Annotated in this window: 112 protein-coding genes, 3 tRNA genes and 4 pseudogenes (1 of these 119 cut by a window edge); 57 read left to right on the top strand and 62 right to left on the bottom strand. The window is 63.4% G+C overall.

Annotation, left to right across the window (positions count from 1 at the left end; translation table 11 throughout):
* The 6 genes in view from glp to FCK22_RS00865 are tightly spaced (at most 7 nt apart) and all read right to left on the bottom strand, a layout consistent with a single transcriptional unit that may run on beyond the window.
* On the bottom strand, positions 1-288 hold the start of the coding sequence (glp, locus tag FCK22_RS00890; protein ID WP_067260678.1) for a gephyrin-like molybdotransferase Glp. 885 nt of this gene lie to the left of the window's left edge; only the first 288 of its 1,173 coding nucleotides appear in the window; the start codon lies at positions 286-288; the stop codon falls past the left edge of the window.
* On the bottom strand, positions 285-758 hold the full coding sequence (gene moaC, locus FCK22_RS00885) for a cyclic pyranopterin monophosphate synthase MoaC (RefSeq protein ID WP_067260675.1): 474 nt from the start codon (positions 756-758) through the stop codon (positions 285-287). Before moaC ends, glp begins: the two co-directional genes overlap by 4 nt.
* Positions 758-1,570, bottom strand: a complete 813-nt coding sequence (gene trpC, locus FCK22_RS00880) for an indole-3-glycerol phosphate synthase TrpC (RefSeq protein ID WP_067260673.1) — start codon at positions 1,568-1,570, stop codon at positions 758-760. Before trpC ends, moaC begins: the two co-directional genes overlap by 1 nt.
* Before the next feature lie 7 nt (positions 1,571-1,577).
* Positions 1,578-2,237 carry a uracil-DNA glycosylase gene (locus FCK22_RS00875; protein ID WP_067260670.1) on the bottom strand — a complete coding sequence of 220 codons (660 nt, stop codon included), beginning with the start codon at positions 2,235-2,237 and terminating at the stop codon, positions 1,578-1,580.
* Positions 2,234-3,250 carry an anthranilate phosphoribosyltransferase gene (gene trpD / locus FCK22_RS00870; RefSeq protein WP_067260666.1) on the bottom strand — a complete coding sequence of 339 codons (1,017 nt, stop codon included), beginning with the start codon at positions 3,248-3,250 and terminating at the stop codon, positions 2,234-2,236. The genes FCK22_RS00875 and trpD overlap by 4 nt, the downstream gene beginning before the upstream one ends.
* Positions 3,247-3,828: an aminodeoxychorismate/anthranilate synthase component II gene (locus FCK22_RS00865; protein ID WP_067260724.1), complete on the bottom strand. Its 582-nt coding sequence runs from the start codon at positions 3,826-3,828 to the stop codon at positions 3,247-3,249. The genes trpD and FCK22_RS00865 overlap by 4 nt, the downstream gene beginning before the upstream one ends.
* A 166-nt stretch (positions 3,829-3,994) precedes the next feature.
* Between FCK22_RS00865 and FCK22_RS00860 the strand changes: the two genes are divergently transcribed.
* Entirely contained in the window at positions 3,995-5,554 is a 1,560-nt protein-coding gene (locus FCK22_RS00860; protein WP_067260663.1) for a divergent polysaccharide deacteylase family protein, read from the top strand.
* Between the two features lie 24 nt (positions 5,555-5,578).
* Here the strand turns inward: FCK22_RS00860 and FCK22_RS00855 are convergent.
* The 6 genes and pseudogenes from FCK22_RS00855 to fabI all read right to left on the bottom strand — a co-directional run bounded on the left by FCK22_RS00855 (position 5,579) and on the right by fabI (position 12,641).
* Positions 5,579-6,617, bottom strand: a pseudogene (locus FCK22_RS00855) (succinylglutamate desuccinylase/aspartoacylase family protein).
* A 2-nt stretch (positions 6,618-6,619) separates the two neighbouring features.
* Positions 6,620-8,131, bottom strand: coding sequence for an anthranilate synthase component I (gene trpE, locus FCK22_RS00850; RefSeq protein ID WP_067260659.1), 1,512 nt, complete (start codon positions 8,129-8,131; stop codon positions 6,620-6,622).
* A 12-nt stretch (positions 8,132-8,143) separates the two neighbouring features.
* On the bottom strand, positions 8,144-9,988 hold the full coding sequence (locus FCK22_RS00845; RefSeq protein ID WP_136720130.1) for a peptidyl-prolyl cis-trans isomerase: 1,845 nt from the start codon (positions 9,986-9,988) through the stop codon (positions 8,144-8,146).
* A gap of 30 nt (positions 9,989-10,018) precedes the next feature.
* The gene (locus FCK22_RS00840) at positions 10,019-11,200 is read right to left on the bottom strand and encodes an aminotransferase (protein WP_082851955.1); all 1,182 of its coding nucleotides are present in this window, start codon (positions 11,198-11,200) and stop codon (positions 10,019-10,021) included.
* A 46-nt stretch (positions 11,201-11,246) separates the two neighbouring features.
* The gene (gene gpt, locus FCK22_RS00835; RefSeq protein WP_067261592.1) at positions 11,247-11,780 is read right to left on the bottom strand and encodes a xanthine phosphoribosyltransferase; all 534 of its coding nucleotides are present in this window, start codon (positions 11,778-11,780) and stop codon (positions 11,247-11,249) included.
* Between the two features lie 54 nt (positions 11,781-11,834).
* The gene (gene fabI, locus FCK22_RS00830) at positions 11,835-12,641 is read right to left on the bottom strand and encodes an enoyl-ACP reductase FabI (protein WP_067261594.1); all 807 of its coding nucleotides are present in this window, start codon (positions 12,639-12,641) and stop codon (positions 11,835-11,837) included.
* Between the two features lie 248 nt (positions 12,642-12,889).
* On the opposite strand from fabI, the gene pdxH reads away from it, so the two are divergent.
* From pdxH to FCK22_RS00800, 6 genes are all read left to right on the top strand, one after another.
* The gene (pdxH, locus tag FCK22_RS00825) at positions 12,890-13,495 is read left to right on the top strand and encodes a pyridoxamine 5'-phosphate oxidase (RefSeq protein ID WP_067261596.1); all 606 of its coding nucleotides are present in this window, start codon (positions 12,890-12,892) and stop codon (positions 13,493-13,495) included.
* A gap of 19 nt (positions 13,496-13,514) precedes the next feature.
* Positions 13,515-14,060 carry a cold shock domain-containing protein gene (locus FCK22_RS00820; RefSeq protein ID WP_197470812.1) on the top strand — a complete coding sequence of 182 codons (546 nt, stop codon included), beginning with the start codon at positions 13,515-13,517 and terminating at the stop codon, positions 14,058-14,060.
* 23 nt (positions 14,061-14,083) lie between these two features.
* Positions 14,084-14,542 (top strand): DUF192 domain-containing protein, encoded by a 459-nt coding sequence (locus FCK22_RS00815; RefSeq protein ID WP_067261597.1) that lies wholly within the window; start codon positions 14,084-14,086, stop codon positions 14,540-14,542.
* A gap of 77 nt (positions 14,543-14,619) precedes the next feature.
* Positions 14,620-14,696, top strand: a tRNA-Pro gene (locus tag FCK22_RS00810).
* Between the two features lie 695 nt (positions 14,697-15,391).
* Complete coding sequence (locus FCK22_RS00805; protein ID WP_067261599.1) at positions 15,392-19,036, top strand: vitamin B12-dependent ribonucleotide reductase; 3,645 nt, start codon at positions 15,392-15,394, stop codon at positions 19,034-19,036.
* A 178-nt stretch (positions 19,037-19,214) separates the two neighbouring features.
* Positions 19,215-19,553: a hypothetical protein gene (locus tag FCK22_RS00800; protein WP_067261600.1), complete on the top strand. Its 339-nt coding sequence runs from the start codon at positions 19,215-19,217 to the stop codon at positions 19,551-19,553.
* Between the two features lie 6 nt (positions 19,554-19,559).
* Here FCK22_RS00800 and FCK22_RS00795 read toward each other — a convergent pair whose 3' ends face one another.
* Both FCK22_RS00795 and FCK22_RS00790 read right to left on the bottom strand, forming a co-directional pair.
* A complete protein-coding gene (locus FCK22_RS00795; RefSeq protein ID WP_067261602.1) occupies positions 19,560-20,270 on the bottom strand; it encodes an endonuclease/exonuclease/phosphatase family protein in 711 nt (236 codons plus the stop codon).
* Complete coding sequence (locus FCK22_RS00790) at positions 20,267-21,637, bottom strand: phospholipase D-like domain-containing protein (RefSeq protein WP_067261604.1); 1,371 nt, start codon at positions 21,635-21,637, stop codon at positions 20,267-20,269. Before FCK22_RS00790 ends, FCK22_RS00795 begins: the two co-directional genes overlap by 4 nt.
* A gap of 450 nt (positions 21,638-22,087) precedes the next feature.
* On the opposite strand from FCK22_RS00790, the gene FCK22_RS00785 reads away from it, so the two are divergent.
* Positions 22,088-22,687 carry a porin family protein gene (locus FCK22_RS00785; protein ID WP_067261606.1) on the top strand — a complete coding sequence of 200 codons (600 nt, stop codon included), beginning with the start codon at positions 22,088-22,090 and terminating at the stop codon, positions 22,685-22,687.
* Positions 22,688-22,754: 67 nt separating this feature from the next.
* On the opposite strand, the gene FCK22_RS00780 is transcribed toward FCK22_RS00785, so the two are convergent.
* On the bottom strand, positions 22,755-23,936 hold the full coding sequence (locus FCK22_RS00780; protein WP_067261607.1) for a pyridoxal phosphate-dependent aminotransferase: 1,182 nt from the start codon (positions 23,934-23,936) through the stop codon (positions 22,755-22,757).
* A gap of 272 nt (positions 23,937-24,208) precedes the next feature.
* On the opposite strand from FCK22_RS00780, the gene cysS reads away from it, so the two are divergent.
* The 4 genes and pseudogenes from cysS to FCK22_RS00760 all read left to right on the top strand — a co-directional run bounded on the left by cysS (position 24,209) and on the right by FCK22_RS00760 (position 28,870).
* Positions 24,209-25,579, top strand: a complete 1,371-nt coding sequence (gene cysS, locus FCK22_RS00775) for a cysteine--tRNA ligase (protein ID WP_136720128.1) — start codon at positions 24,209-24,211, stop codon at positions 25,577-25,579.
* A gap of 196 nt (positions 25,580-25,775) precedes the next feature.
* Positions 25,776-27,393, top strand: a pseudogene (cimA, locus tag FCK22_RS00770) (citramalate synthase).
* Complete coding sequence (locus tag FCK22_RS00765; protein ID WP_248646396.1) at positions 27,390-28,109, top strand: class I SAM-dependent methyltransferase; 720 nt, start codon at positions 27,390-27,392, stop codon at positions 28,107-28,109. The pseudogene cimA and the gene FCK22_RS00765 overlap by 4 nt, the downstream one beginning before the upstream one ends.
* Positions 28,106-28,870: a squalene/phytoene synthase family protein gene (locus tag FCK22_RS00760; RefSeq protein WP_067267447.1), complete on the top strand. Its 765-nt coding sequence runs from the start codon at positions 28,106-28,108 to the stop codon at positions 28,868-28,870. The genes FCK22_RS00765 and FCK22_RS00760 overlap by 4 nt, the downstream gene beginning before the upstream one ends.
* Positions 28,871-28,874: 4 nt before the next feature.
* On the opposite strand, the gene FCK22_RS00755 is transcribed toward FCK22_RS00760, so the two are convergent.
* A complete protein-coding gene (locus FCK22_RS00755) occupies positions 28,875-30,086 on the bottom strand; it encodes an MFS transporter (RefSeq protein ID WP_067267445.1) in 1,212 nt (403 codons plus the stop codon).
* A 123-nt stretch (positions 30,087-30,209) separates the two neighbouring features.
* Between FCK22_RS00755 and FCK22_RS00750 the strand changes: the two genes are divergently transcribed.
* Genes FCK22_RS00750 through FCK22_RS00740 form a run of 3 tightly spaced genes read left to right on the top strand, consistent with a single transcriptional unit; the run spans position 30,210 to position 32,247 of the window.
* The gene (locus FCK22_RS00750) at positions 30,210-30,956 is read left to right on the top strand and encodes a precorrin-6A/cobalt-precorrin-6A reductase (protein WP_067267455.1); all 747 of its coding nucleotides are present in this window, start codon (positions 30,210-30,212) and stop codon (positions 30,954-30,956) included.
* Entirely contained in the window at positions 30,953-31,585 is a 633-nt protein-coding gene (locus tag FCK22_RS00745) for a DNA-3-methyladenine glycosylase (RefSeq protein WP_067267443.1), read from the top strand. Before FCK22_RS00750 ends, FCK22_RS00745 begins: the two co-directional genes overlap by 4 nt.
* Positions 31,582-32,247: an alpha/beta fold hydrolase gene (locus tag FCK22_RS00740; protein ID WP_067267442.1), complete on the top strand. Its 666-nt coding sequence runs from the start codon at positions 31,582-31,584 to the stop codon at positions 32,245-32,247. The genes FCK22_RS00745 and FCK22_RS00740 overlap by 4 nt, the downstream gene beginning before the upstream one ends.
* Here the strand turns inward: FCK22_RS00740 and FCK22_RS00735 are convergent.
* Entirely contained in the window at positions 32,244-32,687 is a 444-nt protein-coding gene (locus tag FCK22_RS00735; RefSeq protein ID WP_136720126.1) for a VOC family protein, read from the bottom strand. The two genes, FCK22_RS00740 and FCK22_RS00735, sit on opposite strands and share 4 nt — an antisense overlap.
* 145 nt (positions 32,688-32,832) lie before the next feature.
* Between FCK22_RS00735 and FCK22_RS00730 the strand changes: the two genes are divergently transcribed.
* Entirely contained in the window at positions 32,833-33,417 is a 585-nt protein-coding gene (locus FCK22_RS00730) for an HNH endonuclease (RefSeq protein WP_067265843.1), read from the top strand.
* Between the two features lie 2 nt (positions 33,418-33,419).
* Here the strand turns inward: FCK22_RS00730 and xth are convergent, their stop codons facing one another.
* Positions 33,420-34,202: an exodeoxyribonuclease III gene (xth, locus tag FCK22_RS00725; RefSeq protein WP_067265846.1), complete on the bottom strand. Its 783-nt coding sequence runs from the start codon at positions 34,200-34,202 to the stop codon at positions 33,420-33,422.
* A 347-nt stretch (positions 34,203-34,549) separates the two neighbouring features.
* Here xth and FCK22_RS00720 point away from each other — a divergent pair, with 347 nt between their 5' ends.
* Positions 34,550-34,804 carry a DUF6749 family protein gene (locus tag FCK22_RS00720; protein WP_067265848.1) on the top strand — a complete coding sequence of 85 codons (255 nt, stop codon included), beginning with the start codon at positions 34,550-34,552 and terminating at the stop codon, positions 34,802-34,804.
* Between the two features lie 57 nt (positions 34,805-34,861).
* Complete coding sequence (locus FCK22_RS00715) at positions 34,862-35,920, top strand: hypothetical protein (RefSeq protein WP_067265851.1); 1,059 nt, start codon at positions 34,862-34,864, stop codon at positions 35,918-35,920.
* Between the two features lie 15 nt (positions 35,921-35,935).
* Here the strand turns inward: FCK22_RS00715 and FCK22_RS00710 are convergent, their stop codons facing one another.
* Positions 35,936-36,259 (bottom strand): iron-sulfur cluster assembly accessory protein, encoded by a 324-nt coding sequence (locus FCK22_RS00710; protein ID WP_067265985.1) that lies wholly within the window; start codon positions 36,257-36,259, stop codon positions 35,936-35,938.
* A 96-nt stretch (positions 36,260-36,355) separates the two neighbouring features.
* Between FCK22_RS00710 and FCK22_RS00705 the strand changes: the two genes are divergently transcribed.
* The 7 genes from FCK22_RS00705 to scpB all read left to right on the top strand — a co-directional run bounded on the left by FCK22_RS00705 (position 36,356) and on the right by scpB (position 43,578).
* Positions 36,356-37,513, top strand: a complete 1,158-nt coding sequence (locus FCK22_RS00705; protein WP_067265853.1) for a deoxyguanosinetriphosphate triphosphohydrolase — start codon at positions 36,356-36,358, stop codon at positions 37,511-37,513.
* Between the two features lie 48 nt (positions 37,514-37,561).
* Positions 37,562-38,182 carry a hypothetical protein gene (locus FCK22_RS00700; protein WP_067265855.1) on the top strand — a complete coding sequence of 207 codons (621 nt, stop codon included), beginning with the start codon at positions 37,562-37,564 and terminating at the stop codon, positions 38,180-38,182.
* Positions 38,183-38,288: 106 nt separating this feature from the next.
* Positions 38,289-40,034: an arginine--tRNA ligase gene (gene argS / locus FCK22_RS00695; RefSeq protein ID WP_136720125.1), complete on the top strand. Its 1,746-nt coding sequence runs from the start codon at positions 38,289-38,291 to the stop codon at positions 40,032-40,034.
* 79 nt (positions 40,035-40,113) lie between these two features.
* Positions 40,114-41,124 (top strand): SPOR domain-containing protein, encoded by a 1,011-nt coding sequence (locus FCK22_RS00690; RefSeq protein ID WP_231886378.1) that lies wholly within the window; start codon positions 40,114-40,116, stop codon positions 41,122-41,124.
* Positions 41,124-42,131, top strand: a complete 1,008-nt coding sequence (nagZ, locus tag FCK22_RS00685) for a beta-N-acetylhexosaminidase (protein ID WP_067265859.1) — start codon at positions 41,124-41,126, stop codon at positions 42,129-42,131. The genes FCK22_RS00690 and nagZ overlap by 1 nt, the downstream gene beginning before the upstream one ends.
* Positions 42,124-42,918 (top strand): ScpA family protein, encoded by a 795-nt coding sequence (locus FCK22_RS00680; protein ID WP_067265862.1) that lies wholly within the window; start codon positions 42,124-42,126, stop codon positions 42,916-42,918. The genes nagZ and FCK22_RS00680 overlap by 8 nt, the downstream gene beginning before the upstream one ends.
* Before the next feature lie 3 nt (positions 42,919-42,921).
* Positions 42,922-43,578 (top strand): SMC-Scp complex subunit ScpB, encoded by a 657-nt coding sequence (gene scpB / locus FCK22_RS00675; RefSeq protein WP_067265864.1) that lies wholly within the window; start codon positions 42,922-42,924, stop codon positions 43,576-43,578.
* A 14-nt stretch (positions 43,579-43,592) separates the two neighbouring features.
* Here the strand turns inward: scpB and FCK22_RS00670 are convergent, their stop codons facing one another.
* The 8 genes and pseudogenes from FCK22_RS00670 to FCK22_RS00635 form a co-directional block, all read right to left on the bottom strand.
* On the bottom strand, positions 43,593-44,669 hold the full coding sequence (locus tag FCK22_RS00670; protein ID WP_067265991.1) for a 2'-deoxycytidine 5'-triphosphate deaminase: 1,077 nt from the start codon (positions 44,667-44,669) through the stop codon (positions 43,593-43,595).
* A gap of 79 nt (positions 44,670-44,748) precedes the next feature.
* Positions 44,749-44,825: transfer RNA gene (locus tag FCK22_RS00665), tRNA-Pro, on the bottom strand.
* Positions 44,826-44,892: 67 nt separating this feature from the next.
* Entirely contained in the window at positions 44,893-45,798 is a 906-nt protein-coding gene (locus FCK22_RS00660) for a MerR family transcriptional regulator (RefSeq protein ID WP_067265866.1), read from the bottom strand.
* A gap of 3 nt (positions 45,799-45,801) precedes the next feature.
* Positions 45,802-46,104: an integration host factor subunit alpha gene (ihfA, locus tag FCK22_RS00655; protein ID WP_067265868.1), complete on the bottom strand. Its 303-nt coding sequence runs from the start codon at positions 46,102-46,104 to the stop codon at positions 45,802-45,804.
* A 109-nt stretch (positions 46,105-46,213) separates the two neighbouring features.
* The gene (locus tag FCK22_RS00650) at positions 46,214-47,185 is read right to left on the bottom strand and encodes a beta-ketoacyl-ACP synthase III (protein ID WP_067265869.1); all 972 of its coding nucleotides are present in this window, start codon (positions 47,183-47,185) and stop codon (positions 46,214-46,216) included.
* Positions 47,182-48,259: pseudogene (gene plsX / locus FCK22_RS00645) on the bottom strand (phosphate acyltransferase PlsX). Before plsX ends, FCK22_RS00650 begins: the two are co-directional and overlap by 4 nt.
* 50 nt (positions 48,260-48,309) lie before the next feature.
* A complete protein-coding gene (gene rpmF / locus FCK22_RS00640) occupies positions 48,310-48,516 on the bottom strand; it encodes a 50S ribosomal protein L32 (protein WP_067265873.1) in 207 nt (68 codons plus the stop codon).
* Between the two features lie 200 nt (positions 48,517-48,716).
* Positions 48,717-49,268 carry a DUF177 domain-containing protein gene (locus FCK22_RS00635; RefSeq protein ID WP_067265875.1) on the bottom strand — a complete coding sequence of 184 codons (552 nt, stop codon included), beginning with the start codon at positions 49,266-49,268 and terminating at the stop codon, positions 48,717-48,719.
* Between the two features lie 90 nt (positions 49,269-49,358).
* Here FCK22_RS00635 and FCK22_RS00630 point away from each other — a divergent pair, with 90 nt between their 5' ends.
* The 3 genes from FCK22_RS00630 to FCK22_RS00620 all read left to right on the top strand — a co-directional run bounded on the left by FCK22_RS00630 (position 49,359) and on the right by FCK22_RS00620 (position 52,472).
* The gene (locus tag FCK22_RS00630) at positions 49,359-49,823 is read left to right on the top strand and encodes an outer membrane protein assembly factor BamE (protein WP_067265877.1); all 465 of its coding nucleotides are present in this window, start codon (positions 49,359-49,361) and stop codon (positions 49,821-49,823) included.
* Positions 49,824-49,885: 62 nt separating this feature from the next.
* Positions 49,886-50,605: a GNAT family N-acetyltransferase gene (locus FCK22_RS00625; RefSeq protein WP_067265879.1), complete on the top strand. Its 720-nt coding sequence runs from the start codon at positions 49,886-49,888 to the stop codon at positions 50,603-50,605.
* Positions 50,606-50,660: 55 nt separating this feature from the next.
* Positions 50,661-52,472, top strand: coding sequence for an ATP-binding cassette domain-containing protein (locus tag FCK22_RS00620; RefSeq protein ID WP_136720124.1), 1,812 nt, complete (start codon positions 50,661-50,663; stop codon positions 52,470-52,472).
* Here FCK22_RS00620 and FCK22_RS19220 read toward each other — a convergent pair.
* From FCK22_RS19220 to tyrS, 3 genes are all read right to left on the bottom strand, one after another.
* Positions 52,469-52,849, bottom strand: a complete 381-nt coding sequence (locus tag FCK22_RS19220) for a hypothetical protein (RefSeq protein ID WP_248646394.1) — start codon at positions 52,847-52,849, stop codon at positions 52,469-52,471. The genes FCK22_RS00620 and FCK22_RS19220 overlap by 4 nt on opposite strands.
* 231 nt (positions 52,850-53,080) lie before the next feature.
* Positions 53,081-53,836, bottom strand: coding sequence for a 3-hydroxyacyl-CoA dehydrogenase (locus FCK22_RS00610; protein WP_067265887.1), 756 nt, complete (start codon positions 53,834-53,836; stop codon positions 53,081-53,083).
* 134 nt (positions 53,837-53,970) lie between these two features.
* Entirely contained in the window at positions 53,971-55,221 is a 1,251-nt protein-coding gene (gene tyrS, locus FCK22_RS00605) for a tyrosine--tRNA ligase (protein ID WP_067265889.1), read from the bottom strand.
* A gap of 66 nt (positions 55,222-55,287) precedes the next feature.
* On the opposite strand from tyrS, the gene FCK22_RS00600 reads away from it, so the two are divergent.
* The 3 genes from FCK22_RS00600 to FCK22_RS00590 all read left to right on the top strand — a co-directional run bounded on the left by FCK22_RS00600 (position 55,288) and on the right by FCK22_RS00590 (position 57,285).
* Positions 55,288-56,415 carry an anhydro-N-acetylmuramic acid kinase gene (locus FCK22_RS00600; RefSeq protein ID WP_067265890.1) on the top strand — a complete coding sequence of 376 codons (1,128 nt, stop codon included), beginning with the start codon at positions 55,288-55,290 and terminating at the stop codon, positions 56,413-56,415.
* A 232-nt stretch (positions 56,416-56,647) separates the two neighbouring features.
* Positions 56,648-57,103: a hypothetical protein gene (locus FCK22_RS00595; RefSeq protein ID WP_136720123.1), complete on the top strand. Its 456-nt coding sequence runs from the start codon at positions 56,648-56,650 to the stop codon at positions 57,101-57,103.
* Positions 57,097-57,285 (top strand): hypothetical protein, encoded by a 189-nt coding sequence (locus FCK22_RS00590; RefSeq protein ID WP_136720122.1) that lies wholly within the window; start codon positions 57,097-57,099, stop codon positions 57,283-57,285. The genes FCK22_RS00595 and FCK22_RS00590 overlap by 7 nt, the downstream gene beginning before the upstream one ends.
* 49 nt (positions 57,286-57,334) lie before the next feature.
* On the opposite strand, the gene FCK22_RS00585 is transcribed toward FCK22_RS00590, so the two are convergent.
* From FCK22_RS00585 to FCK22_RS00575, 3 genes are read right to left on the bottom strand one after another with little or no spacing between them, the layout of a single operon-like run.
* The gene (locus FCK22_RS00585) at positions 57,335-57,871 is read right to left on the bottom strand and encodes a GNAT family N-acetyltransferase (protein WP_067265893.1); all 537 of its coding nucleotides are present in this window, start codon (positions 57,869-57,871) and stop codon (positions 57,335-57,337) included.
* Complete coding sequence (gene eno / locus FCK22_RS00580; protein ID WP_067265895.1) at positions 57,871-59,148, bottom strand: phosphopyruvate hydratase; 1,278 nt, start codon at positions 59,146-59,148, stop codon at positions 57,871-57,873. Before eno ends, FCK22_RS00585 begins: the two co-directional genes overlap by 1 nt.
* A gap of 33 nt (positions 59,149-59,181) precedes the next feature.
* Complete coding sequence (locus FCK22_RS00575) at positions 59,182-60,084, bottom strand: DMT family transporter (protein WP_067265896.1); 903 nt, start codon at positions 60,082-60,084, stop codon at positions 59,182-59,184.
* A 130-nt stretch (positions 60,085-60,214) separates the two neighbouring features.
* On the opposite strand from FCK22_RS00575, the gene FCK22_RS00570 reads away from it, so the two are divergent.
* Complete coding sequence (locus tag FCK22_RS00570; RefSeq protein WP_067265898.1) at positions 60,215-61,276, top strand: AbrB family transcriptional regulator; 1,062 nt, start codon at positions 60,215-60,217, stop codon at positions 61,274-61,276.
* A 7-nt stretch (positions 61,277-61,283) separates the two neighbouring features.
* On the opposite strand, the gene FCK22_RS00565 is transcribed toward FCK22_RS00570, so the two are convergent.
* Entirely contained in the window at positions 61,284-61,982 is a 699-nt protein-coding gene (locus tag FCK22_RS00565; protein WP_067265900.1) for an NYN domain-containing protein, read from the bottom strand.
* A complete protein-coding gene (locus FCK22_RS00560; RefSeq protein ID WP_067265902.1) occupies positions 61,979-62,398 on the bottom strand; it encodes a Fur family transcriptional regulator in 420 nt (139 codons plus the stop codon). The genes FCK22_RS00565 and FCK22_RS00560 overlap by 4 nt, the downstream gene beginning before the upstream one ends.
* 348 nt (positions 62,399-62,746) lie before the next feature.
* On the opposite strand from FCK22_RS00560, the gene FCK22_RS00555 reads away from it, so the two are divergent.
* Both FCK22_RS00555 and FCK22_RS00550 read left to right on the top strand, forming a co-directional pair.
* On the top strand, positions 62,747-64,057 hold the full coding sequence (locus tag FCK22_RS00555) for a DEAD/DEAH box helicase (RefSeq protein WP_067265903.1): 1,311 nt from the start codon (positions 62,747-62,749) through the stop codon (positions 64,055-64,057).
* 92 nt (positions 64,058-64,149) lie between these two features.
* The gene (locus tag FCK22_RS00550) at positions 64,150-65,037 is read left to right on the top strand and encodes a DMT family transporter (protein ID WP_067265906.1); all 888 of its coding nucleotides are present in this window, start codon (positions 64,150-64,152) and stop codon (positions 65,035-65,037) included.
* Between the two features lie 2 nt (positions 65,038-65,039).
* Here the strand turns inward: FCK22_RS00550 and FCK22_RS00545 are convergent, their stop codons facing one another.
* From FCK22_RS00545 to mazG, 4 genes are all read right to left on the bottom strand, one after another.
* Positions 65,040-66,449: a protein adenylyltransferase SelO gene (locus FCK22_RS00545; RefSeq protein ID WP_067265909.1), complete on the bottom strand. Its 1,410-nt coding sequence runs from the start codon at positions 66,447-66,449 to the stop codon at positions 65,040-65,042.
* Positions 66,449-66,898 (bottom strand): GNAT family N-acetyltransferase, encoded by a 450-nt coding sequence (locus FCK22_RS00540; protein WP_067265911.1) that lies wholly within the window; start codon positions 66,896-66,898, stop codon positions 66,449-66,451. Before FCK22_RS00540 ends, FCK22_RS00545 begins: the two co-directional genes overlap by 1 nt.
* Positions 66,895-67,836, bottom strand: coding sequence for a nucleoside hydrolase (locus FCK22_RS00535; RefSeq protein WP_067265914.1), 942 nt, complete (start codon positions 67,834-67,836; stop codon positions 66,895-66,897). The genes FCK22_RS00540 and FCK22_RS00535 overlap by 4 nt, the downstream gene beginning before the upstream one ends.
* A 77-nt stretch (positions 67,837-67,913) precedes the next feature.
* Positions 67,914-68,738 (bottom strand): nucleoside triphosphate pyrophosphohydrolase, encoded by an 825-nt coding sequence (mazG, locus tag FCK22_RS00530; RefSeq protein ID WP_067265917.1) that lies wholly within the window; start codon positions 68,736-68,738, stop codon positions 67,914-67,916.
* Positions 68,739-68,802: 64 nt separating this feature from the next.
* On the opposite strand from mazG, the gene FCK22_RS00525 reads away from it, so the two are divergent.
* From FCK22_RS00525 to FCK22_RS00515, 3 genes are all read left to right on the top strand, one after another.
* Complete coding sequence (locus tag FCK22_RS00525) at positions 68,803-69,972, top strand: M20 aminoacylase family protein (RefSeq protein ID WP_136720121.1); 1,170 nt, start codon at positions 68,803-68,805, stop codon at positions 69,970-69,972.
* Positions 69,972-70,937, top strand: coding sequence for an agmatinase (speB, locus tag FCK22_RS00520; RefSeq protein ID WP_067265922.1), 966 nt, complete (start codon positions 69,972-69,974; stop codon positions 70,935-70,937). The genes FCK22_RS00525 and speB overlap by 1 nt, the downstream gene beginning before the upstream one ends.
* A gap of 102 nt (positions 70,938-71,039) precedes the next feature.
* On the top strand, positions 71,040-71,465 hold the full coding sequence (locus FCK22_RS00515) for a DUF1499 domain-containing protein (RefSeq protein ID WP_067265925.1): 426 nt from the start codon (positions 71,040-71,042) through the stop codon (positions 71,463-71,465).
* On the opposite strand, the gene FCK22_RS00510 is transcribed toward FCK22_RS00515, so the two are convergent.
* Positions 71,403-71,702, bottom strand: a complete 300-nt coding sequence (locus FCK22_RS00510) for a hypothetical protein (protein WP_082852094.1) — start codon at positions 71,700-71,702, stop codon at positions 71,403-71,405. The genes FCK22_RS00515 and FCK22_RS00510 overlap by 63 nt on opposite strands.
* A gap of 60 nt (positions 71,703-71,762) precedes the next feature.
* Between FCK22_RS00510 and prfA the strand changes: the two genes are divergently transcribed.
* The 3 genes from prfA to FCK22_RS00495 all read left to right on the top strand — a co-directional run bounded on the left by prfA (position 71,763) and on the right by FCK22_RS00495 (position 74,459).
* Positions 71,763-72,818 (top strand): peptide chain release factor 1, encoded by a 1,056-nt coding sequence (prfA, locus tag FCK22_RS00505; RefSeq protein ID WP_067265928.1) that lies wholly within the window; start codon positions 71,763-71,765, stop codon positions 72,816-72,818.
* Positions 72,815-73,657: a peptide chain release factor N(5)-glutamine methyltransferase gene (prmC, locus tag FCK22_RS00500; RefSeq protein WP_067265948.1), complete on the top strand. Its 843-nt coding sequence runs from the start codon at positions 72,815-72,817 to the stop codon at positions 73,655-73,657. Before prfA ends, prmC begins: the two co-directional genes overlap by 4 nt.
* Before the next feature lie 208 nt (positions 73,658-73,865).
* The gene (locus FCK22_RS00495) at positions 73,866-74,459 is read left to right on the top strand and encodes a DUF4167 domain-containing protein (RefSeq protein ID WP_067265950.1); all 594 of its coding nucleotides are present in this window, start codon (positions 73,866-73,868) and stop codon (positions 74,457-74,459) included.
* Positions 74,460-74,522: 63 nt separating this feature from the next.
* On the opposite strand, the gene FCK22_RS00490 is transcribed toward FCK22_RS00495, so the two are convergent.
* The 7 genes and pseudogenes from FCK22_RS00490 to lptF all read right to left on the bottom strand — a co-directional run bounded on the left by FCK22_RS00490 (position 74,523) and on the right by lptF (position 82,518).
* Complete coding sequence (locus FCK22_RS00490; RefSeq protein WP_067265953.1) at positions 74,523-75,101, bottom strand: hypothetical protein; 579 nt, start codon at positions 75,099-75,101, stop codon at positions 74,523-74,525.
* Between the two features lie 2 nt (positions 75,102-75,103).
* Positions 75,104-75,946: a 16S rRNA (adenine(1518)-N(6)/adenine(1519)-N(6))-dimethyltransferase RsmA gene (rsmA, locus tag FCK22_RS00485; protein WP_067265956.1), complete on the bottom strand. Its 843-nt coding sequence runs from the start codon at positions 75,944-75,946 to the stop codon at positions 75,104-75,106.
* Positions 75,943-76,916: pseudogene (pdxA, locus tag FCK22_RS00480) on the bottom strand (4-hydroxythreonine-4-phosphate dehydrogenase PdxA). Before pdxA ends, rsmA begins: the two are co-directional and overlap by 4 nt.
* Positions 76,913-78,151 carry a peptidylprolyl isomerase gene (locus FCK22_RS00475; RefSeq protein WP_067265963.1) on the bottom strand — a complete coding sequence of 413 codons (1,239 nt, stop codon included), beginning with the start codon at positions 78,149-78,151 and terminating at the stop codon, positions 76,913-76,915. Before FCK22_RS00475 ends, pdxA begins: the two are co-directional and overlap by 4 nt.
* Positions 78,139-80,289 carry an LPS assembly protein LptD gene (gene lptD, locus FCK22_RS00470; protein WP_136720120.1) on the bottom strand — a complete coding sequence of 717 codons (2,151 nt, stop codon included), beginning with the start codon at positions 80,287-80,289 and terminating at the stop codon, positions 78,139-78,141. Before lptD ends, FCK22_RS00475 begins: the two co-directional genes overlap by 13 nt.
* Before the next feature lies 1 nt (position 80,290).
* A complete protein-coding gene (gene lptG, locus FCK22_RS00465; protein WP_067265969.1) occupies positions 80,291-81,388 on the bottom strand; it encodes an LPS export ABC transporter permease LptG in 1,098 nt (365 codons plus the stop codon).
* Complete coding sequence (lptF, locus tag FCK22_RS00460; protein WP_067265972.1) at positions 81,385-82,518, bottom strand: LPS export ABC transporter permease LptF; 1,134 nt, start codon at positions 82,516-82,518, stop codon at positions 81,385-81,387. The genes lptG and lptF overlap by 4 nt, the downstream gene beginning before the upstream one ends.
* Before the next feature lie 131 nt (positions 82,519-82,649).
* Between lptF and FCK22_RS00455 the strand changes: the two genes are divergently transcribed.
* Both FCK22_RS00455 and FCK22_RS00450 read left to right on the top strand, forming a co-directional pair.
* Complete coding sequence (locus FCK22_RS00455) at positions 82,650-84,122, top strand: leucyl aminopeptidase (RefSeq protein ID WP_067265975.1); 1,473 nt, start codon at positions 82,650-82,652, stop codon at positions 84,120-84,122.
* Positions 84,123-84,129: 7 nt separating this feature from the next.
* Entirely contained in the window at positions 84,130-84,588 is a 459-nt protein-coding gene (locus FCK22_RS00450) for a DNA polymerase III subunit chi (protein WP_067265978.1), read from the top strand.
* Between the two features lie 52 nt (positions 84,589-84,640).
* On the opposite strand, the gene FCK22_RS00445 is transcribed toward FCK22_RS00450, so the two are convergent.
* The 4 genes from FCK22_RS00445 to FCK22_RS00430 all read right to left on the bottom strand — a co-directional run bounded on the left by FCK22_RS00445 (position 84,641) and on the right by FCK22_RS00430 (position 88,499).
* The gene (locus FCK22_RS00445) at positions 84,641-85,126 is read right to left on the bottom strand and encodes a hypothetical protein (protein WP_082852095.1); all 486 of its coding nucleotides are present in this window, start codon (positions 85,124-85,126) and stop codon (positions 84,641-84,643) included.
* Positions 85,127-85,279: 153 nt separating this feature from the next.
* On the bottom strand, positions 85,280-85,861 hold the full coding sequence (locus tag FCK22_RS00440; protein WP_067265981.1) for a TIGR02281 family clan AA aspartic protease: 582 nt from the start codon (positions 85,859-85,861) through the stop codon (positions 85,280-85,282).
* Between the two features lie 45 nt (positions 85,862-85,906).
* On the bottom strand, positions 85,907-86,545 hold the full coding sequence (locus FCK22_RS00435) for a MarC family protein (RefSeq protein WP_067266625.1): 639 nt from the start codon (positions 86,543-86,545) through the stop codon (positions 85,907-85,909).
* Between the two features lie 91 nt (positions 86,546-86,636).
* Positions 86,637-88,499, bottom strand: coding sequence for an ABC-F family ATP-binding cassette domain-containing protein (locus FCK22_RS00430; protein ID WP_067266627.1), 1,863 nt, complete (start codon positions 88,497-88,499; stop codon positions 86,637-86,639).
* A 106-nt stretch (positions 88,500-88,605) separates the two neighbouring features.
* On the opposite strand from FCK22_RS00430, the gene ndk reads away from it, so the two are divergent.
* Positions 88,606-89,028 (top strand): nucleoside-diphosphate kinase, encoded by a 423-nt coding sequence (ndk, locus tag FCK22_RS00425; protein ID WP_067266630.1) that lies wholly within the window; start codon positions 88,606-88,608, stop codon positions 89,026-89,028.
* Positions 89,029-89,089: 61 nt separating this feature from the next.
* Here ndk and FCK22_RS00420 read toward each other — a convergent pair whose 3' ends face one another.
* The 3 genes from FCK22_RS00420 to FCK22_RS00415 form a co-directional block, all read right to left on the bottom strand.
* Positions 89,090-89,512, bottom strand: coding sequence for a DUF4112 domain-containing protein (locus FCK22_RS00420; protein WP_067266632.1), 423 nt, complete (start codon positions 89,510-89,512; stop codon positions 89,090-89,092).
* Between the two features lie 95 nt (positions 89,513-89,607).
* A complete protein-coding gene (locus FCK22_RS19530) occupies positions 89,608-89,730 on the bottom strand; it encodes a hypothetical protein (protein ID WP_269451603.1) in 123 nt (40 codons plus the stop codon).
* Positions 89,731-89,875: 145 nt separating this feature from the next.
* Positions 89,876-90,790 carry an MBL fold metallo-hydrolase gene (locus FCK22_RS00415; protein ID WP_067266638.1) on the bottom strand — a complete coding sequence of 305 codons (915 nt, stop codon included), beginning with the start codon at positions 90,788-90,790 and terminating at the stop codon, positions 89,876-89,878.
* Between the two features lie 44 nt (positions 90,791-90,834).
* On the opposite strand from FCK22_RS00415, the gene FCK22_RS00410 reads away from it, so the two are divergent.
* Positions 90,835-92,157, top strand: coding sequence for an ATP-binding protein (locus tag FCK22_RS00410; protein WP_067266640.1), 1,323 nt, complete (start codon positions 90,835-90,837; stop codon positions 92,155-92,157).
* Between the two features lie 69 nt (positions 92,158-92,226).
* A complete protein-coding gene (locus FCK22_RS00405; protein WP_067266641.1) occupies positions 92,227-92,676 on the top strand; it encodes a DUF4442 domain-containing protein in 450 nt (149 codons plus the stop codon).
* A gap of 27 nt (positions 92,677-92,703) precedes the next feature.
* Here the strand turns inward: FCK22_RS00405 and FCK22_RS00400 are convergent.
* Positions 92,704-92,780 (bottom strand) — tRNA-Ile (locus FCK22_RS00400).
* Between the two features lie 128 nt (positions 92,781-92,908).
* On the opposite strand from FCK22_RS00400, the gene purM reads away from it, so the two are divergent.
* The 3 genes from purM (at position 92,909) to rnd (ending at position 95,785) form a co-directional block, all read left to right on the top strand.
* Complete coding sequence (gene purM, locus FCK22_RS00395) at positions 92,909-93,955, top strand: phosphoribosylformylglycinamidine cyclo-ligase (protein ID WP_136720146.1); 1,047 nt, start codon at positions 92,909-92,911, stop codon at positions 93,953-93,955.
* Positions 93,952-94,548 (top strand): phosphoribosylglycinamide formyltransferase, encoded by a 597-nt coding sequence (gene purN / locus FCK22_RS00390; protein WP_067266643.1) that lies wholly within the window; start codon positions 93,952-93,954, stop codon positions 94,546-94,548. The genes purM and purN overlap by 4 nt, the downstream gene beginning before the upstream one ends.
* A gap of 79 nt (positions 94,549-94,627) precedes the next feature.
* The gene (gene rnd, locus FCK22_RS00385; protein ID WP_067266645.1) at positions 94,628-95,785 is read left to right on the top strand and encodes a ribonuclease D; all 1,158 of its coding nucleotides are present in this window, start codon (positions 94,628-94,630) and stop codon (positions 95,783-95,785) included.
* A gap of 58 nt (positions 95,786-95,843) precedes the next feature.
* Here rnd and FCK22_RS00380 read toward each other — a convergent pair whose 3' ends face one another.
* Positions 95,844-96,362 carry a hypothetical protein gene (locus FCK22_RS00380; protein WP_067266646.1) on the bottom strand — a complete coding sequence of 173 codons (519 nt, stop codon included), beginning with the start codon at positions 96,360-96,362 and terminating at the stop codon, positions 95,844-95,846.
* A 126-nt stretch (positions 96,363-96,488) separates the two neighbouring features.
* On the opposite strand from FCK22_RS00380, the gene FCK22_RS00375 reads away from it, so the two are divergent.
* Entirely contained in the window at positions 96,489-96,899 is a 411-nt protein-coding gene (locus FCK22_RS00375; RefSeq protein WP_067266648.1) for a SufE family protein, read from the top strand.
* A gap of 3 nt (positions 96,900-96,902) precedes the next feature.
* On the opposite strand, the gene FCK22_RS00370 is transcribed toward FCK22_RS00375, so the two are convergent.
* A complete protein-coding gene (locus FCK22_RS00370; protein ID WP_067266650.1) occupies positions 96,903-97,547 on the bottom strand; it encodes a DUF1638 domain-containing protein in 645 nt (214 codons plus the stop codon).
* A gap of 55 nt (positions 97,548-97,602) precedes the next feature.
* On the bottom strand, positions 97,603-98,301 hold the full coding sequence (locus FCK22_RS00365; RefSeq protein ID WP_067266651.1) for a B12-binding domain-containing protein: 699 nt from the start codon (positions 98,299-98,301) through the stop codon (positions 97,603-97,605).
* A gap of 201 nt (positions 98,302-98,502) precedes the next feature.
* On the opposite strand from FCK22_RS00365, the gene FCK22_RS00360 reads away from it, so the two are divergent.
* A complete protein-coding gene (locus tag FCK22_RS00360; protein ID WP_067266653.1) occupies positions 98,503-99,579 on the top strand; it encodes a PA0069 family radical SAM protein in 1,077 nt (358 codons plus the stop codon).
* Between the two features lie 3 nt (positions 99,580-99,582).
* Here the strand turns inward: FCK22_RS00360 and bmt are convergent, their stop codons facing one another.
* Positions 99,583-100,596 carry a betaine--homocysteine S-methyltransferase gene (gene bmt / locus FCK22_RS00355; protein ID WP_067266654.1) on the bottom strand — a complete coding sequence of 338 codons (1,014 nt, stop codon included), beginning with the start codon at positions 100,594-100,596 and terminating at the stop codon, positions 99,583-99,585.
* A gap of 134 nt (positions 100,597-100,730) precedes the next feature.
* Positions 100,731-101,048, bottom strand: coding sequence for a DUF1476 domain-containing protein (locus tag FCK22_RS00350; protein ID WP_067266656.1), 318 nt, complete (start codon positions 101,046-101,048; stop codon positions 100,731-100,733).
* Between the two features lie 167 nt (positions 101,049-101,215).
* On the opposite strand from FCK22_RS00350, the gene purC reads away from it, so the two are divergent.
* From purC to FCK22_RS00325, 5 genes are all read left to right on the top strand, one after another.
* Positions 101,216-101,977: a phosphoribosylaminoimidazolesuccinocarboxamide synthase gene (purC, locus tag FCK22_RS00345; protein WP_067266657.1), complete on the top strand. Its 762-nt coding sequence runs from the start codon at positions 101,216-101,218 to the stop codon at positions 101,975-101,977.
* A 48-nt stretch (positions 101,978-102,025) separates the two neighbouring features.
* On the top strand, positions 102,026-102,256 hold the full coding sequence (gene purS, locus FCK22_RS00340) for a phosphoribosylformylglycinamidine synthase subunit PurS (protein WP_067266658.1): 231 nt from the start codon (positions 102,026-102,028) through the stop codon (positions 102,254-102,256).
* Entirely contained in the window at positions 102,256-102,924 is a 669-nt protein-coding gene (gene purQ / locus FCK22_RS00335; protein ID WP_067266659.1) for a phosphoribosylformylglycinamidine synthase subunit PurQ, read from the top strand. The genes purS and purQ overlap by 1 nt, the downstream gene beginning before the upstream one ends.
* 69 nt (positions 102,925-102,993) lie before the next feature.
* Positions 102,994-104,721 (top strand): ATP-binding protein, encoded by a 1,728-nt coding sequence (locus tag FCK22_RS00330; protein WP_197470957.1) that lies wholly within the window; start codon positions 102,994-102,996, stop codon positions 104,719-104,721.
* Between the two features lie 4 nt (positions 104,722-104,725).
* Entirely contained in the window at positions 104,726-106,060 is a 1,335-nt protein-coding gene (locus FCK22_RS00325; RefSeq protein WP_067266663.1) for a sigma-54 dependent transcriptional regulator, read from the top strand.
* Between the two features lie 23 nt (positions 106,061-106,083).
* Here FCK22_RS00325 and FCK22_RS00320 read toward each other — a convergent pair whose 3' ends face one another.
* Positions 106,084-106,374, bottom strand: coding sequence for a hypothetical protein (locus tag FCK22_RS00320; protein ID WP_067266665.1), 291 nt, complete (start codon positions 106,372-106,374; stop codon positions 106,084-106,086).
* A 548-nt stretch (positions 106,375-106,922) separates the two neighbouring features.
* On the opposite strand from FCK22_RS00320, the gene FCK22_RS00315 reads away from it, so the two are divergent.
* Complete coding sequence (locus FCK22_RS00315; RefSeq protein WP_067266666.1) at positions 106,923-109,820, top strand: ribonuclease E/G; 2,898 nt, start codon at positions 106,923-106,925, stop codon at positions 109,818-109,820.
* 89 nt (positions 109,821-109,909) lie between these two features.
* Here FCK22_RS00315 and FCK22_RS00310 read toward each other — a convergent pair whose 3' ends face one another.
* Complete coding sequence (locus FCK22_RS00310) at positions 109,910-110,137, bottom strand: sulfurtransferase TusA family protein (RefSeq protein ID WP_067266668.1); 228 nt, start codon at positions 110,135-110,137, stop codon at positions 109,910-109,912.
* A 91-nt stretch (positions 110,138-110,228) separates the two neighbouring features.
* On the opposite strand from FCK22_RS00310, the gene FCK22_RS00305 reads away from it, so the two are divergent.
* A partial coding sequence (locus tag FCK22_RS00305) for a cytochrome c biogenesis protein CcdA (RefSeq protein WP_136720144.1) occupies positions 110,229-110,882 on the top strand: 654 nt, incomplete at its 3' end.

Here is a 110,882-nt window from a genome sequence, read left to right as displayed (position 1 = left end):
CGGCGCGCCGGTAAAAATGCGTACGGCTTGCCCGGCCCGCAGCCTGCCCGCGTAAGCATGGCCCGCCGCGGCTTCGCCGACGACCTTGAACATCGCATCCGGTTCGACTTCGGCGCGGCGCAGGGCGTAGCCGTCCATAGAGGAGGCGGCGAAAGGCGGTTGGCTGCGCCGCGCGCGCACGGGCTGCGACAAGACACGGCCATTGGCGCCGCGAAGGGCGACTTCTTCGGTTTCCAGAGGGGCGACAAGGTTCAGGACGGCTTCCAAAGCCGCTTCGACGCTGATCATGTCGCCTCGTAACGGCCTGATTTACCGCCATCTTTCAGAACGACCCGCGTGCCGCCAATCTCCATCGCCTTATCCACGGCTTTGGCCATGTCATAGACGGTGAGGGCGGTGACGGAGGCTGCGGTGAGGGCCTCCATCTCAACCCCGGTTTGACCGGTGGTTTTGACAGTGGCGAGAATTCGGATGCCGGGCAGTGCGGCGTCGGGAGTCAGATCAACGCTGACCTTGGTGATGGGCAAAGGATGGCAAAGCGGGATCAGGTCTGCCGTCCGTTTGGCCGCCATGATCCCGGCAAGCCTTGCGACCCCCAGAACATCCCCCTTTCTTGCGCGCCCTTCAGTAATGATATCAAGGGTTTCCGGCGTCATCTTGATGTAGCTTTCAGCCTTGGCCACCCGCGAAGTCACGGCTTTCTCCGAGACATCGACCATATGGGCGTCGCCCTCGGCGTCGAAATGGGTGAGCGCCATTACATCCCTCCGGGAACAAGCGGGTTGGCGAGCAGATCGCGGGTGGCCTGTTCGACATCTTGCTGGCGCATCAGGCTTTCGCCGATGAGGAAGCAACGTGCGCCGTAGACCGCCATATCGGCAAGATCGGCGGGGGTGTAGAGGCCGGATTCACAAACCAGCATACGGTCGTGGGGGACGGCCTCTGACAGTTGACGCGTCACATCAAGAGAGGTCTCGAAGGTGTTGAGATTGCGGTTATTTATCCCGATCATGCGGCTGTTGAGCTTTTCGGCCCGGGCCAGTTCATCCGCGTCATGAACCTCAATCAGCGCGTCCATGCCCCATTCATCTGCCGCTTGCTCAAGTTCCGCGGCCTGCGCGTCAGAGACGGAGGCCATGATAATCAGGATGCAGTCGGCACCAAGGCTGCGCGCTTCGGCGACCTGATAGGGATCGTAAAGGAAATCTTTGCGCAGGACCGGCAGATCGCATTCGGCGCGGGCTTCAACGAGGAATTCCTTCGCGCCCTGAAAACTCGGGGTGTCGGTAAGGACCGAGAGGCAGGTCGCGCCGCCTGCGGCATAGGCGCGGGCGAGGGCGGCGGGTTCGAAATCTTCGCGGATCAAACCTTTGGAGGGGCTGGCTTTTTTGATCTCGGCGATCAGGCCATAGCCTTCGCGGGAGGCTTTGTGCAAGCTCTGCGCGAAGGGGCGGACTGGCGGGGCCGCGCGGGCCGCGGCCTCGACCTCTGCCTGCGATTTTTCGGCCTTGGCAGCGGCAATTTCGTCCAGCTTATAGGCTTTGATTTTTTCAAGAATTGTGGCGGTCATGGCTTCCTCACGGCTTTGTCCAATGTATGCCGGGCTTGCCTTGGCCCTGCAACCAGTCATTCACGCGGCTGAAGGGGCGTGAGCCGAAGAAGCCGCGCCTTGCCGACAGCGGTGAAGGGTGCGGCGTCTCTATCTTCAGGTTGCGCGCCGGATCGACCTCTGCCGCCGCCTTTTGCGCATGCGCCCCCCAAAGCAGGTAGGCGCGGGGGCGATCAGAAAGACCGTTGAGCACCTGAGCGGTCAACTTTCGCCATCCGAGCCTCGCATGCCCATGCGCGCAGCCCGCCGGAACGGTCAGCACGTTATTGAGCAGCAGAACCCCTTGATCGGCCCAGAACCGCAGATCCGGGTCTTGCGGTGATGCGCCAAGATCGGCGTCTAACTCTTTGAAGATATTGGCAAGGGAGCGGGGAATGGGGCGCACATCCGGCTCGGCCGAAAAGGCATAGCCATGGGCGTGGCCGGGTGTCGGATAGGGGTCTTGGCCAAGGATCACCACCTCCACAGCCGCTGGTTGCAGATGCTCAAGTGCTGCGAATATCTGCGGGGCGGGCGGTAGGACCACCCTCGTTTCTGCGGCAAGCTGCTCGGCAATACGCGGCCAATCCTCGGCAAAAAAGGGCAGCTCGGCCCATGCGCCGAGGGCAGTGAGGCTGGGTAGCGTCATGCCGACTGGCTGATCTGCGCCACTTTTTCGATCCGCTCGCGCGCAGCGCCACTGTCGATGCTTTCGCGGGCCATCTCAACGCCGGTTTTCAGATCTGGGGCCACATCGGCCACCACCAAAGCAGAGGCCGCGTTCAGCAGCACCGCGTCGCGGTAGCCTGATGGAACTCCGTCAAGGAGCGCCTTGAAATGTTTGGTGTTTTCGGCGGGCTCACCCCCGGCGATGGCCTCGAACGGATGGACCGGAAGGCCCGCGTCTTCGGGGTGCAATTCGCGCAGGTTGACGACACCGTCTTCCAGTGCTGCGACCCAGCTGACACCGGTGATGGTCAACTCATCCGTGCCGTCCGAGCCGTGCACCAGCCATGCTTTTTCCGAACCAAGTTGTTTCAGCGTCAGCGCCATCGGTTCGATCAGCTGGCGCGTATAGGCGCCGGTCAACTGCCGTTTGACCCCTGCCGGATTGGTCAGCGGCCCAAGGATGTTAAAGATCGTGCGGGTGCCAAGTTCGGACCGGGTCGGCATGACATGGGCGACGGCGGGGTGATGCATGGGCGCCATCATGAAACCGATACCGGCCTCGGCCAATTCACGCTCGACCACCGCGGGGCCGACCATGACGTTGATCCCCAGTTGCGACAGCGCGTCGGAAGCACCCGATTTCGAGCTGAGGTTGCGGTTGCCATGTTTCGCCACGACAGCGCCCGCGCCTGCGGCCACGAAGGCGGCGGCGGTCGAGATGTTCAGCGTGCCCTTGCCGTCACCGCCGGTACCAACGATGTCGATCGCGCCTTCGGGCGCATGCACAGGGTTGCATTTGCTGCGCATGACCTTTGCCGCGGCGGCATATTCGGTGACCGTCTCGCCGCGCGTGCGCAGCGCCATGAGGAAACCGCCGATCTGGCTGGGGGTCGCTTCGCCCTCGAACAGAATTTCAAAGGCTTCAACGGCCTGATCCGAGGTCAGCGGCCCGTTCGCGGCGGCATCAAGCAGGGGTTTCAACGCGCTACTCATGCCGGGACCTTCATCTCGTTCAGGAAGTTTTGCAGCAGGGCGTGGCCATGCTCGGACCGGATCGATTCCGGGTGGAATTGCACGCCGTGTAGCGGCAACTCGCGGTGTTGCAGGCCCATGATGGTGCCGTCTTCAAGCGCTGCGGTAATCTCAAGGCAGTCGGGCAAGCTCGCGCGTTCGACCACCAGCGAGTGATAGCGCGTGGCCCCGAAGGGCGAGGGGAGGCCGGCGAAAACCCCGCGCCCGTCGTGCTGCATCTGGCCCAGTTTGCCATGCACGATATCATCCGCACGCACGACCTTACCGCCGAAGGCTTGGCCCAGCGTCTGATGGCCAAGGCAGACCCCCAGAAGCGGCACGCGCGCGGCGGCGGCGGCATGGGTCAGCTCTAGGCAAATTCCCGCTTGGTCGGGGTCACAGGGGCCGGGAGACAGCAGGATACCGGCGGGGTTCATGGCCATCGCTTCGTCCACGCTGAGCGCGTCGTTGCGGTGCACCTGCACATCCGCCCCGAGGCTGCCCAGATAGTGGACCAAGTTATAGGTAAAGCTGTCGTAGTTATCGATGAGCAGCAGCACAGGCAGGCATTTCTTTGTATTAGGACTGGAGAAACCGCGCCGGAGCGCGGTATAGGTTTTCGCATACATGTTCAGGCTTGAACCCCATCGTCAAGAGTTTGGGGCAAGCCAATTGAGGGGAACGCCGGGCTTTCTGGCCATGGCGCAGACAGCAGGAGTAGCGCAGATGGCACGCGGAGTTCTGAGCGGGCTGATTTGGGGCGGTGTGGCAAGCATCGGTGTGGCCGGTGCGGTGTCGCTGATGATGCCTTTGCCGCTGCCGCCGCAGGTGGGCGATGCGCCCGGATCCGGCCCCGCCCCGGCGCGGATCAACGTGACGGATGCAGGCGAGCAGGGGCGCAGCCGCGATACCGCGCCGGTGTTGAACGCCCCCGCGCCGCGCGCGGATGTGCCGCAGCAAGACAGCCTCGCCGCGCTCGACCCCGACACACAGACCTCGGCCAGCCTGCCAGAGACCGGCGGTGCCGAGGGGCTCAGCACCCCCGCGGCCCCCGAGGGGCAGACGCCGATGTCGCCCGGCGCGGAAGAGCCTGTCATGCCCAATCCGCAGGCCACGGCGCCGGATGCGCCGCCCGCGGCGGATGAGCTTTCGATCAGCACCGAACCCGCGCAGCCGCCCGCGCCGGATGTGGCGGATATCGAAGGGGCCTTTGACGCGCCGCAGGGCATGGCCGCGCCGGAGGTCGAAGAGGAGGAGGCGATCACCCTGCCTGCGGAGGAGGTCGTGATCGAAGAGCCGGAGGTTGAAGCCGATGCGCTTGAAGACGCGCCCCGCGGTGAGGCGGAGGCCGCTGAGGCTGACCTGTCTTCCCCGGTGCCTGAGCCGGAGAGCATCGAGGGGGCAAGCCCCGCGCCGCTGGAAGAGACGGAGGTTGCCGAAGCCACCCCAGAGCCTGCTGAAACTGAAGCCGACAATCGCCCGGCCATCGGCACACCAGCGACCAGCCTGACCGAGCGAGATACAGGCGTCGTGATCAACCGCCCCGGCGCAGAGGTGGTGGCAGAGCCCGCTGAAGCTGACGAAATCGTGAATGAAGACCCGCGCCCCGTGGTGGTCAACAGCCTCGCGAGCGACCTGCAGGAGGGCAAGCCGCTGATGAGCGTGGTGCTGATCGATGATGGCACCTCGGTCACCGCAGGCAGCGCCGGGTTGGCCGCATTGCGCAGCTTTCCCTATCCGCTGAGTTTCGCCGTCGATAGCACCCTGCCGGACGCCGCCGAGCGGGTGGAAACCTACCGCGAGGCAGGGTTCGAGGTTTTGGCCATGGTCGACCTGCCGCAGGGCGCGCAGCCCAGCGATGCCGAGACCACATTTGGCGCAACGCTCGACCAGATCGGCCCGGTGGTGGGGGTGTTGGAAGGCACCGAAAGCGGCTTCCAAGGCAGCCGCGCGCTGGCCGATCAGGTGACCGATATCCTCGCGCAATCCGGCCACGGGCTGGTGACGCAGGACAAGGGGCTTAACACCATGCCCAAGCTGGCCCGCAAGGCGGGTGTGCCTGCCGATCCGGTGTTTCGCGATTTTGACAGCAAGGAGCAATCCGCGCGGGTGATCCGGCGTTTTCTGGATCAAGCGGCTTTCAAAGCGGGGCAGGAGGGCGCGGTGATCATGCTGGGCCGCCTGCGGCCCGATACCGTCTCCGCCCTGCTGCTCTGGGGGCTGCAAGACCGGGCGAGCGATGTGGCCTTGGTCCCGATCTCGGCGGTGCTGCTGCGCGAGGAGTGACTCCGCGCGGGGCGGGGGTTGACGTTAGATAATCTCGTCCTCGTCGAAGAGCGGGTCTTCCTCCAACTGGCTGGCGAGTTCGTCCACCGTCGCCTCCGCCGCGCGGGGGCTAAGTTTGGCAAGGTGAAAGACAGCATCGCCTTCGTTAACGATGGGCAGCATCGCCCGCCCGATGAGGATGCCGGGCGCATCGGCCAGAAGCTCGGCCTCCTCCTTGCCGAAAGGGTCTGAGACGATGGCCAGAAGATCGCCTCCGGCGACGGTTTCCCCCTCGGCCCGGAAGGTGCGCAGCAGGCCACCTGCGGGGGCGCGCAGCCAATGGGAAGCGGTGCAGATATAGGGTGCACTGCGGGCGCGGGCGATGCCCTTGGCGGGCAGCATGTCTTGGCCGCGCATGACGCGCAGGATGCCCGCAAGACCCGCACGTACGGCCATCTCGTCAAAGCGCAGCCCTTCGCCCGCCTCGTAAAGCAGGATCGGCGTGCCTTGTTTCGCGGCGACCGCGCGCAGCGATCCGTCGCGCAGGGGGGAGGTCAGCACCACCGGCGCGCCGAAATCCAGCGCCATTTTCTGGGTCACCTTATCCGCCGGAGAGACGCGCACCTGCGGCAGGTTGGTGCGGTGAATCGCCGCCGAATGCAGGTCGATGCCGAAGTCGCAGCGCAGCACCACCTCTTGCAAAAAGATATGCGCCAGTCGCGCGCCGAGGCTGCCGGTGGGCGAACCGGGGAAGCAGCGATTCAGATCGCGTCGGTCGGGCAGGTAGCGCGAGCGGTTCAGGAAGCCGAAGGAGTTCACGACAGGCACGACAATGAGCGTGCCGCGCAGCGCCGAGAGTTGCGGCGCGCGCAACAGGCGGCGCAGGATCTCCACGCCGATCACCTCATCCCCATGCACTGCTGCTGAGACGAACATCGTCGGCCCGGCGTTTGCCGTGGAAGATTTCCAGCGACAGATGCACCGGCGTGTGATCGGGCAGGATCGAAACGGGCAGATCAACGGCAAGGCTGCTGCCGGGGGCGACGGAATGCCCCGCGATCTGGAAAGGCGCGCGGGGGGCCATGGTCAGCCGTTGCCCTTGCCACCGAAACGCGATGCATCCGCAGCCGCGCGGCGGATCGCGCCGGATTTATGCACGGTTTCCATGAACTCGGCCTCGGGGTCGCTGTCATAGACCACGCCGCCGCCTGCTTGGATATAGAGGGTCTCGTCCTTCACCACAGCGGTGCGCAGGGCGATGCACATGTCCATGTCGCCGCCCGCGCTGAAATAGCCCACGCCGCCGCCATAGACGCCGCGCTTCTCGGGTTCCAACTCGTCGATGATCTCCATCGCGCGGACCTTTGGCGCGCCGGAAACGGTGCCCGCAGGCATGCCCGCAAAGAAGGCGTCGAGTGCGTCCTTGCCCTCTTTCAACTCGCCCACCACGTTGGAGACGATGTGCATGACGTGGCTGTAGCGCTCGACGATGAACTCTTCCGTCGGGCGCACGCTGCCGATCTTGGCGACCCGGCCCACGTCGTTGCGGCCCAGATCCAGCAGCATCAGGTGTTCTGCCAACTCCTTGGGGTCGCTAAGCAAATCGGCTTCTAGCGCGCGATCCTCCTCCGGGGTGGCGCCGCGTTTTCGGGTGCCTGCGATGGGTCGGATGGTCACTTCGTTGCCGAAGACCCGGACGAGGATCTCGGGGCTGGCGCCGACCACATGGAAGCCGCCGAAGTTGAAATAGAACATGAAGGGCGAGGGGTTGGTGCGCCGCAGGCTGCGGTAGAGCGCGAAGGGCGGTTGGGTGAAACCTTGGGCCCACCGCTGGCTTGGCACCACCTGAAAGATATCGCCCGCCTTGATATAGTCGCGCGCCTTCTCCACGGCGGATTTATAGGCATCGCGGGTGAAATTGCTGACCGGCTCCGGCGCGTCTTCGGCCTCTCCCAAATCGCGGGAGGTTTGTGGCATGGCGCGTTCCAGATCGCGCACGGCGTCCATCACCCGCTCGGCGGCTTGGGCATAGGCCGCGCGGGCGGTTTGGCCCTCGGACACCCAAGCGGGGGAGACGATGGTGACCTCGCCTTTCACCCCGTCGAGGACTGCGACCACCGAAGGGCGCACCATCACCGCGTCGGGCAGGCACAGAGGGTCGGGGTTCACATTGGGCAGATGTTCCACCAGCCGGATCATGTCATAGCCGAGGTAGCCGAATAGCCCGGCGGCGGCTTGCGGCAGATCGTCGGGCAGGGTGATCCGCGATTCCGCGATCACGTCGCGCAGACGGTCCAGCGGGTCACCGGGCATATCCTCAAAGGCATCGGCATCATAGCGCGCCGCACGGTTGAGCGCGGAGGTCTCGCCCCGGCAGCGCCAGATCAGGTCGGGTTTCATGCCGATGATCGAATACCGCCCGCGCACATCGCCGCCGGTGACGGATTCTAGCACAAAGGCATTCTCCGCCGCGCCGGTGAGTTTCAGCATCAAGGACACAGGCGTGTCGAGATCGGCGGCAAGGCGGGTGTAGACGATCTGATTCTCGCCCGCCTCATAGGCGCGGGCGAAACTATCGAAATCAGGGGTCAGGGCCATCAAAATTGCCTATCAGGGAAAGTTCACATGCACGGCATTGATCGCGCGCTGGTCGATCTGGGGATCGGCGTCGCGCATGACGGCATTGCTGTAGATATCGAAAAGATTTTGAGCCAGCGCCTGATCCAACTGCTGCGAGAGGCGGTCCATCAGCGCTTGGGTCTGGTCGTCTTCGCCTGCCGGTGTCACGGCATCAAGGCGCAGAACCACGACGCTATCGCCTGCGGGCAGGACGGCCACGCCGCCTTCGTCGAGGTCAAAGACCTGATCCATGAAATCGTCCGGCGTGCCGTCGACATAGGAGCTGCGGGTCAGCCCTTCGCCAAGCTGCGGCGTGAGACCGGCGGCCTCGAATCCCTCTTCTTCGGCCAGCGTCTCGGTCAGGCTCTCAGCCTTTTCCGTCAGCGCCTCGACGATCTGGGCGTCGCGCCATGCGGCCTCGACCGCGTCGCGGGCCGCTTCGAAAGGTTCAGGGCGCGCGTCCTTGGTTTCATCCAGACGCATGGCAAAGATGCCACCGTCTTCGAGTTGATCGATCTGCGGGAAGTCATTGGCGCTCAGCCCCGCGGCGGCCTCGCGGAAGGCGCCATAGGCGGCGATGCCCTCGCTGCTGTCTTGGGTCCAGTCGATGGTGCCGAGGCGCATCTTGGTCTCTTGGGCCAAGTCTTCGAGCGTGGCACCCCCGGCAAGCTGGTCGTCAATCTCTTGCGCGCGGGCTTCGACGGCGCGGGTGGCGCGGGAGATGGCGAGGGTCTCTTCCAGCTCGTCACGGGCCTCTTCGAAAGGCACATGCTGCGCGGGGAGGATGGCGTTCACACGGAACAGGGCCGGCCCGAGCGAGCTGGGCAGCGGGCCTACGATGTCACCGCTTTCGGCGGCAAAGACCGCATCGCCTGCGTCATCAAGATCGGATTTCGCGACATCGCCCAGATCGACATCCGCCAAGGCCAAGCCGCGCTCTTCGACCAGCGCCTCGAAAGTGGTGCCGTCGACCTCAAGCGCTGCGGCGGCGCGATCTGCGGCCTCCTGATCGGCAAAGACCAGACGTTCGACCAAACGCCGCTCGGGCTGGTCGTATTCGTTGCGGCGGGCGTCATATTCGGCGCGCAGTTCTTCTTCGGGCACTTCGACTTCGTCCAGCAGGTCTTCGGGCGCGAGCCAAGCGAAGGTGATGCTTTTGCTGGCGGGCAGCATGAAGTCATCGGTGTTGGCGTCGTAATAGGCGCGCAATTCGTCTTCGGTGGCGGCGGGCAAGGGCGCGTCGAGGTCATCCTCGCTCAGCCGTGCCCAAGTGAAGCTGCGCTCTTCGGCGACGTAATCGACCAGCGTGCGGGCATAGGTGTCGGGCATGGAGACGCCGCCCAGAATGGCGCGTTGCAGCAGGCCACGCGCGGCTTCTTCGCGGATCGAGCGTTCGAACTCGGCTTCGCTCATCCCGCTTTGCTGAAGGGCAAAGCGATAGCCTTCGCGGTCAAAGTTGCCGTCGATCCCTTGGAAGGCCGAGATTGCCACGATCTCATCGCGCAGGGTGGCGTCACCGATGGAGATGCCCATTTCGTCGGCCTCATGGTCCAGCGCGCGGTTGCGCACGATCCGTTGCAGCACGGCCCGGTCCAGCCCCATCTCTTGGGCGCGGGCAAAGGGCAGGCTCTCCCCTGTCTGCGCTTCGATTGCGCGGATTTCCTGCTGCAACTGGCGGGCATATTGATCGACCGAGATCGACTTGTCGCCCACGGTGCCGATGCTGCGCAGATTGCCGCTGAGGTTGATCGCGCCAAAGCCGCCCAGACCCAAGATCAAAAGGGCCATCAAGGCCCAGACGGCGGTTTTCGAAAAGCTGAAGCCCTTTTTGGCCATGACACGGTCCCTCGTTGATTTCGGACCTGTCTATGCGTTGCGTGGCAGGGCTGCAAGCCTGTCGAAAAGCACCTTTAGACCGGCGGCGTCGAGGTTGGCAAAGGCGATGCGCAACTGGCTTTCACCGCGGGCGTCACCCTCGGGCTGGAACATCGTGCCGGGCAGGCAGAGTACGCCTGCGTCACGCACCAGATCGCGCGCCAGATCAGCCGAGGAAACGCTGAAAGGGTGGCGCATATAGGCGAAGTAGCCGCCCAGACCCAGAAGCTCCCAGCCCAGCGGTTCGAGCTTGGGCATCAGGTCGGCAATGGCCGCGCGGCGCGACAGGATTTCCTCGCGTTCTTCGGCAAGCCATGCGCTGAGGTTCTGCATCCCCCAAAGCGCGCCGTGTTGGCCGATCTGCGCGGGGCAGATGGCGACGGTGTCGAGGAATTTCTCGACCTCGGCCAGACGCTTGCGGCTGGCGATCAGCGCGCCGACGCGGTGGCCGGTCAGACGGTAGGCCTTGGAGAAGGAATAGAGGTGGATGAGCGTGTCATGCCAATCGGGGTCGCGGAACAGCGCGTGTGGCGCGCCGGGGCGGCTGTGGAAGTCGCGGTAGGTCTCATCAAGGATCAGCGCAATGCCGTGGCGACGGGCCAGTTCGAAGAACTCCTGCACCAGCGCCGCGGGATATTCCACGCCGCCGGGGTTGTTGGGCGTGACCAGCGCGATGGCCCGGGTGCGCGGGGTGATGGATGCCGCGGCCTTCTCGGGGTCGGGCAGCATGTCGGCCTCGACGGGCAGCGGCACCGCGGTGACGCCGCTCATGTCGAGCCACATCTTGTGATTGAAGTACCACGGCGTCGGGATGATGACCTCGTCGCCCTCGCCGCAGAGCGTGGCGATGGCGGCGGCAAAGGCTTGGTTGCAGCCGGAGGTGATGCAGACCTGTTCGTCGGTCACCACGCCCGCGTATTTCTCGGCCGTCTGCCGCGCCAGTTCGGCGCGCAATTCGGGCAGGCCAAGTACCGGCCCGTAGAGATGCGCCTCATCGTTGTTCAGCGTGACCTCGGCCATCGCCCGGCGTAGCCCTTCGGGGGGCGGATCGACGGGCGCGGCTTGGCTGACATTGATCAGCGGTCGGTCGGGCGGGAAGTCGACCCCGTCGAGCCAGCGCCGCGCCTCCATCACCGGGGGGAAGAACGTGGTGGCGGTGCGCGGAAGCGTCATGGGGGTATCCGGTCAGATAGGGGCAGGGCAGGTGGCGCGGGGCCGGTCAGTCCTTGCCGCGGTAGGGTTCGACATATTGCAGGGCCATGTCCCATGGGAAGAAGATCCATGTGTCCTGGCTCACGCCGGTGATGAAGGTATCGACCTGCGGCTCGCCCTCGGGCTTGGCATAGACGGTGGCGAAATGCGCCTGCGGGTAGAGTTCGCGTACCAGTTCGATGGTCTTGCCGCTGTCGACCAGATCATCGACGATCAGGATGCCGGTGCCGTCGCCCATCATCTCGGCGTCGGGGGATTTCAGCACCTTCGCCTCGCGGCGCTGGTCGGCGGCCCCGCCGCCCGAGTGGTAGGACATGACCGAGATCGTATCGACGGTGCGGATGTCGAGTTCGCGCGCGACGATCATCGCGGGCGCCATGCCGCCGCGGGTGATCGCCACCACGGCACGCCAAGCGCCATCGTCGGGGCCCAGACCGTCGAGCCGCCACGCCAGCGCGCGGCTGTCGCGGTGGATCTGATCCCAGGAGATGTGAAAGCCCTTTTCATGGGGCAGGCGCGAGGCGTCCTTGGATTTGGTCATGGTGGTCCTTTGCAGCAGCTGGCGCGGGCACCCGCGCGAATTAATTTGGGCGGCTTATTCCTTGGACATGTCGGGCGCGTCAACCGCCTTCATGCCGACGACGTGATAGCCCGCGTCGACATGCAGGTTCTCGCCCGTGGTGCCGCTGCCCAGATCCGACAGCAAAAACAGCGCGGCCTTGCCCACGTCCTCGGTGGTCACGTTGCGGCGCAGGGGCGAGTTGTACTCGTTCCATTTCATGATGTAGCGGAAATCGCCGATGCCGGAAGCCGCCAGCGTCTTGATCGGCCCCGCCGAGATCGCGTTGACGCGGATGCCGTCCTTGCCCAGATCCTCGGCGAGGTATTTAACACTCGCCTCCAGCGCCGCCTTGGCCACACCCATGACATTGTAATGCGGCATCACCTTCTCGGCGCCGTAATAGGTCAGCGTCAGCGCGCTGGCCCCGGGCGACATCATCTTCTCGGCGCGCTGCATCACAGCGGTGAAGGAGTAGACGGAGATGTCCATCGACATGGCGAAATTGCCGCGGCTGGTGTCGACGTAGCGGCCACGCAGCTCGCCCTTGTCGGAAAAGCCGATGGCGTGAACGATGAAATCCAGCTCACCCCAACGTTCTTTCAGGCTTTCGAAAAGCGCGTCGATCGATGCTTCATCGCCCACGTCGCAGGGCAGAACGATGTCGCTGCCAAGCTGCTCGGCCAGCGGGCCGACGCGTTTCTTCAGCGCTTCGCCTTGGTAGGAAAAAGCAAGCTCCGCCCCCGCATCGGCCAGCGCCTTGGCCACGCCCCATGCGATGGATTTGTCATTCGCCAGCCCCATGATGAGCCCGCGCTTGCCCTGCATCAGTTCGTTTCCCATTCCGCCGCCTTGTCTATGTTCTTGTCTATGTTCCGTTGAGGTTGTCTTGGTCTAGGCGATTGCAGCGCTACCATCAAGACTGCACAGGCGCCTTCACCCCCGAGATTTGCCATAAGATCGGCGGCTAACTGTCGGAAATCGGGTGAGGTTGTCCTTTGAGTTGCCGATTGTTAACAAATGCCATACCGAAGAGATCGGACCCCGGCGTAGAACCGGTGACAGGCAAAGCACTCTGAAGGAGATGCCGAATGGAGACGCGGACTGGTATTTTTGCGGGGGATGATCCCTTTGCAATTGCGCAGCGTTGGCTTTCCGAAGCAGAGGCGACCGAGCCTAATGATCCCAATGCCATCGCGCTCAGCACGGTAGATTCGCAAGGGCTGCCCAACGCCCGCATGGTGCTGCTGAAAGAGATCGAGCCGGAGGCTTTTGTCTTTTACACCAATTACGAAAGCCAGAAGGCGCAGGAACTGGACGGCGCGGGCAAGGCGGCCTTTGTCATGCATTGGAAATCCCTGCGCCGTCAGGTGCGGGTGCGCGGCTTGATCAGCCGAGAGGACGGGCCGCAGGCCGATGCCTATTACGCCTCGCGCTCGCTCAAAAGCCGTCTGGGGGCTTGGGCCTCGCGCCAATCTCAGCCGCTCTCAGGCCGCGGTGCGCTGATGGCCGAGGTGGCCAAGGTGACGGCGCAGAAGGGGGTGAACCCTGAGCGTCCCCCGTTCTGGGGCGGCTACCGGATCACCCCGCTGGAAATCGAATTCTGGGCCGATGGCGAGTTTCGCCTGCATGACCGTTTCCAATGGCGGCGCGCAGATGTCGCGGCACCCTGGGCCGTGACCCGGCTCAACCCCTGATCTGACGGCGCGATACCCCATGAAAGATGTGTCTGAAACCCAAGCGGAACCAGCGGCGATAGATGACCCCCTCGAAGGCGTGGTCAAATGGTTCGACCCGGTCAAGGGCTTCGGCTTTGTCGTCGCGGATGCAGGCGGGGCGGACATCCTGCTGCACGTCAATGTCCTGCGCAATTACGGCCAAAGCTCTGTCGCGGATGGGGCGCGGGTGGCGGTGCGCGTCCAACAGACCGAGCGCGGGGCGCAGGCGGTCGAAGTGCTCTCTGTCGAGGCGCCCAGTGAATTGCCTGCCGCCGTGGTGGAATTCGCCGGTTTCGACCCCGAGCAGCTGGCCACCGCCGAATTTGAGCCCGCCCGTGTCAAATGGTTCGACAAGGCCAAGGGATTCGGGTTTGCAAATGTCTTTGGCTGCGCGGAAGATGTGTTTCTGCATATCGACGTGCTGCGCCAATCCGGACTTTGTGATTTGCAACCGGGCGAAGCACTTGCCATGCGTGTGATTGTTGGCGATCGGGGCCATCTGGCGGCGGAGGTAAGCTCATGGGACGCGGTGATAGACGGCTAAAGGTCAGGCGACTGGCAAGGCATATGGCAGGGGCGGCACTGGCTGGTCTGCTGCTGACCGGCGCGGCGGTGGCCGAGGTTTGCCGTGTCGATTCCGTGACGCTCCGCGGCGATTGGGGGAAGGCCCGCTTCTCTGTCGAAGTGGCCGATGACACGGCGGAACGCGCCAAGGGGCTGATGCACCGGCGTTCGCTGCCCCTGAGCGCGGGCATGCTCTTTATCTACGAAAGACCTCAGCCCCTGAATTTCTGGATGCGCAACACGTTGATCCCACTGGACCTGCTGTTCATCGACGCAAGGGGCGTGGTGCAGAAGATCCACCACTCCGCCAAACCGCTGGACGAAACACCGATCCGGGGCGGCGACGATTTGCTGGCGGTGCTGGAGATTAACGGTGGCTTGTCAAAACGCCTTGGCATCACCGAAGGCAGCGAAATCCGCCATCCGGCCTTTGCCGGGAACGCTCCGGCTTGGCCCTGCTAAAGACTTCGCGGATTTTCCGATTTTAAGGTCAATCGGGGCTTTTCAATTGGCGGGCTTATGGCTAAAGAAGCCCCAGTCGGAGCGTGGCGCAGCCTGGTAGCGCACCTGTTTTGGGTACAGGGGGTCGGAGGTTCGAATCCTCTCGCTCCGACCACTTTCTTCCTACATCGCTGATGTAGCGCTTCCCGCTTTGGTTGAGGCGCGCCCGTTGTCTTATCCTCATTCTGCACAAGATATAGTAGCTACCGCCGCCGTATTGGCAGGTTTGCGCCTGCGCACGCCGAGATCGTGATGATTCTGCCGCGGTTCTTGGCGGGGACATGGGGCAGGGGGCTTGGGCCGGGTGATCGTGGCACAGCGCCCACGTTCGGCGGCCTGTCGACCGGCGGGCGGTCTTGGGCTGTGGATGAATTCAACCAATCTCTCAAACACCTCCGCTAACCCGGCCCCGGCAATGGATTATTTCAAAGCCGCCCGCCAGCCGGGCTTGCGGGTATCTTTGGGGATATCCTGAGGCTGAATCACTGGGGTAGGGCGCGGGGCAAATTGGGGGGCTCCGGTCAACTGCCCGCCCCGAAATAATTCCGAAAAAAACCGTTGACCAAATAGTGCGATCTACGTCAGTTTGTGGGGGTCAAGTAAAGCGCCACAATATGTTGTGGTTAACGCAACAGGGCGCTTGGGCGGCGGGGACAGAGTATAGAGCCAGTGTTTTAATCGGTTTCGGGGCGCTTGCGTCAGCAGGTGGCGCGGGGAAGCTTTGTTCAAACTGCCAGCACATAGGGGTGAGACGGCCTGCCGTGGGCATGTCGGCTCAGGATTTTGAGAGTTTGAAAAAGGGCAGCGACGATGAAGATTGAACGGAATTTCACCAAGGCCGGGCAGGATGCCTATGCGGATTTGGACTTTGTCACCACGGTGTCAGAGATCCGCAACCCTGACGGTTCGGTGGTGTTCAAGCTCGACAACGTCGAAGTGCCCAAATCCTGGAGCCAGGTCGCCAGCGACGTGATCGCTCAGAAGTATTTCCGCAAGGCGGGCGTCCCCAGCAAGACCCGGAAGGTCAAAGAAAAGGACGTGCCTGAGTTCCTGTGGCGCTCCGAGCCCGCCGAGGGTGCCGAGATGGGCGGTGAAACCTCCTCCAAGCAGGTCTTCGACCGTCTGGCGGGCGCTTGGGCTTACTGGGGCTGGAAGGGCGGCTATTTCACCACCGAGGAAGACGCCCGCGCCTATTACGACGAGATGCGCCACATGCTGGCCAGCCAGCGCGCGGCCCCGAACAGCCCGCAGTGGTTCAACACCGGCCTGCATTGGGCCTATGGCATCGACGGCCCGGCGCAGGGGCATTACTACGTCGACTACAAAACCGGCAAGCTGACCCGGTCGAAATCCTCCTATGAGCACCCGCAGCCGCATGCTTGCTTTATCCAGTCCGTCGGCGACGATCTGGTGGGCGATGGCGGCATCATGGACCTCTGGGTCCGCGAGGCACGTCTGTTCAAATACGGCTCGGGCACGGGCACCAACTTTTCATCGCTCCGCGGAGAGGGCGAGAAGCTGTCGGGCGGCGGCAAGTCGTCGGGTTTGATGGGGTTCCTCAAGATCGGCGATCGTGCAGCCGGCGCCATCAAATCCGGCGGCACCACCCGCCGCGCGGCCAAGATGGTGATCGTCGACGCCGACCATCCCGATATTGAGGATTTCATCAACTGGAAGGTGCTCGAAGAGCAGAAGGTGGCCTCGATCGTCGCCGGCTCCAAGATGCACGAGCAGAAGCTGAACCTTCTGTTCGACGCGATCAAGGCATGGGACGGGGCCGAGGCGGATGCCTATGACCCTGCGAAGAACGCCGCGCTGAAACAGGCGATCCGCGAGGCCAAGAAGGTCGCGATCCCCGAGACATACGTCAAGCGCGTGCTGGACTACGCCAAGCAGGGCCACACCGGCATCGAGTTCCCGACCTATGATACCGACTGGGATAGCGAGGCCTACAACTCTGTCTCCGGCCAGAACTCCAACAACTCGATCCGCGTCACCAATGCCTTTCTGAAGGCCGTGGAGAAGGATGCCGACTGGGAGCTCATCAGCCGCACCGAGAACCGGGTGGTCAAGACCGTCCGCGCCCGTGACCTCTGGGACCAGGTCGGCCATGCCGCATGGGCCTGCGCCGATCCGGGCATCCAGTACCACGACACCGTGAACGACTGGCACACCTGCCCCGAGGACGGTGCGATCCGCGGCTCGAACCCCTGTTCGGAGTATATGTTCCTCGACGACACGGCCTGCAATCTGGCTTCGATGAACCTGCTGACCTTCCTCAAGGACGGTGTCTTTCAGGTCGAGAACTACATGCATGCCGCGCGCCTGTGGACCGTGACGCTGGAAATCAGCGTGATGATGGCGCAGTTCCCCTCCAAGGAAATCGCGCAGCGGTCTTATGACTTCCGCACGCTGGGTCTGGGCTATGCCAATATCGGCGGCTTGCTGATGAACATGGGCTATTCCTATGATAGCGACGAGGGCCGTGCTTTGGGCGGTGCCCTGACCGCGATCATGACCGGCGTGGCCTATGCGACCTCCGCCGAGATGGCGGGCGAATTGGGCGCCTTCCCGGGCTATGCCAAGAACGCCGAGCACATGCTGCGCGTCATCCGCAACCACCGCAACGCGGCCCATGGCAAGGTCGACGGCTATGAACAACTCTCGGTCAAACCGGTGCCGCTGGATCACGCCAATTGCCCGCAGGCAGGGCTGGTCGACATCGCCAAATCCTGCTGGGACGAGGCGCTGAAACTGGGCGAAACCCATGGCTACCGCAACGCGCAAACTTCGGTCATCGCGCCCACCGGCACCATCGGTCTGGTCATGGACTGCGATACCACCGGCATTGAGCCCGACTTCGCGCTTGTGAAGTTCAAGAAGCTTGCCGGGGGTGGATACTTCAAGATCATCAACCAATCCGTGCCTGCCGCGCTGGAAAAGCTCGGCTACGGGTCGGCCCAGATTGAAGAGATCGTCAGCTACGCCGTCGGCCACGGCACCATCGGCAATGCGCCCGCGATCAACCACACCACGCTGGCAGGGCATGGTTTTGGCGCCAATGAATTGGCCAAGATCGACGCGGCGCTGAAACAGGCCTTCGACATTCGTTTCGTGTTCAACCAATGGACGCTGGGCGAAGCCTTCTGCACGCAGGTGCTGGGCATCCCGACCGAAAAGCTGAACGACCCGACCTTTGATCTGCTCCGCTCCCTCGGCTTCAGCAAGGCCGATATCGAAGCGGCCAATGACCACGTCTGCGGGACCATGACACTGGAAGGCGCGCCGCATCTGCGCGAAGAGCATTACGGCATCTTCGATTGCGCCAACCCCTGCGGCAAGAAAGGCAAGCGTTACCTGTCGGTCAACAGCCACATCCACATGATGGCGGCGGCGCAGAGCTTTATCTCGGGGGCGATCTCCAAGACGATCAACATGCCCAATGACGCGACGATCGAGGATTGCCAGAAGGCTTACGAGCTCAGTTGGTCGCTCGGGATCAAGGCCAACGCGCTCTACCGCGACGGTTCGAAACTGAGCCAACCACTGGCCGCGGCCCTCGTGGAGGACGACGAAGACGCCGCCGAGACGCTGGAAAGCGGCAACACCCATGAGAAGGCCGCCGTTCTGGCCGAGAAGATCGTCGAGAAGGTGATCGTCAAAGAGATCATCAAATCACACCGCGAAAAGATGCCGCAGCGCCGCAAGGGCTATACCCAGAAGGCCAACGTCGGCGGTCACAAGGTTTATCTGCGCACCGGCGAATACGAGGACGGCAAGCTGGGCGAGATCTTTATCGACATGCACAAGGAAGGCGCGGGCTTCCGGGCGATGATGAATAACTTCGCCATCGCGGTCTCGGTCGGTCTGCAATACGGCGTGCCGCTGGAGGAATTCGTCGACGCTTTCACCTTCACCAAGTTCGAACCGGCGGGCATGGTGCAGGGCAACGACAGCATCAAACAGGCGACCTCGATCCTCGACTATGTGTTCCGTGAATTGGCGGTGAGCTACCTCGACCGTACCGATCTGGCGCATGTGAAGCCTGAGGGGGCGACCTTTGACGATCTGGGCCGGGGCGAGGAAGAGAACCTTTCGAACGTCAGCGAGTTGAGCGAGGGGGCCGCGAATAAGTCCTTGGAAGTGCTCAAGCAAATCAGCTCCACCGGCTATCTGCGCAACCGGCTGCCGCAAGAGTTGGTGGTGTTGCAGGGCGGGCAGGGTGTCGAGCCGAGCACCGCTTACGCGCCCCAAGTGAGCGGCGGCGACATGGCGGTTGCGGTGCAACCCTCGACCTCCGTCAGCACTGGCGCGGTCAGCCTCGATGCGCGGGCCAAAGCCAAGATGCAGGGCTATGAGGGTGAAGCCTGCGGTGAATGCGGCAACTACACATTGGTTCGGAACGGCACCTGCATGAAGTGCAACACCTGCGGCGGCACCTCGGGCTGTAGCTGATGAGATGTGCCCCGGAAGGGGCGCGCAGGGGCAGGGCCGCAAGGCCCGCCCCGACGAGGCTGCCGGGGCGCCTCTCGCGTAGTTGCGCGAAAGGGTTAATATCCGCGCTGCCATCCAGATTGCGTTAACCAAAATTAAACCAGTCTCTCCCTATCAAGGTCGTGAAAGGGAGAATTTGATGAAACGTCTTATTATATCGGGATTTCTCGCCGGATCGCTGGCGGGCTGTGTGGAACCTCCGGCCTCACCGATGGAGGCCGCGGCGCGCAAAGCGGCGGCGGCGGAGTTGACGGCGAAACAATGTGCGGGTTTTGCGGGCGGCTATGAAAGCGTGCGCAAGCTGCGGCATGACGCGAACCAGAACATTGCGACCGCGCGGCGGCTTGGGGCGACGGATGCCACGATTGCAAAGGCGCGGGCGGATGTGCGCATGGCCTTTGATATGCAGGTCGCCTTCTCGACCCCGCAACAGGCCTGCAACATGATGGTGGGCGAATTGGCTTGGGCCACGGGGTGAGGGCGTCTAGCGATGCGCCACGTCGAGCCAGATCGGCAGATGGTCCGAGGCCCGGCGGGTCTGGGCTGTCTCGATCACGCCGCCTTGGCGCACGGTAAGATGCTGGTCCAAGGCGATGCGATCTAGAAAGGCCACGGGCATCCGCGCGTGATAGCTCTTGCCCGGCGCATGGATGGTGAACCGTTTCGCCAGACGCCCGAGCCCCACCTTTTGCGACCATTCGTTCAGATCGCCCGCGATCAACGTCGGGCAGGCGGCACAGGCATCGAGATGGGCGATCATCGCGCTCAGTTGTTCCTTGCGCGACGGACGCAGCAGACCGAGATGCGAGGCGATCACTCGCAATTGACGCGCGCCGATATGCAGGTCGGCCACCATGGCGCCGCGCGGCTCCACCCCCGGCAGGGTCAGATGCGCCACCCGGTCGATCTTGGCCGAGGGGCGGACCAGAACGGCATTGCCGTGCCAGCCGATGCTGACGTCGCTCGGCGTGGGCACAGGGCGCAGGCCCGTCACCGCTTCAACCCGGTCGAGTGGAAGGGCCGAGGGGCGCGGCGCGCGGCGGCGGTCGGCCTCTTGCAGCACCACCACATCGGCGTGCAGGCTGCGGATGATCCGCATGATCCGCTCAGGGTCCCGGCGCCGGTCGGTGCCCATGGCCTTGCGGATGTTATAGCTGACGATGCGCAGCGATTGCGGGGCGACGGCGGGGATCATAGGATGGGCGCTCCCAAACGAAACAGCCCTTCGGCCACCTTGCGGAACATCCCGCTAGGCGGTCTTTCCATGGCGCAATGCTCCGAGAGATGTTCGAACCAGTCATGCAGTTTTGCGACAGAGGCCGCGTCATAGACGAAAAGCGTGACCTCGAAATTCAGCAACATGCTGCGCACGTCGAAATTGGCCGTGCCCACCAGCCCCATATCGTCGATGATCCCGGCTTTGGCGTGGATCATTCCGGGCTGGTAATAGAGCACATGGCCGCCCGCCTCATGCAGATCGCGCAGATAGGCGCCCCGCGCGAAATCCGCCATCCGTTGGTTCGAGCGTTCGGGGACCAGAACCCGCACATCCACACCCCGCCGGGCCGCAGTGGTCAGAGCCGAACCGAGCGCCTCGGTCGGGACGAAATAGGGGGTCACCAGCCAAATCCGTGCCTCGGCCAGATGAATCGCGCGGATCAGACCATCATGCAGCGGGTCTTCGGCGATATCAGGGCCGGAGGGCACGAGCTGCACCGTTGCCGTCCCGCCCGTATGGGCCGCGACCGAGGGGGCTGGGTCCAAAGCCTCCCCGCTGGCGACGCCCCAGTCTGAGCGGAACACATCGCCGAAACTCTGCACCGCGCGCCCCTCAAGCAGAAAGGCCAGATCGGTCCAGCCATCCTCCAAGGCCGCAGGCCCGAGGTAATGCGCGCCAATGTTCATGCCCCCGGAAAAGACCCGCGCATCATCGGCGATGATCATTTTGCGATGGTTGCGCAGGTTCAAATGGCCCGAGCCCGGGAGTTGCAACAGCGGAGAGTAGAAGCGCACATCGCCGCCCGCCTCACGCAGGCGGCGCAGGGCGGCTGTCGGGCCACGCAGGGTGCCCAAACGGTCCATCAGCAGCCGAACCTTCACGCCCGCCTTGGCCCGTTCGGTTAGCGCGTCGACGAAAATGCGCCCGGTGTCGTCATTTGCCACGATGTAAAAAAGCACGTCGAGCCGTTTCTCGGCCCCTTGGATTAGCGCCATCACCGCTTCATGGGCCGCCGTGGGGTCGCCCAAGAGCCGCAGGTCTTGGCCATGGACGGCGGCGGGCAGGCCGAAATACTGCATCGTCGCGTCAAGCGTATGCACAGGGCGGGGCGGCGGGCCGCCGGTATCACCTTTCAAAAAATGCACCGGCGTGTAGCGCGAGGATTGTTTGCGAAAGCCGAGCGCCAGAAACAGCGGCACCGCAACCCAAGGCAGCACGATGATGAACAACAGCCAAGCGGCAGTGGATTGCGGCGTGCGGCGTTGTTGCAAGATCACGATCGCCGCCAGCAGCGTCAGGATCACGATAATGACGACTTCCAGATGGGTGGTGATCCAAGACATGGGGTGGGGCCTGCTCCTTCTTGCTGACAATACAAGCAGATAACGCGTTCGGTGGTGACAGCAAGCCTCGGACGGGGTCTGGCGCGCAGGAATGGCGCGGGGCCGGGGGCGTTTTAGTGCTTGTCGATCGGGGAGCCTCTTTTGCGCAGTTGTCTCTGGGCCGTTTCTCTGCCGGAACTTTCGCTGCGGTGAGGGCAAACAAGGCTGCGAATTCGCGTTGCGGGATCAACCCTCTGATTTAAAGTGGCAAAATGCATCTGCGCACCGTCTAATTCACCACATGATACATAACTTAAGCGGCCCCTAGCCGAGGATTTGTTGCAAATGTGCGACAATCAGCGCATCGCAATTCTGTGATGTGAAAAACCTGAAACCCAACCCTAAATGGGGCGTTGCGTGAGTGACCCTGCGGCGAGGATCGCGGGGTCACCTGTATTTAAGGAGCAGAACATGAAACGCACGACAACCATCGCCAGCATCGCCCTGATCGCATCCAGCGCCTTCGCGGGTGCAGCAGCAGCCGGTTCGCTGGAAGACACCACCGTTGAAGCACCGGTTTTCACACCGGCGCCGACACCCGTGGCCGTTGATGGCGACTGGACAGGCTTCTACACCGGTCTTCAGGTCGGCCAGACCGACGTCGACAGCGACAGCGGCAACCTTGACGGCGACGACACGTCCTACGGTTTCCACGCCGGTTACGACTATGACTTCGGCAAATTCGTTCTGGGTGGCGAACTCGACTACGACAAGACCGACATCGATCTGGGCAACGGCGCCGGCGATGTGGACTCCGTGGCACGCGCCAAGGTCAAAGCTGGCTACGACTTCGGCAAGACACTGGTTTACGCAACAGCAGGTGCGGCCCGTGCCGACACAAGCGTTGGCGATGAAACCGGCCCCTTCGCCGGTCTGGGCGTTACCTACAAAGTGACCGACCGCTACACCGTTGGTGGCGAAGTGCTGCAGCACAAATTTGATGACGTAGGCGGCACAGGCGACGATCTGGATGCGACCACGATCTCCCTGCGCGGTTCCATGCGCTTCTAATCTGTCTTGGCGGGATGACCCGCTTTGATGAAGGGCCGGCTTCCGAAAGGAGGCCGGTCATTTTTGTTTACGCGGCGCGGCTGGCGCGCCCTTCGGCAAAGCGGCAGAGGTCGCGCAGGGCCGCCTCAAACGCGCTGTCTTCGATCGTCATGGCCACGCGGACATGGCCCGCCGCCGCCGCGCCGAAACTTTCGCCCGGCATCACCGCGATCTGCTGGTCTTCAAGCAGGGCATCGGCAAATTCGCTGCCGCTGAGGCCCGTGGCGCGGATATCCAGCATCAGATACATCGCGCCTTGCGAGGGCACCGAACGCACCACGTTCTGAGTGCTCAAAACCCGCTGCGCCAGCGCGCGGCGGCGGGCGAAGGGGGCGCTAATTTCCTCTTCGAAAGCGGCGCCCTGGTCGAGGGCATAGTCGCTCGCGTCTTGAATGAATCCCGGCACGCCGTAGTTGGTATGGGTGGCAAGGTCGATCAGGTCGGCGATGATGTCTTCGGGCCCGATGATCCAGCCACAGCGGCTGCCGGTCATCGCGTGGGATTTCGACATGGAGCCGATGACCAGCGTCCGCTCCTCCATGCCGGGCAGGGCGCGGGGGCTGAGATGTGCACCCTCCCAAATCTGCGTGTCATAGACCTCATCCGAGACGAGCCAAAGGTCGTGATCTTGGCAGACCTGCGCGATCTCTTCCAAGGTTTCGCGGCCGTAGATCACGCCGGTCGGGTTGTTGGGCGTGTTGATCAACAGCGCCTTCGCGGCCTCGGCGGCTGCCGCCAGATCCGCCCTGCGGGGCAGAAACCCGTGATCGGCCCGCGCTTCGACCGCCACGGCCCGTGCCCCGGCAGCACGCAGGGTGCCGGGGTAGGTGGCATAATAAGGGTCGATGTAAAGCGCCGCATCACCGGGGTCGCAGACCGCCATGAACGCCGCGAATAGCCCCGCTTGCCCGCCCGGGGTGACCACCACATTGTCGCGGGTCGTCGGCACGCCAGTCCGCTCTTCGGCGCGTTTTGCAATCCGGTCGCGCAGGGCATCGGTGCCCGGCACGGCGGCATAGCCGGTATGGCCGCCGAGCGCGCTGCGGTGCATCTCTTGCAGGATCGGGGCGGCGGTGCGGATGTCATGCTCGCCGATGGTCAGCTCGGTCACCGGCACCCCCGCCGCGATCATCGCACGCGATTTGTGAAACACTTCCCAGCCGTCGGACCCTCCGGCCAGAACCCCTTTGATGCGCGATGATCTATCCATGATGCCTCCGAAATTTTCCGCACAAGGGGGCAGAGCCTCGGGGCTTTGTCAATCCGCGCGGGGAAGGCGGAGGGCAGGGTTGCATAAAACTTAACCGGACAAGGGGCTTGGCGCAGGGCGGCGCGCTTGCTACAACCCGGTCATGAACACCGCAACGCTCATTATTTGCTGCATTACCCGCTGAGACATCCTCGCGGGCCGCTGTTCACGTCATTCCCATTCTGACAAAACTATGCCAAGCCCGCGTCACACCCGCGCAAGGACGCCTGCCCATGACCCGTGACCTGACGATCAAGCTGCACAATACCGCCACCCGGAAGAAAGAGGATTTCACCCCGATCGATGCGCAGAATGTGCGGATGTATGTCTGCGGCCCCACCGTCTATGACCGGGCGCATCTGGGCAACGCACGGCCCGTGATCGTTTTCGATGTGCTCTACCGCTTGCTGCGCCATGTCTATGGGCCGCAGCATGTGACTTACGTGCGCAATTTCACCGATGTGGACGACAAGATCAACGCCCGCGCCGCGACAAGCGGGCGCAGCATTGGACAGATCACCGCCGAAACGACGCAGTGGTATCTGGATGACATGGCCGCCGTGGGCGCCTTGGAGCCCGATCACATGCCGCGTGCCACGCAGTATATCCCCCAGATGGTCGCGATGATCCGCGGGCTGATGGATGAGGGTTACGCCTATGAGGCCGAGGGCCATGTGCTGTTCCGGGTGCGCAAATATTCCGAATATGGCGCGCTTTCGGGCCGGTCGGTCGATGATATGATCGCAGGTGCACGGGTCGAGGTGGCACCGTACAAAGAAGACCCGATGGATTTCGTGCTGTGGAAGCCTTCGGACGAAGACACCCCCGGCTGGGATTCCCCATGGGGTGAGGGGCGCCCGGGCTGGCATATCGAATGCTCCGCCATGGCGCATGACCTGTTGGGGGAGCGGTTCGACATCCACGGCGGCGGCATAGACCTGCAATTCCCGCATCATGAGAATGAGATCGCCCAGTCGAAATGCGCGGGCCACGGGTTCGCCAACTACTGGCTGCACAATGAGATGTTGCAGGTCGAGGGCAAGAAGATGTCCAAGTCCTTGGGCAACTTCTTTACCGTCCGCGATCTGCTGGACCAAGGCGTGCCGGGGGAGGTCATCCGCTTCGTGATGCTCTCGACCCATTACCGCAAGCCGATGGACTGGACCGAGAAGAAGCGCGAGGAGGCCGAGAAGACCCTGCGCAAATGGTACCTTCAGGCGGCGGAGGCCGAGGCCGCGACGCCCGGGCCTGAACTGGTCGCGCTTTTGGCCGATGATCTTAACACCCACGGCGCTTTGACCGAATGCCACCGGCTGTCCAACGCGGGCGATACGGCAGGCTTGCGCGGGGCGCTGTCGCTTTTGGGGCTGCTGGACGGTCTGATCCCCGAATGGGCCGCGGTTCAGGCGCTGGATCTGGCCGATATCGAAGCCTTCCTCAGCGATGCCCGCGCCACTGCGATGGAGACCAAGGATTTCGCCGAGGTGGACCGGATCAAGAAAGCGCTGACCTCGGTCGGGATCGAGGTGCAGATGAGCAAGGATGGGGTGAAGCTGACGCCGCCGCCGGGCTTTGACCGGGGCCAGTTGGAGGGGTTGTTGTGACCATAGCCCCAACCGCCCCCCGGCGCGCATGCGCCATGCCCGACCTCCCCCCCGGGAGGGCATATCACAACATCCGCCACGCGCGCTGTGATCAGAGAGTGTCAAAGCGCCGGTTGTTCTATTCAGCACGGCCCTCCCGAGGTCGGGCATGGCACCTGCGCACCTCTGCTGAGGTTCGTGGCAGGAGGAATGCCCCATGACCCGCGCGCGCCTCACCCTCTACGACACCACCCTGCGCGACGGGCAGCAAACCCAAGGCGTGCAGTTCTCCACCGACGAGAAACGCCAAATCGCCAGCGCGCTCGACGCGCTCGGCGTGGATTACATCGAAGGCGGCTGGCCCGGGGCCAACCCGACCGACAGCGCCTTTTTCGACGCCGCCCCGCCGACGCGGGCAAGGCTCACCGCCTTTGGCATGACCAAACGCGCGGGCATGTCGGCTGAAAATGACGACGTGCTGGCCGCCGTGCTCAACGCAGGCACCAAATCCGTCTGCATCGTCGGCAAGACCCATGACTTCCACGTCAAAACCGCCCTCGGCATCACGCTGGCCGAGAACACCGACAACATCGCCAAATCCGTCGCCCATCTTGTCGCCCAAGGGCGCGAGGCGCTCTTCGACGCCGAGCATTTTTTTTGACGGCTACAAGGCAAATCCCGGCTACGCGCTGGAAGCGATCCGCGCAGCCTATAACGCGGGCGCGCGTTGGATCGTGCTTTGCGACACCAATGGTGGCACGCTGCCCGATGAGATTGGCCGCATCACCCGCGCCGTGATCGCGGCGGGCATCCCGGGGGATCATCTGGGCATTCACACCCATGACGACACCGAAAACGCCGTCGCCTGCACGCTGGCCGCCGTTGATGCGGGCGCGCGACAGATCCAAGGCACGCTCAACGGGCTGGGTGAGCGTTGTGGCAACGCCAACCTCACCAGCCTGATCCCGATCCTGCTGCTGAAAGAGCCCTATGCCAGCCGCTATGAGATTGGGGTGAGCCCTGAGGCGCTGCGCGGGCTTACACGCACCAGCCGGATGCTGGATGAAATCCTGAACCGCGTGCCGATGAAACAGGCGGGCTTCGTCGGGTCTTCGGCCTTTGCGCATAAGGCGGGGCTGCATGCCAGCGCCATCGCCAAAGACCCCAGCACCTATGAGCATATCGACCCCGCGCTGGTCGGCAATACCCGCGTCATTCCGATGTCGAACCAAGCCGGGCAATCCAACCTGCGCAAACGGCTGAGCGATGCGGGCCTCTCGGTCGCCAAGGGCGACCCTGCGCTTGGCCGGATTTTGGAGGTGGTCAAGGACCGCGAGGCGCAGGGCTATGCCTATGACACCGCACAGGCGAGCTTTGAGCTGCTGGCCCGCGACGTGATGGGCCAGTTGCCGCATCTGTTCGAGGTCGAGCGCTACCGCGTCACCGTCGAACGCCGCCGCAATGCCGAAGGCCGGATGGTCAGCCTCTCCGAAGCGGTCGTGGTGATCGATGTGGACGGGGAAAAACGGCTCTCGGTCTCGGAATCGCTGGACGAGGACGGCGCGGACCGTGGCCCGGTCAACGCGCTGTCCAAGGCGCTGGCCAAGGACTTGGGCAAATACAGCAGCCTTCTGGAGGACATGCGTCTGGTTGACTTCAAGGTGCGCATCACCCAAGGCGGCACCGAAGCCACCACCCGCGTCATCATCGACAGCGAAGACGGGCAGGGGCGGCGCTGGTCCACCGTGGGCGTCAGCGCCAACATACTCGACGCCTCATTCGAAGCGCTGCTTGATGCGATACGTTGGAAATTGATCCGGGACCGCGCCCAATGACAGATGATATGACCGCCTTTTTCACCCTCCACCGGGATCTGCCGCGCGAAGGGCCGGGGGAGCCTTCGGATGTGAACTGGGCCGTGGATCAGGTCGATCTGCCCGCGCGGGCCGAGATTGCCGATGTGGCCTGCGGCCCCGGCAGCGACATCGGCGCGCTGCGCGCGGCGATCCCGCAGGGCCATGTGACGGCCCTCGATCAAACTGCACATTTCGTGGACACCGCGCGGGGCCGTTTCGTGGCCGATGGCAATGTCACCCTGCTGCGCGCCGATATGGCCGCCATCGCCAATGAATATGATCTCATTTGGTGCGCCGGTGCGGTCTATTTCCTCGGTGTGACCGAGGCGCTGACCCGCTGGCGTAAATCGCTGCGCGCGGGCGGGGTGGTGGCCTTCTCCGAGCCCTGCTGGCTGACGGATAGCCCGTCGGAAGAGGCCCGCGCGCAATGGGCGGACTACCCCGCGATGAGCGACGCGGACGGCATTGCCGAGCGGGTCCGCGCGGCGGGCTATGAGGTCGTGGCGACCCGTGTCCTGTCGGAGGAGGCTTGGGAGAATTACTACACCCCCTTGGAGGCGCGGATCGAAAAGCTGCGCCCCGGTGCGGATGATGATTTGGCCCAAGTGCTCGATGCCGCCGCGGCGGAGATCGCCTGTTGGCGCGCCCATCGGGATGAGTTCGGCTATCTTCTGACGGTGGCACGCCCCGCATGACCTTTGACGCCGATCTGAACGCCTGCGCCGCCATGGTAGAGCGCGCCGACCCTTGGCGCTTTCGCGCCGCCATGGCCGCCCCCGTCGAGACGCGCAAGCTGCTCTTCCCGCTCTATGCCTTCAACGTCGAAGTTGCCCGCGCCCCATGGGTTACCCAAGAGACGATGATCGCCGAGATGCGCCTGCAATGGTGGCGCGACGCGCTGGAGGAGATCGCCAAGGGCGGCCCGGTTCGGCGGCATGAGGTGACCACGCCGCTGGCCCGCGCGATTGCGCCACAGGATGCCGAACTGCTCGATGAACTCGTCGCCGCGCGGCGGTGGGACATCTACAAAGACCCCTTTGAGGATGCCGCGCATTTCGAGCGCTACATCGACCAGACCGCAGGCCATCTGATGTGGGTCGCCGCCCGCCGCCTTGGGGCGACGGATGAAGCGGTGGTGCGGGATGCGGCCTATGCCACTGGCATCGCCGCATGGCTCTGCGCCATTCCGAATTTGGAAGAGGCGGGCCGCGTGCCGCTGCTGGACGGCACGGCGGAGGGAGTCTCGGCCCTTGCCGAGGGGGCGCTCGACCGGCTGAAATCGGCGCGGGCCAATCGGGGCAAGATCCCCAAGGCGGCGCGCGCGGCGCTGCTGCCTGCCGCCCATGCGGATCCGGTCTTGCGGGCCGCGTTGGATGCGCCGGATAAGGTCTCGCAAGCCGCGCTGCCTGACCCGCGCCGCCATTTCGCGCTGCGGGCCATGGCGTCGCGCTGGTAGGCGCTTAGCTCAGCTGCGTCTCCTTGCGGCTACGCAGCACCAGCCAGATCAGCGATCCGCCCGCCAGCACCAAGAAGGGCACCATGGCAAGGTTCACCGCCGCCCAGCCTTCCTGCGCCCTGCCGCCCGAACAGTTCATCAACCCGCCCGAGGCCAGCGAGGCCACGGTCACGCCGCCGAACACCAGCAGGTCGTTCAGGCCCTGCATCCGCCCGCGCTCATGCGGCTCATGCGCGCCCGCGAGCATGGTGGTGGCCCCGATGAAGCCAAAGTTCCAGCCCAGTCCAAGCAGGATCAGCGCGACAAAGAAGTTGCCCAGTTCCACCCCCTGAAGCGCCACCACCCCGGCGGCGGCAAGGATCGCGATGCCAAGGCCCATGATCCGTTCGACGCCGAAACGGTTGATCAAATGGCCGGTGAAGAAGGACGGCGCGAACATCGCCAGCACATGGCCGGTGACCACATAGCCCGCGCTGTCTTGGCTATAACCGCAGCCGACGACGGCCAGCGGGGTCGAGGTCATCACGAGGTTCATCAATGCGTATGAGACCATGGCGCAGATCACAGCGACGGCGATGCGCGGCGTGGTCAAAAGCTCCCACCGGCTGCGGCCCTTGGGCGCGTCATGGGCCGGGATCGGCGGTTTCGGAATGTCGATGAAAAGAAACAGCAGCGCCCCGATGAGGTTCACCGCCACCACGGCCATATAGGTGCCAAGGAAGGGCACGACGAGGCTCATCGACGTGGCCGTGGCAAGCTGCGGCCCGATGATGGCCGAGACAAGACCGCCCGCCATGACATAGGAGATCGCCTTGGGCCGGAAATCATCCGAGGCGGTATCGGCGGCGGCGAAACGGTAGAAGCCCTGCGCCGACATATAGATGCCCGTCAGAAGCGACCCCAGCAGGAAAACCGGAAAGGACGCCAGATAAAGCCCGTAGGCCGCGACCGCGCCGCCCAAGGCACCGCCTGCCGCGCCCAGAAAGAACCCCGCGCGGCGACCATAGCGCTGCATGATGGCCGAGACCGGCGTGGCCGAAAGCATGGAGCCCAGAACGATCATCGAGATCGGCAGGGTGGCAAGACAGACGTTCGTCGCAAGCGACTGCCCGGCAAGACCGCCGACAAGGAAAATCATCGGCATCTGCGCCCCGAGAAAGGCCTGTGCTGCCACCAGCACCGCTACATTGCGCCGCGCGCGTCTGTCGTCGATCATGTCTGAATTCCTCACTTCCCGCCAAGGGGTAGCCCTGCCCTTGGGTAAGGGCAAGCCCGGCATCGGTTTTTGCGCCGCCGATCCCGCTTGCGCCCGGCGGCAAGCTCGCCGATGATCGCGCCGATGACCGCCGCCGTTCGCCCTTCGCTGACCCTTCTTCTGCTCGCTGGCACCGCCGAAGCGCGGCAGCTTGCCCGTGCCTTGACGCAGGCCGGGCACCGGGTCACCGCTTGGCTGACGGAGCCGCCGCGCGGCAGCAACCCGATGCCGATAACCTATGAGATGCGCGATGCCGGGGATGCCGCGGCGCTGCGGCGCGATATGGCGGGCTTTGATGCGGTGCTCGATCTCAGCCATGGGTTCGATGCGGGGCTGAGCCACGCAGGCTATGCCGCCGCCACGTCTTTGGGCAAACCCTTCGTCAGCTTTTCGCGGCCCCTTTGGCCGCTGGACAATCCGTTGCTGCAATCGGTGCCGGATGTCGCGGCCGCCGCCCGCGCCGTGCCGCCCGCTGCCCGCGTCTTTGCCGCGACTGGTTGGGCCAGCCTGCCAACCTTCCAACCGTTCAAGGGCGCGCGCCTCATGCTGCGACAGACGAGCCGCCATGACCGCGCCGCGCCCTTTGACTTTGTCGACCTGATCTTTGGCGATCCGCCATTCACCGTGGAGAGTGAAACGGCATTGTTCCGCGACCTCGGCGTCGACCTGCTGATTTGCCGCAACCTCGGCGGGCAGGCCAGCCGCCCGAAAGTCGATGCCGCCCTGTCGCTCGGCCTGCCGGTGATCCTGATCGACAGACCGCCACTGCCAAAGGGCGCACCTTGTCTAACAGATCTCGACGCGATGCTGGATTGGGTGGCACAGCTGTGAGGCTCGCGCCTCCAATCACCTGCGACGCCGATGTGTCCGAGGGCGCGGCATGGCTGGCCGAGCGAGAGCCGCGTTTCGCCATGGCGCTGGCCCAGACCGGCCCGCTGCCCCTGCGCCTCCGCCCGCCCGGTTTCGCGGGGCTGCTCGACATCATTGTGGGGCAGCAGGTGAGCGTGGCCTCGGCGCGGGCGATCTATACGCGGCTTGTCGCGGCGGGGTTGGATCGGCCCGAAAACGTCCTGCGCGCCGGAGACGAGGGCCTGCGTACTGCGGGGCTGAGCCGCCCCAAGGCGCGCTATGTGTTGGCCTTGGCGGAACGTGATTTCGATTTTGACGCGCTACATTGCCTGTCCGATGACGAAGCCATCGCAGCACTGATCGCCATGCCGGGCATCGGGCCATGGACCGCGCAGGTCTATGTGATGTTCTGCCTTGGTCGGCGCGATGTTTTCCCAAGCGGCGATCTGGCGTTGCAAGAAGCCGCGCGGGGGCTGTTTGATCTTCCTACCCGGCCAACGCCGAAAGACCTCTCCGCCATGGCCGCCGCATGGTCACCTTGGCGGTCGGTTGCGGCGCGGCTGCTCTTCGCCTACTACCGGGTGTTGAAACAAAAGGAAGGATTGTCATGACACGGGTTTTGAACGCCGAGCGCCGCGCGCCGGTCTCTGGCACCACACGGTCGGTGGTGGTGTTCCTGCATGGCTACGGCGCGAATGGCGCCGATCTGCTGGGCCTTGCCGATCCGCTGAGCGAGCATTTGCCCGACACGCTTTTCGTCGCCCCCGACGCGCCCGAGGCCTGCGCCGGTGCGCCGATGGGCTATCAGTGGTTCCCGATCCCGTGGATCGACGGATCATCCGAAGAGGAATCGATGCGCGGCATGATGAGCGCGGTCGAAGACCTCGACGCCTTCCTCGATGCGCTGATGGTCGACGAAGACGTGCTGCCCGAACAGGTCGTGCTCTTCGGCTTTTCCCAAGGCACGATGATGTCGCTGCATGTGGCCCCGCGCCGCGAAGATGCGGTGGCGGGGATCGTGGCCTTCTCGGGCCGTCTGCTCAACCCCGAAGCGCTGGCCGAAGAGGCGCAGGTCAAACCGCCGGTGCTGCTGGTTCATGGGGATGCCGATGACGTGGTGCCGCCGCAATCCTTGCCGCAGGCCGCCGAAGCGCTGCAAGAGGCGGGGTGGCAAGACGTTTACGCCCATGTGATGAAGGGCACTGGCCATGGCATCGCGCCCGATGGGCTGAGCGTGGCGCTCGCCTTCATGCGTGACAAACTGGGGCTTTAACCCTTCATTTCGTCCCAAAGCCAGGGTTCGGCGAACTCGACCGAATTGCCCGCGGGGTCGCGCACATAGAGCGAGCGCGCCCCGTTGGGCCAATCAAAGCTGGTGTCGATCTCGACCTCGGCGGCCCGCAGCCGCGTCTCCATCGTGGCGATCTCAGCGCGTTTCATCGCAAAGCAGACATGCCCCGGGCCCTGCGCCCCATGGGGCGGCACCGGCATTTTCGGATTGCCGGGCGGCTGCGCCGTGGCGGTGGAGTTGAAGACCAGCAAGACCGAAGGCCCAAGCGCAAAGAACATATGCCGGCCCGGCACCTCCTGAAACAGTTTCAGCCCCAGAATGTCGCGGTAAAACCCCCGCGCCGCGTCCAGATCATCGGCATAGACGGCGGCTTCGAGCAGGGATTGCGGGGCGGGCGCATCGGGGAGGGGGCTTTTCGACATGCCACAACGTTAACAAACTCTGCCCATCTGTCACGCCTCTGTCGTAATCTTTGGGCAAAACCGGCGACATCTAGTGGTTCACCTTTGTCTTGCCAGAGAGAAACCGCGAGATATAGTGACTAAAACGGGCAGAGGACGCGACCAGATGGACGGCGATTTCAGGACCGAATTTACCCGCCACCCGGCGGCGCTCAAACACCACCCCGCGCTGGTGCTCAACGCGGATTACCGACCTTTATCCTATTACCCGCTGTCGCTCTGGCCATGGCAGGAGGCGGTAAAGGCCAAATGGCTCGACCGGGTCGAGATCGTCGCCGAATATGACGAGGTGGTGCGCAGCCCCTCTACGGTGATCAGGATCCCCTCGGTTGTCGTTCTCAAAGACTATGTCAAACCTCAAAAGCGCGTGGCCTTCACGCGCTTTAATTTATTTCTGAGGGATGAATTCCGCTGCCAATACTGCGGCGCGAAGGGCGATCTGACCTTTGACCATGTGGTGCCCCGTGCCGCCGGTGGGGTGACCAGTTGGCAAAACGTGGTCGCCGCCTGTAGCCCTTGCAACCTGCGCAAAGGCTCGCGGCCCCTGCACCGCACGGGGCTTGCCCTGCGCAAACCGCCGCGGCAACCCGCCGCCGAAGAGCTGCGCAACATGGGCCGCAAATTCCCGCCCGGCCATCTGCATGAAAGCTGGATGGATTTCCTCTATTGGGATGCCGAACTGGAGGCCTGACCTCAGATATCCAGTTCGACCCAGATGGGCACGTGATCCGACGGCTTGTCGCGCCCGCGCACGTCGCGGTCGATCTGGCACTCGCGCAGCCGGTCGGCCACAGTGGGCGACAGGAGGAAGTGGTCGATGCGGATGCCGTTGTTGCGGTTCCACGCACCCGCCTGATAATCCCAGAATGAGTAATGCCCCGGCCCTTGGGTGCGCGCCCGGAAGGCGTCCGTGAGGCCAAGGTTCACCAGCCGCCGCCACGCGGCGCGGGACTCGGGGCGGAAGAGGGCATCTTCGCGCCAGCTGTCGGGTTTGGCCGCGTCTTCCGCTTGCGGGATGATGTTGTAATCCCCCGCCATGAGGAAGGGCGTTTCCTCGGCCAGAAGCGCTTCGGCACGGGCTTGCAGCCGCGCCATCCATGCGAGTTTATAGTCATATTTCGGCCCCGGCGCCGGGTTGCCATTGGGCAGGTAGAGCCCGCAAACCCGCAGCGCCATATCGTCGCCCACAACCGTCGCTTCGATCCAGCGGGCCTGATCATCGGCATCATCGCCCGGCAGGCCGCGGGTCACATCCTCAAGCGGGAGTTTCGACAGGATCGCCACGCCGTTAAAGGATTTCTGCCCGTGGGTTTCGACGTTATAGCCCCGCTCTTCGAGCATTTCGCGGGGGAAGGCCTCATCCACTGACTTGATCTCTTGCAGCACGACAACGTCCGGCTGCGCCTCATCAAGCCATTCGGGAAGGGCCGCCGCGCGGGCCTTGATACCGTTGATGTTGAAACTCGCGATTTTCATATCCGGCCCTCTTTCGACGTCCGACTGCTATCGCGCAATTGGCGTCGCGGAGCAAGGGGAAGGCTTGCGCGCTTAAGGTGATTCTCGGGTCAGATTTCTCGCTATTATAGAAAGTCCGCGAGGCGGTTGCCCGTATTGTCTCGATCCTGCCCTGTGGGCGGCATTTCTTTTTCTCCACAGGGCGCAAGAGAAATTGAGGTTTGAGGCGAAACTGTGGCGCGACCTTAATGTGGATAAGTCTTTCAGTACAATACGTTAGCCGAAAAATGCTTGGATAAACACGCTTAACGTGCGTCAGTCGAAGAACTACATCTTTAAATTGCAAATCCCTTTGAAAGGACCTCACGATGACTGCTATTCTTGCAAGCGACTTCGCCCCCGTAACAGCCCCTCAGACAGAGGACAATCCCATGGCGCTTGGCGCCGGTGTTGGCCTTTTCACCACCGGCCTCAACCGTGGGGGCGGTGACATGTTGTTGGGGGAGGGGGTCGAGATGTTCACCACGGGGCTACAGCAGGACAGCAGCATCACGCAAGGCGGCGGGGTCGGCCTGTTCACCACTGGCCTCGCCCCGGCTGAGGGGCTGCCCTTCAGCGGCTGAAGCCTGTGCAAGCGGGCGGCTTTGTCGCCCGCCGTTCCCCCTGTCGGAGGCCATGTGATGACCAATGTTGTTCTGCTCAAACCTGACGAAAGCCAAGACCCGGCCGTGCAAACGGCCCGGCTGATCCGAGCCTTTGCAGAGGGGCGTCGCACGCAGGGGGATGTCTTTTGGCTAAAGGAAAACGCCGAACTGCTCGGGGCGCTGGCCAGCACGGGGGCCACGCTCGACACCGCGGCGCTTCAGCCGCTCGCGGCCTTCCATCGGGGTTGCCGGGACCTGCTGCGCGATTTTCCTCAGTATTACCGTTTCATCCTGTCGATCTGCCTCGACCTCGAAGACCTCGGTTTGCCTCGGCACTACGGCGCGGCCCTTTGCGCCAAGGTTGCGCGGGCAGGGCTGGAGGGGGCGGAGCTGTCGGATCTACAACGGGCCGAGGCACGCCGTCTGCTGCGCCGTCGGGGTGTGGGGCCACGGGTGGAGGACGGGGCCCTCGCTCAACGGTTGCGCGATTTCATCGTCCGCAGTGCCACCTTCGCCATGCCCAATCGGAAGGCGGCCTATGAGTTGACCCATATCGTTTTCTACCTGTCGGACTATGGCCGCCGGCCCCCCGTCCTGCCGGAGGCCGCGCTGAAAAGCCTGCATTTCACGGGGCTGCTGGCTTTTCTCGATCAGGATATGGACCTGCTGGCCGAGGTCTGCGCCGCGCTGCGTTTTGCCGGGCAGGGCCCCAGCCCCCTGTGGGAGGATACCATTGCCGCCAGCCACCGTACCATGCGGGTCTACGCTGATGAAGGCGCGCCTTTGCAGGACGATTACCACGAATGGCTCGTCACCGGCTGGGCCCTGCAGATTGCGGGCCGCCCGATGCGATCTACCGATATCCCAAAAGGCGCATTGCGTTTCCACAAAGGTCGAAAGGGGGAGGGGGCGCTGCGCCCGCTGGCGGCTTGCCTCAACGACATGGGCGCAAAGCGCCGGGCTGACTGGGGGCAGATGCGCCCGCATGTGCTGTCGTATCTTTGCGCGGAAAGCCACGCGATCCTACTGCGCGCCGAACGCGCCGGGCCATATTTCGACGAATTCTTCGAGGGGTTCGCCCGGGCGCGCGGTTAAACGCGCCCGAAAGACTTACATCGAAAAGGACGTGCCGCAACCGCAGGCCGCAGTCGCATTGGGGTTCTCGATGGTGAAACGCGCGCCGATCAACTCTTCGGTGAAATCGATCACGGCGTCGGCCAGAAACGGCAGGGAGACGCTATCGACCACCACCTTCTGACCACTGCCTTCGAGCACGAGGTCATCTTCGGCGGGCTCGTCCAGCGCGATGTCGTATTGAAAGCCCGAGCAGCCGCCGCCTTCGACAGCGATGCGCAGGGCCTTGCCTTCGTCTGCGGCCCCGATCTCGGCGAGGCGTTCAAAGGCGCGGGGGGTGACTTTGGGGGGCAGGTTCATCTGCGGGCTCCGATGCATCGGTTTTCTTTCGCGTTCCTCTAACATATAGAAAGCACGAGGACAGGTCACAAGGACCGCGAGAGAGGACCAGCCGCGATGCGCGCAGAATTCGCCTCTGATCCGGACACCGCCAAGGGACGGTTGGTGCCGGAAGAGGAAAGCACTTTTCGCTCCTGTTATCAGCGGGATCGGGACCGGATCATTCATGCTTCCGCCTTTCGGCGGCTCAAACATAAGACACAGGTCTTTGTGGAGCATGAGGGCGACTATTTCCGCACCCGTTTGACCCATTCCATCGAAGTGGCGCAGGTCGCGCGGACCATCGCAGGCGCGCTGCGTCTGAATGGCGAGCTGACCGAGGCGGTGGCACTGGCCCATGATCTGGGCCACACGCCCTTTGGCCACACCGGCGAAGATGCGCTGCACAAGCTGATGGAGCCCTACGGCGGCTTCGATCACAACGCGCAGGCGATCAAGATCGTCACCACGCTGGAGCGGCACTATGCCGAATTCGACGGGCTGAACCTGACGTGGGACACGCTGGAAGGCATCGCGAAACACAACGGGCCGGTGACGGGCGAGGTACCCCATGCGCTGGCCGATTACAACGCGCGGCACGATCTGGAACTGCACACCCATGCCAGCGCCGAGGCGCAGGTCGCCGCGCTCTCCGATGACATCGCCTATAACAACCACGATCTGCACGACGGTCTGCGCGCAGGGCTGTTTACGGAAAGTGAGATTGCCGAACTGCCCATGGTCGGCCCCGCCTATGCTGAGGTTGACCGGCTCTACCCCGAGACCGACAGCTACCGCCGCCGTCACGAGGCGCTGCGGCGGGTCTTTGGGGTTATGGTCGGCGATGTGATTGAAACCTCGGCCAAACTGCTGAAGGACTCGGGGGCGAAATCCCCTGACGACATCCGCCATCTGGGCCGCCCAGTGATCCGTTTCTCAGACCCCGTCTGGCAAGACCTGCGCGAGATCCGCAAGTTTCTCTTCACCCGCATGTATCGCGCCCCCTCGGTGATGGAGAATCGCGAGAAGGTGACCAAGGTGGTCGAGGACCTGTTCCCGCTGTTCCTGTCACAGCCCAACCTCCTGCCGCGCCATTGGGCGGCGGCGATTGAGGCGGCAGAGGATGAAACCACGTTGGCGCGGATGGTGTCTGATTATATTGCGGGCATGACCGACCGTTTCGCCCTACAAGAACACGCGCGTCTCTTCGACAGCGACCTGCGCAGCTTCCGCTAGTCTTCGCGGCATGGTAGTCTTCTTTTGATGATCCATAGGTGAGATGACATGATACAAACCCCCGTTCTGCCGGAAAGTCTGGCCGGTGACGCGACATTCGCGATCCTCTCGGCGGGGCAAGCGCCGGGGCCTGCGGTGGCCAAACGCGCGGCGGATCTGGGGGCGGAAGTCGTGGCGATGGACCGCGATCCTACGGTGCTGGCGCGGTTGATGAGCCAATCGGCAGAACGTGTCGAAGCACTGGCGCTGGCCGGCGATCTGGTCGCGCGGTTTGAGCCGTTGCACCGCAATTGGGGCGGCACGCCGCTGCATATGGTGCTGAACCTGATGCCGCTCGACCCCGAAGATTGCTGCAAAGGCACGGATGCGCAGATCCGCGGGCTTTCGGCCATGATGCGTGCCTTGGGCCGGGGTCTGGTGGCCGGGCAGGGGGCGGTGGTGACCGTCCTGCCGCGGCCAAGTCAACCATTGGCGCTGGCCGGGCATGCCATGATCGGTGCGTTTGAAGCGGCCAATGCCGCGCTCGACGAGGTGTTCGGGCCACGGGGGTTGCATTTCCACCTGATCACCGTGCCAGAGGGGCAGGCAGAGCTTGCAGCGGAAAGCGCGCTGTTCCTTGGCTCCGAAGCGGGGCGACGGCTCCGATCTGGGCGTTTGGACCTCGGCTGAGCACGCCGTTTCAAACGCCACTCCCCAACTTGGGCCGCGACGGCCCGACGCTTGATTGACTGCACCCCCGCACATGATAAACGGGCGGGGAACAAGGATACCCGACATGAACCTATTTGCCGAAATTCGCCATCTCATCATTGCGACGCTGGAACAGATGGTCGCGCAGGAAGCCCTGCCTGCGACCCTGAACTTTGACCCGATCACCGCTGAGCCGCCGCGTGACGCGGCCCATGGCGACATGGCCACCAATGCCGCGATGGTGCTGGCCAAACCTGCGGGCATGAAGCCGCGCGACATTGCCGAAGCACTGGCCGCGCAATTGCAAAACGATCCGCGCATCACCTCTGCCGAAGTGGCGGGGCCGGGGTTCATCAACCTGCGCCTTGCGCCTTCGGTTTGGCAGAATGTCGCCCGTCAGGTGCTGAGCCAAGGCACCGACTTTGGCCGCGCGATCCTTGGCGCCGGTCAGCGGGTGAACGTTGAATATGTCTCGGCCAACCCGACGGGGCCGCTGCATGTGGGCCACACCCGGGGCGCGGTCTTTGGTGATGCGCTGGCGAGCCTGCTGGACTTCGCCGGCTATGACGTGACGCGGGAATACTACATTAACGACGGCGGTGCGCAGGTCGATGTGCTCGCCCGGTCGGTCTATCTGCGCTACCTTGAAGCCAATGGCAAAGAGGTGGCCTTCCCCGATGGCACCTATCCCGGCGACTATCTGATCCCGCTGGGCGAAGCGCTGGCCAAGATGTACGGCGACAAGCTGGTCGACCAGCCGGAAAGCGAATGGCTGGACGATATCCGCGAATTCGCCACCGATGCGATGATGAACCTCATTCGCGACGATCTGGCGGCACTGGGTGTTGAAGTGGACGTGTTCTATAGCGAAAAATCGCTCTATGGCACGGGTCAGATCGAAGCGGCCATCGCCTCGCTCGAAGCCAAAGGGTTGATCTACGAAGGCGTGTTGGAGCCGCCGAAGGGTAAGAAGCCTGACGATTGGGAACCGCGCGAACAGACCCTGTTCAAATCCACCGAACATGGCGACGATGTCGACCGCCCGGTCAAGAAATCCGACGGGTCTTGGACCTATTTTGCCCCCGATATCGCTTATCACTATGACAAGGTCAGCCGTGATTTCGACATGCTGATCGACGTCTTTGGCGCGGATCATGGCGGCTACGTCAAACGGATGAAAGCGGCAGTTTCGGCGCTGAGCGACGGGCATGTGCCGCTCGATATCAAGCTGACGCAGTTGGTGAAGCTTTTCAAAAACGGCGAGCCGTTCAAGATGTCCAAACGGGCAGGGACTTTCGTGACCCTGCGCGATGTGGTGGATCAGGTCGGCCCGGACGTGACGCGCTTTGTCATGTTGACGCGCAAGAACGACGCGATGCTCGACTTCGATTTCGACAAGGTGTTGGAGCAAAGCCGCGAGAACCCGGTCTTTTACGTGCAATACGCCCATGCCCGGGTCGCGTCGATCCTGCGCAAAGCCGAAGAGGCGGGGATCGAGGTGGCGGATGCCACGCTGCTGGACGCGGATTTGTCTAAGCTCGACCATGAGGCCGAGATCGGCCTGCTGCGCAAGCTTGCCGAATGGCCCCGTTTGGTCGAGACCGCCGCGCGCAGCAATGAGCCGCACCGGGTGGCCTTCTACCTCTATGAATTGGCCTCCGATTTCCACAGCCTCTACCACTTGGGCCGGTCTGAGGATGGCTTGCGCGCCTTGCAAGAAGGGGACGCGGCCACCTCGCAGGCGAAAATCGCGCTGTCGCGTGCCGTTGCGATTGTAATTGCGGCGGGTCTTGGTATTCTCGGGGTCACACCGGCGCAAGAGATGCGGTAACCGCACCAGCGCGCCGAAAACAGGCAACCCCATGACCAGACCCGCGTGGCGATGTATCACGCCGGGCAAAGAGGCAGAGATGGCAGATTTCACGTCTTCCCCGACGACGGCGGGCTATGCGCCCGATTCCGCGCATAGCTACGCAGTGGGCAGCGCGCCCAAGACCCTGACAACGCTCACCAATATCGCGGGCGCCGTGGTGTCCTTGGCGCTGGTGGCGGGGATCGGTGTTTGGGGCTACAAACTGCTTGTGCGTGACGTGACCGGCATCCCGGTGGTCCGCGCGATCGAAGGCGAGATGCGCGTGCGCCCCGAAGAGCCGGGTGGCGAATTGGCCCGCCATCAGGGGCTTTCGGTCAATGTCGTCGCCGCCGAAGGCAGCGCCGGGCGCCCGGCAGATGAGCTGCGCCTCGCGCCGCGCCAGATCGAATTGCAAGACGAAGACCAGCCCGTCAAAGTGGCAATGGTTGCCTCAAAGACACAGGGTACGGCGACCCCAGCCGTGGCGCGTGAGGATGACGGCGACCTGATCGACGCCTCCGAAGCGATCCGCTCGGGCAATGTCCAAGACCTCGTGGCGCAATTGACCAATGGCGTGGCCCCGCTCACCGGTGAGGAGGCCGCCGCTGGCGATCCTGTCGATGCCGCCGTGGCGATGGCGCTGGCCGATACCTCCGTGCAGCCCAAGGTGGTCAAGGCCGTGCTGAACGCGCCCGGCGTGCGCAACTCCCTGCGGCCGCGCCGCCGTCCGGCGGGCGGTGCCGTGGTGACACCCGCCGCCGTGCAACCTAATCCAGTGGCCGCGGCCACCCAAGAAGTCGATCCCGCATCGCTGCCCGCTGGCACCCGCATGGCCCAGCTTGGCGCCTTTGACAGCCCCGAGGTGGCGCGCGAACAATGGGACCGTTTGCAGGGCCGTTTCGGTGCCTATCTCGAAGGCAAGAGCCGCGTCGTGCAAAAGGCCACCAGCGGCGGGCGGGTCTTCTACCGCCTGCGTGCCATGGGCTTTAACGACATCGCCGACGCACGCCGCTTCTGCTCGGCCCTCGTGGCCGAAAACGCGGATTGCATCCCGGTGGTGATGCGCTGATGCGCCCCTTCGGGGCCACGATCCTCGACGCGACGGGCCATCGGCTCAGCGTCGAGGAAAAGGCGTTCTTTCGGGACGTGCGGCCCTTTGGCTTTATCCTCTTCGCCCGCAACATCGACAGCCCCGACCAACTCCGCGCGCTCTGCGAAGAGATGCGCGAGGCGGCGGGGCATGAGGCCGTCATCACCATCGACCAAGAGGGCGGCCGCGTGCAGCGTATGCGCGCCCCCCACTGGCGCGATTGGTTGCCGCCGATGGACCTCGCCGCCCGCGCCGGCGATCAAGCGCGCCACGCCTTTTACCTGATGTACCGGATCATCGCCCATGAGCTGCACAGCGTCGGGGTCGACAGCAATTGCGCGCCACTGATCGATGTGGCCGGGCCGGACACCCACCGTTTTCTGCGCAATCGCTGTTACGGCGAAACGCCGGGGCAGGTGGCCGAGATTGGCCGCGCCGTGGCGGATGCACTGCTGGCCGGAGGGGTCTTGCCAGTGATGAAGCACATGCCCGGCCATGGCCGCGCGACGCTTGACAGCCACCACGATCTGCCCCGGGTTGCGGCCCGCCGGATCGATCTGGAGGCGGTCGATTTCGCCCCCTTCCGCAGCCTGCGCGATCTGCCGATGGGGATGACCGCGCATCTGGTCTATGACGCGCTGGACAATGCCCCGGCGACCCTGTCGCCCGAGGTGATGCGGCTGATCCGCGAAGAGATCGGCTTCGACAACCTCGTGATGACCGACGACATTTCGATGAAAGCGCTGCAAATGACCCCGGCGGAAAGCACCCGCGCCGCTATCGCGGCGGGCTGTGACGTGGCGCTTTTCTGCAATGGCCCGCTCGAAGACCGCCGCGCCGTGGCCGAAGCCGCGGGCGAGATGACCCCCGCCGCCCAGACCCGCGCCCTGCGCGCGATGGATGCGCGGCAAACCCCCGATGACGTTGACATCGACGCCCTCAGCGCCCAGCTTGAGACGCTTCTGGGCGGGACATTGCATGGCTGAGACGACATTTCAGGAAGACCGGGGCGGGGCGGGCAGCACCGTGGCCGACCGGCTGGCCGCCGAAGCCTTCATCATCGATGTCGAAGGGTATGAAGGGCCGCTTGATCTGCTGCTGTCGCTGAGCCGCACGCAAAAGGTCGATCTGCGCAAGATCTCGGTGCTGCAACTGGCGCGGCAGTATCTGGCCTTTGTCGAACGGGCAAAGGAGTTGCGGCTGGAACTGGCGGCGGATTACCTCGTCATGGCGGCGTGGTTGGCTTTCCTCAAGTCGCGCCTGCTGCTGCCCCCGGACCCGACCGAAGAGGGCCCATCGGGCGAGGAAATGGCCGCGCATCTGGCCTTCCAACTGGAACGTTTGCAAGCCATGCGCGACGCCGCCGCGCGTCTGATGGCGCGGGATCAGCTTGGCCGGGACTTCTTTGCCCGCGGCCAGACCCAAGAGATCACCAGCGTTAAAAAGGTCACCTATACCGCGACTCTGCTGGACCTGATGCAGGGCTATGCGCGCACCCGCACGCGTGAGGATTTCCGCCCCTTCGTGATGGACCGCGACAAGGTCTTTACCATGGAAGAGGCGCTGGACCGTATGCGCGGGCTGATCGGCTATGCGGGCGATTGGGGCGATTTGACCAGCTACCTGCCCGAGGGTTGGGAAAGCGACCCGGAGCGCCGCCGCTCGGCCACGGCGGCGACCTTTGCCGCCTCTTTGCAACTGGTCAAAGAGGGGCATATGGAGATCCGCCAAAAAGAGATTTTCGCCCCCATCCAACTGCGCAAGAAGGATTGATGCGTGTCGGAAGAGATTGAAACCAAAGAAAAGAAACTGTTCGACGCGCCCTCACTCGCCGAGCAGGAGCGTATGATCGAAGCCGTGCTTTTCGCCAGTTCCGAGCCGATCACCCTGCGCGAACTCGAAGAGCGTTTGCCGCGCGGGTCAGACGTGGGCGAGGCGATGGCCTTCCTGCGGCACCGGTATCAGGGGCGCGGCGTGCAGGTGATGAAAGTGGGCGATGCCTACGCCTTTCGCACCGCGCCGGACCTTGGTTTCCTGATGCATAAGGAAACGGTCGAGACCCGCAAGCTCAGCCGCGCCGCGATCGAGACTTTGGCGATCATCGCCTATCACCAGCCCGTCACCCGCGCCGAGATTGAAGAGATTCGCGGCGTATCGGTGTCGCGGGGCACGGTGGACCAGTTGCTTGAGATGGAGTGGATCCGCTTTGGCCGCCGCAAGATGACCCCGGGCCGTCCGGTGACCTTCGTCGTCACGCAGGAGTTTCTGGATCACTTCGGTCTGGAAAGCGCGCGGGATCTGCCGGGGCTGAAAGAGCTGCGCTCTGCCGGGTTGTTGGAGAACCGTCCACCCGCCGGTCTGCTGCCCACCGTGGGCGATGGCGAAGACGAGCCGGAAGCGACCGAAGGGCAGAGCGAGCTGTTCGAGGATTGACCGGCGCCGAGTCTTTACGCGGAGCGGAAATGCTTGGACAGTTTCAGCCCCTGACCTTGGTAGTTCGAGGCGATGTCGGCGCCGTAAAGCTGGCTGGGGATCTGCGCCATATGCTCATAGACCAAACGGCCCACGACTTGCCCATGCTCCAGCACAAAGGGGGCCTCGTGACAGCGCACCTCCAACACCCCGCGTGAGCCTGCGCCGCCTGCCTCGGCATGGCCAAAGCCCGGATCGAAGAAGCCCGCGTAATGCACGCGGAACTCTCCGACCATCGCCAAATAGGGTGCCATTTCAGCGGCATAGGCAGGCGGGATCGTCACCGCTTCGCGGCTGACGAGGATGTAAAAGGCGCCGGGGTCGAGGATGATCTGACCGTTGGTGCTATGCACCTCTTCCCAATAGGCGGCGGGATCGTAATGGCCAATTTTATCGAGGTCGATCACCCCGGTATGCGGCTTCGCGCGGTAGCCGACGAGGCTGGTGCCGGGGAGCCGCAGATCGACGGAGAAGCCCAACCCCTCATCGATCACGGCGGTCCCATCCACCAGTGGTGTCTTATCGTGCAGCGCGCGCAGCGCGTCATCGTCGAGGGTCGCATCCCCGCTGCCGAAACGAATCTGATTGAGCCGCATCCCGGGCCGCACCAGCACCGAGAAAGAGCGCGGACAGATCTCGGCGTAGAGCGGGCCGGTGTAGCCCGGTGCGATGCGGTCGAATTCGGTGCCGCCATCGGTGATGGTACGGGTCAGCAGGTCGAGCCGCCCGGTGGAGCTTTTGGCATTTGCCACGGCAGAGACACCCTCGGGCAGCGCGAGCCGCTCCATCAGCGGCACCACATAGACACAGCCTTTCTCCAACACGGCCCCTTCGCTGAGGTCGACGCGGTGCATCTCGAACTCCGCCAAACGATCCGAGACCTTGGCCCCATGCCCGGCAAGGAAAGAAGCGCGGACCCGATAGGCGACGCTGCCGAGGCGGAGGTCAAGACTGGCGGGCTGGATCTGGGCAGAGGTGACCGCGGGATCGGCGGCAATGGCGCCGCTTTCGATCATGGCTGCAATCTGCTGGTTGGGGAGCACCCCGTTCATCGCATTGGGCATCGGGCGCGGCCTTCTTAAATGACAAACGCCCGCGCGTTACCGGCGCGGGCGTTTTGTTGTAGTCGGTTGGTCGGGCTAGCAGGACTCGAACCTGCGACCTTCCGTCCCCCAGACGGACGCGCTACCAGGCTGCGCCATAGCCCGACTACGTGGGCTTCATACCCGATCTCGCAGGGGGTGCAAGAGGGAATTTCCAATCTTTTCATCGCGATTAGAAATTTGTTTCCGCGCCGGCTTCTGCGGCCATGCGCGCGCGCAATTCAGCCAGATCCAGCAGCAGACCGGCGACCTGAGGTTGCACGTCACGGGGCAGGCGATGGACACGCGCACCGACGCTCAGCAGCCCCGGACGGGCGGGAAAATCGGCTTCCGGGGTGAAATCGGGCAGGTCGATGATCGCGGGTTTTGGCGTGTCGTCTGCGGGGTCTTCCGCCTCGGCTTCGGCAGGGGCGGGCGAAACCTCTGCGATCTTCTCCGGCTCAGCCGCCAGCGGGCGCTTGAGGAACTCGGGCAGGCCGGTCTCCGATGCAGGTTCCTCTTCGGGCTTAGCTTCGGACGCGGGGAGTTGCGGCGCATCGGGCGTGTTGCTGTCAGAGGGGGCCAGCGGATCGGGCGTGGCCCGTGGGTGATCGTCGGCGGGCGGCATGGGCGAGGGGCGCTGCGCTGCCGCGGGGGCGGCTTCTTCCAGCTCTGCTGTCGTCTCCTGGCGCGTGTCGACCGTCTCAGCGCTCACCTCATCCCCGCGCGCTTCCGTTTTCGCGCCAAAGTTCAAAACCACACCAGTCTCAGGCCGGATGATGTCCGGCTTCGGCGCAGGGCGCGGCTCCACGAAATCCAACTCATCAAGCGGGGCGGAGAGGGAGGAGACATGGGTCATCCCTTCCTCACGTAGGATCTTCTGAACGCCTTTGATGGTCAGCCCATCGTCATGCAGCAACTTCTTGATCCCACCAAGCAGCAGCATATCGGCGGGGCGGTAATAGCGCCGCCCGCCCGCCCGTTTGATGGGTTTCACTTGGGTAAACTTACTCTCCCAAAACCGCAGAACATGGGCTTGGATACCGAGCCAGTCAGCGACTTCGGAGATGGTGCGAAAAGCGTCCGGCGATTTGACCATGGGTCAGGACTTGTTGCCTTCGGCAACCCGGTCTTTCATCAGATGCGAGGGGCGAAAGGTCAGCACCCGGCGCGGGTTGATCGGAACCTCTTCGCCGGTTTTCGGATTGCGGCCCACACGCGCGGTTTTGTCGCGTACCGAAAAAGTGCCGAAAGAGGAAATCTTGACCTGTTCCCCGTCGACCAGAGCGTCGGACATATGCTCAAGCACGGCTTCGACCAGCTGAGCACTCTCATTGCGAGAAAGACCGACCTCACGAAATACAGCTTCGCTTAAATCCATGCGCGTCAATGTCTTGTTCGGCATTATATCCCCCATGCTTTCCAATAGCATATGCTGCTCAGATTTTTAGAGTCAACATCAATGCCCGGATCGAGCACGATTCGGCAGAGATTTTCCGCGTTAGCTCAGGGACTTACCAGCGCAGGACAACAGAGCCCCAAGCCAGACCGCCGCCAATGGCTTCGGTGACGATCAGATCGCCCCTGTTGATCTGACCACGCTCACGGCCCACCGACAGCGCCAGCGGGATCGAGGCGGCAGAGGTGTTGCCGTGGTCCTGCACGGTCACGACAACGCGCTCCATCGGCAGGTTCAATTTCTTCGCGGTGCCTTGGATGATGCGGATGTTGGCCTGATGCGGCACGATCCAATCGACATCCTCGGCGCTGACACCGGCGCGCTCCATGGCGGTATTGGCCGTGGCAGCGAGCTTTTCGACGGCGTGGCGGAACACCTGATTGCCCTGCATCCGCAGATAGCCCGTGGTGCCGGTGCTGACGCCGCCATCGACGTAGAGCAACTCGCGGTAGCGCCCGTCGGAATTCAGGTCAGTCGCGAGGATCCCGCGATCCTCTGGCGTGCCTTGCCCATCTTGCGCCTCAAGCAGCAGCGCGCCCGCGCCGTCGCCAAAAAGCACACAGGTCGACCGGTCGGTCCAATCCATGATGCGGCTGAACGTCTCGGCCCCGATCACCAGCACATTGCGTGCCTGACCGGAAACGATGAGCGCGTTGGCGTTCGCCAGCGCATAGACAAAGCCCGCGCAGACCGCTTGCACGTCAAAGGCGAAACCATTGGTCATGCCCAATTCGGCCTGCACCATGGTCGCGGCCGACGGGAAGGTCAGGTCGGGGGTGGAGGTGGCCACGACGATCGCGTCAACATCGGAGACATCGCGCCCCGCGTCTTCAAGCGCCTTGCGCGCGGCGGCGCTGGCCATGGAAGAGGTCGTCTCACCTTCGGCGGCAAAGTGGCGGCGTTCGATGCCCGAGCGCGAGCGGATCCATTCGTCATTCGTGTCGAGGGTCGCTTCAAATTCGGCATTTTCCACGACACGGGCGGGCAGGTAGTGGCCACAACCAGTGACAACGGCGCGCAGGCTCATTTGACGGACTCCTCAGCTGGCAGCGTCGCGGCGACGCGAGCGGCTAGCTTGTCATTGAATTTATTCTGCGACAACTGCGCGGCGAGTTTGATCGCAGCGGAGATGCCGGTCGCATCGGCGGAGCCGTGCGATTTCACCACCGTGCCGTTCAGGCCCAGAAAGACGCCGCCGTTCACACGGCGCGGGTCGATCTTTTTGCTGAGACGGCGCAGAGAGGTATAGCGCCAGCAGCGAGGCGAGGCGCGACAGGGGCGAGTATTTGAACGCTTCGCGCAGCCGGTCGCCGATCATGCTGGCCGTGCCTTCGCCGGTCTTGATCGCGACATTGCCGGTGAACCCATCGGTTACGATGACATCGGCGCGGTTGCCCGAGATATCGCCCCCCTCAACGAAACCGACGAATTCAAACCCGGTAGCATCACCTTGGGCGCGAATCAAATCATAGGCTTCTTTGAGTTCGGTGCGGCCCTTATGCTCTTCGGTGCCGACATTCAGCAGCCCCACGCGGGGGCGCTGCAAATCCATACCGTTGCGGGCGTAGGAGGTGCCCATCAGCGCGAAACGCAACAGATCATCGGCGTCGGCGCGCACATCGGCGCCCACGTCGAGCATCACGTTAAAACCCTGCGGGTTGGAAGAGGGGTAGAGTACCGCAATCGCAGGGCGATTCACGCCCGGCAATTTGCGCAGCCGTATCATCGACATCGCCATCAGAGCGCCGGTATTGCCGCAAGAGACAGCCACAGCCGCCTCTCCGCTGCGCACGGATTCGATGGCAGACCACATGGAACTGTCTTTGCCGGTGCGCACGACTTGGCTCGGCTTGTCGTCCATCGTGACGACATCCGTGGCGTGACGTATCTCGCAACGGCCCGACAACTCAGCACGTTTGGCGATCAAAGGCTCCAACTGATCACGGGGACCATGCAGGATAAAACCGATATCGGGATTTGCTGTCGCAGAAAGCGCACACCCGGCAACAACTGCTGCCGGGCCTTCGTCACCCCCCATCGCGTCGACCGAGATCAGGGTGTGTCCGGCTTTCGCGTTGGGGTGATCGGGCTGGGCCGTCATCAGTGCGAATGCCTCACTGCCTAAGAGAAAACCTTAAAAACTACCGCAGCTTATGCTGCGTCGTCTTCCAGGTCCACTTCTTCGGTCAGGGCGACAACTTCGGCGTCGTCATAGTGACCGCAAGCCGCGCAGATGTGGTGGGGGCGCTTCAGCTCACCGCAGTTCGAACATTCGTTCGGGTTCGCCGCAGAGAGCGAATCGTGGGCGCGGCGGTTGTTGCGGCGGGATTTGGATACTTTATTCTGTTGGACAGCCATGTCTGGTGCCTTTGCCTTCGGGGTTGCTGACTTGGCAAAGCAGGCCGCAACCGTGTTTCAATTCGGACCCCGTTTCGGGCGTGACGACGCTTTAGGGCCGCAGCCGCGCAATGTCCAACCTTAATTCGGGTGAGGGCGGCAAAATAACGCGAAACCGGCGCGATGCAAGCGCGAATTTCCGCGGTTTTCCGCTTGTTTCTTTAGGTTTCGTCTTTCTTCAGCGCATCGCGCAGCGCGCCCAAGCCGGCAAAGGGACGTGCGTCTTCGTCCGTCATCGGCTTTTGGCCCGGTTCGGCATGGACCATCTGGCCCAGTTCGGCGTCGCCCTTGCGGGGATATTCCGGCACTTCCAGTGCCAGCGCCTCGATCATGACCTGCGCGGGGTCGATCCATTGGCCCAAAGGCTCTGTCGTATCGTCCTCAGGCATTTCGACCTCCTCTTCTTCGGGGAGTTCGAAATCATGGATGAACCGGCGGGTGATATCGGCGTCGATCCGCGTGGTCACTGGCTCAAGCGTGACGACGCAGGGCTGCACCACGGTCGCGCCAAGTTTCCCGTCAAGCTGCCAGTCCTGTTTGCCGAGCGGTTTGATGCTGCCTGAAAAGCTAAGTTTGCGCAGGGCCGAGAGATCGAGCTCCTCGGCGATCTGCGCCAGCGCTTCCGCCTCAGGGCGCAACGCGAACGCGTTTGGCTCCGTCTGGGACAGGTCCGCGACCCGAAGAGCGGTTGGCGTAGGTGATTTGCGCGACATGAGATCCGACTTTCGTTTCTTGTACACTTGGGGTGCCTTGGTGTATGCGAAATAAAAGCCATAATCCGTCAGGGCAAGAGGGCAGACCAAATGCGCAAAACCAAACAGACCGGCAAGACGCACCTCCGGATCGCGGGTATGGGCCTTGCACTGCTTCTGACCGCCTGTAGCCCGCAGTATGAAAACCACGGCTATGTGCCGCCGCAAGACCAGCTTGAGCAGGTCGTTGTGGGCAGCGATACCAAAGAAAGCGTCGCGCAGAAGATCGGTGTGCCCACGGTTTCGGGTGTTTTGAGCGATGATAGTTACTATTACGTTAAGATGCGCAAACGCGCTCTGGGCTTCATGGCCCCGAAAGAGATCGAGCGTGAGGTGGTGACCGTCAGCTTCAACGAAGCCGGTGTGGTGTCGAATGTCGAACGCTTCGGGCTTGAACGCGGGCAGGTCGTGCCGCTGTCGCGCCGCGTGACGACATCGCCTGTGGCCGACAACACCTTCCTGCGCCAGCTTCTGGGCAACCTTGGCCGCTTCAGCCCGTCGGCCTTCGGCAGCTAAGTTCCCCTCGGCATGTCCCGGCAGCGGGGCAGGGCCGCGGATAAGCGAAGGCGACCTCGCAGATGACCCAAGCGCCCCCGGGCCGATATCTGACGCGCGAAGCCCTCACGCCCGGGGACATTACCCGGGCGCAGGCGCTGCGGACGCAGTGTTTTCAGACCGGGACCGTCGACCGTGATGCATTCGACGCGGCAGCACGGCATTTTCTGATAGAGGATCGCGACAGCGGCACATTGGTCTGCTGCTTTCGCCTGACCCGGTTTCATGGCGCGGAGCTGGCCCAGAGCTATGCCGCGCAGTTTTACGAACTGAGCCGTCTGGAGCGCATGAAAGGCGCCATGCTGGAACTGGGTCGCTTTTGTATCCACCCAGAATGGCAAGACCCCGACATCCAGCGCCTCGCTTGGGGGCAATTGGCGCGGGAAGTCGATGACAGCGGGGCGGCGCTTTTGTTCGGCTGCTCCTCTTTCACGGGCACCGATCCGACTCGCTACCGCGATGCCTTTGCCCTGTTGAAACAGCAGCATCTTGCCCCCGCGGAATGGCGCCCCCGCGTCAGGGCGGCTGAGGTCCACCCCTATGCCCGCGACCGCCACAGCCCCGATCCCCGGCGCGCGCGCCAGCAAATCCCGCCGCTGTTGCGCAGCTATCTGGCGATGGGGGGCTGGGTCAGCGACCACGCCGTGATCGACCGGCAAATGGGCACGCTGCATGTTTTTACCGCGCTGGAGATCGCCGCGATCCCGCCCAACCGCGCGCGGCTTTTGCGGGCGCTGGCCTGAAGCCGCACCGCCTTTGGACATTGACCTTGCCCGCGCCGAAAGATAGCTGGCAGGCATGGCACGCGCACCCCTTTTACAACTCACCGACATTTCGCTGACCTTTGGCGGCGATCCTGTTTTCCAAGACCTCTCCCTCGTGGTTCAGACCGGCGATCGGTTGGCCTTGGTGGGCCGCAACGGCTCGGGCAAATCGACGCTGATGAAGGTCATGGCCGGGCTGGTAGAGCCCGACAGCGGGGCGGTTGTGGCCGGGCCCGGCGTCTCGGTCGGCTATATGGAACAGGAGCCTGACCTCTCGGGCTTTGAGACGCTTGGCGACTTCGCGGCCCACGGGCTCGATCCGGGTGAGATGTATAAGGTGGAACGCGCAGGCGAGGGGCTGAAGTTTGACCCCGCACGCCCTGTGGCCACCGCATCGGGCGGGGAGCGTCGCCGCGCGGCACTGGCGCGGCTGATGGCCGAAGAGCCGGAACTGATGCTCTTCGACGAGCCGACCAACCACCTCGACATCGAAGCCATCGCATGGCTCGAATCCGAGCTAAAGGGCACCCGCACCGCCTTTGTCATCATCAGCCACGACCGCGCCTTCCTGCGCGAGCTGACCCGCGCGACCCTCTGGGTCGACCGCGGCACCGTGCGCCGTCAGGACATCGGCTTTGAAGGGTTCGAGGCATGGCGCGATCAGGTCTGGGAAGAAGAAGACATGCAGCGCCACAAGCTGAACCGCAAGATCAAGGCCGAGGCGCGTTGGGCGGTTGAGGGGATCTCGGCCCGGCGCAAACGCAATCAGGGCCGGGTGCGCGCGCTTCAAGAGTTGCGCGCCGAACGCTCGGCGCAGATCAAACGGCAGGGCACCGCGGCCATGGCGCTGGAGGCTGGGCCGAAGTCAGGCCGCAAGGTGATCGAAGCGAGCGGCATCGCCAAGAAGTTCGGTGACAAACAGATCCTGCGCGATTTCTCGATCACGGTGCAGCGCGGCGACCGGATTGCGCTGGTGGGGCCAAACGGCGTGGGCAAGACCACGCTGTTGAACATGCTGATCGGCAAAGAAGAACCCGACGCGGGCGAGATCAAACTGGGCACCAATCTGGAACTCGCGCTGTTCGATCAAGCGCGCGCGCAGCTTGACGGGGACATGACCCTCTGGGACAGCCTCACCGGCGATCCTGAGATGCGCGTTTCGGGCAAGGCCGATCAGGTACTGGTGCGGGGTCAGCCGAAACATGTGGTCGGCTACCTCAAGGAATTCCTTTTCGATGAAGCACAGGCCCGCGCGCCGGTCCGCTCGCTTTCGGGCGGCGAAAAGGCGCGGCTGCTCTTGGCCAAGATCATGGCGCGCTCCTCGAACCTTTTGGTGCTCGACGAACCGACGAACGATCTCGACGTTGAGACGCTTGACCTGATGCAGGAACTCTTGGGCACCTATGACGGCACCGTGCTGCTGGTCAGCCACGACCGTGACTTCCTCGACCGGGTGGCGGCGACCACCATCGCGATGGAGGGCGATGGCCGCGCCACGGTCTATGCGGGCGGCTGGTCCGATTATCTGGCACAGCGTGGGCAGGATGATTTCGCACAAAGCGTGGTCAAACCCAAGCCGAGCAAGGCCGAGCCGAAGGCGGAGAAAAAGCAATCCGCGGGCGGGCTCAGCTTTACCGAAAAACACCGGCTCGAAGCCTTGCCTGCTGAGATCGAGCGGTTGGAGGCCGAGATCGGCAAGCTCGAAGAACTGCTCAGCGATGCAGAGCTTTTCACCCGCGAGCCGGTGAAGTTTCAGAAAGCCACCGATGCGCTGGTTCAGCGGCATGAAAAGCTCTCTAACGCCGAAGAAGAGTGGATGGCGCTTGAGGAGAAAGCGCAGGGCTAACCCCGCGCCTCTGCCAGGGCGATCTGCGGGCGGTAACCGTTGCGGAATGCCGCGACGATGCTCGGCGGGGTGAGCAGGGTGACGCGGCCCTGCGGGCGTCGCTGCGCGGCCCCGTAGCCCTCCGGCGCATAGGGGTGAAGCGCATCGCCGAGAAGCACGCCGCTCTGGCCGTCGTGATCCAAGACGAAACTGCCGTCGGGCAGGTCCTGCGCTTTTACATCCCCATGGCGGCGCTGACGAAAAAACGCGCGGCACGGCGCGTTCGGCGTGCAACTGACGGTCCAAATCCGCGGCGGGGCCGGGGAGGTTGCAACACGCGCGAAACCGTCGATAATCCGCAGCACGGCATTCCGCGCAAGGGCGGTGACCGGCGGCAAAGGCCACGGCCTCATCAAGAAAGAACAGCTCGGTATAGTGGCGGGGCGCCATCAGCTTGCGGCGACGCTCCTTGAAACTGAGCCGACAACAGACCCAATTCTGATGCGCCCAACGGCGTTTGGGGCGCAGGCCGTTTTCGTCATGCAGGATGCCACGGTTGCCCATGAAGCTGCCCCGCGCCGGATGGGCGATGATCTCCCCATCCGGTTGAACGCGATTTTGCAGCGGCATCAGCGCATCCTGAGCGCGCCGTCGAGGCGGATCACCTCACCATTAAGATAGCCCATTTCGACGATGAACCCGGCAAGCCGGCCATATTCCGCAGGATCGCCAAGGCGCGGCGGGTTGGGCACATCCTTGGCCAATTCGGCCTGCACCTCTTCCGGCAGCCCGGCCAACATCGGCGTTTTGAAAATGCCCGGCGCGATGGTCATCACGCGAATCCCTTCCTTGGCCAGATCCCGCGCCATCGGTAGGGTCATGCCCGCAATCCCACCCTTGGAGGCGGCATAGGCGGCTTGGCCCTTCTGCCCGTCGAAGGCGGCGATGGAGGCGGTGTTGATGATCACCCCGCGCGCGCCGTCGTCTTCGGGGGTGTTCTTGGCCATGGCCACCGCCGCCAGCCGCGCCACGTTGAAACTGCCGACGAGGTTGATGTCGATGGTGCGTTGAAAGGCGTCGAGCGGATGCGGCCCGTCGCGCCCCGTGGTTTTGATCCCAAGCGCGATGCCCGCGCAATTCACTGCAGCGGTGATCCAGCCCATCTTTTCTTGGGCATAGTCCACCGCTTCCTGCACCGAGGTCTCATCCGTCACATCGGTCAAGACGTAGTGGCCGCCGATCTCTCTCGCGATGGCTTCGCCTCGGGTGGCGTCACGGTCCAACAGGGTGACCTGCGCGCCCTGCGACGCAAAATAGCGCGCCGTGGCTTCGCCAAGCCCCGAGGCGCCCCCGGTGATGATGGCGGCTGTACTGTCTAGTTTCATGATGGCTCCCCCCGATATGAACACTTGTTCAGTTCAGCACGAAGTCTCACCCCATGCAAGAGATGCCGTTGCGGCGGGAGGAGGGCTGCGGGAGCAGGGAAGACGGGGCAGACCGAAGCCCGCCCCGTGAGAGATTAGCCGACCTGCACCAGCGCGTGGCGCTTCTTGCCCGCGCTCAGCTTAACCGGAGAAGACAGCGCGACCGCATCCAGCATCATGCCCGCATCCGTCAGCGGCTTGTCGTCGATCCGTGCGCCGTTCTCGGCGATCAGACGCTTGGCTTCTTTACCAGAGCCGGCAAGGCCCGATTTCACCAGCAATTGCACGATGGAAACCCCATCGCCCACATCCGCCGCCGACAGGGTCAGGGTGGGCAGGTCATCGCCCACACCGCCTTTTTCAAAGACTTCGCGCGCGGTGGCTTCGGCGTTGCGGGCGGCCTCTTCCCCGTGGAGCAGACCGGTGACCTCATTGGCCAGACGTACCTTCGCCTCGTTGATCTCGGATCCGGCAAGCGCGCCCAGACGGTCGCATTCATCGACCGGCAGCTCGGTATAGAGCTTGAGGAAACGGCCCACATCGGCATCGGTGCAATTGCGCCAGAACTGCCAGAACTCATAAGGGCTCAGCATATCGCCATTCAGCCAGACCGCACCGCCCGCCGATTTGCCCATCTTCTTGCCGTCGCTGGTGGTGAGCAGCGGTGACGTCAGGCCATAAACCTCCCCATCGATCACCCGGCGCGTCAGGTCGATGCCGTTGACGATATTGCCCCATTGATCCGACCCGCCCATCTGGAGAATGCAGCCATAGCGGCGGTGCAGTTCCATGAAGTCATAGGCCTGGAGAATCATGTAGTTGAACTCGAGGAAGGAAAGCGACTGTTCGCGGTCCAAACGGGACTTCACGCTTTCAAAGCTCAGCATCCGGTTGATCGAGAAATGCCGCCCGATGTCGCGCAGGAAGTCGAGGTAGTTCAACCCGTCGAGCCATTCCGCGTTGTTCAGCATCAAGGCACCAGTCTCGCCCTCGCCGTAATCGAGGTATTGGGCAAAAACCTGACGGATGCCTTCGATATTGTCGTCGATCGCCTCGGGCGTCAGCAGCGGGCGCTCGTCCGAGCGGAAGGACGGATCGCCCACCTTGGTCGTGCCGCCGCCCATCAGGGTGATCGGCTTGCCGCCGCATTTCTGCAGCCAGCGCAGCATCATGATATTGACCAGATGCCCCACATGCAGCGATTTGGCCGTGGCGTCATAGCCCACATAGGCCGGGGCCGCGCCTTTCAGCAGGGCTTCGTCCAACCCCTGATAATCGGTGCAATCGGCCAGGAAGCCGCGCTGCATCATCGTGTGGATGAACTCCGATTTGGGATGGTATGTCATGGTGACTTGCCTCAAAACTGTATTGCGGGGCAATCTATATGCGCACGAGCGGCAAAGGAAAAGGCCATGAATAGGGCCAAGCACAGGCAAGATGCCGGAACCGAAGTGGTGACGGCTTTGGGAATGATGTCGGGCACCTCTTTGGATGGGGTGGACGCCGCTATTTTGCGCACTGACGGGCAGGATATTACAGGCTTTGGCCGCAGCGCCTACCGCAGCTATGCCGCCGAAGAGCGCCGCGTGATCGCCGCGGGCTTCGGCAAGTGGCATGGGGCCGAGGTCGAGGAAGCCGCCAAGGCGGTGGAGGCCGCGCATCTGGCGCTCTTGGCCGATCTGCTGAAAGATGCGCCCGAGGTCGACCTCATCGGTTTTCACGGCCAAACCCTCGCCCATGCCCCACGCATGCAGGGCACCCTGCAAGTCGGAGACGGCGCGCTGCTGGCGCGAGAGATTGGCCTGCCCGTGGTCTGGGATTTCCGCAGCGCCGATGTTGAATTGGGCGGCGAGGGCGCACCGCTCGCCCCCTTCTTTCACCACGCCTGCGCGCGCTACGCCGGGCAAAAGGGGCCGGTGGCCTTTCTGAACCTCGGCGGCGTGGGCAACCTCACATGGGTCGACCCGCGCGTGGCCCGCCCGGAGAAGGACGGCGCGCTGCTGGCCTTTGACACCGGCCCCGCCAATGCGCCGATCAATGATTTGATGCAGACCCGCCTTGGCCAAGACTATGACGAAGGCGGCAAGCTCGCCGCGCGGGGCAGGGTGGAGCAGGGAGCCTTGGAGCTGTTTCTAGCCGAGCCTTATTTCGCACGCATGCCGCCCAAATCCCTCGACCGGAATGATTTTGCCGAGATGGTGGCCCTTGTGGGTGAGCTCTCCGATGCCGATGCCTGCGCCACCCTTACCGCCATGTGCGCGGCTGGCGTGGCCGAGGCGATGCAGCATTGCCCAGCCCCGCCCGAACGCGTCTATGTGACGGGCGGCGGGCGGCATAATCCGGTGCTAATGCGGATGTTGGATGTCAGCCTCGATTGCCCCGTCGCCGCGGTGGAGGAGATCGGCCTCGATGGCGACATGCTGGAGGCGCAGGCCTTTGCCTATCTGGCAGTACGCGTGGCGCGCGGGCTGCCCACCTCGTGCCCCGGCACGACAGGCGTCCGCGCCGCCGTTGGCGGGGGCACCGTCAGCCGGGAGTGAGGTGAGCAGGGCGTTGCCTAACTTTGACGGAAAGGTGCCGGAAAAGGATTTTAAGGCCCCAGCGTGCAGCCGCTATGCCGCCATATCGGCTGGCACGCCCACCGGTTAACAAAGTTGCGAAAATTCCCCTGCTACGCAATTTTCTTGAAACGTCGTCGCGACTTCCCGCGTAGGTTCCCTGTGGGGGCCAAGGGTCGAAGGCATTCGACAGGCTTAGAGAAGGAGATTCGCTATGACTATCTTTCACACAGGTGCTTTCAAGAACAGCATCGCTGTTACGGCAGTGGCGCTCATGCTGGCGCCCGCGGCGCAGGCCGAAATCGGGCTCGGTGTTGGGGTCAGCGTCGGGGGGCATGGCGACCATGGCGGCGCGGATGTCGGTGTCGGTGCTTCGGTTGGCGGCAGTGACGGCATCGGGGCCGGGGTGGGTGCTTCGGTCGGCGGCGGTGACGGTGTGAACGCAGGCGTTGGCGCTTCGGTGGGCGGCAGTGACGGTCTGGGGGCCGGGGCTGGCGTCTCGGTCGGCGGGGGCAGCGGCCGCAGCGGGACGGATGACCCCGATAGCACCCCCACGGCGACCGCAGGCCGGGCGACCACCGGCGGCGACAACAGTGCCACCACCCCAAGGCCGATCAACATCGCGACCCTCATCGCGCGCCGGTCTGGAGCAAAGACAGTGTCTTGGTAGGTATGATCGAAGAGGTCGCCCCGGGGCCAAACGGCAAGGTGGACGCGGTGCTGCGCCTCAACGCAGCCCTTGATACCGACCGGGACATCATCCGCATGCGCATCGCGCCGCGCCTGTCGGACCGTGGGGCGCTGAAGCTGGGGTATTCGAAGCAGAAGTTCCTACAGCTTTTCGCCGGGTAAACCGTGCGGCAATGAAAAACGGGGCGGTAATCTGGCCGCCCCGTTTGCGTTATTCGGCTGGCGCGGCCACATCCCTCAGCGGCATCTCAAAGAAACAGATCGCATCCCGCGTGAAATCCGGCATCGGTTGATAGGGGCCGCGTTCAACAAACCCAAGCGAGCGATAGAGCGCGCGGGCAGGGGCGAAGCCCACGGAAGTGTCGAGATAGACCTTCTCGAACCCGTCCTCCCGCGCTTGATCGACAAGGCGCTGACAGATCGCCCGGCCCGCCCCCGTGCCACGGGCTGCATTGGTGACGAAGACGCGTTTGATCTCGCTCTCCGTCTCGGTCAGCGCATGGGACATGCCGCAGCCCAGGGGGATGCCATCCCGCTCGGCCAAGAGGATGATGCCGCGCGGGCGGGCGTGTTCCTCGGGCAGGCGCGCCATCAGGGCGCTATATTTGTCTTGGGGGTAGAAGGTCTCAACGATCCGCTGTTCGGTCGGGCCGAAGTGGTAGAGAAAGTCGCGATAGGCCCAGCAGAGGTCGACCACCGCCGCGAGGTCCGCAGCGGTGGTGACAGGGCGGATGGTGAGGGCCGACATCAGCCGCGCAGGATCGAGCGGCCCGCGTATTGAGCGGTCTCGCCCAGCATTTCTTCGATACGGATCAACTGGTTGTACTTCGCCAGTCTGTCGGAACGCGCCAGCGAGCCGGTCTTGATCTGGCCGCAGTTGGTGGCCACCGAAAGGTCAGCAATCGTGGCGTCTTCGGTCTCGCCCGAGCGGTGCGACATGACGTTGGTGTAGCCCGCGCGATGCGCGATATCGACGGCTTTGAGGGTCTCGGTCAGGGTGCCGATCTGGTTGACCTTGACCAGCATGGAGTTCGCCGCGCCGCGCTGGATGCCATCGCTCAGACGGGCAGGGTTGGTGACGAAAAGGTCATCGCCCACCAGTTGCACCTTGCCGCCCAAGAGGTCGGTCAGTGCCTTCCAACCGTCCCAATCGTCTTCGGCCATGCCGTCTTCGATGGAGATGATCGGGTAGTCGTTCACGAGCGCCGCGAGGTAGTCGGCGTTCTCTGCGCTGGACAGGGTTTTGCCTTCGCCGGAGAGGACATATTTGCCGTCTTTGTAGTATTCCGTCGCCGCGCAATCGAGGGCGAGATACATGTCTTCGCCCGGTTTGTAGCCCGCTTTTTCGATGGATTTCAGAATGAAATCAAGCGCATCGCGCGAGGAGTTGATGTTGGGGGCAAAGCCGCCTTCGTCGCCGATCCCGGTCGAGAGGCCCGCGGCGGAAAGCTCTTTCTTCAGCGTGTGGAACACCTCGGCCCCCATGCGCACGGCTTCGCGGATGTTCTCCGCGGCGACCGGCATGATCATGAATTCCTGAATGTCGATCGGGTTGTCGGCATGTTCGCCGCCGTTGATGATGTTCATCATTGGCACCGGCAGAACCCGCGCGGTGGTGCCGCCGATGTAGCGGTAGAGCGGCTGCGCGCAGTAGTCCGCCGCCGCCTTGGCCGCGGCCATCGAGACGCCCAAGATCGCATTGGCGCCGAGGCGGGATTTGTTCTCGGTCCCGTCAAGTTCGATCATCATCTCGTCGATCTCGACCTGTTCGGTCGCCTCGACCCCAACGAGCGCCTCGGCAATCTCGCCATTCACGGCGGCGCAGGCTTCGAGCACGCCTTTGCCCAGATAGCGCGACTTGTCGCCATCGCGCCGCTCGTTCGCCTCATAGGCGCCGGTCGAGGCACCGGAGGGGACAGCGGCGCGGCCCATGGTGCCGTCTTCGAGGATAACGTCGACTTCGACCGTCGGGTTGCCCCGGCTGTCGAGGATTTCGCGGGCGTGGATGTCGATGATCGTGCTCATGGGCTTTGTCCTCATGTTCGGGTTTGTGGCGGTTTACCCCGGCAGGCCCGGCTTGGAAAGACCGCGGCGGGGCCGGGGGGTGATTTTGCGTTCGCGCAGGAGGGTATAGACCCCCGAGGCGATGATGATCGCGGCCCCGACCAGCGTCAGCCTGTCGGGGGATTCGTCAAAAACCACGATCCCCGCCACCAGCGCAAAGAGCATGCGGGTATAGCGGAAGGGGGTGACGAAGCTCACCTCGCCCACGCGCATGGCGGCGACGATGGCGTAATATGCCAGCACCCCGATCACCATCGCCCCGGCGAGATAGAGCACCTCGGCCCCGCCGGGCATGGCGGCGGGCGTGCCTGCGGCCAGCATCAGGATCAGCCCCGCGGGGACCAAGACGATAAAGGCGAGAAAGCTAAGCTGCATGGAACTGATGCTTTTGGGAACTTTGCGCGTCGCCAAGTCGCGCAAGGCGAGGCCGATGACACCGGCCACGGCGAAAAGCGACAGCGCGTTGAACCCCTCCAGCCCCGGGCGCACGATCAAGAGCACACCGAGGAAGCCTACGATGATCGCGCTCCAGCGGCGCCAGCCGACCGGCTCGCCAAGGAACAGCGCCGCCCCGAGGGTGACGGCCAAGGGGGTCGCCTGCAAAATAGCTGAGGCCGAAGAGAGCGGCGTCAGCACGATGGCGGTGACGAAACAAAGCGTGCCCAGCACTTCGCCCACGGCACGCAGCAGGATTGGCTGGGTCAGCATATCGGCAGAGAACAGGCGCTTTCCCTGAATGCGCAGGATCACGGCAAAGATCGCCCCGCCGCCCGCGCCCAAAAGCGCGATGATCTGACCGACGGGGAGGGCATCGCTTGTCAGTTTGACGAACATGTCCTCGACCGCGAAACCGGCCATGGCCAGCACCATCAGCATCGCGCCGCGCAGATTGTCCATGATCACGCCCTTTCATCCCGTGGTATTGCCAGTCGCCCATGAACCTTTTGCGACGAAAGGGCAAGGGCGCGCGATGCGCGTCATGCGTGTGGCACTGGCGCAGGCTCTACCGGAGTGCTAGCCCTATCGCATGAGATGGCCGATCCCCTCGCTCGCCCCGCGCGACACAGTGCTGACCCTTGCGGCCGGGGCCTTTGGTGCGCTGCTGTTCTGGTGGCTGAATGCGCCGGTCTATATGCTGCTTGGCCCGGTGATCGCGGTGAGCCTCTTGGGCCTGATGGGGGTGCGCACGGCGGTCGATCCGCGGCTGCGGGATGCCTGTTTCGTCGTGCTGGGCATCGCCGTGGGGGCAGGGTTCAACCAAGATGCGGTGAACGCCATGCTGCGCTGGCCACTGGCCTTTGTCTTTATGACCGGGGTGATTTGGGGGATCATGGCGCTTTGCCGTTGGATGCTGGCGCGGTATTTTTGCTTTGATCCACGTTCCGCGCTTCTGGCCTCGGCCCCCGGACATCTGAGTTTCGTCATGGCGATTGCCAGCGACAGCGGGTCGGACGTGCCGCGCATCTCGATCACGCAGTCGGTCCGGCTTTTGGCGCTGACCATCGTCGTGCCTTTCGCCGCTTTGCTGATGGGCGTCGATATGACCGGCAATATCGCCCCCGCGGGCGCGGGGATGAGCCTACTGTCGATCCTCGTGATGATCGGCGTCTCCGTCGTCGTGGGGATGATCTTTGCCTGGCTTTCCGTGCCCGCGCCGCTTTTGATGGGGGCGATGGTGGTCTCGGCCATCGCGCATCTGACGGGGCTAGAGACTGGCGTTCTGCCGGGCTGGCTGACCCTTGTCGCCTATCTCGTGCTCGGCAGCCTCATCGGTACGCGGTTTTCCGGCATCACGCCTGCGCGTCTGGCAAGCGGGCTTGGCGCGGGGCTGGCGATTACCGGCGTGGCGGTGGGGCTCGCGGGCCTTGGCGCGGTGCCGGTGGCCTGGGCGCTCGGCATGCCGCTGGGGCATGTGCTGGTGGCTTTCGCACCCGGCGGGCTGGAGACGATGATCGCCCTCGGCGCCGTGCTGGCAGTGGTGCCGGGCTTCGTGGCCGCCTGCCACATCATGCGTCTGGTGGTGCTGAGCCTGCTGTTGCCCGCCATGCTCGCCCGCGTGGCGCGGCAAGAGCAGCGCGCCGCCGAGTGATCCGGCGTTAGCTGTTTAGGCGGATCATCAAGCGGTTGCCGTCTTTGCGCGTTTCCAAGGCTTTAAGGTCGGCGGCCAAGGCGCTCAGCTTGCCATGACCATAGGTGCGGCTGTCGAAATCGGGATGCGCTGCCTGAATGGTCTGGCCGATCTGGCCGAGGTTGTACCAATCGTCTTCGGTGTCGATCTTGTCCATCGCTGCTTTGAACAGGGGCAGGGCATCGCCCACCTTGGCCTTGGCCCGTGAGGGGGTGTCCGGCTCTACCTCATCAAGGTTTTCGATCAGGATGAAGCGGTTGTAGACGTTGCGCAGCGAATCGTGGGTCTTCTTCTCGCCGATGCCGATAACGGTCACCCCGTCTTCGCGCAGGCGATTCACCAGCGCTGTGAAGTCACTGTCGGAGGAAACGATCACGATGATGTCGAAGCGGCGGCTGTGCAGAATGTCCATCGCCTGAATGACCAGCCCGATGTCGCTGGCGTTCTTGCCCTTGGTGTTCGCGGTTTCCTGATGCGCCACCAAACCCAACTCGCGGATGGGCGCTTTCCAGCCCTTAAGGTGGTCGTTCGACCAATCGCCATAGACCCGGCGCAGGGCGGGCTCTCCAATCGTCGTGACCTCCCGCATGATGGCTGCGGCATGTTTTGCGGGCACATTGTCGGCGTCGATCAACACGGCCAGCAAAGGGCGGTCACGTTCTGTCATGGGTCATCCTTCTTGATCGGCACACCGTAGAGTTCCATCCGGTGGCCTTGTAATTTGTAACCCAGCTTGCGCGCGATGCGTTCCTGAAGCTCTTCGATTTCCGCGTCGACGAATTCGATAACCTCGCCCGAGTTCACATCGATGAGGTGGTCGTGATGCGCCCGCTGCGCGTCTTCATAGCGCGCCCGGCCATCGCCGAATTCCAGCTTGTCGAGGATGCCCGCTTCTTCAAACAGCTTCACAGTGCGGTAGACCGTGGCGATGGAGATGCCGCTGTCGATCACGCTGGCGCGGGTCAGGATCTCTTCGGCATCGGGGTGGTCTTCGCTGTCGTGAATCACCTGTGCGATGACCCGGCGTTGCCCTGTCATGCGCAGGCCCATCGCCTCGCAGCGTTTGATGATCGGGTTGCGCATCGTCTCGCCCTTCGTCCGTCGGACTACGGTCCTAGCATTTTAGCACCGCCGGACGCCACCGGAATTGACCGCGCCGGTTGACTTTTGCACCCGCACCGCCCATGTGGGGTCCAAGCGAAGCCTTCTGCCGCGTGAGCAGTATCAGCGCCAAGCCCCATGAGGGGCCTCTGGGACGCTGACGACAAGGCCCGCCGATGTTCCCAAAATCACGCGTGGGGCCAAGCGCGACAGACGGGTGTGAGGCATGTGGCCTGCGCCCGCGATCTGGCTTGCGCGACCCCGTGGCGCCTGTTGAGTGGCGCGGCGAAAGAACATGGCGCGCGTTTTCGCGGGCCGGAAAGTGAACGAATGAGCGATTTTGACATGATGGGCCTGCCTGCCAAACTGGTGGCCCGATTGAAAGAGATGGGGCTGAACGAGCCGACCCCGATCCAGAAACAGGCGATCCCCCATGCGCTGAACGGGCGCGACGTGATGGGCCTTGCCCAAACCGGCACCGGCAAGACGGCGGCCTTTGGCGTGCCGCTGCTGGCCCAGATGATGGAGATCGAGGGCCGCCCCGCAGCGCGTTCCGTGCGCGGGCTGGTGCTTGCGCCTACGCGCGAGTTGGCGCAGCAGATCGCCGTGAACCTGCGCGGCTATGCCGAAGGCACGCCGATCAAAGTGGCGATGGTGGTTGGCGGCCAGTCGATCAACACGCAGATCAAACGTCTGGAACGCGGTGTCGATCTGCTGATCGCCACACCGGGCCGTCTGCTGGACCTGCTCGACCGCCGCGCGGTCAAGCTCGACACGACGACCTTCCTCGTGCTGGATGAGGCCGATCAGATGCTCGACATGGGGTTCATCCATGATCTGCGCAAAATCTCGAACATGATCCCGAAAGAGCGCCAGACGATGCTCTTCTCGGCGACCATGCCCAAGCTGATGAACGAGATCGCCAACAGCTATCTCAACAGCCCGATCCGCATCGAAGTCTCGCCTCCGGGCAAGGCGGCAGACAAGGTCACGCAAGAGGTGCATTTCATCGCCAAGGCCGAGAAGACCGAACTGCTGAAAGAGCTGCTCGCCAAACACAAGGGCGAACGGGCACTGGTCTTTGGCCGCACGAAACACGGCTCGGAAAAGCTGATGAAGACGCTGGTGAAGGCCGGGTTTGACGCCGCTTCGATCCACGGCAACAAAAGCCAAGGTCAGCGGGACCGCGCGATTGCGGGGTTCAAGAATGGCGATATCACCGTGCTGGTGGCCACCGATGTGGCGGCGCGGGGCTTGGACATTCCGGATGTGAAACACGTCTATAACTTCGACCTGCCGAATGTGCCCGACAACTACGTCCACCGCATCGGCCGGACCGCGCGGGCGGGCAAAGATGGGGCCGCCGTAGCCTTCTGCGCCCCCGATGAGATGGGCGAACTGAAGGCGATCCAAAAGACCATGGGCATTTCGATTCCCGTGGCCTCGGGCCGCCCTTGGGAAGTGATCGATGAGCCTGCCAAACCCAAGGGCCGGGGCCGCAGACGCGGTGGTCGCCCCGGTGGTGGTGGCGGTCGTCCCGGTGGCGGCGGCGGCGGTGGTGAAGGCGCGGGCAAGCCAAGCGGCGGGCGGCGTCGCAGGCGTGGCGGCGGCGGCAAGTCGGGTGGCCAGCAGGCGGCCTGAGCCAAGGCACATCACTGTGACAGCGAAATGGCGCGCCCGGAAAACCACGGCGCGCCATTGACTTATCCGATCCGGGCGGCGCTTCTGTCGGGATGGAACGCAAATCAAATATCGACACATTCGGCGCCGTGGCGCTGGTGCTCTTCGCGCTGAACCTCGGCTTTAACCAAGTCGTCATCAAAGTCAGCACCGGCGGCTTCAACCCGGTCTTTCTGGCCGGGCTGCGCTCTCTCGGAGCGGTGTTTTTGCTTTTGATCTGGATGCGGCTGCGGGGCGTCAGCCTGTCGATCCCGCGTGCTGCGCTATGGGGCGGTGTGGCGGCGGGGCTTTTCTTTACGCTAGAGTTTGTCTGCCTGTTCCTCGCGCTCGATCTGACCACGGTCAGCCGCGCGTCGATCCTGCTTTATTCCATGCCGGTCTGGCTTGGCATCGCCGCGCATCTGTGGCTGCCGGGAGAGCGGCTGAGCGGGGCGCGGCTCATCGGCATGGGGCTGGCCATGGGCGGCGTGGTGCTGGCGCTAAGCGATGGTGGAACCGAAGGGGCCTATTGGCTGGGCGATCTTCTGGCGCTTTTCGCCGCCCTCTGCTGGGCAGGCATCGCGCTTTGCGTTCGCGTCACGCCGCTGGCCAAGGTGCCGCCCGCGCAGCAACTGATGATGCAACTGGTGATCTCCGCCCCGATCCTTCTGCTGCTTGCGCCGCTCTTCGGCCCCTTGCTGCGCGAAGTGGCCCCGGTGCATCTGGCGGGGCTTGCCTATCAGATCATCGCGGTGGCGAGCTTTGGCTTTCTGGCGTGGTTCTGGCTGCTGACGATCTATCCCGCAGCCTCCGTCGCCTCCTTTAGCTTCCTGTCGCCGGTCTTTGCCGTGCTTCTGGGCTGGCTGATCCTCTCGGAAGAGGTAGGGCTGAGTATCTGGGCCGCATTGCTGCTAGTGGCGGCGGGGATTTACCTGATTAACCGTAAACCCCGCAGCCACTAGGCTCAGGTGCCGCAGAATGTGGCGGGCACGATCTCGTCCTCGGTCGGCGGGCGCTGAAGCTCGGGGTCCGTCTCGTCAAAGGGGGTGGCTAGGGCTTTCATCAACCGCTCGAAAGGGGCCATGTCGCCCGCGACGGCGGCCTCGATCATCTCTTCTATCCGGTGGTTGCGCGGGATCACGGCGGGGTTCGCCGCATTCATCACCGCTTGCGGATCGGGCTCGCCTTCAATCCGCGCGCGCCAGGCTTTGGCCCATGTGTCAAAAGCGTCGCGGTCGGTGAACTGATCGCGGGCTTGATCTGTGGGAAGCGCGCGGAAGGCATTGGTGAAGTCCGTACCATCCTTTTGCATCAGCCCCAGCAATTCGTTGATCAAGTCGACATCTTCGGCCCGCGGTGTCGAGATGCCGATCTTCGCCGCGAAACGGCGCAGCCATGCGGCTTCGATCAAGTCGGGCATGTCGTGGACGATCTCGGTGGCCTCTTCGACGGCGCTCTCCTTGTCCTCCATCTGCTGCAAGAGCGAGGTGGCAAGCTGCGCCATGTTCCAGACCACGATCTGCGGCTGGTTCCCATAGGCATAGCGCCCCTGCCGGTCGATGGAGCTAAAGACCCGGCCCTGATGGAAGGCATCCATAAAGGCGCAGGGGCCATAGTCGATCGTCTCGCCCGAGATGCTGCAATTGTCGGTGTTCATCACGCCGTGGATAAAGCCTAGGGCCATCCATTGCGCCACCAATTCCGCCTGCGCAGCACAGACCGCGCGCAGAAGGCCAAGCGGGCCATCGGCCTCGGGGTAATGGCGCGCGATGGCATAGTCGGTGAGGGTTTTGAGCGCGCCAGTCTCTCCGCGATGGGCGAAGACCTGAAAGGTGCCGACGCGCAGGTGGCTGGCGGCGACGCGGGTCACGATGGCACCGGGCAGGGGGCCGCTTTCGCGCAGGATCGGCTCACCAGTAGCCACAGCAGCCAAGGCGCGGGTGGTGGGCACGCCAAGCGCATGCATCGCCTCGCTCACCAGATATTCGCGCAGCACCGGCCCGACCCATGCGCGGCCATCACCCATCCGCGAATAGGGCGTGGGGCCTGAGCCTTTCAACTGGATGTCGCGGCGCTGGCCGCTCTGATCGACGACTTCGCCCAACAAAATCGCCCGGCCATCGCCAAGCTGCGGGTTGAAGTTGCCAAACTGATGCCCGGCGTAAAGCTGCGCCAGGGGATCGCCCCCCGCAGGCACTTCGTTGCCGGCAAAGATCTGCGTGATTTGCGCGGGCTCCGCCCCTTCGATACCCAGTTCCACCGCCAATTCGGCGTTCCATGCCAAAAGCTGGGGCGCTTTGACAGGCGTGGGAGCCAGCCGGGTAAAGAACCCCTCTGGCAGGGCGGCATAGCTGTTATCGAAAGGAATACGCATCACAGGGTCCGGGACATAAGCATGTAATCCTCGCGCGGGCGAAAGCCCGCACGGGTATAGAGTTTCATCGCCGCGGCATTGTTGCGATCCACCTCAAGATGGACGGCCCGCAGCCCACCCGCCGCCAGCGCCCGGGGCAGCGCGATCAGCGCCTCCGAGGCGATGCCGCGACCCCGCACGCCGGGGCGGACGTAGATTTCATCAATGATGGCGTCCAACCCGCCGAATTCAACCGACCAGCCGAAACAGATCACCACATAGCCGATGGGCGCGCGGGGCGGGCCGATCAGATAGGCCGCGCCATGGGGGATGCCATCCAACAGCGGCGCCAGCCCGCGGCGGCGCTGTTCATCGCTCATCTCGATCCCCGCTTCGGCGTGAAATGCCGCGACAAGTGCTACGAGCTTGTCGAGATGCTCAGGCGCGCCGAGGGTGAGATGTGCGCTCATAGACGGGCCAGCCTTTCGGTGAGCAGGGCAAAGAACCCGTCGGCATCAAGATCGCCTACGAAGAGCGCGTTGGGCGCCCGGTCGGTCACGCGCCACCAGTCGGCGACGGTCATGCCCATGGTCAGTTCCGACTGGGTCTCGATCTCGACATTGATATGACGACCTTGGAAAAGATCGGGGTTGATCAAATAGGCGGTGACGCAAGGATCATGCAGCGGCGCGCCTTCGGAGCCGTATTTCTCTTTGTCGAACCGCTCGAAGAAATCGGTCATCTCGGCCACGGCGACGCCGACCTTGGTGCCAAGCGCGCGGAAGGCATCGTTGCGCGGTTTGGTGACCAGTGCCTTATGGGTGACATCGAGCGGCATCACGACGATCGGAATTCCGGATTTGAAAACGATATCAGCGGCATGGGGGTCGACGTAAATGTTGAATTCCGCCGTGGGCGTGATGTTGCCCCCCTCGAAATAGCCGCCGCCCATCAGCACGATCTCTTGCACCTTCTCGGCGATGTCGGGCGCTTTTTGCAGGGCGGTTGCGATATTGGTCAACGGCCCCAAGGGGCAAAGGGTTACGCTACCTGCGGGATGGGCGCGGACCTGTTCGATGATGAAATCCACCCCATGCCCTTCGGCCAGCGGCATGGTTGGGTCGGGCAGGTCGGGGCCGTCGAGGCCAGTCTTGCCATGCACATGTTCCGCCGTCACCAGATCACGTCCCAGCGGGCGGTCGCAACCGGCAAAGACTTTCACATCATCCCGCCCCGCCAATTCGCAAACGATCCGCGCGTTTTTCGAAGTCAGGTCCAGCGGCACGTTGCCCGCGACACAGGTGATGCCCAGAACCTCGATCTCTTGCGGGCTGGCGAGGGCAAGGAGGATCGCCACGGCGTCGTCCTGTCCGGGGTCGGTGTCGATGATGATTTTGCGCGGGGTCATGGGCTTACTTTCGTCAAATTGCTTGGGGCAGAGCCTTGCCGGAGGGGCGGGTCTTTGTCCAGCCGCTGCCCGGGGGATTAGCCGCGTTCCGCCAGTTTCACCGCCTCCCACAGCGCGTCCATCTCGGCCAGATCACTGTCTTGCGGGGTTTTGCCCATCGCGGCGAGCCGGGCCTCGACCCCTTCGAACCGGCGGGTGAATTTGGCATTGGCGGCGCGCAGAGCGGCTTCCGGGTCAAGGCCCAAATGGCGGCCCAGATTGGCCATGACGAAGAGCAGATCGCCGTATTCTTCCTCGACCTCCGCTTGGCTCAGCTGGTCCTTCGCCTCGACCAATTCGGCGGCCTCTTCGGTGATCTTGTCGAGCACCTGCGTCGTCTCGGGCCAGTCGAACCCCACACGCGCCGCGCGTTTCTGAAGCTTCATCGCCCGCAACAGCGCTGGCAGGCCGATTGCCACCCCGTCCAAGGTGCCCCCCTGTGCCTTGCCCGCGCGTTCGGCGGCTTTAATCTTCTCCCAATCGGCGGTCTGCTGTTCGGCGCTCTTGTCGCGGGATTCGTCGCCAAAGACATGCGGGTGCCGCGCCACCATTTTATCGCTGATGTTGCGCACCACGGATTGAAAGGTGAAATGCCCCGCTTCTTCACCCATCGCCGTGTGATAGACCGATTGCAGCAGCAGATCGCCTAACTCCCCCTCAAGCTCGCCCCAATCACGCCGGGCGATGGCATCCGCGACTTCATAAGCCTCTTCAATGGTATAGGGGGCGATGCTGTCGAAATCCTGCTCGATATCCCAGGGGCAGCCCGTCTCAGGGTCGCGCAGGCGGCGCATGATTTCGAGCAACCGTTCGATCCCGGCATCTGAATCGTGAATGAGATCGGCTTTTGTGTTGTCCGGCATTGCAGGCCCCGTATGTCTGGTGTCAGATGCACCCTGACCAAACCAACCCCAAGGAGTCCAGCCCATGCCCGTGGTGAACCGCATCAACGCCTTTGCGGAGGATATGACAGCATGGCGGCGCCATTTGCACGGGATTCCCGAACTGGCGTTCGACTGCCATGAGACGGCGGCTTTCGTGGCCGAGCGGCTGCGCGAATTTGGTGTGGATGAGCTGCACGAGGGCATCGCGACAACCGGTATCGTGGCGATCATCGAAGGGCAGGGCGAAGGCCCGACCATCGGCCTGCGCGCCGATATGGATGCGCTGCCGATCCAAGAGGCAACGGGCAAGGACTATGCCAGCACGCGGGAGGGCAAGATGCACGCCTGCGGCCATGACGGGCACACCACCATGCTTCTGGGCGCGGCGCGATATCTGGCCGAGACACGCAATTTCGCAGGCCGGGTGGCGCTGATCTTTCAACCCGCCGAAGAGGCGGGCGGCGGCGCGGGCGTGATGGTCGAAGAGGGCATCATGGAGCGGTTCGAGATCGCGCAGGTTTACGGCATCCACAACGCGCCCGGCTTTGACGAAGGCGCATTCTATACCACGCCGGGTCCGATCATGGCGGCGGTGGATGAATTCCACATTCATATCAAGGGCAAAGGCGGCCATGGCGCGATGCCCCATGAGAGCCGCGACCCCGTCGTGGCGGCCTGCGGCATCGCCACGGCCATTCAGACCATCGTCAGCCGCAACCATGTCGCGGCGCAGGATCTGGTGGTCTCAGTCACGCAGATCCACACCGGCACCGCCGATAACATCATCCCCGAAACCGCCTATATCAACGGCACGGTGCGCACCTTTGACCGTGAGGTGCAAGCCATGGTGATGCGCCGGATGCAGCAGATCGTGGACGGGCAGGCGGCAAGCTATGACGTCACCGCCGAGTTGGACTATGAGGTTGGCTATCCCGCCACGGTCAACGACCCGGCCAAGGCCGAGGCCGCCATCGCGGCAGCGACCGAAGTGGTGGGCGCGGCCCAAGTTCACGGCGACTATGGCCGCGAGATGGGTGCAGAGGATTTCAGCTTCATGCTTGAAAAACGCCCCGGTGCCTATCTCTTCCTCGGGGCCGGGGAAGGCGCAGGGCTGCACCACCCGGAATACGACTTCAACGACGAGATCGCGCCGCTTGGCGCATCCTTTTTCGCCCGTATCGTTGAGCGGGCACAGCCAGCAGGAGGCAAATAATGGCATTGGAAGACGCGGCCAAACAGATGGATATGGCCTTTACCCGCGAGGACCTCAAAGGGCCGAGCTATGAGTTGACCTTTGGCGGGGCGACCTCCTTCCTGCGACGGAAATACACCAAGGATCTGGCCGGCGTCGACATCGCGGTAACAGGCGTGCCCTTCGATCAAGCGGTGACCAACCGCCCCGGCACCCGCCTTGGCCCCCGCGCCATCCGCGAAGCCAGCGCGCTGCAAGCGCCCGACGCGCCCTATGGCTGGGATTTCGACGTGCTGAGCGAATTCGCCATCGCGGACTATGGCGATCTGGCCTTCGACTATGGCCATGTCAGCCAGTTTCCCGCCGCCCTGACGGCCCATATCAAGACCATTCTCGATGCCGGCGCGGCCTCTGTGGTGCTGGGGGGAGATCACTACATCTCATTCCCGATCCTCAAGGCCTATGCGGAAAAATACGGGCCTATCAGCCTGTTACAGTTCGATGCGCATACGGACACTTGGCAAGACGACGACATGGACCGGATCGACCACGGGACGATGTTCTACAAAGCCGTGAAGTCCGGCATCGTCGACCCGTCGACCAGCGTGCAGGTCGGCATTCGCACCACCAATGAGGACACGATGGGCGTCAATATCATCGACGCGCGCGAGGTGCATGAGAAAGGGCCGCAGGCCACCGTTGCCAAGATCAAGGAGATCCTCGGCGATCGCCCCTGCTATCTGACCTTTGACATCGACGCGCTGGACCCGGCCTTTGCCCCCGGCACCGGCACGCCGGTGTGGGGCGGGCTGACCTCGGCGCAGGCGTCGATCATGCTGCGCGATCTTGCGGGGATCAACATCATGGGCGGTGACGTTGTCGAAGTCTCGCCCCCCTTCGACACCACCGGCGCTACAGCGGTGGCAGGCGCCCATGTCGCGACCGAGATCCTGTCGCTGCTGGGTCACCGCATGAGAACCGCGTGAGCGAAAGCCATGACATCACGCGCCGGTCCGCTGAAAGGCGGGCTGGCTTGTTTGCTGCGACCTCCGTCGCCCCTGACCGCCGAGCTTTGAAAGGTGCTTAAAATGCTGTTCTGGATCATCGTGATCGCCCTCGTCGCCTTGGTGGCCTATATCCGCCTTGCGCCCATCGACACCGCGCGTTGGCATGTTCAGGCCGACGGGCAGAAGATGGGCAAGACCCAAGGCACTAACAGCTATGTCTGGCGCGCGCCGGTCGAGGGCGACGGGGCCGAGACCTTGGCCCAGCTTGACCGGGTGATCCTGCAAACCCCGCGCACCGAAGTCGTCGCCGGATCGCTTGCTGAGGGGCAGGTCACCTATGTCACCCGCACCAAATTGATGGGCTATCCTGATTTCACCACCATCGGCATCTATGGCGGTGATCCGCGCTATGTCGAGGTCTATGGCCGCTCGCGCTTTGGCCGATCAGATCTGGGGGTCAACGCCAAGCGGGTCAACGGATGGCTCGATCAAATCGAGGCGCGATGACAGGCAGCCTTGCTGCACCTCCCGCCACATCGGCACATTGAGCGACATCTGGCATTGCGCCATGAACATGCGCCCATCCACTTGTAGGCAAATCGTCTCACCCAGTTCCACCCGGGCGCCGCTGCTGTTGGTGCAATAGCAATCAATCGTCTTGCCGCCCGGCGCTTTGACATCCGCAAGGGCAGGGTGCAGGGCCGTCAGGCCCATAAGGCAGATGAGCGGCATAAGACGTGTCATAGCTCATGATAGCACAAGCCGCCTCTTGACCAAAGCATTTGCATAAGCGACAGGAACCCCATGATCCCGATGCACCGCCTCGCGCAAATCTCGCAACGCTTCCAGTTTCTGGAGGCCAGCATGTCTGCAGGCTCTGATGGGGCCGATTTTGCAGCCCTCGCGAAAGAATACAGCGATCTCAAGCCCGTGGTCGATCAGATCGACCTTTACCAGCAGCTTCAGCGCGACCTCGAAGAAGCCGAAGAGATGCTGAAAGACCCCGAGATGGCTGAGCTTGCGCGGGATGAGCTGCCGCGCCTGCGCGCCCGTCTGCCGGAGGTCGAGCAGGGGTTGCAACTCGCACTTCTGCCCCGCGATGCGGCTGATGCGAAACCCGCCATGTTGGAGATCCGCCCCGGCACGGGCGGCGATGAGGCGGCGCTTTTCGCCGGCGACCTGCTGCGCATGTACCAACGCTATGCCGAGGCACAGGGCTGGGGGTTTGACCTGATCGAAAGCCAGATGACCGAACTCGGCGGCGTGAAAGAGGTCGTGGCCCATATCACCGGCCAGAACGTCTTTGCCCGGCTCAAGTTCGAAAGCGGCGTGCACCGCGTACAGCGCGTGCCCACCACCGAAAGCGGCGGGCGCATCCATACTTCGGCGGCGACCGTGGCGGTGCTGCCCGAGGCCGAAGACGTGGATATCGAGATCAACGCAAATGACCTGCGGATCGACACGATGCGCTCTTCGGGCGCGGGGGGGCAGCACGTCAATACCACCGATTCCGCCGTGCGGATCACCCATATTCCGACCGGGATCGTCGTTACCTCGTCGGAGAAGTCCCAGCACCGCAACCGCGACAAGGCGATGCAGGTGCTCAAAGCGCGGCTCTATGATATGGAGCGCAGCCGGATGGACAACGAGCGCTCTGCCGACCGCGCGGCGCAGGTGGGCTCCGGTGACCGCTCTGAGCGGATTCGCACCTATAATTTCCCCCAAGGTCGTATGACGGACCATCGGATCAACCTGACGCTTTACCGGCTCGAAGCCGTGATGCAGGGCGATCTGGATGAGATCGTCGATGCGCTGACTGCCGATGCGCAAGCGCGGCAATTGGCGGAGATGGAGGGGTGAGCCCTCAGACCGCCGCCCAAGCCATGGCCGCCGCCGCCGGACGGCTGCGTGCCGCCGGTGTGCCCGATCCGGCGCGGGATGCGCGGCTGTTGCTCGCCCATGCCGCCTCTGTCGATGCCGCCCGCGTGACCCTCATCGCGCCCGAGGAAATCGCCCCCGAGGTTGCCGAACGCTTTGACCAGCTCATCGCCCTGCGCGCCGTGCGCGTGCCAGTCTCGCAGTTGATCGGGCGGCGGGCTTTTTATGGCCGCGATTTCGCGATCAGCCGCGATGTGCTTGACCCGCGGCCCGAGACAGAGACCCTGATTGACCTCGCGCTCGGCGAGGATTTCACCCGCATTCTGGACCTCGGCACCGGCTCGGGCTGTATCCTCGTCACCCTGCTGGCCGAACGGCCAGCGGCGACGGGGTTGGGGGTGGACCTCTCGGAAGCCGCCTGCCTTCAAGCCAGCGCCAATGCGGTGCAGCACGGGGTGGCCGACCGCGCCGATATCCGGCAGTCCGACTGGTTCAGCGCCGTTGAGGGGCGATTTGATCTGATCCTGTCGAACCCGCCCTATCTGGCCGCCGAGGAAATGGCCGATGTCTCTCCAGAATTGCGCCAGCATGAGCCGGAAATGGCGCTGACCGACGGCCAAGACGGGCTGAGCATCTACCGGATCATCGCCGCCGAGGCGCAGGGCTACCTCACGCCCCAAGGCCGCGTCATGGTCGAAATCGGCTGGCAACAGGGCGAAGCGGTGCAGGAAATCTTTGCCGCGGCGGGCTGGGGCCGGGTCACGCTGGCGCATGATCTCGATGGGCGGCCAAGGGTCGTTTCAGCCGATAAACCGGCGTGAAATCGCGAAAAAACCGCCATTTGGCGGGCTAAGTGGCAGTTTCTTCTTGCCCAAGCCTTTCTGGCATGGTTAGTCAGGGGTGTTGCAGCGGTGGATGCCACAGGCGGTCCCGCGCGGCACTATGCCCAACATATCGCTTAGGCCGGGTTCAAGACGTGCTTTGCACCCCCGGTGAACGACACACAGCACACAAGGCTGACATCATTCCATGAATTCTCCCAGATCACGCTCCCGGTCGAAGAATAACCGCAAACGCTCGTCGCAAGGTGGCGGCGGCAATGTCGTCAACCGTGTTTTCGACAGCTCCGGCCCCGAGGGCAAGGTGCGCGGCACGCCGCAGCAGGTTATCGAGAAATACAATCAGCTGGCCCGCGATGCCCAGTTGAGCAATGACCGTGTGGCCGCCGAGAACTTTCAACAGCACGCCGAACACTACCTGCGCCTGCTGAGCGAGGCGCAGCGCGAAGTGGACCAGCGCCGCGAGGAGCAAGAGCGCCAGAACCGTGAGCGTCAGGCCGAGCGGGATCGCGAGCGGGCCGAGCGTCAGGAGCGCGAGGCGCAGCAGGGCGGCCAGTCGCAGGGCGAGCAGCCGAAAGCCGACAAACAGCCCGAGCAGCAAGAGCCCGCGCAACAGCAGGCCGAGGCCGAGCCGAACAGCGAAGAGAGCACGCTGGTCGACACGCCCGAGAGCAAGCCGAAGCCGAAACGCGCCCCGCGCCGCAAGCCCAAGCCGAAAGCGGCAGAGGCACAGCCGCAGGAGGGTGGCGACAGCAAGAGCGACACCGCAAAGGTCGCAGAATAAGAAAAGCCCCGCAAATTGCGGGGCTTTTTTATAAGTGGTGATGGTCGGCAGCACGGCACAGATCTACCCTTCCATCCCCGCCTGCACATATCTGATCCGCCCGTTGCGCCGCAGCACCTCTTCGCGCGGCGCCCAATCATACCGCGGATCGCTGGTGACCGGCGACCAGAACAGCTCGCCCCCGCGGCGCCAAGGGTCAAGGACAAGCCCCGCCTGCATCGGTGCCCCGGCGGCTGAGATGATGGCGGTGGAATGGTCCAGCAGGATCCGCGAGTCGCCATTAGCGATGGCGCGGTGCAGGTCGAGCGTGGCGAAACCCTCGGCCTTCAGGCGTTTCTCCAAATCCTCTGCCCAATGCCAACACAGGCCGCGCGGCTTGCTGCCGTTGTTGACCTTCACGTTATGGATCAGCGGCGGGTCGGTGATTTGATAGGCGATCGCCAGTTCATGGGTATGCCGGTAAGCGATCCGCGCGGCACGGGCGGCCTCTTCGGGATTTACCTGCGGCGAGAGGTCTTCGATAGCGCGGGCGAGTTCCGTGATCTCGGCCTCGGTGCCCAGAGGTGGTGGGCCGTTGCGCGGCAGGGCGCAGGCGGAAAGCCCCAGCAGCAGGGCAAAGACGAGCAATAGTCGGTAGAACATGGTTACCCCTTGGCAATCTCGCGGGCGAGGGCGCAGAACCCCTCGAGCGGCACCTGTTCGGCGCGGTCGGTGGGTTTCAGCCCCGCGGCGGTCAGACGGTCCTCGATATCCGGCGCGGCACCTTTAAGCGCCGAGCGCAGCATCTTGCGCCGCTGGTTGAAGGCCATCGCGACCACATGGCTCAGCACCTTCGGATCGGCAGGGAAGCGCGGCTCGGGCAGGGCGGTCAGATGCACCACGCTCGACGAGACCTTGGGCGGCGGGGTGAAGGCGCCCGGCGGCAATTGCATCACGATCCGCGCATCACTGCGCCACTGCGCCAGCACGGCCAGCCGCCCATAGGCTTTCGCCCCCGGCTGCGCCACGATCCGCTCCGCCACCTCGCGCTGGAACATCAGCGTGAGGCTTTGCCAAAACGGCGGCCAGTCGGGCGGGGTGAGCCAGCGGACCAGCAGTTCGGTCCCGACGTTATAGGGCAGGTTGGCCGCCACCCGGATGGGCGGGGTCAGATGGCTCAGCGGGTCGATCTCAAGCGCGTCGCCTTCGATCACGGTCAGGCGACCGGGGTAATGGTCCGCCACCTCGGCCAGCGCGGGCAGGCAGCGGCGGTCCTTTTCGATCGCCAGCACATGACGCGCGCCTTCAGCCAGCAGCCCACGGGTGAGACCGCCGGGCCCGGGGCCGATCTCCAACACGTCGCAATCGGCCATATCTCCGGCTTGCCGCGCGATCTTGGCCGTGAGGTTCAGATCCAGCAGAAAGTTCTGGCCGAGAGACTTGCGCGCGGCCAATTCGTGGGTGTTGATCACCTCGCGCAGCGGCGGGAGATTGTCGATTGCACTCATGTCTTCTGGCCCATCTGCCATGCCAATTTGATCGCTTCGATCATGCTGGTCGGGTTGGCGCGCCCTTGGCCCGCGATGTCAAAGGCGGTGCCGTGATCGGGCGAGGTGCGCACGAAGGGCAGCCCCAACGTCACATTCACGCCCCGGTCGAAATCTAAGGTCTTGATCGGGATCAGCGCTTGGTCGTGATACATCGCCACTGCCGCGTCATAGCCTTCGCGGGCGCGGCCATGGAACATCGTATCGGCAGGCAGCGGCCCGGTCAGCGCAAAGCCTTCGCCCTGCATCTCAAGGATCAGCGGCGCGATCCAGTCAATCTCCTGCCGGCCCATGCTGCCGCCTTCGCCCGCGTGCGGGTTCAGCCCGGCGACGGCAATACGGGGGCGGGCGATGCCAAAGCGGTTTTGCAATTCCTGCGCGGTGATCTCAATCGTGCGGCGCAGGCCCATCGGGGTCAGCGCCTGCGGCACCTGATCCAGCGCGATATGGATCGTGGCAGGCACGACGCGCAATTGGTCGGAGGCCAGCATCATCACCACGTCATCGACACCTGCAAGTGCGGCGAGGTATTCGGTATGGCCCGGATAGGCGAAACCGGCCCCGTCTTGCAGGGCCTTCTTGTGAATCGGCGCGGTGCAGACGCCGCAGGCCACGCCCGTCTGCACCAGATCGACCGCCCGGGCGATCACATCGATCACCCCCTGCGCATGGCCGGGCTGCGGCACGCCGGGCAGGGCGGCGCTGTCGAAGGGATGGGGGAGCACGGGCAGCGCATCGGCACTGGGCGCGCTCACCTCATCCGGGCTGTCGATCACACGGTGCGGCACATCCTTGGGCAGATGACGCGGGTCGCCGATCCAGACCATCGGGATGTCCTTCGAAAGCGCGCCCAAGCGCGGGCGGCGATCTCGGGGCCGATCCCGGCGGGTTCACCGCAGGTGATGGCCACCGGCCGGGACGGGCGGCTCATTGGCGGGTGATACGGGCTTCGGCGCGGGCCTGTTCCAGCAGCTGTGTGGCATAGCCCTCAAGCTTGCGCTGCCGGATCGAACTGACCACCGCCTCGCGGTTCACATCGGCATTGGCCGCCGTGGTGCGGTTGCAAAGCATCAGGAAGACCAAAGTCTCCCCATTGGCACGGGTCAGCGCGGTGGAGACTTCGCCGGGATCGAGTTTCGCCAGTTCAATGGCCACGTCCTGCGGAATCTCCGCCGGGGCCTTGGTGCCACGGTCCAGCACATTGGCGGGCTGGCCTTTGGCCATGCCATAGAGGTCATCACATTGATCTACCTGACCGCGCAGCTCTGCCGCGCGCGACAGGGCAGCCTCGGACCGGCCACCGGGGATGTAATAGGCGGCATAGTCGATCTCGGAATACTCGACGCTCGGCTTGCCGGTCTCTTCGATGCCGCGCAGTTGGAACAGGGCCACGGCATTGGGGATCGGCAGCGGCGCTGTCACCTCACCCGGGGCGAGAGCCAGGAGGATGGGCCGCAGGCTGGCGGGCAGTTTTTCGAGCGGTGTCCAAGGCATCCGACCGCCGCGCCCGCGCGAGGCGGTGGCGGAATGCTTGCTGGCATAGGACGAGAATTCGGCTTCCGAGCGGCTTTCCGAAATGCGTTCGGCCAGCGCGTTTACCTGATCGGCATTCTGCGGCGGGGCGGGAATGATAATCTCCGACAACAGCACGCGCAGACCGTTATTGCCCCGGCTGCTGCCAAGCGCGCGGTCGACCTCTTCGTCGGTGATGTCGACCCGGCCATTGTAGCGCGCGCGAATAAGGTCACGCCAGGCGGCGCTGATCACGATAAAGTCGCGAAAAGTTTCTTCGGAAATCTGCGCTTGGCCAAGGACTTTCAGAAACTCCTCGGTCGTCAGATCCGCGCGGCTGGCAAATTCTGCCATGCCGGATCGAATGCCCTCGGGGGTAACTTCAAGCCCGGCTTGATCAAGGATCTGCCCACGCAGGCGGTCGTCGATCAGACTGTCGATCACGCTGTCGGTATCGGCCCCCGGCGCGCCGATCAGCTGCATAAAGCGCTGACGCTGCTGCACTTCGTAGCCGGTGATCACCTCGTCATTGACACGCGCCACGGGCGCAAAGAGGTTCTGCGCCGCTGCGGATTGGCCGATGACCAGAGCAAGGGCGAGTGCCGCAGTCCCACGGATCCCGGTGCGGACGGTCTGTTTCGTTACTTCCCACATGAGCGTACGTATCTTTCTGTTCCGGTGTTTGCGGCAAAGCCCCTGAGGCCGATGTTAAAACCGATATCCGTTGAGGGCTCAACACTTGTTGAGGATGAATAGCTGCGGTTCACCGAAAGGTCGACCTGCACGCATTCATTGTTGTAGCTCAGGCCAAGACCCGCCGTCGCCGCGCGTTCATCGGCAAGGTCGAACCGCCATTCGGCGGACGCCTGCCATTGGCTGTTGATCGAATAGCTGCCGTCAAAGGTGATCTCCGACACGTTTTCATTGCGGTCCTCGGCGGCATCTTCGTGTAGCCAAACATAGCTGCCCGAGATCTGCCCGCGTTTGAAATCCCAGACCCCGCGCAGCTCGGCCTTGGCGACCTCGAAGTCATCATCGACCAGCCCGCGCCCGATGAGCGCCAAACCGTTGTCGCTGCGCAATTGCCCGGCCAGCAGGAAATCGGAATAGGTGCCTTGCAGGCCTGAGCTAAAGCTAAAGGCATCATCCGCGTCGGCGCGGATCACCTGACCGAAAGACAGGCTGGCATCCATGCCGTTGGGATCAATCCGCGCCCAATTCAGCCCGATGGCAGCCACAGCACCCCGTTCGCGCCGGTCGGGCCGGGGGAAGCGGCTGAGCGCCAGAAGATTGCCCTCGTCATATTCCACCAGCGTGCTTTCCTCATTCGGAATGTCGAGCCGATCACCGCCAGTCCAGCCCAATTGCACCAACGGTTCAAGCTGTTGCACCACGCCCGCGGCCTCGCGGCGCTGCATGGGGTAGCGCATGGTAACGGCGGCATGGGGCACGAGGTCGGAGTAGCGCCCGTCAAAGACGGCATCCTGCGCGATGTTGAACAGGCCAAAGCTCGCCCCGGCCTCAACATCGGTCACCAGACCATTGCCGAAGGTGAAGCGCCGCAGCCAAGCGGCCTCCCCGTTGAGCCGCGACACGTCGCGCCCATCGGCTTCGCCATCCCCATTGCCATCAGAACTGAAGTCCGACGCACGCCGGTGGCTATGGGCCTCAAGCGTCAGGCGGAGTTCGCCGCCCAGAGAGGTCGGGAAATAGCGCCGCTCGAACTCGCCATCCAAAACCAGATTGGGCAGCAGATCATTGTCCTCGCCATCGCGCAGAGATTGGTAGTTCAGCAGGCTCGCCCGCATATATTCATCGCGCCGCGCGCGGCTGACGGTCAATTCGCTGGTCAGACGGTCCTTGCCCGAATAGCCATAGTCGCTGAGATAAGAACTGTCGCTCGTAGTCTCGAGATCAAAATACAGTTTGTAGTCGCGCCGCAGATCGAAACTGCCGGTGCCGAAAAGGTAGCCACGGGTCTTGCCGGGGTCCAACTCATCATCGGTAATCGCCCCTTCGAACTCGATCCGCCCCGAAACGAAAGCCTGACGGTAGCGGAACTCAAGCGTGCGGGTTTCGGCGGAAAGATAGGGGGTCAGCGTCAGATCGCGGTGATCGCCGATCTTGATGAAATAGGGCAGTTTCAGCCCCACGCCCAACTGCGAGGTCGAGCGGATCGTGGGCGCCAGAAAGCCAGTAGCGCGGTCCAACGTGGGGTCGGGCAGGCGCAGGCGGGGGAGGTAGGCAATGGGCACGTTCTTGATCCGGAACTGCGCCTCGTCAAAGTAAAGCTGCTGCGCCACTTGGTCATGCACCACCCGTTTCGCCCGGATTTGCCAAAGCGGCGTTTCGCCATCTTCGCAGACTTTGCAAGAGGTTACGGCGGCTTTGTAAAGTTGACTATAACGCCCTTCGACCCGGTTGATCTGCACGGCGGCAAGCTGCAACTGCTGTTCAAGGATCATCCGCGCGCCGCGCAAAAGGCCGGACTGCAAGCCCGCATCGAGTGAGGCCGCATCGGCGAGGATCGTGGTATTCTCCCCCTCAGACAGCACGATCGGCCCTTCGATGCTGAGCGCGCCGGTGGCCTGATCATAGCGGATCGCCGTGGCGCGCAGCCGCGTCTCCCCTTGGAAGGCTTCGACATTTCCTTGCGCGACCAAGACCTTATCGCGTGTAATGAAGACCTGATCGGCCACCAGAACAGCGGGGCGGTCGCTGGCAGGCGCGGTCTGGGCGGCAAGGCTCAGAGGCGCGAATGAAAGGGCAAGTCCAACAAGGGCCGCGCGCATGTCAGCCGTCCTCCGCATGCAGTAGCAGGCCTAGCGCCAGAAAGATCGCCGCCACGGGCGGCGCCCAAGCGGCAAGGATCACGGGGATCTGGCCATTCTCGCCAAGGATCTGTGCGAAACTGCGAATGAAATACAAACCGAACCCCAGCAAAATCGAGGCCAGCACAGCGACGCCGGTCCCCCCAAAGCGGGTATGGCGCATGGTGAATGCGCTCGCAACCAGAACCATGGCCACGAGAAAGAAGGGTCGCGCAAGCTCGGCCTGAAGCCAGACCTCATGCTGGCGCGTGCTGAACCCGGCCTGTTCCAACTGTCGGATAAATTCGGGCAGTTCATAGATCGAGACGGCAGCGACACGGCCAATGCTCTCGCGGATACGCTCGACGGTGAGGGAGGAGGGGATCGTCAGGGTCTCATGCACCTCCGCCGCGCCTTCGGCGTTCACCCCGGCTGCCAACGGCCAAATCTTGGCCCCGGTGAGCTCCCAATCGCCGCTGCTAAGTTGTGCGCTTTCGGCTTCAATGCGCCGGATCGGGCCCTTCTCAGCGTCATAGCTGATGATCGTGACGTTATAGAGGACGGAGGCGTCGGCGTTGGTGCGCCATGCGCGAATGACCGATTGGCCTTCCTCCGTGCCTTGCCGCAGCCACAGCCCCTCGTCACTGACCGAAAGCGCCGCGCGGCCATTGGACCGGTATTCTTGGGTCAATTGCTCGGCCCGCTCACTGGTCGCCGCAACGATGGGGTTCAGCATGGCCACGGCCAGCGTGCCGATGATCAAGGCCACCACCGCCGGGGCCACCAGCGCGCGCAGGGCCGAGCGGCCCGCGGCCCGGGTCACCACCAGTTCGGAGGACCGGGCAAGCCCAATGAAAAGCGCCACCGTGGCAAGGATCATGATCAGCGGCAGGATCATGTTGATGGTCTGGGGCATGTGCAGCAGCGTCATGCCCAGCACCTGATCCCAGCCCACATCGTCATCGGCGAAACGCCGGGCCTGATCCACACCGTCGACCAGCATCACCAGCGCGGCCAGCACCCCGGTGATGACGAGAAAGCTCATGAAAAAGCGGCGGGCGAAATAGAAATGCAGGATCATGTGGCGGCCCTCTTGCCACGCAGACGCCGCCTTATCCAGCGCGGATGTGCGGCTTGCCAAAGCATCGCCAGCGTCAGCACGGCCCCGATGAGCGAGGGCAAATAGGCCAGCGGCCAGAGCGCCGCCGCCTCGCGGATTTGCACGACCATCGTGCCCCGCAGCCCGTCGATGGCGATGAGCAGGCCAAAAGCGATCACCGCCTCGCGCCAGACGCCAAAGCGGGAGAAACCGCCGAGGATCAAAGTCGCAAAGCCAATCATCGCGGCGACGAGGCAGAACAGCGGCTGCGCGAAGCGGCCATGCAGCTCTTCGGCCACCACGCCCGGCGAGGTGTCGGTCGCCGCCGCGACCCCGTCCCAATCCCAAAGCAGATCAGGCGTGACCATGGCACTCACCGACAGGTCGATCGCGTCTCCACTGCTGACCAGCGGGGAAATATCGAACGAAAAGTCGCGGAATTTGGCGGTGGCCAAACGGTTGCTCTCGGTGTCCAGCCGTTGCGCCATGCCGTTGAGCATGATCAGCGTCGTGTCGTCGCCGTTGCGGGCGAGGTAGGCTTCGGCGGCGGTGTAGATCACGCCTTCGTCGGCCTTGCGCCGGTCCGACAGGAAAACATCGCGCAGCACGCCGTCGCTGTCGATGGCGCGGGTATAGAAGGTGACATCGTCGGAGGGATGCAGAAAAGTCCCCTCTGTCAGTAGCCGCGCGGTGAGGTTGCGCGAGATTTCGGCCTCGCGCTGTTTCAACTGGCCCTGCGCCATGGGGACCAGAAAATGGCTCAGCACCGTCATCATCGCCGCCACGCAGAGGCCAAAAACAAAGACGGGCCGCGCCAGCCGCCACGGGCCGGAGCCTGCGGCCTGAAGCACCGTCAACTCGGATTCGCCCGACATGCGGTTGGTCACATAGACCGAAGCGGCAAAGGTCGCGATGGGCAGGACGGTAACGATGAGTTTAGGCAGGCCGAGGGCCGTGAACTCCAAAAACACCAATGCGGATTGGCCGTCGCCGATCAAACGGTCGAAGAGGACAACCGCGCGGTTGATCCAGAAAAGCGCCACCAGCACCAAAGCGAAAAAGCCGAACATAACCAGAAGTTGCGACAGCATGTAGCGGTCAATTCTTGCCACTCTGATCCCCCGAGATGCTCTGACGGCCTTTGCGCGGATCTTAAAGCAATTCGTGGGGCGGGAAAACTGCTATCTGGCCATGCGCCGCGCGGCGCGCTAGGTCTGGGGGAAAATCAACCATGAGGCATGCCATGACCGATCTGACCCCCATCACATTCGCCGAGACCGACATCGACCGTATCGCGGGGCATTCCGGGCGGATCGCGCTGTTTCTAGAGCCTGAGGGCCGTTTGGATGCCGGGGCGCGGCGGGTGAACCGTCTGACCAAAGGCGCTTTGCAGCGGCTGGTGGAAAGTGAACGTTTCGCCGCGCTGAAACCCGGTGACGTTCTCAGCATGGGCTACCCCGCAGGCATGGCGGCAGAGGCGGTCGACGTGGTTCATATGCCGCGCCGGGCCGAGGTGATGACCGCGCGCAAGGCCGGGGCGTCGCTGGCCAAACGCCGGGGTGACAGCGATCTGCTGATGCTCGCCGCCGCGACACGCCGGGTGGCCGATGTGGCCTTTGGTCTGGCAATGCGGGACTACGGGTTCGAAGATCACAAATCCGCGCCCAAGGTGCGCAAAGGCACGGTTGAGGTCATGTGTTCCAAACCCGACGACGCGCGTGAGGCCGCCGCACCGCTCATGGCCGTGGCCGAGGGGGCCTTCATGACCCGCGATCTGACCAATGCGCCCGCCAATATCCTGACCACCACCAATTTCGCCGAACGTCTGGCCGAGATGGAGAGCTTGGGCCTGAAAGTTGAAGTTCTGGATGAGGAAGAGCTTGCAAAGCTTGGAATGCGCACGCTTTTATCTGTAGGCCAAGGGTCGGACAGCCCATCGAAAGTGGTCGTGATGCGGTGGGAAGGCGGCGCGGATGACGCAGCCCCTCTGGCGCTGGTCGGCAAGGGCGTGGTCTTTGACACCGGCGGCATCAGCCTCAAACCCGGGGCTGGCATGGAAGACATGACCATGGACATGGGCGGCGCGGGCGTCGTCTCGGGCGTGATGCGCACACTTGCACTGCGCAAGGCCAAGGCGAATGTCGTGGGGCTTGTGGGCATCGTGGAAAACATGCCCTCGGGCAATGCCACCCGTCCGGGCGATGTGATCACCACGATGAAGGGCGACACGGTAGAGGTCATCAACACCGACGCCGAGGGGCGTTTGGTGCTTTGCGATGTCATGTGGTACGCGCAAGACCGCTTCAAACCTGCGGCGATGATCGATTTGGCCACGCTGACCGGGGCGATCATCATCGGGCTGGGCCATGAGAACGCCGGGGTCTTTTCGAATGACGACGGGCTGTGCAACGATTTCCTCAAAGCCGCCGAGAGCGAAGGGGAGGGCGCGTGGCGGATGCCGCTGGGACAGGGCTATGATGACCTGCTGAAAAGCCGCGTCGCAGATATGAAGAACATCGGCGGGCGCCCGGCGGGGTCGATCACCGCGGCGCAATTCCTCAAGCGGTTCGTCAAGGATGAGACGCCTTGGATTCACCTCGATATCGCCGGTGTTGCCTCATTGAAATCCGAAAGCACGCTGGCGCCCGCGGGTGCGACGGGCTGGGGCGTGGCGGCGCTGAACCGTCTCGTCGCTGACCGTTTCGAGAAGGGCTAAGCGACTGATGGGGGCGGCTTACTTCTATCACCTGACCCAGCGACCTCTGGTCGAGACGCTGACGATGCTGCTGGAAAAGTCGCTCGCCAATGGCTGGCGCGTGGCCCTGCGCGGGACGGATCGGGCGGGGCTACAGGCGCTGGACCGGGCGCTTTGGACCTATGCGGATGACAGCTTTCTGCCCCATGGCATGGCGGGCGGCCCGCAGGACGCGGATCAGCCGGTACTGCTGACGCTGGAGGATGGCGCCCCCAATCGGGCGGATTGTCTGATGACGGTGCATGGGGCCGATGTCACCGCTGCGGAAGTGGCAGCGCACCAACGGGTCTGCGTCTTGTTCGACGGGCATGATCCCGTGGCGCTGGATCAGGCGCGCGGCCTGTGGAAGCGGCTTAAAGCCGACGGCGCCTCGGCCCAATATTGGTCCGAGGAAAGCGGTCGCTGGGAAAAGAAGGCCGAGACTTAAAGGACGGCAGTGCAGGGGCAGGGGCCGAAAGCCCGCCGCCCCTGGACGCGGATCAGGCCGCTTTGTCGAGCGCGGGTTTCGCGGCAGCGGAGGATTTGCTCGCCTCGGCCTCAGGCGCTGCGGGTTCGACCTTGCTGACATAGGATTTGGCCGCTTCGACCGCGCTGTTGTTCACCGGCGCGATCGTGTCCAGCAGGGCGCGGGTGCGCTGGCTGTCGACGCTGCGTTGTGCTGCAGCGCGGGCAAAGGCCTCGTCATCCGCGCTACTGGCCTTTTGGGCCGTCTCGACCGGTGTAGCCTGCGCCACGGCTTGCACCGTTTCGGTCTTGGCAGGCGCTTGCACGGCTTGAGGTTTGGATGCCTCCTGCGCCGCCGCGCTGTTCTGCGCGTTCTGCCCGTCAGTGGCAGGTTTTGCCTGCGCCTGAGATGGCTTGTCCTTGGCTTTCTCGGCTTCCTGCGGCTTTTCAGTCTTCTCCGCCTTAGCGGGTTTGTTGCTTTGTTGGTAGGAGGATGACCCACCAAAAATGTTCATCAGCATAGCAGCACTTTCTCCAAAATTAGGTACAGTTGTGCCCTGCAGATATCCGCTCAAAAGGGCGGAAACCTGTTCAATTCACGGCGAATGCGGCGTTATTTCGCGGCGTATTTGATGTTTTCCCGCGTATTTCCGGCAAGGTCTTGCCCTATTCCGTCAGCGGCTTAGGCGCAGCTCCCCGCCGCTGATCTCGATCCGGCCCCAGCGTTGCAGGTAGCCCATGCCCAAAAGCGATTGCGACATGATCCCGTCATTCACCACCGCGGGGACGTTGTGATCGACCGCATGGCCCACCACCACCTCATCGAGGCGCACGAAGGCGGTGCGCGTCTCGCCATTGGCGGTGCCCGCGCGGCCGAGGTAATCCAGCCCCTCGGGGTCGATGCCGATGCGCCCCGCGTCGGATTTGGTAAGAACGATATCGGATGCGCCCGTATCAACGACGAAGCGCACCGGCGCGCCGTTGATCTGGGCCGTCAGGTAGTAGTGCCCATCGCGCCCGCGGGGCAGGACGATGTCACCCTCTTCGCTGATGGTGAGATGTTGGCGGGCGCTGTCGCGGGTGATGTCTTGCCACAGGCCGACGCCCGCCGCGGCACCGGTAAAGATCAGCCCCCAGACCGCCGCCTGTTGCAAGGTTTTGTTCATATTGGGGCGGCTGTGCATGAAGAACCAGCCCGCCACCATCGCCAGTAGAACGATGAGATAGATCAGATGTGCTGTGTCGATTTCGGCCATGAACGCGCCCCCTTAGATCTCATATAGGAAGGCCGCGCGGAAATGTCAGCCGGACGTGGGGCCGGGGCCAAAGCCAAAGGCCGCCAAGCCGTCGAGCACGAATTGCACCGAGAGCGCCGCCAGCAACATGCCGAGCAGGCGGGTCACGATGTTGATGCCCGTCTTGCCCATCGCCCGCTCAAGCGCGCCGCTGACCTGCATGGTCAGCGCCATGACCACCAGTGTCAGCGCGGTGATCACGATAATGGTCAACAGCCCTTCGCCGCCCGGTTTTTCCCCCGTCAGCAGGATGACCGAGGCGATGGAGCCGGGGCCCGCAATCAAAGGAATGGCCATGGGGAAGACCGACGGATCGTCGTGGTCGTCTTCATCCGCGCGATCCTCGCGCCGTTTGGTGCGGCGGTCGAAGAGCATGTCGAGCGCGGTGATGAACAACAAGATGCCGCCCGCCACGCGGAAAGCGGGCATGGAGATGCCGATGAAGCCAAGCACCGCTTCGCCGAAAGCGGCAAAGATCAGCAGCACCAACCCGGCCACGCCCACTGCGCGCCATGCGATCTTGCGCCGCTCTGCGTTGCTCATCCCGCGGGTAAGCGCGAGGAAGACCGGCGCGATGGCGATGGGGTCGATCACCACGAACATCGTGACGAGGGCGGTGATCATATAGGCGGTGTCGAGGGTCATGGGACTTCCTTGGCGCGGGGCTTCTTGCCAGAATGCACGAGGGCCGCCCCTGAGGCGACCCCTGCGATGCGATAAAGTGAACGCTTACGGGTCAGGCAGTGGCCTTCTCCAGCTTTTCCTGTGCGCCCATCCAAAGCGATTCCGCGCGGTCCAGCGCCTCCATCACCTCGGCGTATTTCTTGTTCCAGACCTCAAGCTCACCGGTTTTGGCGTCCTCGTAAAGCGCGGGATCGGCGAGTTTCTTGGCGAGCTTGTCGCGCATCTCGTTGATCTTTTCCATCCGCGCTTCGGCCTTGCGGACCTCGCTGCGCAGGGCCAACACCTCATCGCGGCTGGCGCGTTTGGGCTTGGGGGATTCTTTCGGCTTGGCGGGGTTCTTGCTGACCGGCTTTTCCGGCGTCAGCAGCATTTTGCGATAGGCTTCGAGGTCTTCCTCATAGGGTTTGACCGTGCCTTTCGACACCAGCCACAGCCGATCGGCCACCAACGACAGCAGGTGCATGTCGTGGCTGACGAGGATCACCGCGCCCGAATAGCGCGTCAGCGCTTCCACCAGTGCTTCGCGGCTTTCGATGTCGAGGTGGTTGGTCGGCTCGTCGAGGATCAGCAGATGCGGCGCATGGAGCGTTGCCAAGAGCAGCGAAAGACGCGCCTTCTGGCCGCCCGAAAGCCGCCCGACCTCGGTCTCGGCCTGTTCGGGGCCAAGGCCGAAGCCCGCAAGCTGCGCGCGCAGCTTCGATTGCAACACGCCGGGGCGGGCGGCGATCATGTGTTGCAGCGGGGTTTCCTCGACAATCAATTCGTCCACCTGATGCTGGGCGAAGAAACCCACGCGCAACTTGGAGGAATTGACCTGCCGCCCCGCCATCAGCGGCAAGCGGTCCGACAGGAGTTTCGCCAGCGTCGATTTGCCCTGACCGTTCTTGCCCAGAAGGGCGATGCGGTCGTCTTGGTCGATCCGCAGATTCAACCGCGTGAGAACCGGGATGTCGTCAGTATAACCGACCGCGCCGTTCTCGATATTGATGATCGGCGGCGAGAGTTCCTCGGGCTCGGGGAAGGTGAAGACCTTGCGCGCCACGTCCTCGGGTGCGGTGATCATGTCCATCTTCTCGATCATCTTCAGACGCGATTGCGCCTGCTTGGCCTTGCTGGCCTTGGCCTTGAAACGGTCGACGAAGGCCTGCATATGGTCCCGCCGGGCCTGCTGTTTCTTGGCCATCGCCGCCTGCAGCGCGCGTTTCTCGGCGCGCTGGCGGGCGAATTGGTCGTAGGGGCCTTGGTAATAGGTCAGCTTGCGGTCTTCGAGGTGCAGGATGCCGCCCACGGCGCGGTTCAACAGGCCGCGGTCGTGGCTGATGATCAGCACCGTATGGGGATATTTCGCCAGATAGCTTTCCAGCCAGAGCGCGCCTTCAAGGTCGAGGTAGTTGGTCGGCTCGTCCAAAAGCAGCAGATCGGGCTGGGCAAAGAGCACGGCGGCCAGCGCCACGCGCATCCGCCAGCCGCCGGAGAAGGCGGAGCAGGGCATCTGCTGTTCTTCGTCGTCGAAACCAAGCCCCTTGAGGATCGACGCCGCGCGGCCTTCGGCGGACCAAGCGTCGATATCGGCCAGACGGGTCTGGATGTCCGCGATGCGGGCGGGGTCTTCGGCGGTCTCGCTCTCTTTCATCAACCGGGCACGTTCAATGTCGGCCTCCAGCACCGTGTCGATGAGCGAGGTCTCTGACGAGGGCACCTCTTGTGCCACACCGCCGATCTTGGCGCGGGAGGGCAAAGAGATATCACCGCTGTCGAGTGACAGCTCACCACGGATTATTTTGAACAGCGTCGTCTTGCCCGCGCCGTTGCGCCCGACGATGCCGACCTTATGCCCCTCGGGGATCACGGCGGAGGCTTCCTCGAACAGCAGGCGGCCTTCGACGGAGTAGTTGATTTCTGAAATGCGTAACATGAAAGCCGTTTGGAGCAAGCGGGGCCGAAGGTCAATCACGGCTTTTCATGGGCCAGACCCCATGCTAGGGAGCGCGCAAATCAACACCCGCTATGGAGTACAGCCAATGGCCCTCGAACGCACCTTCTCGATCATCAAGCCCGACGCAACCCGCCGCAACCTGACCGGTGCCATCGTCAAGAAATTCGAAGACGCGGGCCTGCGCGTTGTCGCACAAAAGCGCATCCACCTGACCAAAGCGCAGGCGGGCGAGTTCTACAAGGTGCACGCTGAGCGTCCCTTCTACGACGAACTGTGCGAGTTCATGGCTTCCGCGCCGATCGTAGCTCAGGTTCTCGAAGGTGAAAACGCCATCGCGAAGAACCGCGAAGTGATGGGCGCGACCAACCCTGCCGATGCGGCAGAGGGCACCATCCGCGCAGAATTCGCTGAAAGCGTTGGCGAAAACTCCGTCCACGGTTCCGACGCGCCGGAAACCGCAGCGGTTGAGATCGCATACTTCTTCTCCGGTCTGGAGCTGGTCGGCTAAGCCACCCGTTCTTCGGAAAGACTGAAAGGGTCGCCTTGGGGCGGCCCTTTTTCTTTGGCAATCAGTTGTTGAGCGTCGGGTGGTGTGAGGACATGCGCCCTTCGACATTGCCCATCGGCGGGGCTTTAGCAGCCTGGTCTTTCAGGTGACGCTCCAGCAAGTCGACGTTGCGCAGCTTCGACTTCCAACCGATATCGAAGAGGTCACCGACCAGCGGGACGGAGCCGATCACATAGTCGACCCCGGTGTTCACCAGCATTTTCGCCAGCACACTTTTCGGCGCGCCCATACGGTGCGATTCTTTCAAAATATAGGCTGCGGGCAGAAGGGCGAGCGTATCGCCCACCACCGGCACGAGGCCCAGAATCGAATCCCATCCCATCCGCACGCCGACGATCGGCAGCTTATAGGCGCTGTCCATGCTGACGGCCAAACGGCGCAGACGGGCGAGGTCAGCCTCGTGAGAGGGGGTATGGGGTTTCATATCTTTCCTTGCGTGTTGCTCTAGCCGGCAAACGCATGGTCCGGCCCCAAAGTTCCCCCATCCACCGGCCCCATCCGGTGCGCGGGGAGCGCCGTTCAAAGACTGGCGTAGTCGGTAATCAGCGGCGTAGGGCGCTGCGGCGGTTGGGCCGAGGTGCCGTTCGGCTTCGGCGCAGGCTTTGGTTTCTGCGGTTGCGGCGTTCTGTCAAGTCGGGCCATCGGGTAGCTCCTTTGCTGCTCGCTGGGGTTTGATGTCTCTCACCCCCGCAACCAGCTTGGGCGCGGTTCGGGTCCATAAAGGGGCCAGATTGCGCCCAGAATGGGGCATTTGTTGCGATTTTGCGACGGAAAGGCCCGCATTCCCCTATGAGTTGAGACTGAAACGCGCCTCTGCCTGCAAGGTGCCCTCTGGGGCCACGCGCCCCCGGCCTGTCAGATCGACCAGATGCGCCAGCACGTTTCGGGTGGCCGCCCCCAAAAGCGCGGCAGGCGTTTCGGTATAGATGGCGCGGGCGAGGTCCTCCGCCGTCGCTGGCCCGGCAGCCAGCGCGTCGAGGATCGACATCTCCCGCGCGCGACGATGCGCGACCAACCAGTCGAGCCGCGCGTTGGGATCGCTCACCGGGGCGCCGTGACCGGGGTAGAACACCCGCCATTGCCGCGCGCCCAGCTTTTCACAAGAGGCCATGAAATCGGTCAAATCCCCATCGGGGGGCGAGACGAGGGAGGTCGCCCAGCCCATGACGTGATCCGCGGTCAGACAGGCATCCCCCCAAGCGAGGCTGACGTGATTGCCGATATGGCCCGGCGTGTGCAGCACTTCCAGCGTCCAGCCGTCTGCCTTCAGCAGCTCCCCATCGGCCAAAGTGTGATCGGGGCGAAAGCGGTGGTCCACACCTTCGCCGCCGCCCATCAGCCCCGCCTCGGCCAGCCCCTGCATCACCGCCGAACGGCCCGCCGTGGCCTCACCAAAGGCCCAGACCTCGGCCCCCGTACGCGCGGCCAGCGGTCGGGCAAGGGGGGAGTGATCCAGATGCGTATGGGTCACGATGATATGGCTGATCCGCTGCCCGGGCTGGATCGCGGAGAGGATCGCCTCAAGATGTGCGGGGCTGTCGGGGCCGGGGTCGATCACCGCCACATCAGTCTCGCCCAAAAGATAGGTATTGGTGCCGCGATAGGTCATCGGCGAGGGGTTGGGCGCCACGATCCGCCGCAGCCCGGGTTCCAAGGTTTCGGCGAGGCCAATCTCGGGGTCGAAGTTGTCGGGCGGCAGCATGGATTCACCTTTCGCTGGGGCAGGGGGCTGGCTAAGGTCTAGCCATGAATTTTGCCTGGCTCAAACGATATGTGCCGCGCGGCATCTATGGACGCGCCGCGCTGATCCTGCTGTTACCAGTGGTGTTTTTGCAGTTGGTCGTCGTGGTGATCTTTGCGCAGAGACATTTCGAAGGTGTCACCGGCCAGATGACCGATACGGTCCTGCGGGAACTGGAACTGGTCATGCTGGCGGTCGGCACGGCCCCCGATGCGCAATCCGTGCCCACGGCGGTTGAGGCGCGGGCGGGTCCGCTTGATTTCGTGGTGACCCCTGCCAACCGTCCGCTGCCCGAAGAAGACAGCATGCTGTGGTACGATTATTCGGGCCGCGTGCTCATCCCGCGGCTGCGCAGCAAGATGGACGGGATCGAAGCGGTGGACCTCAGCGATGACGATTTCGTCGTGCTCTATATAGAAAGCGTGCACGGACCGCTGCGCATCCAGTTCGAGCGGCGGCGCATCTCGGCCTCGAACCCGCATCAGCTTTTCGTCTACACCGTGTTTTTCGGCGTACTTTTGAGCTATATCGCTACGATCTATCTGCGCAATCAGCTGCGCCCGATCAAACGTCTGGCCCGCGCGGCGGAGGCCTTTGGCCGGGGGCGGCATGAGCCTTATACCCCCACCGGCGCCATCGAAGTCCGTGCGGCGGGCAATGCTTTTGTCGACATGCGCGCCCGGATCGAGCGGCAGATCGAGCAGCGCACGCTGATGCTCTCAGGCGTGAGCCACGACCTGCGCACGCCGCTGACCCGCATGCGCCTCGGCCTGTCGATGATCGACGAGGAGGACGCAGCCCCGCTGCTGGCCGATGTCGATGATATGCAGCGGATGCTGGACGAATTCCTGAACTTCGCCAAGGGCGCCGCCGAGGGCGAGCCCGAAGAGGTGGCCCCGCATGGTTTCGTCAGCGCCATCGTCGAAGACGCGCAGCGGGCCGGGCGCAGGGTCACGCTGCTGCCGCCCGAGGGCGCAGGCGAGGGGATCGTGAAGCTCCGCAAAGTGGCGATGCGCCGGGCGGTGGACAATCTGATCTCCAACGCCGTGCGCTATGGCACGCAGGCCGAAGTCTCGGTCATGCTGAGTGATCGCACCCTGCGCATCCGGGTCGAAGACGACGGCCCCGGCATCCCAGAAGCGCGGCGGGACGAGGCGACGCGGCCCTTCTCGCGGCTTGATCCTGCGCGCAATCAGGACAAGGGCGGCGGCGTGGGGCTTGGCCTTGCCATCGCCTCCGACATCGCCCGCGCCCATGGCGGGGTGCTGCGGCTTGGGGAATCGGACCGCCTTGGCGGGCTGCGCGCCGATATCGTCATCGCGCGGTGACCCGGCGGCATGATTGTGCGACGCGCCCGTCTTTGCCACAGTGAGGTGACCCTAATACGGAGCGCAGCGATGACCCCCTATGACATGATCAAAGCCCATCTCGACACGGCCGTGCCCTTTGCCGCCCATGTCGGGGTGAAACTGCTTGAGATCGGAGACGGCACCGCCAGCGCCGAATTGGTGCAGCGGCATGAGACCTCGAACCACATCGGCACGCAGCACGCGGGCGCAATGTTCACGCTGGGCGAAGCCGCATCGGGGGCCGCCATGGCCGGGGCTATTGCGCCGGTGATCATGGACATGCGCCCCGTGGCGGCCATGGGGCAGATCACCTTCAATAAGATCGCCGAAGGCACGCTGACCGCCTATGCCAAAACCTCGCGCCCCGGGGCCGACCTGTTGAGCGCGCTGCAAGAAGACGGAAAAGTCGCCTTTGACGTGGCGGTCGACATCCAGAACGAGGCGGGTGAGACGGTGGTTGAGATGCAGGTGAACTGGCACGTCAGCGCCAAACGGTGAAGGCCACGAAAGGCGGGGGCGGAAGTATGGTAGGCCCGGCAGGACTTGAACCCGCAACCAAAGCGTTATGAGCGCTCTGCTCTAACCAATTGAGCTACAGGCCCGCCATGAGCGTTTGGGTATGACGCCGCAGGCCGAGCGTCAAGACATTAGCTGCACCAAATGATTGCAGTGGGCGGCGCAATACTCTAACTCCGCGCGCAAGGGAAAATGCGCGCCGGGGGCCATGACCATGACGAAATCCGACAACGGAATCACCTATGCCGAAGCAGGCGTGGATATTGATGCAGGCAATGCGCTTGTGGAGCGGATCAAACCGGCGGCGAAATCCACCGCGCGGCCCGGTGTCATGTCCGGCCTCGGCGGCTTTGGTGCGCTGTTCGATCTCAAAGGCGCAGGCTTCACCGATCCGGTGCTGGTCGCCGCGACAGACGGTGTGGGCACCAAGCTGCGCATCGCGATCGACACCGGCAATGTCGACAGTATCGGAATCGATCTGGTCGCCATGTGCGTCAACGATCTAGTCTGTCAGGGGGCCGAGCCGCTCTTCTTCCTCGACTATTTCGCCACCGGCAAACTGGAGCTCGACAGCGCCGCGCGGATCATCGAAGGCATCGCCAAGGGCTGCGCCGATTCCGGTTGTGCCTTGATCGGGGGCGAGACGGCTGAAATGCCGGGCATGTATCACGCAGGCGACTTCGATCTCGCTGGTTTCTCGGTCGGCGCGATGGAACGCGGGACCGAGCGGCCGCGGGACGTGAAAGAGGGCGACGTGCTCTTGGGTCTGCCGAGCGACGGGGTGCATTCCAACGGCTACAGCCTCGTGCGGAAGATTGTCGAGCGCAGCGGTTTGGGCTGGGGTGACGATTGCCCATGGGGCGAAGGTGATCTGGGCAATGCGCTGCTCACCCCCACGAAACTCTACGTCAAAGGCGCTGTGGCGGCTCTGCGCGCGGATGCCGTCTCGGCTCTTGCGCATATCACCGGCGGTGGCCTGACCGAGAACCTGCCGCGCGTGCTGCCCGTGGGCCTCGCCGCCGAGATCGACCTGAACGCATGGGAATTGCCGCCGGTCTTCAAATGGCTGGCTGCCCAAGGCGGCATGGCCGAGGCCGAGTTGCTCAAGACCTTCAACGCCGGGATTGGCATGGTCGCCGTTGTCTCCCCCGATAAGGTCGAGGCCGCCAAAGCCGCCTTTGCCGAGGATGGCCATGCCGCCATTGAGATTGGCCGCATCACCACTGGCAATGGCGTCACCTATTCCGGCGCGCTGCTTTGACCAAGCGGGTTGCGATTTTCGTCTCGGGCGCCGGCTCCAATATGCGGGCGCTGGTCGAGGATATGACCGGCGACCATGCGGGCCGCCCCTGTCTGGTGCTGTCCAACAACGCGGATGCGGGGGGGATCGCTTGGGCACAGGGGCAGGGGATCGCGACCGAAGTGGTCGATCACCGCCCCTTCGGCAAAGACCGCCCGGCTTTTGAGGCGGCGCTTAGCGCTGCGCTTGAGGCCCATGCGCCCGACATCATCTGCCTTGCCGGTTTCATGCGTAAATTGACCGAAGGATTTACCGATGCCTGGGCGGGGCGGATGATCAACATCCACCCCTCGCTATTGCCGAAATACCGCGGCCTGCACACCCATGCCCGCGCGCTGGAGGCTGGCGATACCGAACATGGCTGCACCGTGCATGAGGTGACCGCCGCACTCGACGACGGTCCGATCCTCGGTCAGGCGCGCATCCCCGTTCTGCCCGGCGACACGGCCGAAAGTTTGGCCGAACGGGTCTTGGTACAGGAACACCGCCTCTACCCCGCCGTGCTGCGCCGTTTCGCCGCTGGTGAGCGGGAGCCGGTCTTGCTCACGGGCTGACGCTGGTCAAACCCGCCCGCGTGATGTACCTCTTTGGCAAAGCCCGATGACCGGGCGTGCAACATGTCAAAGAGCATATATGAAAACCATCACCACGACCGCCGACCTCGCGCTATTCTGTGAAGAGGCTGCGCGCCATGATTACGTGACCGTCGACACGGAATTCCTGCGTGAGCGGACCTATTATTCCAAACTCTGCCTTGTTCAGCTTGCCATGCCCGGCACCGATGACAGCAACGCCGTGTTGGTCGACCCTTTGGCCGATGGCATCTCGCTTGAACCGCTGTACGATCTGTTCCGCGACACCTCGGTGGTCAAGGTCTTCCACGCCGCGCGGCAGGATCTTGAGATCTTCTATGTCGATGCCAAAGTCTTCCCCAAGCCGCTGTTCGACACGCAGGTCGCCGCGATGGTCTGCGGCTTTGGGGAACAGGTGGGTTATGAGACTTTGGTGCGCAAGATCGCGCATCAGTCGCTCGACAAAACCTCGCGTTTCACCGATTGGTCGCGCCGCCCGCTGACCGAGGCGCAGAAGACCTATGCGCTGGCCGACGTGACCCATCTGCGCCAAATCTACGAATTTCTGGCCCGCAAGCTTGAACAGACCGGACGCGCGCGGTGGGTGGCCGAAGAGCTTGAGACGCTGCTCAGCCCCGATACCTATGTCACCCAACCGCAGGACGCGTGGAAACGGGTCAAGACCCGGACCAATTCGCCCAAGTTTCTGGCGATTGTCCGTGAGTTGGCGGCCTTCCGTGAGGATTACGCCCGCAACCGAAACATCCCGCGCAACCGGGTGTTCAAGGATGACGCGCTGGTCGAATTGGCGAGCCTCAAGCCCTCGAATGGCGAAGAGTTGAACCGCGCCCGGCTGCTGCTGCGCGAGGCCCGCAAAGGCGAAATCGCCGAAGGCATCCTGAAAGCGGTCGCCGCAGGTGTGGCCTGCAAGCCTGCCGACATGCCCCAGCCCGACCGCAAGCGCGACAAGTTGCAGGTGAACCCGGCGCTGGCCGATCTTCTGCGCGTGCTGCTCAAGGCCAAGACCGAAAGCGCGGGCGTCGCGGCCAAGCTCATCGCCTCGGCCAGCGATCTCGACATGCTCTCGGCGGGGGAGCGTGACGTGCAGGCACTGCGCGGCTGGCGGCATGAGGTCTTTGGCGCCGATGCGCTGCTGCTCTGCGAGGGCAAGATCGCCTTGGCCGCTGATGGCAATGACGTGAAAGCCGTCAAAGTCTGAAACGAAAAGAGCCGCCCAATTAGGGGCGGCTCTTTCTCAATAGAGGGCATGCGGCATCTTAGCGGCGAGAGACCAGCGCGTTTAGCTGCCCTTCGACGCGAATCTCACGCACCCCGGCCAGCTTCTGATCGGTCAGGCGACGCCCGGCAATCACTTCGCGGGTGGGGCGGCTGCCTTGCGGGGTGGCCTTGTCGGGCCGGACCCCTTCCAAACGATAGGTCAGAACACCGTCGACGGGCGTCTCATCCGGCGTCGCGGGGGTCAGGCGCACTTTGTAGATGCCTTGGCGTGCCGCCAGCCCCGTGGCGCGCAGAATCGCACCGCCCGGCACCGGCTCGATGGTCAAATCGGTGATCTGCTCAAAGGGGCGCCCCTCATAGGTATCGACCTCAACCGCGCGCCGCGCAAACAGCCCGCTGCGCTGCGGGATCAGGGGGTTCGTGCTCTCCGCCGGGGCGGCCTCTACCGAACGGGCAGGGCCGAACCAATTCAACGGATTGATGCGACTGTCACGGACCGTGCCGCAGGCGGATACCAAAAGGGTCGAAGCCAAAAGAGCGAGGATTGTCTTGCGCATGGGAACCGCCGTTAAGTTTACTTGCCTTGTGCTACCCCATCCCGCCAGCCTTGGGAAGGGGGTGGACCTTTGCCCATGGGCATCCTACCTGTCAGGCAATGGAATTCACCCGAAGAGAGTGCACAGATGGCCACGCCCGCCTTTGAAGAACTGGTCGAGGATTTCGAGTTTTTGGACGATTGGGAAGACCGTTATCGCCATGTGATCGACCTTGGCAAAGCGATGGAGCCGCTGCCCGAGCCGCTGCGCGTCCCTGCGACCAAGGTCGACGGCTGCGCCTCTCAGGTCTGGCTGCACGCACAGTTCGAGGGCGGGAAACTGCATTTCGACGGTGCCAGCGACGCGATGATCGTCTCAGGGCTGATCGCGGTTTTGCGCAAGCTTTACAACGGCTTGACACCTAGTGAGGTGGGCGGGGTCGATGCCAAGGCGGAACTGGCGCGGCTGGGGTTGAACGACCACCTCTCGGCACAGCGCTCGAACGGATTGCGCGCGATGATCGAGCGGGTGCGCGAAACGGCAGCGCAGGAAGCCTAACGCTCAGAGGGCGCGCAACGCGCTCTTTAAATCCCCGTACCCCGTGAATCGCCGCTCGAACGCGAGGCCAAGCCGCGCGGCGCAGTCTTGGGCCTTTTCGGTCAGCGCCGGGTCATCTGTCTGCGCCTGATAGACCAATTTCTCGTAATTGCCGAAATACATGTCGCGCAGCTCGGGATGCCGGTCGAGGCCCATGGGTTTGATGATGAAAGCGTCGAACTGCCGGACCAGAAAATCGGTGAGATAGAAGGTGGTGATCTCATCTTCGGCGGATTTGGCGAAGCTATCGTTGCCTTGGAAAAAACTGTAGCAATGCGGCCCGGCGACCATTTGCACGCCGAGTTCTGCGCAGGCGCGTTCCAGCCCACCGCCCGTGCCGCAATCGGCGTAGACAACAAAGAAATCGTCGTAATCCGCACGGTGTTTGGCGACCGTATCACGCACCGCTTGGGTAATCTTTTCCGGGTAAAGGTGATATTTCGCGGGCAGGCAGGTCAGATCCAGATGGGTCCAACCATTGGCGGCTTTCAGATCCAAAATCTCACGCGCCAGCGCCCCGCAGGCGATCAGCAAGATACGGCCCGCGCGGGTGGGCGCGAGCCCGTCTTGGGTCAGGGTCCGGTCATCTGGCAGCACTGTGTCATCCATGCCGATACCATCGCATGTCACCGCGTGTTAAGCCAAGCGGGCAGGGGCGAGAGGCTCAGGCGTTGGCCGAATTATGTCGACGGCCCATCCAGTCTTTCGCGGTTTCCACCGCCACGGCGGCATCCCGGCAATAGGCATCGGCCCCGATGGCCTTGCCGAATTCCTCGTTCAGGGGCGCGCCACCGACCAACACGATATAGTCGTCGCGCTTGCCCTGTTCGACCAGCGTGTCAATCACCACTTTCATATAGGGCATGGTCGTGGTCAGCAGGGCGGACATGCCAAGGATATCGGCCTTTTCCGCTTCGAGCGCTTCGAGATAGGCTTCGACCGCGTTGTTGATCCCCAGATCGACAACCTCGAAACCCGCGCCTTCCATCATCATGCCGACGAGGTTCTTGCCGATGTCGTGAATGTCGCCTTTGACGGTGCCGATCACCATCTTGCCCACGCGCGGCGCGCCAGTTTCCGCAAGCAGCGGCTTGAGGATGGCCATGCCGCCCTTCATCGCATTGGCGGCCAGCAGCACCTCGGGCACAAAGAGGATCCCATCGCGGAAATCGGCCCCGACAATGGTCATGCCGCCGACAAGCGCCTTGGTCAGGATCTCATAGGGTTCCCAGCCGCGGTCGAGCAGGATTTGCACCCCTTCTTCGATCTCTTCCTTGAGACCGTCATACAGGTCATCGAACATCTGCTGGACCAGTTCTTCGTCGTCCAACTCGGCCAGGATGATATCGTCTTCTTCCGACATGGTGTTTCCTTCTGCTGGGCGTGCAGGTGCATGACACTTGAGCCCTTGTCTCACGGAATGTTAGCGCCGGGGTCGCGGTTTGCGACATCGGCCGCGCCTTGCGCGACGCCTTGGGGGCAAACTACTGCTTTTTGCGGTGTAAGGACAAGGGTTTGCACGAGGTTACTTGCTGATGTTCGCGCAATGTTCTAACCTTCTTTCATGGATAGGGAAGACCAGCGATTCCGCGTGCTTGGCCGCGCGGCAGGCAGCAATGATGCGGGCCGGTTTGAGCGTCATACCCGCGTCGCCGAAGATGACGGTTGGGCGCGTGACGAGGTGCTTCCGGTGCTGCGCACCCAGACCAGCATCGAAGTGCCGCGCCGGGTGATCACCTACAACCGCTCGCCGGATTTGCCTTTTGACCGCTCGATCAACCCCTATCGCGGCTGCGAACACGGCTGCGTCTACTGTTTCGCGCGTCCCAGCCATGCCTACCTCGGCCTGTCGCCGGGCTTGGATTTCGAGACGCAGTTGATCGCCCGCCCCGAAGCGCCGGACGTTCTGGCGCGGGAACTGCGGTCGAAGCGTTATCAGGTCGCGCCCATCGCCATCGGCACCAACACCGATCCCTATCAGCCGATCGAAAAGACCCATGGCATCATGCGAGAATGTCTCGAAGTGTTAGCCGCGTTCAATCACCCGGTCGCGATTGTCACCAAGGGCAGCCTGATCGAACGCGACATCGACATCTTGGGCGACATGGCAGGGCGCGGATTGGCGGCGGTCGGCATTTCGGTGACCACGCTCGACGCAAAGCTGAGCCGCTTGATGGAGCCGCGCGCGCCCGCGCCGCAGCGGCGGTTGCAGGTGATCCGAAAGCTGTCGGAAGCAGGGATCCCGGTGCGGATCATGGCATCGCCGATGATCCCGGCGCTGACCGACCCGGAGTTGGAGGCGATCCTGACCGCCGGGCGCGAGGCCGGCGCGCGGCACGCAAGCTGGATCATGCTGCGCCTGCCGCGAGAGGTGTCGCCGCTGGTGCAGGACTGGCTCGCCACCCATTACCCCGACCGGGCCGGTCGGATCATGGCGCGCTTGCGCGATATGCATGGCGGCAAGGAATATGACGCGGGCTGGCATAAGCGGATGCGGGGCGAGGGGCCATATGCGCAGATGGTGGCGCAACGCTTTGATCTGGCGGTGAAGCGTCTGGGGTTGGCCCGTTCTGGCGTACCGCTGCGCTGCGATCTGTTTCGACCGCCCTCCGAAAAGGGCGATCAATTGAGCTTGTTCTGAGCCTCAGCCCCGGCGACGCCCGCGGCGCGGCGCGCGCGTCGGGCCTTGGCCATCGGTGCCATCGCTTTCGGAAGAGAAATCACCGATCTCTTCGCGGATCTGCTCCAGCGTGGGGGCCGGGCCTTTTTCGGTGCTGTCGAGCGCCTCGCGCATGGCGACCAGATGCTCAGGCAGGGTGCCGCAGCAGCCGCCGATGATGCTTGCGCCTGCGTTGCGGGCCATCACCGCGTAGCGTGCCATCAACTCGGGCGTGCCGTCATAGTGGATGTGGCCTTCGACGTATTTCGGGATGCCTGCGTTGCCTTTCGAGATGATCGGCAGCGTGCCGTTCTTCGCGGCAAAGCCAAGCACGGTGCGCAGCAGGTCAGAGGCGCCGGTGCCGCAGTTGGCCCCATAGGCCAGCGGCATGTTGTCGAGCCCATGCACCAAGTCGACCATCCCTTCGGAGGTCAGCCCCATCATCGTGCGGCCCGCGGTGTCAAAGCTCATCGTGCCACACCACGGCAGACCGGCAAGCTGGAACCCCTCAGCAGCGGCGCGGTATTCTTCGGGAGCGCTGATCGTCTCTAGCCAGCCGATATCGGCACCGCCGGCCTTGAGCCCATCGGCGGTCTCGTGGAACATCTCAACGGCGAGGGAATGCGACAGGGTGCCCACAGGCTCCATGATCTCACCCGTGGGGCCGACGGAGCCTGCAACGATCACCTTACGCTCGGCGGTATCGGCCACCTCGCGCGCCAGTTCGGCAGAGACGCGGCTCAGCTCATGCACGCGGTTCTGCGCGTCGTGCAGCTTGAGACGGGCGGCATTGGCGCCGAAGGAATTGGTCAGGAAGAGATCGCTGCCCGAATCCACTGCGAAACGGTAGAGCTTGGTGATCTTGGCAGGCTCGTCGGTGTTCCACAATTCGGGCGCATCGCCCGACATCAGACCCATGTTGAACAGATTGGTGCCCGTGGCCCCATCGGCGAGCAATGTGCCCTTTTCAGCGAGAAGATCGGTGAATGCGTTGCTCATGGGGGCTCCTGTTGGGTCTGGGAATTTCGCCTGATGTCACGCTGGCCACTTGGGGGCAATCTCATAATATTCATCTTCATTATGAGGGCAGGCGGAGAGGCTGCGCCCCGATGCCGAGACCGGGGCGCAGAGTGTCAGCTTGTCTCGCTCAGCAGCTGCGCCTTGGCCTCGGCCATTAGGCTTTGCATCTTGCTGCGGATCGTCGCCTCATCCGCGCGGTCGCCCAGATCGCCCGAGACTTTGCGATAAACGTCTTCGTCGCCCGCCTCTTCGAAATCGGATTTCACGACCTCTTTGGCATAGTCCTCGGCATCGCTGCCGGATTTGCCCAAAAGTTCAGCAGCCCAGAGGCCCAGAAGCTTGTTGCGCCGCGCCTCGGCGCGGAATTGCATGTCCGCGTCGTGGGCGAACTTGCTTTCAAAGGCATTTGCGCGGTCGTCAAAGTTGCTCATGGCGGGTCTCCGATTGCTGTTGTTACCCGTTTGATATGCGAACGCCTGCCCGTTCTCGCAAGTGGTGGGGCAAAGGTGGCGGGCCATGCTTGCAGCAGCGGGGTGCTTGCACTAAGAGAAGCGCAAGCGGCGGGGATGTTCCCGGCCCCCTGTTGGAAAGGATGCCCATGGCCCGGCGCAACAAGATCTACGAAGGCAAGGCAAAGATCCTCTATGAAGGTCCCGAGCCCGGTACGATCGTTCAATATTTCAAAGACGATGCCACGGCCTTTAACGCCGAGAAGAAAGCCACGATCGAAGGCAAGGGCGTGTTGAACAACCGCCTGTCCGAGTTCTTTATGACTGGCCTGAACAGCATCGGCGTGCCGACGCATTTCATCAAACGCCTGAACATGCGCGAACAGCTCGTGCGGCAGGTTGAGATCATTCCGCTGGAAGTGATCGTGCGCAACTACGCCGCCGGTTCCATGTCCAAGCGCCTTGGCATCGAAGAGGGCACGCAATTGCCGCGCCCGATTGTCGAATATTGCTACAAGGACGACTCGCTCGGCGATCCGCTGGTGACAGAAGAGCATATCGCCGCATTCGGCTGGGCCAGCCAGCAAGACATGGACGATATCCTGAGCCTTGCGCTGCGGGTCAATGACTTCATGTCGGGCGTGATGATGGCCGTCGGCATCAAGCTGGTGGACTTCAAGATCGAGATTGGCCGCGTTTACGACGGTGATTTCCAGCGTCTGATCGTCGCCGATGAGATAAGCCCTGACAGCTGTCGCCTGTGGGACATCGAAACGGGTCAGAAGCTCGATAAAGACGTGTTCCGCCGCGATCTGGGCTCGCTCACCGATGCCTATACCGAAGTGGCCAAACGCCTTGGCGTCATGCCCAAGAACAATGCGCCGGTGACCAAGCCGACGCTGATCAATTAACGCGGCTTCGCCGTTTAATTTGCAGATATTACAAAGGGGTGTCGCGCCATGAAAGCACGGGTGCATGTGATGCTGAAGAACGGGGTGCTCGACCCTCAGGGCGAAGCGGTTCGCCACGCGCTCGGAGCCTTGGGCTTTGACGGGGTGAACGGTGTGCGTCAGGGCAAGGTGATCGAACTTGACCTCGCCGAAGGCACCTCCGAGGCCGATGTAAACGCCATGTGCGAAAAGCTCTTGGCCAATACGGTGATCGAATCCTATTCGGTGGAGCTGGCCTGATGCACGCAGCGGTGGTTGTCTTTCCCGGGTCCAATTGCGACCGCGACCTTGCCGTGGCTTTCAAAGCCGCGGGCGCCAAGGTCTCCATGGTCTGGCATAAGGACAGCGAACTGCCGCAAGGCGTTGATATTGTAGGCATTCCCGGCGGGTTCTCCTATGGCGATTACCTGCGCTGCGGGGCCATCGCCGCGAATTCGCCGATCTGCCGCACAGTGGCCGCCCATGCGGAACGGGGCGGCTATGTGCTGGGCATCTGCAACGGTTTTCAGGTGTTGACCGAAACCGGCCTGCTGCCGGGCGCGTTGCTGCGGAACGCGGGATTGAAATACATATGCAAAACCGTTGGTCTGAAGGTTGCGACTACGGCGAGCGATTACACCAGCGGCTACACCGCCGGTCAGGCCATCGACATTCCGATCGCCCACCACGACGGCAACTATTTCGCGGATGACGAGACGATTGCGAAACTGCGCGGCGAAGATCGCGTGGCCTTCAGCTATGCCGAGAACCCCAATGGCGCGCGCGATGATATCGCGGGCATCCTGTCGGAAAACCGCCGGGTGCTGGGCATGATGCCGCATCCTGAGCGGGCGGCGGAAGCGGCGCATGGCAATACGGATGGGGCGGCGCTCTTCCGCGCATTGACCGGTGCTTTGCAAACCGCCTGACTTGAGTGCGGCGCGCAGAGCGCGTAGGTTGCCGCGATGAGTGATACATCCGGTTCCGAAGGCAATAGCATGGCCGTATCCTGGCGGGTGCGGTTCGCCATCGCGGCGCTGATGATCCTCGCCGTGGTGACCATTTCGATCACCAACAAACTGCTGACCGACCGTTTTACCGAAAGCACCCGCAACCGCGCCGAACTGCGCATCGCGCTTTATAGCGGCAACCTGCTGGCGGAACTGCGCCAGAATGCCATCGTCCCGCAGCTTTTGGCGCGTGATCCCACCTTGATCGGGGCGCTGCAAACGGCGGATTATTCCCTGTCGACGCAGCGGCTTATCTCCTTCGTGGAAGAGATCGGCGCGGCCTCCTTGATGCTTTATGACATCGACGGGCGTACCGTTGCGGCGACCGACCGCAACCGTTTGGGCTCTGCGCATAAATCCGAGCCCTATTTCGTCGACGCCATCCGCTCCAACGCCACAATCTTTTCAACGATTGAGCGGGAGCAGGGCGGCTATCGTTTCCTCTATTCGCGGCGCATGCAGTCGGGCGGCACGACCCTTGGCGTGATCGCGGTCGAGGTCGACTTGCAGAAGTTCGAGCGCGCATGGGCCGGGATTTCCGATGCGGTGATTGTCATGGACAGCACCGGGCAGATCATTCTCGCCACCGAGCCGCGCTGGCGCGGGCTGACCGAACCCGAAGCCTTGGCCAACCACACGCCGCAAAGCGCCATTGAGCGCGCCATCCAAGCCACCACCGATTGGACCGCGCTGCCCCCCGACGCCTATTTGCAGGGCGAAGCGGTGATGCGTCTGGAAAACCGGATTCCGTTCCGGGGCTGGCGGATGAGCAGCTACACCACCTATGCCTCGGTCCGCGAAAAGGTGAACGGCGTGCTGGCGCTTGAGGTGATGGGTTTTGCGATCCTGCTGGCTTTGGCATTCTACTTCCTCAGCCGCCGCACGGCCGGAAGGCTGGCGATCTTCCAACGGGAATCGGCCAAACTCAGGGCGCTGAACCTCGCCCTGCAACGTGAGATTGCCGAACGAAAGCGCGTGCAACAGACCCTCGCCGTGGCCGAGCAGACCCTTGAACAGTCATCGAAACTCGCTGCCTTGGGTGAGATGTCCGCCGCTGTGAGCCATGAGTTGAACCAACCGCTTGCCGCGATGAAGACCTATCTGGCGGGCGCGCGTTTGTTGCTCAATCGTAACCGGCAGGATGAGGCGCTGTCGTCCTTTGGGCGGATCGACGACCTGATCGAACGGATGGGCGCAATCACCCGGCAGCTGAAATCCTATGCCCGCAAGGGGCAGGAGGCCTTCTCTCCGGTGGATATGGGCGCGGCCTTGGCCTCATCCTTGTCGATGATGGAGCCACAATTGCGCCAACGACAGGTCCAGATCAGCCGGATTCTACCCGATAATCCCGTCATGGTGATGGGAGACCGTATGCGGATCGAGCAAGTTATGGTAAACCTGTTAAGAAACGCATTGGACGCAACAAAATCGGAACGAAACCCTCAGGTGGACATTATACTATCAGCGGGGGAGACGGCGACATTGACCGTGCGCGACAATGGCCCGGGGATCGAAGACTTGGACGCGCTGTTCGAACCTTTCTACACGACCAAACAGCCCGGCGATGGCGTGGGGCTGGGTCTTGCCATTTCATCGGGGATCGTCAACGACCTCGGCGGGAGGCTGACGGCGCGCAACGGACAGAACGGTGGCGCTGTATTTGAAATGCAGCTGCCCATATTGGCAGATGAAACGAAGATAGAAGCGGCGGAGTGAACGCATGGCTCAGGCAATGAAAATCGCGATTGTAGATGATGAACAGGACATGCGGCAGTCGATCAGCCAGTGGCTGGCCCTTTCGGGTTATGACACGGAAACTTTCGGCAGCGCCGAGGACGCGCTCAAGACATTGGGGCCCGATTATCCGGGCATCGTCATTTCCGACATCAAGATGCCGGGCATGGACGGGATGCAGTTTCTGAAAAAACTCATGGGCAGCGACTCGGCCCTGCCGGTCATTATGATCACCGGCCATGGCGATGTGCCGATGGCGGTTGAGGCGATGCGGGTGGGCGCGTTCGATTTCCTCGAAAAGCCCTTCAACCCCGACCGGATGAGTGAGTTGGCTAAGAAAGCCACCAACGCGCGGCGGCTGGTGATGGACAACCGCGCCCTGCGGCGTGAACTGTCAGACGGCGGCCAGTTGATGAAAAAGCTGATCGGCCAATCCCCGGTGATGGAACGCCTGCGCGAGGATATTCTCGATCTGGGGCAGGCCGATGGGCATGTGCTGATCGATGGGGAAACCGGGACGGGCAAGACTTTGGTCGCCCATGCGCTGCACGCCGTAGGCTCGCGGGCGGGCAAGAAATTCGTGCTCGTCTCCTGCGGCGCCTTGGAGGAAGAGGCGCTGGCCAAACGGCTTTTCGGCCCGATGCAGCCCGAAGACGCGCAACTGCCCGCCATCGAAGAGGCCCGCGGCGGCACTTTGGTTTTGGAGGATATCGAAGCGCTGTCCGAGCAACTCCAAGCCCGGCTGCTGAGCGCGATCAACGAGCAGGGCACCCCGGCGGAGACGCGGATCGTTGCCATCTCGAACCTGCAAGAGGCAGGGCGCACCTCGGAAGACGCGCTGCGCTCGGACCTGTTTTATCGTCTGGCGGCGCTGCGCATCACCGTGCCCCCGCTGCGCCAGCGGGGCGAAGATATTCTGACGCTCTTCACCCGGTTGAGCGATCAATTCGCGGATGAATACGGTTGCGAAGCGCCTCAGGTCAGCGCACAAGAGGCGGCACAGCTGTTGCAAGCGCCTTGGCCCGGCAATGTGCGCCAACTCATCAACGTCGCCGAACGCGCCGTGCTGCAATCGCGCCGTGGCTCGGGCACCATCGCCTCGCTGTTGATGAGCGACCATGACGAAATGCAGCCGGTGATGACCACCGAGGGCAAGCCGCTGAAGGAATATGTCGAAGCCTTTGAGCGTATGTTGATCGACAACACCATGCGCCGCCACAAGGGCTCGATCGCCAGCGTGATGGACGAGCTTTGCCTGCCGCGCCGGACGTTGAACGAGAAGATGGCGAAATACGGGTTGCAGCGGTCAGATTACCTCTGACCGCGCCCCACAAGCAGCGCGGCTTAACCGTTGCGCTGCTCTGCGATCTCGACCGCTTTGCCATTCGGATCGGTGATGCAAGACCAGCTCGCCGCGCCGGGCACATCTACGATATGGCGGTAAAGCTCAACCACCGGGCGGGTGGTATTGATCGCAACCCCCGCCGCTCCGGTTTGCTGGGCCACCGCGGAGATACAGCTTTTCTGCCCGCGCAATTCCGCCAGCGCTGCGGGGTCGTCGGCCACGGCGATCTCATCACAGGCGGCGAGGCCCAGAAGGGTCAGACAAAGCGCGGGGCGCAGAAATTTAGGCATGAAAGCGGTCCTTTGAAACTCTGGGCCGCATCGGCGGCAAGGCAATTCTATAGCGTCGCCCGACGACAGCCGCCACGACAGTCTGAATGTTTCCAAGCCCATGCACCTTGTCAACCGACCGGGGATAAAGCGCATTTGACTGTTGCTCATTCGATTGACCATTGTGTTTCACCCCGTAAAGCCCTTAACTAGCCGGATAAGTCCCGTAACGCCCGACCGGCGTGGGGTGACTTTTGACAGTTTCGCTGCCGTGCCCGCCCGATACCGGGGGGCCAGCAGACCGATTGGGCCGGAAACGGCCGAAGAACCGCTGATATTCGCAAGGGTTAGCCCGACCGAAGCACAGCTAATTAATGGATGGGAGAGGCCGCAGAGCCCTCGCATCGGAGAAGAACCGCGATGACGCGCGCAGATGCTCAGAGCAGACAGTCGGGGGCCCTTGGTGGCCCTGCTGTTGCCGCGTCCTCCATCGCCCTGACAAGTCACACCTCCCAGCCCGAAGCCCCGCCAGGGGCCTTTTGTGCGCGGGTGCTGTGCATAATGGATCTATGTCTAAGAAAATGCTTATCGATGCCACCCACGCCGAGGAAACTCGGGTCGTGGTCGTGGACGGAAACAAGGTCGAAGAATTCGATTTTGAATCGGAAAACAAACGCCAGCTTGCTGGCAATATCTATCTAGCCAAGGTTACACGGGTCGAACCGTCGCTTCAGGCGGCCTTTGTCGACTATGGCGGCAACCGTCACGGTTTCCTCGCTTTCTCGGAAATTCACCCCGATTATTACCAGATTCCCGTGGCCGACCGTCAGGCGCTGCTGGAAGAAGAGCGCGCCTATGCCGAAGCGCAGGCCGCCAAGGACGATGAGGAAGAAAAGCCCAAGCGGACCCGCTCGCGGTCGCGCAGCCGGTCGAAGAGCCAAGCAGCCGAGACCAACAGCGATGACGCCGTAGCCACCGCCGAGGACAACAGCGATCAGATCGCGGGGATGGAAACCGTCGATCTCGACAGCGAAGAGGGCAGCTCGCCCATGGAGCGGGTCGCGGAAACGCCGGTCGAAGAGCCGGAGAGCGACGCGAACGACGACGCCGCTAAGGCCGAGGACGCGCCCCCAGCCAAGGCGGATGACGCGGCAAAGGCCGAGGATGCCGACACCAAGGATGACGCGCAGGCCGACGGTGAAGACGCCGATGGCGATGAGGACAAAGGCAGCGATGCCACGGCGAAGGACGATTCCATCGAATCCGTCGCCGATGAAGACGACAGCGAAGACATCCGCCCCGTGCGCAAACCGCGCCCGCGCCGCTACAAGATTCAAGAAGTCATCAAGGTCCGCCAGATCCTGTTGGTGCAGGTCGTCAAAGAAGAGCGCGGCAACAAGGGTGCGGCGCTGACCACCTATCTCAGCCTCGCCGGTCGTTACTGCGTTCTGATGCCCAACACCGCCCGTGGGGGCGGCATCAGCCGCAAGATCACCAATGCCGCCGACCGCAAGAAGCTCAAGGAAATCGCGACCGAGATCGAGGTGCCGAAAGGTGCTGGCCTCATCGTGCGCACCGCCGGGGCGAAACGCACCAAGGCCGAGATCAAGCGGGATTACGAATACCTCCAGCGGCTGTGGGAGCAGATCCGCGAGTTGACCCTGAAGTCCATCGCGCCGGCCAAGATCTACGAGGAAGGCGACCTGATTAAACGCTCGATCCGCGACCTCTACAACCGCGAGATCGACGAGATTCATGTCGAGGGCGAGCGCGGCTACCGCATCGCCAAGGACTTCATGAAGATGATCATGCCGTCCCACGCTAAGAACGTGAAGCTCTACAACGAGAGCCTGCCGCTCTTCGCCCGCTACCAGGTCGAAAGCTACCTTTCGGGCATGTTCAACCCCACGGTGCAACTGCCCTCGGGCGGCTATATCGTGATCGGTGTGACCGAAGCGCTGGTGGCGATCGACGTGAACTCGGGCCGGGCCACCAAGGAAGGCTCGATCGAACAGACCGCGCTCAAGACCAACCTTGAAGCCGCCGATGAGGTCGCGCGCCAGCTGCGTCTGCGTGACCTTGCCGGGCTCATCGTGATCGACTTCATCGACATGGACGAGCGCAAGAACAACGCCGCCGTCGAAAAGCGCATGAAAGATAGGCTCAAGACCGACCGCGCGCGCATTCAGGTGGGCCGCATCTCTGGCTTTGGCCTGATGGAAATGTCGCGTCAGCGTCTGCGCCCGGGCATGATCGAGGCGACGACCCAGCCTTGCCACGCTTGCCACGGCACCGGCCTCGTGCGCTCGGACGACAACCTCGCCCTGTCGATCATCCGCCAGATCGAAGAAGAAGGCACCCGCCGCCGCTCCCGCGAAGTACTGGTACGCGCGCCCGTGGGCATCGCCAACTTCCTGATGAACCAAAAACGCGAACATATCGCCCATATCGAAATGCGCTACGGCATGTCCGTGCGGATCGAAGGTGATCCGTCGCTGGTGAGCCCCGACTTCCACATCGAGAAGTTCAAGACGGCCACCCGCACTGTGCCGCCCGTCTCGGATCACGTCGTCTCGGTCGATACTTCCCTCATGGATCAAATCGACGAGGATGAGAGCGCCGCCGAGGCCGAAGAGGCCCCCGCCGCACAGGACGCCAGCCCCTCCGACAACGGGAACGGCAATGGCAATGGTGAAGAGGGAGAGGGCAAATCCAAGCGCCGCCGCCGCCGTCGTCGCAGCCGGGGTGGCCGTGGTCGCAATGGCAATGGCGATCAGCAGAACGGTGCAGAGGATCAAAACGGTGCTCAGCAGCAGGACGAGGCGAAATCGGACGAGGGCGAGAAAACCGCGCCGGTAGAGGCGGAAGCCCCGCAGGCCGAAGCGGAAGCCGCGCCCGCCGCCGAGGAGAAGCCCAAGCCGAAATCCCGCAGCCGCTCGCGCAAGCCTAAGGCCGAAGTCGCTCCCGAAGCGGAACCCGCGCCCGAAGCCCTTGCCGCCGCAGAAGGCGAAGCGCCGAAAGTCAGCGCCGAGGCCGAAGGGGAGGAGACGCCCAAGCCCAAGACCAAGCGTAGCCGACGGACCAAGAAACCCGCAGCCGAAGCGCCGGAAGAGACCGTGAGCGCAGACGCCGTGGCAAGCGAGGAAGAGGCCGCACCCGCGCCAAAGCCCAAGCGCCGCAGCCGGGCAAAAGCCAAGCCGGTCGAGCCGGTCGCCGAAGCCACGCCCGATGCAATGGCCGAAGCCCTGCCGAGCGAAGCGCCCATCGCGGCCCCGTCACCGGAGACGGCGACGCCCGTCGCGGAAGCGCCTCAGCCTGAGCCGCAGCCCGACCCCGCGCCGCAGCCGGTCGAGGCCGAGGCACCCGCTGCCGAAACCGCTCCTGAGCCAGTGGCCGAAAAGGTCGAAGAGCAGCCCGCCGAGAAGCCCAAACCCAAACGGCGCGGCTGGTGGTCGCTGGGCAGCTAAAGTGCTCTAGATAAAGAAAACGGCGGGCTCTCAGGCCCGCCGTTTTCAGTTTGGCGATAGGGTAAGAAAGACGGCGCGACCGCGCCCGCTCAGCCGCCCTTGGTGATGATGTATAGCTCTGCCGCGCCCTCGGTCCGGGTTTCCGTCAGCTGATGGCCCGCCTCGGCACAAAAATGCGGCACGTCGATCACCGCGGCGGGGTCATCCGCCGTCATGTGAAGCTGATCACCCGGCGCCAGCGCGGCCAGTCGTTTGCGTGCTTTCAGCACGGGCAGGGGGCAGAGAAGCCCCGTGGCATCCAGTTTTTCGATCTTCATAAGATCAGTTAAGCCAAGCCGGTCCCGAGGTCCACGATCTTGTGACAATATGACAGGTGACGCCGGGGCCATGTCGGTCTAGGAGTCGGTCATGTTTGAAATAAGCCTCATCGACGCCGGGATCCTGCCGGCCATGACCATCGCCCTTGTCGCCGGGATTTTCAGTTTCCTGTCGCCCTGCGTGCTGCCCATCGTGCCGCCCTATCTGGCCTATATGGGGGGCGTGTCGATCAATGACATGTCGAGCCAATCCAGCGCGCGGCGGCGGGCGGTGGTGGCGGCGATGTTCTTCGTGCTGGGGCTAAGCACCGTCTTCGTGCTCTTGGGCTTCACGGCCTCGGCCTTTGGGATGTTCTTTCTCCAGAATCAGGCGCTTTTCGCCAAGATTTCCGGCGTGGTGATCATCGTCTTTGGCCTGCATTTCATCGGCCTTTTCCGCATTCCCTTTCTGGACCAAGAGGCGCGGTTAGACGCGGGCGATAAGGGCGGCTCCAGCTTCGGCGCCTATGTTCTGGGGCTGGCTTTCGCCTTTGGCTGGACGCCCTGCATCGGCCCGCAGCTTGGCGCGATCCTGTCGCTCGCAGCGAGCGAGGCTTCCGTCTCTCGCGGGACGCTCTTGCTAGGCGTCTATGCGGCGGGGCTGGGGATCCCGTTCCTGCTGGCCGCGATGTTCATCACCCGCGCCATGACGCTGATGAACCGGATCAAACCGCATATGAAGCTGATTGAGCGGATCATGGGGGGG

It is taken from the genome of Sulfitobacter sp. 15WGC (genome assembly GCF_005068605.1).
GTDB classification, from domain to species: Bacteria; Pseudomonadota; Alphaproteobacteria; order Rhodobacterales; family Rhodobacteraceae; genus Sulfitobacter; species Sulfitobacter faviae.
This window is presented reverse-complemented; position numbering and strand designations above follow the sequence as displayed.

Coding starts and splice junctions, on each gene's coding strand:
- moaC (WP_067260675.1), bottom strand. CDS start 758: ATGGCGCTCACCCATTTCGACGCCGAGGGCGACGCCCATATGGTCGAT.
- trpC (WP_067260673.1), bottom strand. CDS start 1,570: ATGACCGCCACAATTCTTGAAAAAATCAAAGCCTATAAGCTGGACGAA.
- FCK22_RS00875 (WP_067260670.1), bottom strand. CDS start 2,237: ATGACGCTACCCAGCCTCACTGCCCTCGGCGCATGGGCCGAGCTGCCC.
- trpD (WP_067260666.1), bottom strand. CDS start 3,250: ATGAGTAGCGCGTTGAAACCCCTGCTTGATGCCGCCGCGAACGGGCCG.
- FCK22_RS00860 (WP_067260663.1), top strand. CDS start 3,995: ATGGCACGCGGAGTTCTGAGCGGGCTGATTTGGGGCGGTGTGGCAAGC.
- trpE (WP_067260659.1), bottom strand. CDS start 8,131: ATGGCCCTGACCCCTGATTTCGATAGTTTCGCCCGCGCCTATGAGGCG.
- FCK22_RS00845 (WP_136720130.1), bottom strand. CDS start 9,988: ATGGCCAAAAAGGGCTTCAGCTTTTCGAAAACCGCCGTCTGGGCCTTG.
- FCK22_RS00840 (WP_082851955.1), bottom strand. CDS start 11,200: ATGACGCTTCCGCGCACCGCCACCACGTTCTTCCCCCCGGTGATGGAG.
- gpt (WP_067261592.1), bottom strand. CDS start 11,780: ATGACCAAATCCAAGGACGCCTCGCGCCTGCCCCATGAAAAGGGCTTT.
- fabI (WP_067261594.1), bottom strand. CDS start 12,641: ATGGGAAACGAACTGATGCAGGGCAAGCGCGGGCTCATCATGGGGCTG.
- pdxH (WP_067261596.1), top strand. CDS start 12,890: ATGGAGACGCGGACTGGTATTTTTGCGGGGGATGATCCCTTTGCAATT.
- FCK22_RS00820 (WP_197470812.1), top strand. CDS start 13,515: ATGAAAGATGTGTCTGAAACCCAAGCGGAACCAGCGGCGATAGATGAC.
- FCK22_RS00815 (WP_067261597.1), top strand. CDS start 14,084: ATGGCAGGGGCGGCACTGGCTGGTCTGCTGCTGACCGGCGCGGCGGTG.
- FCK22_RS00805 (WP_067261599.1), top strand. CDS start 15,392: ATGAAGATTGAACGGAATTTCACCAAGGCCGGGCAGGATGCCTATGCG.
- FCK22_RS00800 (WP_067261600.1), top strand. CDS start 19,215: ATGAAACGTCTTATTATATCGGGATTTCTCGCCGGATCGCTGGCGGGC.
- FCK22_RS00795 (WP_067261602.1), bottom strand. CDS start 20,270: ATGATCCCCGCCGTCGCCCCGCAATCGCTGCGCATCGTCAGCTATAAC.
- FCK22_RS00790 (WP_067261604.1), bottom strand. CDS start 21,637: ATGTCTTGGATCACCACCCATCTGGAAGTCGTCATTATCGTGATCCTG.
- FCK22_RS00785 (WP_067261606.1), top strand. CDS start 22,088: ATGAAACGCACGACAACCATCGCCAGCATCGCCCTGATCGCATCCAGC.
- FCK22_RS00780 (WP_067261607.1), bottom strand. CDS start 23,936: ATGGATAGATCATCGCGCATCAAAGGGGTTCTGGCCGGAGGGTCCGAC.
- cysS (WP_136720128.1), top strand. CDS start 24,209: ATGACCCGTGACCTGACGATCAAGCTGCACAATACCGCCACCCGGAAG.
- FCK22_RS00765 (WP_248646396.1), top strand. CDS start 27,390: ATGACAGATGATATGACCGCCTTTTTCACCCTCCACCGGGATCTGCCG.
- FCK22_RS00760 (WP_067267447.1), top strand. CDS start 28,106: ATGACCTTTGACGCCGATCTGAACGCCTGCGCCGCCATGGTAGAGCGC.
- FCK22_RS00755 (WP_067267445.1), bottom strand. CDS start 30,086: ATGATCGACGACAGACGCGCGCGGCGCAATGTAGCGGTGCTGGTGGCA.
- FCK22_RS00750 (WP_067267455.1), top strand. CDS start 30,210: ATGACCGCCGCCGTTCGCCCTTCGCTGACCCTTCTTCTGCTCGCTGGC.
- FCK22_RS00740 (WP_067267442.1), top strand. CDS start 31,582: ATGACACGGGTTTTGAACGCCGAGCGCCGCGCGCCGGTCTCTGGCACC.
- FCK22_RS00735 (WP_136720126.1), bottom strand. CDS start 32,687: ATGTCGAAAAGCCCCCTCCCCGATGCGCCCGCCCCGCAATCCCTGCTC.
- FCK22_RS00730 (WP_067265843.1), top strand. CDS start 32,833: ATGGACGGCGATTTCAGGACCGAATTTACCCGCCACCCGGCGGCGCTC.
- xth (WP_067265846.1), bottom strand. CDS start 34,202: ATGAAAATCGCGAGTTTCAACATCAACGGTATCAAGGCCCGCGCGGCG.
- FCK22_RS00720 (WP_067265848.1), top strand. CDS start 34,550: ATGACTGCTATTCTTGCAAGCGACTTCGCCCCCGTAACAGCCCCTCAG.
- FCK22_RS00715 (WP_067265851.1), top strand. CDS start 34,862: ATGACCAATGTTGTTCTGCTCAAACCTGACGAAAGCCAAGACCCGGCC.
- FCK22_RS00710 (WP_067265985.1), bottom strand. CDS start 36,259: ATGAACCTGCCCCCCAAAGTCACCCCCCGCGCCTTTGAACGCCTCGCC.
- FCK22_RS00705 (WP_067265853.1), top strand. CDS start 36,356: ATGCGCGCAGAATTCGCCTCTGATCCGGACACCGCCAAGGGACGGTTG.
- FCK22_RS00700 (WP_067265855.1), top strand. CDS start 37,562: ATGATACAAACCCCCGTTCTGCCGGAAAGTCTGGCCGGTGACGCGACA.
- argS (WP_136720125.1), top strand. CDS start 38,289: ATGAACCTATTTGCCGAAATTCGCCATCTCATCATTGCGACGCTGGAA.
- FCK22_RS00690 (WP_231886378.1), top strand. CDS start 40,114: ATGGCAGATTTCACGTCTTCCCCGACGACGGCGGGCTATGCGCCCGAT.
- nagZ (WP_067265859.1), top strand. CDS start 41,124: ATGCGCCCCTTCGGGGCCACGATCCTCGACGCGACGGGCCATCGGCTC.
- FCK22_RS00680 (WP_067265862.1), top strand. CDS start 42,124: ATGGCTGAGACGACATTTCAGGAAGACCGGGGCGGGGCGGGCAGCACC.
- FCK22_RS00670 (WP_067265991.1), bottom strand. CDS start 44,669: ATGAACGGGGTGCTCCCCAACCAGCAGATTGCAGCCATGATCGAAAGC.
- FCK22_RS00660 (WP_067265866.1), bottom strand. CDS start 45,798: ATGGTCAAATCGCCGGACGCTTTTCGCACCATCTCCGAAGTCGCTGAC.
- ihfA (WP_067265868.1), bottom strand. CDS start 46,104: ATGCCGAACAAGACATTGACGCGCATGGATTTAAGCGAAGCTGTATTT.
- FCK22_RS00650 (WP_067265869.1), bottom strand. CDS start 47,185: ATGAGCCTGCGCGCCGTTGTCACTGGTTGTGGCCACTACCTGCCCGCC.
- rpmF (WP_067265873.1), bottom strand. CDS start 48,516: ATGGCTGTCCAACAGAATAAAGTATCCAAATCCCGCCGCAACAACCGC.
- FCK22_RS00635 (WP_067265875.1), bottom strand. CDS start 49,268: ATGTCGCGCAAATCACCTACGCCAACCGCTCTTCGGGTCGCGGACCTG.
- FCK22_RS00630 (WP_067265877.1), top strand. CDS start 49,359: ATGCGCAAAACCAAACAGACCGGCAAGACGCACCTCCGGATCGCGGGT.
- FCK22_RS00625 (WP_067265879.1), top strand. CDS start 49,886: ATGACCCAAGCGCCCCCGGGCCGATATCTGACGCGCGAAGCCCTCACG.
- FCK22_RS00620 (WP_136720124.1), top strand. CDS start 50,661: ATGGCACGCGCACCCCTTTTACAACTCACCGACATTTCGCTGACCTTT.
- FCK22_RS00610 (WP_067265887.1), bottom strand. CDS start 53,836: ATGAAACTAGACAGTACAGCCGCCATCATCACCGGGGGCGCCTCGGGG.
- tyrS (WP_067265889.1), bottom strand. CDS start 55,221: ATGACATACCATCCCAAATCGGAGTTCATCCACACGATGATGCAGCGC.
- FCK22_RS00600 (WP_067265890.1), top strand. CDS start 55,288: ATGAATAGGGCCAAGCACAGGCAAGATGCCGGAACCGAAGTGGTGACG.
- FCK22_RS00595 (WP_136720123.1), top strand. CDS start 56,648: ATGACTATCTTTCACACAGGTGCTTTCAAGAACAGCATCGCTGTTACG.
- FCK22_RS00585 (WP_067265893.1), bottom strand. CDS start 57,871: ATGTCGGCCCTCACCATCCGCCCTGTCACCACCGCTGCGGACCTCGCG.
- eno (WP_067265895.1), bottom strand. CDS start 59,148: ATGAGCACGATCATCGACATCCACGCCCGCGAAATCCTCGACAGCCGG.
- FCK22_RS00575 (WP_067265896.1), bottom strand. CDS start 60,084: ATGGACAATCTGCGCGGCGCGATGCTGATGGTGCTGGCCATGGCCGGT.
- FCK22_RS00570 (WP_067265898.1), top strand. CDS start 60,215: ATGAGATGGCCGATCCCCTCGCTCGCCCCGCGCGACACAGTGCTGACC.
- FCK22_RS00565 (WP_067265900.1), bottom strand. CDS start 61,982: ATGACAGAACGTGACCGCCCTTTGCTGGCCGTGTTGATCGACGCCGAC.
- FCK22_RS00560 (WP_067265902.1), bottom strand. CDS start 62,398: ATGCGCAACCCGATCATCAAACGCTGCGAGGCGATGGGCCTGCGCATG.
- FCK22_RS00555 (WP_067265903.1), top strand. CDS start 62,747: ATGAGCGATTTTGACATGATGGGCCTGCCTGCCAAACTGGTGGCCCGA.
- FCK22_RS00550 (WP_067265906.1), top strand. CDS start 64,150: ATGGAACGCAAATCAAATATCGACACATTCGGCGCCGTGGCGCTGGTG.
- FCK22_RS00545 (WP_067265909.1), bottom strand. CDS start 66,449: ATGCGTATTCCTTTCGATAACAGCTATGCCGCCCTGCCAGAGGGGTTC.
- FCK22_RS00540 (WP_067265911.1), bottom strand. CDS start 66,898: ATGAGCGCACATCTCACCCTCGGCGCGCCTGAGCATCTCGACAAGCTC.
- FCK22_RS00535 (WP_067265914.1), bottom strand. CDS start 67,836: ATGACCCCGCGCAAAATCATCATCGACACCGACCCCGGACAGGACGAC.
- mazG (WP_067265917.1), bottom strand. CDS start 68,738: ATGCCGGACAACACAAAAGCCGATCTCATTCACGATTCAGATGCCGGG.
- FCK22_RS00525 (WP_136720121.1), top strand. CDS start 68,803: ATGCCCGTGGTGAACCGCATCAACGCCTTTGCGGAGGATATGACAGCA.
- speB (WP_067265922.1), top strand. CDS start 69,972: ATGGCATTGGAAGACGCGGCCAAACAGATGGATATGGCCTTTACCCGC.
- FCK22_RS00515 (WP_067265925.1), top strand. CDS start 71,040: ATGCTGTTCTGGATCATCGTGATCGCCCTCGTCGCCTTGGTGGCCTAT.
- FCK22_RS00510 (WP_082852094.1), bottom strand. CDS start 71,702: ATGACACGTCTTATGCCGCTCATCTGCCTTATGGGCCTGACGGCCCTG.
- prfA (WP_067265928.1), top strand. CDS start 71,763: ATGATCCCGATGCACCGCCTCGCGCAAATCTCGCAACGCTTCCAGTTT.
- FCK22_RS00495 (WP_067265950.1), top strand. CDS start 73,866: ATGAATTCTCCCAGATCACGCTCCCGGTCGAAGAATAACCGCAAACGC.
- FCK22_RS00490 (WP_067265953.1), bottom strand. CDS start 75,101: ATGTTCTACCGACTATTGCTCGTCTTTGCCCTGCTGCTGGGGCTTTCC.
- rsmA (WP_067265956.1), bottom strand. CDS start 75,946: ATGAGTGCAATCGACAATCTCCCGCCGCTGCGCGAGGTGATCAACACC.
- FCK22_RS00475 (WP_067265963.1), bottom strand. CDS start 78,151: ATGTGGGAAGTAACGAAACAGACCGTCCGCACCGGGATCCGTGGGACT.
- lptD (WP_136720120.1), bottom strand. CDS start 80,289: ATGCGCGCGGCCCTTGTTGGACTTGCCCTTTCATTCGCGCCTCTGAGC.
- lptG (WP_067265969.1), bottom strand. CDS start 81,388: ATGATCCTGCATTTCTATTTCGCCCGCCGCTTTTTCATGAGCTTTCTC.
- FCK22_RS00455 (WP_067265975.1), top strand. CDS start 82,650: ATGACCGATCTGACCCCCATCACATTCGCCGAGACCGACATCGACCGT.
- FCK22_RS00450 (WP_067265978.1), top strand. CDS start 84,130: ATGGGGGCGGCTTACTTCTATCACCTGACCCAGCGACCTCTGGTCGAG.
- FCK22_RS00445 (WP_082852095.1), bottom strand. CDS start 85,126: ATGCTGATGAACATTTTTGGTGGGTCATCCTCCTACCAACAAAGCAAC.
- FCK22_RS00440 (WP_067265981.1), bottom strand. CDS start 85,861: ATGGCCGAAATCGACACAGCACATCTGATCTATCTCATCGTTCTACTG.
- FCK22_RS00435 (WP_067266625.1), bottom strand. CDS start 86,545: ATGACCCTCGACACCGCCTATATGATCACCGCCCTCGTCACGATGTTC.
- FCK22_RS00430 (WP_067266627.1), bottom strand. CDS start 88,499: ATGTTACGCATTTCAGAAATCAACTACTCCGTCGAAGGCCGCCTGCTG.
- ndk (WP_067266630.1), top strand. CDS start 88,606: ATGGCCCTCGAACGCACCTTCTCGATCATCAAGCCCGACGCAACCCGC.
- FCK22_RS00420 (WP_067266632.1), bottom strand. CDS start 89,512: ATGAAACCCCATACCCCCTCTCACGAGGCTGACCTCGCCCGTCTGCGC.
- FCK22_RS19530 (WP_269451603.1), bottom strand. CDS start 89,730: ATGGCCCGACTTGACAGAACGCCGCAACCGCAGAAACCAAAGCCTGCG.
- FCK22_RS00415 (WP_067266638.1), bottom strand. CDS start 90,790: ATGCTGCCGCCCGACAACTTCGACCCCGAGATTGGCCTCGCCGAAACC.
- FCK22_RS00410 (WP_067266640.1), top strand. CDS start 90,835: ATGAATTTTGCCTGGCTCAAACGATATGTGCCGCGCGGCATCTATGGA.
- FCK22_RS00405 (WP_067266641.1), top strand. CDS start 92,227: ATGACCCCCTATGACATGATCAAAGCCCATCTCGACACGGCCGTGCCC.
- purM (WP_136720146.1), top strand. CDS start 92,909: ATGACGAAATCCGACAACGGAATCACCTATGCCGAAGCAGGCGTGGAT.
- rnd (WP_067266645.1), top strand. CDS start 94,628: ATGAAAACCATCACCACGACCGCCGACCTCGCGCTATTCTGTGAAGAG.
- FCK22_RS00380 (WP_067266646.1), bottom strand. CDS start 96,362: ATGCGCAAGACAATCCTCGCTCTTTTGGCTTCGACCCTTTTGGTATCC.
- FCK22_RS00375 (WP_067266648.1), top strand. CDS start 96,489: ATGGCCACGCCCGCCTTTGAAGAACTGGTCGAGGATTTCGAGTTTTTG.
- FCK22_RS00370 (WP_067266650.1), bottom strand. CDS start 97,547: ATGGATGACACAGTGCTGCCAGATGACCGGACCCTGACCCAAGACGGG.
- FCK22_RS00365 (WP_067266651.1), bottom strand. CDS start 98,301: ATGTCGGAAGAAGACGATATCATCCTGGCCGAGTTGGACGACGAAGAA.
- FCK22_RS00360 (WP_067266653.1), top strand. CDS start 98,503: ATGGATAGGGAAGACCAGCGATTCCGCGTGCTTGGCCGCGCGGCAGGC.
- bmt (WP_067266654.1), bottom strand. CDS start 100,596: ATGAGCAACGCATTCACCGATCTTCTCGCTGAAAAGGGCACATTGCTC.
- FCK22_RS00350 (WP_067266656.1), bottom strand. CDS start 101,048: ATGAGCAACTTTGACGACCGCGCAAATGCCTTTGAAAGCAAGTTCGCC.
- purC (WP_067266657.1), top strand. CDS start 101,216: ATGGCCCGGCGCAACAAGATCTACGAAGGCAAGGCAAAGATCCTCTAT.
- purS (WP_067266658.1), top strand. CDS start 102,026: ATGAAAGCACGGGTGCATGTGATGCTGAAGAACGGGGTGCTCGACCCT.
- purQ (WP_067266659.1), top strand. CDS start 102,256: ATGCACGCAGCGGTGGTTGTCTTTCCCGGGTCCAATTGCGACCGCGAC.
- FCK22_RS00330 (WP_197470957.1), top strand. CDS start 102,994: ATGGCCGTATCCTGGCGGGTGCGGTTCGCCATCGCGGCGCTGATGATC.
- FCK22_RS00325 (WP_067266663.1), top strand. CDS start 104,726: ATGGCTCAGGCAATGAAAATCGCGATTGTAGATGATGAACAGGACATG.
- FCK22_RS00320 (WP_067266665.1), bottom strand. CDS start 106,374: ATGCCTAAATTTCTGCGCCCCGCGCTTTGTCTGACCCTTCTGGGCCTC.
- FCK22_RS00315 (WP_067266666.1), top strand. CDS start 106,923: ATGTCTAAGAAAATGCTTATCGATGCCACCCACGCCGAGGAAACTCGG.
- FCK22_RS00310 (WP_067266668.1), bottom strand. CDS start 110,137: ATGAAGATCGAAAAACTGGATGCCACGGGGCTTCTCTGCCCCCTGCCC.